We start from the raw sequence: 97,349 nt of genomic DNA, 5'->3' as shown, positions 1-97,349 counted from the left end.
TTCCTTAGAAAGGAGGTGATCCAGCCGCACCTTCCGATACGGCTACCTTGTTACGACTTCACCCCAGTTACCTGCCCCGCCTTCGGCAGCTCCTCCCTTTCGGTTAGGTCACTGACTTCGGGCGTTGCTGACTCCCATGGTGTGACGGGCGGTGTGTACAAGACCCGGGAACGTATTCACCGCGACATTCTGATTCGCGATTACTAGCGATTCCAGCTTCGTGCAGTCGAGTTGCAGACTGCAGTCCGAACTGGGACGTTATTTTTGAGATTTGCTCTCCCTCGCAGGTTCGCTTCCCTTTGTTTACGCCATTGTAGCACGTGTGTAGCCCAAATCATAAGGGGCATGATGATTTGACGTCATCCCCACCTTCCTCCAGGTTATCCCTGGCAGTCTCCCTAGAGTGCCCATCTTACTGCTGGCTACTAAGGATAAGGGTTGCGCTCGTTGCGGGACTTAACCCAACATCTCACGACACGAGCTGACGACAACCATGCACCACCTGTCTGGAGTGTTCCGAAGAAAAACGCCCTTTACGGCGCGGTCACTCCGATGTCAAGACTTGGTAAGGTTCTTCGCGTTGCTTCGAATTAAACCACATGCTCCACCGCTTGTGCGGGTCCCCGTCAATTCCTTTGAGTTTCATTCTTGCGAACGTACTCCCCAGGTGGAATACTTACTGCGTTTGCGACGGCACCGAGGGACTTTGTCCCCCGACACCTAGTATTCATCGTTTACGGCGTGGACTACCAGGGTATCTAATCCTGTTTGCTCCCCACGCTTTCGAGCCTCAACGTCAGTTACTGTCCAGCAAGCCGCCTTCGCCACTGGTGTTCCTCCTAATATCTACGCATTTCACCGCTACACTAGGAATTCCACTTGCCTCTCCAGTACTCTAGCTATACAGTTTCCAAAGCAGTACCGGGGTTGAGCCCCGGGCTTTCACTTCAGACTTGCATTGCCGTCTGCGCTCCCTTTACACCCAGTAAATCCGGATAACGCTTGCCCCCTACGTATTACCGCGGCTGCTGGCACGTAGTTAGCCGGGGCTTCTTAGTCAGGTACCGTCTTTCTTCTTCCCTGCTGATAGAGCTTTACATACCGAAATACTTCTTCACTCACGCGGCGTCGCTGCATCAGGGTTTCCCCCATTGTGCAATATTCCCCACTGCTGCCTCCCGTAGGAGTTTGGGCCGTGTCTCAGTCCCAATGTGGCCGGTCACCCTCTCAGGTCGGCTACTGATCGTCGCCTTGGTGGGCCGTTACCTCACCAACCAGCTAATCAGACGCGGGTCCATCTCATACCACCTCAGTTTTTCACACTGGATCATGCGATCCCGTGCGCTTATGCGGTATTAGCAGTCATTTCTAACTGTTATCCCCCTGTATGAGGCAGGTTACCCACGCGTTACTCACCCGTCCGCCGCTCAGTCAATCTCAAATCCATCCGAAAACTTCATTGAAATCGCTTCGCTCGACTTGCATGTGTTAGGCACGCCGCCAGCGTTCATCCTGAGCCAGGATCAAACTCTCATGTTATAATGTTTGTTTAATCCGAGATCAGAATCAACTACTAGCTAATTCTTTTCCCGTTTTACTTGGTTTTTGTTCTGAATTTTCTCAAATCCACAGGTCTAAACCAGACCTTTGTTTTTTAGAATTTTCAGGGTTTTACATACTGTTTAATCTTCAATTTTCAAGGAACTTTGTTGTTGGCATCTCGGCCGCAACGGTTATTTATTATAACTCGTTGTTTTTGATTTGTCAACTACTTTTTTAACTTTTTTTATTTTTCTTTTTACTGGTTTGCTCCAGCGGTTATTTATCATATCACAGTTGTCTGATCTTGTCAACAACTTTTTTGATTTTTTTCACCGTTCAGGCAAAGACAGTAAAAAAATAATCATTTGGAAAAAGGAGCGGAGAAAGAGGGATTTGAACCCTCGCGCCGGTTTCCCGACCTACACCCTTAGCAGGGGCGCCTCTTCGGCCTCTTGAGTATTTCTCCGAATTACATTTTCCATATGATTGCTTCCTTCAGCATATTCGCTGTCAGACGCATTAGCCATTATACTAAAAGGAGTTTGTGTTGTCAAGCTCTTTTTTACATTTTTTTAATTTATTTACGGCAAAGGAAAAGGCTGCTTATTATGGCAGCCTTAGACTGTAGACAAACTATGTTTTCTGGAATGGGAGCTCGAGGGCAAAGCCCTCGAACTGGAATCACGCAGGTGGAATTCATTTCCACCGTAGTGTAAAAGTACGATTTCTAGGGGCGTTTGCCCTTGTACGAGGAAATCGTACTTTTTTCCTTCGCATCTGGAATTTATGGCGCAGCCATGAATTCCAACAGAGTGGCGACTTTGTCGACACTCTGAGGCTGCTTATTATGGCAGCCTCTTATCCCTTATTTAGTGTTCCTCTTCGTAGTTCTCCTCATCAAATACATTGCTTTCTTTTGTAACGCTCTCCCGGACCTTTGCAATACTTGCGACCTTGATATCAGAATTCTGTTCAATGTTCATCAGCTTTACGCCGGACGTATTTCTGCCGATGATAGAGATATCGTCCACAGACATGCGGATAATGATTCCCTCTGTGGTGATCAGCATGATCTCACGCCCGTCATTTACCAGCTTTGCTCCTACCAGAGCTCCTGTTTTTTCTGTGATCTTATAGCAGATCACACCTTTTCCGCCTCTGTTCTGGGCACTAAATTCACTGATCATGGTTCGCTTGCCCATACCATTTTCAGAGACAACCAAAAGGCTGTCTCCCTGGTTTGCCATCTGCATGCCGATGACCTCGTCATCCTCATCAAAGCGCATACCGATGACACCCATGGATACCCGTCCTGTTACTCTCACATCTGTTTCCTTAAATCGGATGCACATGCCCTTCTTTGTTGCAAGGAATATATCCTGGGTATTATCTGTTGCCTTGACCTCAATCAGCTCATCGCCCTCTCTCAGTACGATTGCCTGAAGGCCTGTCTTGCGCACATGCTCATATTCTACCATTGGGGTCTTCTTTACCATACCGTCCTTTGTGGCCATGAACAGATACTTGTCATTATTTAATTCCCTCATTGGGATGATCGCAGTGATCTTTTCATCCGGCTGGAGCTGTAAGAGGTTTATGATAGCAGTTCCCCTTGCTGTGCGTCCTGCTTCCGGTATCTCATAGGCCTTTAACCGGTAAACACGTCCTGTGTTGGTAAAGAACATCATATAGTGGTGGTTGGTTGTCATAAGGAGATCTTCAATGTAATCATCCTCAATGGTCTGCATCCCCTTAATGCCTTTTCCGCCCCTGTTCTGGCTCTTGAAATTATCTGCATCCATTCTCTTGATGTAGCCTAAATGTGTCATGGCGATCACGGTATCCTCATCAGGGATCAGATCCTCCATGGACATGTCATCATCATATCCGATGGCTGTTCTTCTGTCATCCCCATATTTGTCGGCAATCACTGTGATCTCTTCTTTAATGACGGTTAAGAGCTTTTTCTCATCTGCAAGGATCGACTTTAATTCTTCGATTTTTGCAAGAAGCTCCCTGTACTCGCTCTCCAGCTTTTCCCGTTCCAAACCGGTAAGAGCGCGCAGCCTCATGTCTACAATAGCCTGGGACTGTGCATCAGAGAGTCCAAAGCGCTCCATCAACTGGTTCTTTGCATCAGCTACATTGGCAGATCCACGGATAATACGGATAACCTCGTCAATGTGATCCAAAGCGATCAGCAAGCCCTTTAAAATGTGAGCCCGTTCTTCTGCCTTGTTCAGATCATACTGCGTCCTTCTCCTGACAACATCTTCCTGGTGCTTTACATAGGAGTCCAGCATCTGATGCAGGTTCATAATCTTTGGTTCATTGTTCACCAGGGCGATCATGATCACTCCAAAGGTATCCTGGAGCTGGGTGTGTTTAAAGAGCTGGTTTAATATCACATTGGCATTAACATCTCTTCTGAGCTCAATGTTGATGCGCATTCCCTCACGGTTCGACTCATCGCCGATATAGGTGATGCCGTCAATTTTCTTCTCTTTTACCAGATCTGCAATTTTCTCGATCAGACGGGCCTTGTTCACCATATAGGGAAGCTCTGTGACAATGATCCTTGATTTTCCATTGGGCATGGTCTCGATATTGGTGACAGCCCTTACTTTGATCTTTGCACGTCCTGTGCGGTAGGCCTCCTCGATGCCCCGCTTTCCTAAAATGGTGGCTCCTGTCGGGAAATCAGGGCCCTTTATGATCTCCATGATCTCCTCTAAGGAGGTCTCTCTGTCCTCTGATACGCGGTTGTCGATCATCCTTACAACTGCATTTATCACCTCACGGAGATTGTGAGGAGGGATATTGGTAGCCATACCTACAGCGATTCCGGATGTGCCGTTTACCAGAAGATTGGGAAATCTGGACGGAAGTACAACAGGCTCTTTTTCTGTGTCATCAAAGTTTGGTACGAAATCAACGGTATCTTTGTTGATGTCCGCCAGCATTTCCATGGAAATACGGCTTAAGCGGGCCTCTGTATAACGCATGGCTGCAGCACCGTCTCCGTCCACAGAACCAAAGTTTCCATGTCCGTCTACCAGCGGATATCTGGTGGACCAGTCCTGGGCCATATTTACCAGCGCTCCATAGATCGAGCTGTCACCGTGGGGATGATATTTACCCATGGTATCGCCGACAATACGGGCACATTTACGGTGCGGCTTGTCCGGGCCGTTATTTAACTCTATCATGGAATAAAGGACACGCCTCTGAACCGGCTTTAAGCCATCTCTGGCATCAGGGAGGGCTCTGGCACTGATAACGCTCATGGCATAGTCGATATAGGACTGCTCCATGGTCTTCTTTAGGTCTACATCGTGAACCTTGTCAAATACATTTGGTTCCATTTTTTTATCTCCTTTATGTTTTCAAACCAATTCTATTAAATATCCAGATTCTTAACCTTCTTTGCATTGGCCTCGATAAATTCCCTTCTGGGCTCTACCTGGTCTCCCATCAGGGTAGTAAAGGTCAGATCCACCTCAGAGGTGGTCTCCTCATCCATGGTCACGCGCAGAAGGATCCTCCTCTCAGGATCCATGGTAGTCTCCCAAAGCTGCTCTGCATCCATCTCTCCCAGACCTTTATATCGCTGTATCTTATTGTTCGTATCACGGCCAATGTCTGCCAGGATCCCATTTAATTCATCATCGCTGTATGCATACCATACACGCTTGTTCTTCTCGATCTTATAAAGAGGCGGCTGAGCCAGATATACGTAGCCCTGTTTGATCAGCTCCGGCATAAATCTGTAAATAAATGTCAGAAGAAGAGTGCTGATATGGGCACCGTCAACATCGGCATCTGTCATAATGATGATCTTGTGATATCTCAGCTTGCTGATATCAAAATCATCATGGATACCTGTTCCGAATGCAGTGATCATTGCTTTTATCTCTGCATTTCCATAAATCTTATCCATCCTTGCCTTTTCCACGTTGAGGATCTTGCCGCGAAGGGGAAGGATCGCCTGGGTGGCGCGGGAGCGGGCTGTTTTTGCGGAGCCTCCTGCGGAGTCTCCCTCTACAATGTAGATCTCGCAGTTTTCCGGATTCTTGTCAGAGCAGTCTGCAAGCTTTCCTGGGAGTGCCATACCGTCAAGAGCTGATTTGCGGCGTGTCAGGTCCCGTGCCTTTCTGGCTGCTGCCCTGGCTCTCTGGGCAAGAATGGATTTCTCACACATAGCCTTTGCCACTGCAGGATTCTGCTCCAGGAAATAGGTAAGCTGTTCGCTGACAATATTATCCACAGCTGTCCTGGCTTCACTGTTGCCTAATTTCTGCTTTGTCTGGCCCTCAAACTGAGGATTGCCGATCTTGACGCTGATGATCGCAGTCAGGCCTTCCCTGATATCCTCTCCTGATAAGCTCTCCTCGCTTTCCTTTAACAGCTTATTCTTCCTCGCATAATCGTTAAATGTCTTTGTGAGAGCGTTCTTAAAGCCTGTCAGATGTGTTCCGCCCTCAGGGGTATTGATATTATTTACAAAAGTATAGATATTCTCTGTGTAGGAATCATTGTGCTGCATGGAAACCTCCACGTAAACACCTTCTTTTGTTCCCTCACAGTAGATGACCTGTTCATATAAGGGTACCTTACCCTTGTTCAGGTAGGTTACGAATTCCTTAATGCCTCCCACGTAGTGGAAGGTCTTTTCCTTCTTCTCTTCCCTGTTGTCTCTGAGAGTGATCTTTAGATCCTTTGTGAGGAAGGCAGTCTCCCTGAGGCGTATTTTCAAGGTATCATAATCATAAACCGTCTCATCAAATATCTCTTTATCAGGGAGGAAGGTAACCGTGGTGCCGTGCTCGTGGGGATCACACTTTCCTACTATTTTTAAGGGATAAACCACTTTTCCCCTTTCATAGCGCTGCATATAGATATTCCCATCCCTGTATACCTTTACCTCCAGCCATTCTGACAGCGCATTTACAACGGATGCGCCTACACCGTGAAGGCCTCCTGATACCTTATAGCCTCCGTTGCCAAACTTTCCTCCTGCATGAAGGATGGTAAATACCACCTCCACTGCCGGAAGGCCGGCTTTTTTCTGGATATCCACCGGTATTCCGCGGCCGTCATCGATGACCGTGATGGAATTATCTTCGTTTATTGTGACATCAATGGAATCACAATAACCCGCCAATGCCTCATCTACCGAATTGTCTACGATCTCATACACCAGATGGTGAAGTCCTCTGGCTGACGTGCTGCCTATATACATGCCAGGCCTTTTTCTTACTGCTTCCAGTCCCTCCAGTATCTGAATCTGATCTGCTCCGTACTGCTCTCCCATGTCTATAATCTTCCTTTCTTTTCAGGTAACATTCGCTTTAATTTTCGCTCACTACTTTTCCGTCTGTCACTTTAAATACCTTATCTATGTGGAAACGGTTGCTGACAAAATCATCCAGCCCCGTACATGTAATCATAGTCTGTATATCGCAGATTGCGGATAAAAGCTGATTCTGACGGCTCCCATCCAGCTCTGACAGCACATCGTCTAATAAAAGCACCGGATCATCACGGCTTAAGGACTTTACAAGCTCTAACTCTGAGAGCTTCAGTGATAGGGCTGCCGTTCTCTGCTGTCCCTGGGAACCAAACCTGCGGATATCAATGCCATTTACGATAAAGCTGATGTCATCTCTATGGGGCCCTGTGAGTGTGGTCTTCTGCTTCATATCCTGGATACGGTTTCTTCTCAGGGCTTCTGCGAAGTCCTTTTCCTCTGTATCGGGATCATATAGGATGAGGAGCTCCTCCTTCTGCCCTGAAAGCTTGTCATGGATCCCCCGGATGATATCATTCAGCTGGCTTATAAAGGAGCGTCTGAGTGAAATGACCTCCTTGCCATAATGGACCAGCTGCATATCCCACACATCCAGCGTCTCTTCATACTCCGGACGGAAGGTAAGCTCCTTTAAAAGCTTGTTTCTCTGGAGAAGAGCCCTGTTATACTGGACCAATGAGTGGACATAAAGCTTATTCAACTGGCAAAGCTCCATATCAATGAACCTTCTGCGCTCAGAAGGTCCGTTCTTGATGATATTCAAATCCTCTGGTGAAAAAAAGACCACATTGGCAACACCGAACAGCTCGCTTGCCTTTCGTATGGGAATGCCGTTGATGGCGATTCCCTTTGGCTTGTTTTTCTTTAAATGTACGTCAATACGGCAGGGAACATCTCCCTTTCGTATCTGGAGCCGCAGATGGGCTTCCTCTTCTCCGAACCGTATGATATCCCTGTCCTTTGCACTTTTATGGGACTTTGAGGTGCAGCATACGTAGACGGATTCCAGGACATTGGTCTTTCCCTGGGCATTGTCCCCATAGAGTATATTGGTTCCCTGATTCAATTCCATATGTAGTTCTTCGTAGTTGCGGTAATTTTTCAGCTCTATGGATTCGATGATCATGGATGTTCTCTCTTTAACAGCTTTCTTTTTCCTATTTTTTGATCTTGATGGTCTGGCCCTGGTATGCCACCACATCACCGTCAACCAGCTTTTTTCCTCTCTGGTAAGCGGTCTCTCCATTGACGGACACAAGCCCATCTTCAATGGCATACTTTGCATCTACTCCTGTTTCCACCAGGCCAGCGGCCTTTAAGGCCTGGCCCAACTTAATATAATCTTCCCTCAGCTTAATTATTTCCATGGTTTTCCTTTCCTAGACAATCAGTCCGCTTAAACAGATGCCGCGTTGAAATTTACCGGAAGGATCAGGTAAATGTAATTTGCCTCATCATCCTTTATAAAGCACGGAGACTTTGGATTCATCATGTAAATGTTGATATCCTCGTCATCGATGACGCGAAGGGCATCGATCAGGAACTTTGGATTAAAGCCGATCATGATATCCTTACCTGTCTTGCGGATCATAAGATCAGCATTCATAGATCCGAAGCTGGAATTCAGCTTCAGCTGCATATTGTCATCGCCGATATTTATGATCAGCGGCTTCTTGTCATTTTCACGTATGAGGATGGTTGCCCTCTCGATACAGTCTAAGAATTCCTTCTTGTTTACAGACACCTTTGTCTCATAATCGCTGGAAAGCATCTGGTTAATGCGGAAATATTCTCCCTCGATCAGCCTTGAAACAACGATGGTGCTGTCAAATTCAAATAAAATGTGGTTGGAACTGAAGTAAATAAGGACATCCTTTTCATTGTCCCCGCCTAAGATCTTGCTGACCTCGCTCAAGGTTTTTCCTGGTACGATCACCTTTGTGTTGTCATAGTGGTCCTTTAAACGGACATTGCGGATAGAGATGCGGTGTCCGTCCAGCGATACCACCTTTAACTGGTTTTCATTGACCTCAAATAATTCACCAGCCATCATCTTGTTGCTGTCGTTTGGCGAGATGGAGAAGATGGTTTGCTGGATAACTTCTTTTAACGTAAATTGGGACAGACAGATATATTTGTCTCTTTCAATATAGGGAAGGTAAGCAAATTCCTCCCCGTCACGTCCCTGGATATGGAAAACAGAGTTTTCACAGCTTAAGACCGTGTTGAATTTTTCATCGGATTCTATGGTAACCGTTGCATTCTGGCTGGATAAACGGCGTGTGATCTCAGAAAAAAGCTTTGCATCAAGCGCGATCTTGCCGTGCTCTAATATTTCTCCTTCTACTTTTGTCTCAATCCCTAATTCCATATCGTTGCCTGTCAGCTTGATCTCACTGCCGCTGGCATCAATAAGGATGCATTCCAGGATGGACATGGTTGTTTTGGAGGGAACGGCTTTCATGACAATATTGATACCATTTACAATTGCATCTTTTTGAAACTTGAGCTTCATAATGTTGATAACTTCCTTTCTGAATTGATGTTCCGGTCAGACCCATGTTAGAGCGGATATAGAGTTATTTTTCGTAGAAACCGTAGTAGGGGCTGTGGGTTTGTGCAAAAGTGGAGAAAAGCCTTGAGGATCAAGGAAAACCTCATGTGGAATCCGGTGTGGAAACCGTCCACTTTCTTAAGGAAAAATCTGAAGTTTATCCACAGGTTCTTAAAAATCATTCACAAGGCAGATAAAAAAGAGGATTTTTCAACAGCCTGTCCACATGGATTCCACTGGTTATTGTGGATTAATTTTCTTTTTTAATATCTCAATGGTATTTCTTAAGCTTTCATCCTTATTAATATCCGCTGCGATCTTTTCAAAACCATGGATAATGGTCGTGTGATCCCTTCCTCCTAAGTACCGTCCGATGGTCTGAAGAGGGGTTTCTGTCATATTGCGGCATAAGTACATGACGATCTGACGCGGATATACGATCTCCTTTGTGCGCTTCTGGGAGGAGATATCTAAGGGCGTGATCCCAAAGTGGTCGGACACTACCTGGATAATGAGGTCAGGGGTGATCTCCCTCTGAGAATTTGGGGAAATGATGTCCTTTAAGGCCTCCTCAGCCAGCTCTAAGGTAATATCATATTTGTTCAGCCTGGAAAAGGCTACGATCTTTGTCAGTGCGCCCTCCAGCTCACGGATGTTGGATTTGATATTGGTGGCAATGTATTTGATCACTTCATTGTCAATGTTGTAGCCTTCCATTTCCTCCTTTTTGCGGAGAATAGCCATCCTGGTCTCATAATCAGGTGACTGGATATCTACTGTAAGTCCCCACTCAAAGCGGGAGCGGAGGCGTTCCTCCAAGGTCTCGATCTCCTTTGGCGGTTTATCAGAGGATATGATAATCTGCTTCTTTGATTCATATAATGTGTTGAAGGTATGGAAAAATTCCTCCTGGGTACTTTCCTTGCCAATGATAAACTGGATATCGTCAATAAGAAGAACATCATTGTTGCGGTATTTCTCCCTGAATTCCGTTGTGGTGATATTGTTCTTATTACGAATGGCATCGATCAGTTCATTGGTAAAGGTCTCGGAGGTAACGTATAAAATCTTTGACTTCGGGTTATTTTTCAATATAAAGTGGGCAATGGCGTGCATTAGGTGGGTTTTTCCAAGTCCCACGCCTCCGTAGATAAAAAGGGGATTATAAATCTCGCCAGGGGACTCGGCAACAGCCAATGCAGCCGCATGGGCCAGGTTGTTGTTGGAGCCGACTACGAAGGTGTCAAAGGTATATTTTGGATTCAGGTTGGCGCTTTGGATCACATCAGGGCTGATGACCGTTTTATTTTTCTGAATCAGCTGGGGAGCCTGGGGTTCCTCCTCCTCGATCTGCTCCTTGACCTTAAAATCCACATCGCATTCCTGTCCGAGAAATTCGGATATGGTCACTTTGAGGAGAAGACCATATTTTTTATTCACATAAGATAAAAAGGTCTGTTCAGGAACAATGACTGTCACCCTGTTGTTTTTAAAGGAATGTGGAGTTAAGGGTTCCAGCCATGTGTGGTAGGAGATATTTGATATTTCGTGTTCTTCTTTTAATATAAGTAGGATCTTTTCCCAGTTTTCTTTTATTTTTTCAATCATTTTTTGTCTCCTGAAACTGTATTGCAGAATTGCCCAATCTAAATCTATTGTATACGAAAACAGATTTTTTTTCAATGATAAGTAAAAAATATTGTGGATAACTTTGTGTATGGGCTGTGAAAACGGTGTGTAAGCGCTGTGGACAGGCCAGTTGTCCACAAAAACGTGGAAAAAATAACTGATATTTTTACACATCCACAAAATCCTTATAAAATATACGGTATTTTAGAGTATTTGGGGATAAAGAAAAGATTTATACACAGTTATCCACAAGTTATCAACATTTTGTGGATAACATTATGTTAATTCACAATGGGGGGAAATGGTTCCGCATAAAAACATTGACGCTGAAAGAATTATCCCATATAATTTCCTTGTAGCATTGCATTGTATCTTTTTATAAGAACAGTAGCAAGGAGGATAAAAAATTGAATAGTAGGAAAAAAGACACACGTTGGCTTGCAAGTGTTGCACTTATGATGGCGATCGTCATTCTTCTGGCGAATACACCTCTGGGATTGATACAGCTTCCTGTGATTAAGGCAACAACGGTGCATATCCCTGTCATTATCGGAGCGGTTTTATTAGGCCCTCTGGCAGGAGGAATTTTAGGGGCGACCTTTGGCATCTGCTCTATGATCAGCAATACCATGGCACCCACTTTGTTATCCTTTGCCTTTTCCCCATTTATGAGCATGACCGGGATTTCAGGTATGATAAAGGCTGTGTGGATATCCGTTGGATGCCGTGTGATGATCGGTGTGGTGGCAGGATGGCTCTGGATCCTTCTCAAAAAGGTACACCTTAATTCACTGATCGCCCTGCCGATCACAGGTTTTGTAGGATCAATGGTAAATACGGTTTTTGTCATGGGCAGTATCTATCTGCTGCTGGCTGCCCAGTACGCAGAGGTTAAGAGCGTGGGTGTTGACGCTGTATGGGGACTGATCATGGTGACAGTGACGGCTTCCGGTATCCCGGAGGCGATCGTGGCAGCCATTTTGGTGGCTGTGATCGGAAAAGTGATGCTCAAATTTGTAAAAGAGTAAACTATCAGACACTAAATATAGTAATATTTTTCTGCAATGCATACATCTTATAGGGACAGCATTTTTTGCTGTCTTTTTTTCATAAAAATTGCTTGACGAAGGCCGATTTCTTCTATATAATTGAGAAGATGTTTAATTATACTAGTCTAAATGTGTGTTTTCACATTACCAGATAATGTTTGATAGGAGGTGCCCGGATTATGAAGATGACATTTCAGCCTAAGAAGAGACAGAGAGCAAAAGTTCATGGCTTCAGAGCAAGAATGAAGACTGCAGGCGGTAGAAAAGTTATTGCTGCCAGAAGAGCAAAAGGTAGAGCGAAATTATCAGCTTAAGTCCCCGGCTTAAAGCAAAAGAACTACAGGCCACAGCAACATGTGGCCTTTTCTTTTCTTAAAGTGTGTTTGAAGGGGAAAGAGCAGACAGTAAGGAGTTTCGGATGAAACGATTTCCTTCCATTAAGAAAAACAGCGAGTTCCAGCATATTTACAGGAGCGGAGCTTCGTATGCAAACCGGCTGCTGGTGATGTATATTGAAAGAAACGGGGAAGATGGGAACCGCATCGGCATCTCGGTTAGTAAAAAGGTGGGGAACAGCATTGTGCGTCACCACATTACCAGACTATTAAGGGAAATATTCCGTTTAAATAATGAAAGAATTGAGACTGGGTTAAACATCGTACTTGTGGCCAGAGGGGCTGCAAAGGAATCAGATTACAGACATTTGGAGGGTGCATATATGCACCTGTGCGGACTGCATCACATTTTAAAAGAATCGAAGTGACGTAATTATGACAAGGTTTTTGATCCTTTTGGTAAGGGGATACCAGCGTTTCTTATCTCCCCTGAAAGTAAGGACTCACTGTATTTACACACCAACATGTTCTCAATACGCCATTGAGGCATTGCAAAAGTATGGTGCGTTAAAAGGTACATGGTTGGCCTGCAAGCGGATACTTCGCTGTCATCCCTTTGCAGAAGGCGGTTATGATCCAGTTCCGTAGAGAAAAGGGCAGATGCCGGATAACAGGCACCGATCGCCCATAAGGAGGTAGCGTTTTGAATGGTTTAGTTGGCGCAGTAGTTTTGACAAAAACAGGCGGTGTCCTTGGGCCCATAGCTGATATTCTGGGCTGGATCATGGATCTGCTGTTTCGTTTTACCAGCACATTCGGTATTGTGAATATCGGCCTGTGCATTATCTTGTTTACATTGGTAACAAAGGTACTTATGATGCCTCTTACCATTAAGCAGCAGAAATCATCAAAGCTTATGGCAGTTATGCAGCCTGAGATAACTGCAATTCAGAAAAAGTATAAGGGTAAGGAAAATGATCAGAAGTATGCCATGATGATGCAGACAGAGATCAAGGCTGTCTATGAGAAGTATGGCACATCCATGACCGGCGGATGCCTCCCTCTTCTGATCCAGATGCCGATCATCTTTGCGCTGTACCGCGTTATCTATAATATTCCTGCTTACGTTCAGTCTGTAAGGGGATATTATGAGACGATCATCAGCAAGCTTCCCAATGGCTATCAGACAGCCCAGGCCTTTACTGATCTGGCCGAGGCTCACAAGATGGTGGGAGATAAGTTTGATTATTCGAATGTAAATACTGTTATTGATCTTTTATATAAGCTTACAGGACAGCAGTGGGATTCCCTGGCGGCTGCATTTTCCTCTATTGGAGAGGCAGTGACAGAGGGCGGCGTGCGTGTGATCGATGCCATTGAGAACATGCAGAATTTCCTGGGCATTAATATTGCATATACACCTCTTCAGGTGATCATGAACTATTTTTCAAAGGCAGATGGGACAACCCTCATGCATGCGTTTGCAGCTCTGTGTATTCCGCTGATTGCAGGTTTAAGCCAGTGGTACAGCACAAAGCTCATGACAGCTTCCCAGCCAAAGCAGAACAATGATGACAATCCGGCTGCCAGCATGATGAAATCTATGAATATCACCATGCCTTTGATGTCCGTATTTTTCTGCTTCTCCTTTGCATCCGGTATCGGTCTTTACTGGGTGGCTCAGAGCGTATTTACCATCATCCAGCAGGTTGGTATTAATTCTTACTTAAACAAAGTAGATATTGATGATCTTGTTCAGAAAAATGTAGAGAAGGCAAATAAGAAGCGTGCAAAGAAGGGCCTTCCTCCCACAAAGGTCGGCAACGTAGACGAGATGCTCAAGAAGATCGAGGAGAAGGAGACAAAGGAAGAGTCCAACCGTATGGCAAAGCTTGCTAAGACAAAGGCGCAGGTAGAGGAATCCAATAAGTTTTACAATGATAATGCGAAGCCCGGAAGCCTGGCTGCCAGAGCAAACATGGTTGCCAAATATAATGAAAAGCATGAGAAGGGAAATAAGAAGTAGGAGGGGTTTTGTATGGAAATGATTACAGTTACTGCTAAGACAGTGGACGAAGCGGTTACAAAAGCGCTGATTGAGCTTCAGACGACCAGCGATAAGCTGGAATATGAAGTCGTTGACAAGGGAAGCGCAGGATTTCTGGGAATCGGTGCAAAGCCTGCCATCATCCGTGCAAAGAAGAAGGAGACCATTGAGGATAAGGCAGTGGATTTCCTGTCAAAGATATTTTCATCCATGAATATTGAGGTATCCATTGCCGCTGCTTATAACGAGGAGGAGCAGGAGCTTTCCATTAATCTGGAAGGCGAGGATATGGGGATCCTGATCGGCAAGAGAGGACAGACCCTGGATTCTCTCCAGTACCTTGTAAGTCTGATCGTAAATAAGGGCACAGACGGATACCTGAGAGTAAAGCTGGATACGGAGAATTACCGTGAGCGCAGGAAGGAAACACTGGAAACCCTGGCAAAGAATATTGCATATAAGGTGAAGAGGACAAAGAGGCCGGTTTCTTTAGAGCCTATGAATCCTTATGAGAGAAGGATCATCCATGCAGCTCTTCAGAATGATAAGTATGTGACGACCAGAAGTGAAGGCGAGGAGCCTTTCCGTCATGTAGTGATCGCTTTAAAGAAAGAGGCTGTTTCCGAGAGAAAGGGACGCTACGACAGAAACAGAGGCGGGCGTTATGACCGGTCTGGAGGCTACAGAAGCCGCAGAAATGCAGGCTCTGTCTCCGCGACCTCTGTAAATGAAGAGGGCAGCTCCGAATCCGGAAGCGAGGAATGATGACTCAAAGAGAATGACAAAGGGGCTGCTGTTTAGCAGTCCCTTTTGAAATATTTCGGAGGTTAAAAAGCCATGCAGACAGATACCATTGCAGCGATTGCTACGGGGATGAGTAATTCCGGAATTGGAATTGTGAGGATCAGCGGAGATCATGCTTTTGAGGTGATAGACAGGATCTACCGCAATAAGAAGGGGGAGCCTCAGGCTCTCAGCAAAGCAGATACACATACAGTCCATTATGGTTTTATCTATGATGGGGATGAGAAAATTGATGAAGTTCTGGTTCTTATTATGAGGGGGCCTCACAGCTATACGGCGGAGGATACGGTGGAGATCGACTGCCATGGAGGAAGTCTGGTGGTGAAGAAAATCCTGGAGGCTGCCATACGCCATGGTGCAAGGACAGCAGGGCCGGGAGAATTTACAAAGAGGGCCTTTTTGAACGGAAGGATCGATCTTTCCCAGGCAGAGGCAGTGGCAGATGTGATCAATGCGACCAATGAATATGCATTAAAAAGCTCTGTGAGCCAGCTGGGCGGATCCGTGTCAAGAAAGATAAAGGAACTGAGAGGAAAGCTCCTCTATGAGATCGCCTTCATTGAATCTGCACTGGATGATCCGGAACATATTTCTCTGGAAGGGTACAGTAAGAAGCTGAAAAGCAGTCTGTCTCCCATGATAAATGAGGTAAAGCAGCTGATACAGTCAGCAGATAACGGCCGGATCATGAGTGAAGGGGTAAAGACCGTTATATTGGGAAAGCCGAATGCAGGAAAATCTTCCCTTATGAATGTGCTTCTGGGGGAGGAGAGAGCCATTGTAACGGAGATCGCGGGAACCACCAGGGATACGCTGGAGGAGCATATCTACCTTCAGGGGATCAGCCTCCATATTGTGGATACGGCGGGTATCCGGGATACAGAGGATGTGGTGGAAAAGATCGGTGTTGACAGGGCAATGAGGGCGGCCGGAGACAGTGATCTGATCATCTATGTGGTGGACGGCTCCAGGCCTTTGGATGAAAATGACAAAGAGATCATGGAATTTATCCGGGGCAGGAAGGCAATTGTTCTGTTAAATAAGACGGATCTGACCCTCTTGGTGAAAAAGGAGGAGCTGGAAGGTCTTACAGGACAGAAGGTGATCTTAATTTCTGCAAAGGAGGAGAAGGGGATCGGGGTCCTGGAACAGGAGATAAAAGATCTGTTTTACCATGGAGAGTTGTCCTTTAATGATCAGCTTACTATTACAAATGTAAGGCATAAGGAGGCTTTGGAGCATGCGTATGAAAGCCTTCAGATGGTAGAGAGGAGCATTGAGGACGGGCTGCCGGAGGATTTTTATTCGATTGATCTGATGGATGCCTATGAGCAGCTGGGATTCATCATCGGTGAGGCAGTGGATGATGACCTTGTAAATGAGATTTTTGCGAGATTCTGTATGGGAAAATAAGGGATAGATTACAGAAAGGATGGAAGAAAATGCCTTTTTTGGAGGAAACATATGACATTGCAGTGGTGGGGGCAGGCCATGCCGGATGCGAGGCTGCCCTTGCCTGTGCCCGTTTGGGACTTGAGACCATTTTGTTTACAGTGAGTATTGACAGTATTGCCCTGATGCCCTGCAATCCCAATGTGGGAGGAAGCTCCAAAGGACATCTTGTAAGGGAGCTGGATGCCCTGGGCGGAGAAATGGGCAAAAACATTGATAAGACCTTTATCCAGTCAAAAATGCTCAATGAGTCAAAGGGCCCTGCCGTCCATTCCCTGAGAGCCCAGGCAGATAAACAGGATTACAGCAGGCAGATGAGAAGGACCCTTGAAAATACGGATTATCTCACCATACGTCAGGCCGAGGTATCTGAGATCCTGGTGGAAGAGGGGAGTATCCGTGGAGTAAAGACATTTTCAGGTGCACAGTATCACACAAAGGCTGTGGTTCTCTGCACAGGGACCTATCTGCGGGCGAGGTGCATCTACGGGGATGTGAGCAATCCCACAGGGCCAAACGGCCTTCAGGCTGCCAATCATCTGACAGATTCCCTGATCGCCAATGGAATAGAGATGTTCCGGTTTAAAACAGGGACGCCGGCCAGAGTAGATAAGAGGAGTATTGACTTTACAAAGATGGAAGAGCAGTTCGGAGATGAGAGAGTAGTTCCCTTTTCCTTTTCTACTGACCCGGAGTCAGTACAGAAGGAGCAGGTATCCTGCTGGCTTACCTATACCAATGAGGAGACCCATCGGATCATACGTGATAACCTGGACCGCTCGCCCCTGTTTTCCGGTGCTATCGAGGGAACCGGTCCAAGATATTGTCCGTCAATTGAGGATAAGGTGGTAAAGTTCCCGGACAAGAACCGGCATCAGGTATTTGTGGAACCGGAGGGCTTATACACAAATGAAATGTATCTGGGAGGAATGAGCAGCTCTCTTCCTGAGGATGTACAGTATGCCATGTACCGAACAGTGCCGGGGCTTGAGCATGTGAGGATCGTGAGAAATGCTTATGCTATTGAATATGACTGCATTAATTCCCTGCAGTTAAAGCCTACACTGGAATTTAAGAAGATCAGGGGGCTTTTTGCAGGGGGACAGTTTAACGGAAGCTCAGGGTACGAGGAGGCCGCTGTCCAGGGCTTCATGGCAGGGGTGAATGCTGCTATGGAGGTAATGGGACGGGAACAGGTGGTATTGGACCGCTCTCAGGCCTATATTGGGGTTTTAATAGATGATCTGGTGACAAAGGAAAATCATGAGCCTTACAGGATGATGACTTCCAGGGCAGAATACCGTCTTCTCCTGCGCCAGGACAATGCGGATATCCGGTTAAGAGAGATCGGGTATAAGATTGGTCTGGTGGGAGAGGAAGAGTACAGGAAACTCCTTCAAAAAGTGGATAATATCCAAAAGGAGATAATACGTCTTGAAAAGACTACTATAGGAGGAACGCCTAAAGTACAGAATTTTTTGGAAAAATATGGAAGTACACCTTTAAAATCAGGTACTACGATGGCTGAGCTTGTAAAACGCCCTGAACTTGATTATGAGAAGCTGGCTGAGCTGGATGAAAAGCGCCCTGAGCTTCCATCTGATGTGAGGGAGCAGGTAAATATTGAGATGAAATATGAGGGATATATCAAACGCCAGAGGCAGCAGGTGGCCCAGTTCAAAAAGCTGGAGGGAAAGAGGCTTCCGGAGGGCTTTGATTATGCTGAGGTGAAGAGCTTAAGAAGAGAGGCTGTACAGAAGTTAAATAAGATCCAGCCCTCTACAGTGGGGCAGGCTTCCCGTATTTCAGGTGTTTCTCCGGCAGATATATCTGTGCTTTTGGTGCATTTTGCAAAAAGGTAGTTCATGAAAGGAGGCCGGGTATGACAGATACATTTTTAAAACAGATGAGCCTTGAGCTGGGCGAGCTGGGACTGAGTCTTGATAACAGGCAGATGGAACAGTTTTATCTGTACTATGAGATGCTGGTTGAAAAGAATAAGGTAATGAATCTGACTGCGATCACAGAGGAGTCAGATGTGGTGACAAAACATTTTTGTGACAGCTTGTCACTTTTGAAGGCCTTTCCTGAGCTCCCTTCCTTTTCTGATTTTTCTGTTATTGATGTGGGAACGGGAGCCGGATTTCCGGGTATTCCCCTAAAAATTGCATTTCCACAAATAAAGGTGACGCTTTTGGATTCTTTAAATAAGAGAATTCACTTTTTGGAGGAGGTGTGCAATGCTCTGGGACTTGAACATGTTTCATGTGTTCATGGAAGAGCCGAGGATATAGGCAGAATGGAAGGCCACAGGGAGGTCTATGATCTGTGTGTATCCAGAGCAGTGGCAAATATGTCCTCTCTTTTGGAATATTGTATGCCCTTTGTAAAGAAAAATGGCTATTTTGTGCCATATAAGTCAGGGGAGATCGAAGCGGAGTTAAAGTCGGCAGAGAGGGCAGTGGGAATCTTAGGCGGAGAACTGGAGAAAGTTGTAAAATTTATGTTACCTGGTTCTGACGTCTCCAGATGTCTTGTCCCTGTAAAAAAGGTGAAGAATACACCGAAAAAATATCCCAGGAAAGCTGGTATGCCTACAAAGGAACCTTTGGGAAAATAAAAAAGAGAAAGCCTGGATATCTTCATGATCACAGATATCCAGGCTTTCTTTTTGGCTATTTGTAGGCTTCACGCATCATTTTGATTTCTCTGGCATATCCATCCAGTTCATTGGGTGTTTCCAGATAGAATGGAAGGCCGCGCAGGGCAGGGTGGTTGATAATACGCTTCAGTGAATCCAGACCAATATGTCCTTCCCCTAATCTTGCATGGCGGTCCTTGTGAGCACCCAGTGGATTCAGGCTGTCATTGAGATGGATGGCCTTTAAGCGTTTTAGGCCAATGACTGTATCAAATTCTGTGAGAACTTCATCTAAGTGGTTGGCAATATCATAGCCGGCATCCCAGACATGGCATGTGTCCAGGCATACACCCATATGGCCGGATAATTCTATTTTATCCAGAATTCGTTTTAAATCCTCAAAGGAGCCTCCGATCTCACTTCCTTTTCCTGCCATGGTCTCTAAAAGGACAGTAGTGGTCTGTTCTGGCTTTAAGATATCATTGAGCATCCGGGCAATAAGGTCAATTCCAATATCGATACCTTGCTTAACATGGCTTCCTGGGTGAAAATTGTATAGATTACCAGGAGTGCATTCCAAACGTTGGAGATCATCTGCCATCGTATTTTTGGCAAATTCCCGCAGCTTTGGATCAGCAGAGCAGGCATTGAGGGTGTATGGCGCATGGGCCAAAAATGGGGTGATGTCCTGTTCCTTCGCAATGGAGAGAAATTGTTCCACATCCTTTGGATTGATCTCTTTCGCATTTCCTCCCCTGGGATTTCTGGAAAAATATTGGAAGGTATTTGCGTTGATGAGCATGGCGTTTTTCGCCATGGAGCAGTAGCCCTTTGATGATGACAGGTGACATCCGATACGAAGCATATTCTATTAGTTTCCTTTCTTGCTCTCAAATGTTTCACGTGAAACATCTATTGATCTATGATTGAGAACGTATGGTATTGATCAACTCATATAGTTCATTTGGATTTTCCAAATGAGGAAGATATTTGGTTTTTGAGATCGAAGTAAACTCAATGGCAGGATTATATTTTTTATATTCCTCCATGCAATCTCTCATACCATCAACACCAGATCCACCTATAAGAAAGATACTGTTGTCGATCTTCTTTAAAGCATTGATAATATTGCATTTTGTATAGTTGCATTTCACACTGGCATAAACTGATTTTGGTGATATGCCCAGATGGGCAGCCTCGTGATATGCGTTGATCAGCTTTGACTTTACCGTGTAAGGATTATAGAAATAACGAGTCATAAAGTCCTTTTTCAATGCACGCTTGCTGCAGGAAATATGGTAGATCAATGTGCCTACGATAGGCAGATCGAGTATAAGCTTATAGAGCTTTGCGTTCTTTCCGGGTACAAGGCTGGAAGAGAGCAGTGATTCAGGATTTATAAGGATAAGCTGGTCAAATAACTCCGGATTATTGCTGCAGGCCATAATAGCCAGAGAGGAAGAAGCATTGCTTACAATAATATCAGTCCGGTGTCCAATTTCTGACTTAATAAAATCAGAAAGAAGCTGGACGTAGAGATAGTTGGTATAGGTGAGATTGGGCTTCTCTGAGCGGCCAAAGCCCAACAGGTCGATGGTATAAACCGTATAATGTTCAATTAATTTGGAAGACAATGCCTCCCATTCTATACCGCTGGATGAAGGGGAAAGATCATGAACAAGAAGTACAGGCTTTCCCTTTCCTTTTTTTGTGTAATGTATATTACCCAGTCTCCATTTATAGCACAGGGATTCATCATCATCCAATATATGTTTGGAGGTAGCAGAAAATTTGATTGCCTTATTAATAGCAGCAGTAGTGGCAGCTGCGCCTGCTGATAAAATAAGTAATGTTAATAATTTGTTTCTTGTTTTCATTTTAATACACTCCTATTCTTTCATTATTATAATACAACCCATCATCTATTACAACGGAATTGGGGATTAAATTATTCTTAAGAGTTTTCTGATAGAAAAATGTTTCACGTGAAACATTTTTTGTATAAAATAGAAAAAAGAAGTGTTTGGACCAATTTTTCATAGGAAAAGAGAACGATATATGCTATAATCGTAAAAGTAAATCGAAGAATGGATGTTTTTTCGAGAAAGGAATGTACTGCATATGGGACGAATAATAACCATAACCAATCAGAAAGGCGGGGTTGGTAAAACAACAACAGCTATAAATCTATCGGCTTGTCTGGCAGAAGCAGGTCAGCATGTACTGCTTGTTGATTTCGATCCTCAGGGAAATGCGAGCAGCGGTCTTGGAATCGAACGTGAAGATTTTGAGAATACGGTCTATGATATGCTGATAGAGGAAGCACCCATTGATGAATGCATTGTGAAGAATATCCAAAGCAATTTAGATGTACTTCCTTCTGATATGAATTTGGCAGGTGCAGAGATTGAATTCCAGGAAGTAGAGGATAAAGAAAAACTTCTGAAAAGTTATCTTAATCAGATACGTGAACAATATGATTTTATTCTGATTGATTGTCCCCCATCACTGAATATATTGACAATTAATGCATTGACAGCAGCAGATACTGTGCTGGTTCCTATACAGTGTGAATACTATGCACTGGAAGGATTGAACCAGGTTCTGAAGACTGTGGATTTGGTAAAGAGAAAGCTGAATCCCCAGTTGGAAATGGAAGGCGTCGTATTCACCATGTATGATGCAAGGACGAATTTATCACTGGAGGTTGTAGAGAGCGTAAAAAATAATCTGAATAGAACCATCTATAAAACGATTATTCCTAGAAATGTAAGGCTGGCGGAAGCACCCAGCCATGGACTGTCTATCAATCTATATGATTCACGGTCAACGGGGGCAGAAAGCTATCGGATGCTTGCAGCAGAAGTTATGAGCAGAGGAGAAGAGTTATAATGGCAAAGAAAGGATTAGGAAAAGGACTGGGGGCCATTTTTGGCGAGGATGTAGTAAAGGAAAGCAAGGAAGAGGCTGAAAAAGTAAAAGCAGAAACAGCCCGGAAAGAAAATGAAAAAGGGCAGGAGCTTTTGATAAAGATCGGACTTATTGAGCCAAACAAAGAACAGCCCAGAAAGGATTTTAATGAGGAACAGTTAAAGGAACTGGCTGAGTCCATTAAAAATTACGGTATTTTACAGCCATTGCTGGTTCAGAAAAAGGGTTCCTTCTATGAGCTGATCGCCGGAGAACGCCGCTGGAGGGCAGCAAAGCTGGCAGGGATCAAGGAAGTGCCTGTTGTCTTAAGAGAATACAGCAAGCAGCAGGCAATGGAAATTGCCCTTATTGAGAATGTCCAGAGAGCGGATCTAAACCCTATAGAGGAAGCCCAAGCATACCAGCAGTTAGTAAAGGAATTTCAACTGACACAGGAAGAAATTGCTGCGAGAGTATCGAAAAACAGAGCTACCATTACCAATGCAATGAGGCTTTTAAAGCTGGATGATCAGATACAGGATATGCTGATACAGGGACTGATCACAAGCGGGCATGCCAGGGCGCTGCTTTCACTGAGTGATACAGCGCTTCAGTTGAAGGCAGCCAAACAGATACTTGAGGGAGGATTGAGTGTAAGGGAGACAGAAAAGCTGGTAAAAAGATTGTTGAAGGAGGCAGCTTCCGACGGAGAAAAGAAAGAGAAAAAGGACGATGCCCTGGCTCTTATATACCAGAATCTGGAAGAAAGAATGAAAACAATAATGGGTACAAAGGTTAGTATCCACAACAAAGATAAAAATAAAGGCCGTATAGAAATCGAGTATTATTCAGAAGCAGAATTGGAACGTATTGTTGAAATGATTGAGTCCATCGGCTAAGTGTTAAAGGAGAGATGTTGTATGGCGGAAAACAGCATACTGAATCAGATTCCGTTTGATCCAGCATATATATTGATCGGATTGGCCGTATTGGTACTGGTGCTGCTGATCGTAGTGATCGTAATGATATCAAAGATCAACCGTTTGAACCGCAAGTACGACTATTTTATGCGCGGCAAGGATGCGGAGACAATGGAAGATATGATATTGGATCAGCTTGACGAGATAAAAGGTCTGAAGGCAGAAAACAGAGGGACAAAGGACACGATCCGCACATTAAACAGGAATTTCCGGTCATCCTTTCAGAAATTCGGCGTGGTGAGATACAATGCATTTAAAGGAATGGGTGGAAGCCTGAGCTTTGCCTTTGCAATGCTGGATTATACAAATACAGGCTTCGTATTAAACTGCGTGCACAGCAGAGAAGGCTGTTATCTCTATATTAAAGAAGTAGATGCAGGGCAGACAGATGTGGTTCTCGGTAATGAGGAACAGGAGGCTTTGGAACAGGCCCTGGGATATGTGAAGAAAAATTAGAAAGAGGAAGATCAGGATGAGAGAAGGATTCATCCTGATTTTTTGTTACATAGGAACAAAAAGTACTCCGGGAAGGATGCATTCCGAAAAGAGGTGCATATGATATAGATAAGAGAGCATGAATTGAGAGATTAGATGCAGGATATTGAATATCTGAAAAGTATGTACCCTTCTGGAATGAAAATGCTGCAGAGCTATGTATCTGAGGCTTGTGACCGATTGGATTATTATAATAGTCCAATGTATGATGAATTTCCAGACAATCTCGTAGTCAATAGGATCTGCGATTCCATCTGTGATACTGTTCTTTCTATAGAAGGCACAGAGACAATGAAAAACTTTTGGAACATAGAGGAAGCGGGCGGAAAACTACAGACAGAAGAAATTTCCAGTGAAGTAGACGCAGCCGACAGTGAGGCAGAGACTGAAGATAATAAAGGAGAGAGAATAAACAGTATTGTAATAGAAGAAAAGAAGGCAGCCTCGGAATTAGAAGAGGAAGGTGCAGGAAATCTGGAAGCTCAGGAAATGAGGTGTCATCCTGAAAGAAAAGTTCAGATGTTTCCATATGTTCCGTCAGAAAGAAAACGTTTTCAACAGGATCAGAGAAATGATGCAACAGATAGTTGGGTCGAAAGAGAAGATGAAATAATGAAGGGACAGGAAAGAAGAAGGGGTTCAGAGCTTCCATGGGCAGGAGGTAATATGTCAAGGGAAGGTCAAAGGGGATCAGGCCGCAGGCCACAGGAAAACAGGCCGCCTCAGCAGCCAGGCCGTCCGCCGCAGGGTCCGTGGATGCCGCCCCAGCAGCCAGGCCGTCCGCCGCAGGGTCCGTGGATGCCGCCTCAGCAGCCAGGCCGTCCGCCGCAGGGCCCGTGGATGCCGCCTCAGCAGCCAGGCCGTCCGCCGCAGGGCCCATGGATGCCATCGCCGCAACCAGGCCGTCCGCCGCAGGGCCCGTGGATGCCATCGCCGCAACCAGGCCGTCCGCCGCAGGGCCCATGGATGCCATCGCCGCAACCAGGCCGTCCACCGCAGGGCCCATGGATGCCGTCGCCACAGCCAGGCCGTCCGCCGCAGGGCCCATGGATGCCGTCGCCACAACCGGGCCGCCCGCCCCAAGGACCCAACCGTCCGCCAATGCCTCCAAACCGCCCGCCGCGCCCTATTCCGCCGCCCACACATGGGAGAAGACCTTCATGGCTGAGGGATGTCGTCAAGGTGCTGTTATTAAATGAAATGCACAACAGACGCTGCGCCAGAGGAATCTGCAGATTTTAGAGAAAAAGAGAATATTAATAAAATTTTAAAAAGATTAAGTTGTAGTTTTATTGGTTATTATATAAAATAATACTAAAATGGCAGAAGTCTCAGCCAAAACAGCGCTTAGAACCTGGTCGTTTCGGCTCTGAGCGCTGCAGCAGCCTAAAATAACCAAAAAAGGATTTTATACACATATGAAAAAAATGATACAGAAAGCGGGAATATTATCCCTTATATTCATTGCTGCCGTGGTGGTGTATTTTATCAATGCGCGGAATACAATGGAAAAAGAGGCAACGATATACTCTTCCATGGAGGAGCCATCCCTGCCTGTTATATATACAGTATACAATGGAAAAAAGATAAACTGCATGCGCGGATATATCCAGGATATGGGGAATCAGGCAACCAGGGACAGTATTTCTGTACTTCCGGAAGACCGCTCCCTCAGGCTCAGTATTGCAGAATATGGGAATACAATTACAGGAATCAGCTATGAAATCCGGAATTTGTCCCTTAACCGATTGATTGAGAGAACAGAGGTGGCAGACTGGGAGAGCAGAGATGGAAATACGGAGGTCGTCCTCCCTATCCAGAATCTCCTTTCCAAAAATGAGACCTACCTGTTAAGCCTGTATGTAGATACAGGTGAGAAGAATCTCCATTATTATACCAGAATCATGTGGCCTGATAACAATAATGCTGCTGATATGTTAAATCTGGCAGAAGAGTTTACAAGAAAGAGTCTGGACAGTGGACAGGCCAGGGATCTGGTATCTTATCTGGAAACCAATCCTCTGGAGGACAATAGTTCTCTGGGATATGTTACCATACGGGCCAGTTTCCGACATTTGACATGGGATGGTCTGGATGTTGCCCTGGAAGGAGAGCCGGAGATAACGCTGCAGGAATTTGATGGAATTATGGGGCAGGTGCAGGTAAAATATCGTGTTCGGCTGACGGAAGAGGATGGAAGCCAGTCCATCGTAAAAGCAGAAGACAATTTTTCCATGAAGTGGAATGAACAGAGGATTTACCTCATGAACTATGAGAGACATGCCAATGAAGTATTCACAGGCAGTTCCCAGTTTTATGCGGGAAAGAGGATACTTCTTGGCATTGCTGATGAAGAAAATATCCGTTCCATGAAGAGTCAAAAATCACGCTATCTGGCCTTCCAGACAAACAGAGATCTGTGGTGCTATGATCAGACAGAGAAGAAAGCAGTATGCATTTTCTCATTTTCCAATAGCAAAGACGATGGGATAAGGAGCAGCTATGACCAGCATGGTATCAAAATATTATCTGTTCAGGATGACGGAACCATTGATTTTCTTGTCTATGGATATATGAACCGTGGTAAAAATGAAGGACAGACAGGAGTTGTTTTCTACCGCTATAGCAGAGAAAAGGACGCTGTGCAGGAGAAATTCTTTATTCCTGCAAGGGAGGACTTTGAGAAGATCGAAGTGGATGTAAGCAGGCTGTCCTACTTAAGCCCTAATGGCATGATGTATCTGATGCTGGATGGAAATGTTTATGGGATCGACTTAAAGAGCAATGAATCCCTTGTAGTGGCCCAGGGACTGACAGAAGGAGGCTTTGCTGTGAGCACAGACGGCAGTCGGTTTGCATGGCAGGAGCCCGGAAATATTTACCAGTCAGAAAAAGTTCATGTGATGGATTTTAACACGGCTGTGAACCAGGAGATCGTAGGAGCCCAGGGGGATTATGTGAGAGTGCTGGGATTTGTTGGAAATGATCTGATCTACGGATTTGGAAATTCAGAGGATACCTGGATCGTAAATGGAAGAGTAAAGGGACTTCCCATGTACGCCATGTATATCGTGGACAGTGAGATGGAGATCCAGAGTGAATACAGGAAACAGGATATCTATATCTCAGACGTAACAGCAGAGGAAGGACGGATCCATTTAAAACGCCTTGTAAAGCTGGGAAACCACCAGTATATCCACCAGGATGAGGATACGATCGTATGTAATCAGAAGGTGGACAGCAATCCAATGAAGGGGATCGGCTGGTTTGCATCCCAGGAAAAAGGAAAGGTATATTTCGTACAGGCTGATTCCGATATAAAAGAAAATTCTGTCAAGGTATCAGCCCCCGATGCATTTTCCTATGAGGATGCCAGCACTTTGGAACTTGGCGGTTCAGGAGCAGCACCTATGGATTCCTCTCTGGTCTTTCATGCATACGGCGGAGGACATTATCTGGGAGCTTCCAGAAATTTCCAGACAGCCCTTAATATGGCTTATGGAAAGATGGGATTTGTAACAGATGAAAATGAAAATATTGTATGGGACAGGATCAACAGAAGAACTATCTGCAATATCAAATTCCCGGTAGAAGAGGCACGAAAGATAACAAAATACCTGGAGTCCTTTACCGGAAGCAGAATCTATGATGACGGTATTCTGATGATTGACGCTTCCGGATGCACCCTGAGCCAGATATTATACTATATTGATAAGGGAATCCCAGTGATTGCCTATGTGGAGCCTGAGCGTTACGTACTTTTATCAGGCTATGACACCTACAATATTACATTATATGACCCACAGACACAGGAAAGCTGGAAAATGGGACTGGGAGATGCCACGCAGTATTTTGACAGTTTGCAAAATGATTTCCTCTGCGCCCTGGAGGTGGAATGATCTCAGTAAACCTACATGCGCTCGGCGGACGGACGCGCACCGCACCACGAAAGTCTGGCGGGCGCATTGGGCATACCTGAATACAAGCCGCCTATCCGGCGGCGGACTTTCATAGTAAAAAAATGACCAGAAATAACATTTCAGGTCATTTTTTTTACACTATTTTATTGATCCTTCTCTCCATAAGAAAACTGACTAGGCAGAAGGGCATGAGCCTGCATTTATAAAATCAAGAAAGCTTTCCGGATAGCCGGCCCCAAGAAGGATAGCTCTTGAGCAATCGTTAAAAATGAGATCCTGAGACATGGGCTTCATAAAAGCGCTTCGTATAATACCATTATTTTCGCTGGAGCCCAGGATATTGATGCACTTAAGCTTATTATCCTTCTTAACAGCACGAATGTAAAGGGGACTATTTTCATATTCATAGACATCATCTTCGTCTGTGCAGGCAGAAATATCACCGATACTCAAAAAATCTGAATGCATGTAGTGGGCGAGATTGATCAGGATATTGGAGGTGAATACCTCATTTCCTCCTGTCATATTGATTCCGGCAATTCTTCCCTGGATTCTGGCATTTGCCCATAATCCTATATGCTTATGGAGGCCGGACTGCATTTCCGGACTTTCACAGCAGTCTCCGGCAGCATAAATTCCCTTAAAATTAGTGCGCATATAGGAATCAACCAAAATTCCCCGGTTAATGATAAGGCCGCTGTCCTTTAAAAAAGCGACATTTGTTTTGATGCCAATACAGACGGCAATAATATCTGCTGTAAAGCGGCAGCCGTTTTTCATGATAGCAGTAAGCTGACCATTATTTTCTTTCTCAATGCAGGAGAGAAATTGCCCAAAGGATAAGTGGATTCCTTTTTTCTCAAGAGAAGCATGGATTCTTTCAGCAGTCTGGGGAAAGGCCGCTGTTGAAAAAATATTTGCAGCCCCATCTATAAGGGTACAGTCGATCTGATGTTCATAAAAGTCCTCTACTACCTTGATGCCTACCCAGGAAGCCCCGATTACCAGAGCTTTTTTTATGCGGCCTGTACTGATGAAATCCTTCAATTTTACGGCATCGGATACTGTACGCATCGTAATTACTCTGGGCAGTTCTATCCCCTGAATAGGAGGAGTAAATGCAGATGCGCCTGTACTGAAGAGAATGCTGTCAAACTTCTGCTCTGAACCATCGGAAAATGTAAGCTTCTTTTCGGCCGGAGAAAGAGATGTGGCCTGTATGTTGGGATGAAGATCAAGATTTAGCTTCTGCCCAATCTCTGTTAAGGAGCCAAAGGGGAACATTCCGTTATAATCGATAGAGCCTTTTACATAGTAAGTTGTAAGCATGGGATTATAGGGCCCTGCATTCGTATCAGAATATACATCGATCTTTGCATGAGGATCCCGCGCCCTTACTGCCTCGGCAGCGCAATATCCTGCGCCGCCGAAGCCAACAATAGCAATATGCTTCATAATTCCTCCTAAAATATAGTTGGCGGTGTTATTTTACAGCATGAAGCATGGCATTTACCGCTTTTTCTGCCTCGGCCTTCTGGTAGCTTTGTTCGTCCAGGCATTTTAATGCTCCGAATGCACAGGCACGGACACAGGCAGGCTCCATTCCATTTTTCAGCCTTATATAGCAGCCATCACATTTCACCATTTTTCCATCCGAAGAGCGGTAACGAATTGCACCGAAGGGACATGCCATAGCACAGCTGCGGCAGCCTATACAGTTTGTATTGTCATAGACCGTCATGCCGGTTTCTGCATCCTTTCTGATACAGCCTGCAGGGCAGGCTGTTATGCAGGGAGCGTCTGAACAGTGCATACAGGCAGTGGACAAATAGACGCAGTCCAGAGTTCCTTTTGTTTCTTTTTCAAGATTATAAGCCTTGCGAAAGGCCACATCGCCTGCTTCCACATCTGTATCATTTTGGTCAAGACATGCCACTGTACAGGCATGGCAGGCGCAGCATTTATCTGTATCAAATAAAAAATGATATTGCATTTTTTTCACCTATGCTTTCCTGATATTGCAACGTGATGATTTGTAGCCCGGGAAACCGGTATATCGGTCTAAATGCTTGTCGCTGATGAGCTGGTTAACATTGGCTTCTGAGTAACCGTGAGTCATTTGGACCGTTCCCGGAAGAAGCTTAAGAGTCAGCATTGCCTTTACGTGAAGCTCTCCCGTGGGACTGGAGAGAAGCACCATATCTCCGTCCTGGATTCCAAGTTCCGCGGCATCCTTGCGGTTGATCTCAATGAGAGGTTCCGGGCGGATGCTCCTGGACCAGGGAACCTCATGCAGGCGGGAGTGGATCGTGTTAGGAATACGGGTTCCGGTTGATAAGAGGAATGGGTATTCTTTAGCAACATTTTCATCTGCATCATCTGCAAAGCAATCCTCATATGCAGGAAGGGGATTTAGATTATGGCTTTTCTCATAAGTGGCAACAACCTGTGAATAAAACTCAAATTTACCACTGGGGGTAGCATAGCCATTTGCAGTTGCTGTTCCCGGACGCGTAGGCTTAAAGGCCGGAAGCTTTAAAGGAACATCGGAGCGCTTGAAATCCTCCACAGTAAGTCCGCAGCCATCCATAATATAATCAATGGATGCTTCATATCCCTGACACAGCAGAGGATCATCCAGCTTCATATAATTGGCAAGCTCACAGAGAATATCGGTATCTGATTTCGACTGGTATAAAGGCTTGATCGCCGGTTTTGTGTAGAAACCGAAACCGCCGGGATATACCTTGAATTCTCCCCTCTCCAATGAGGAGCAGCATGGAAGGACAATATCTGCATACTTACATGTCCAGCTCATAAATAAATCTGTATTGACAAAAAAGTCTATTTTTTCAAGGGCCTTGATGAGCTTGTTTGTTTCAGGATACATTTTGAAGTTCATTCCCAGTCCAAAGATCGCTTTGATCGGATAAGGGTCTTCCTTCTGGATCGCATCTGCAAGATACATGGCCTGAAATTCATGGCAGTATGTATACCAGACAGGGAACTTCTCGTAAGCGATCATCTTTGTCAGATCAGGGGCCTTCTGCATGTAATATTCCGTTTCGCGGGACTTAAATCCTGCCGGACGGTGGAGGTAGGTAGCCTCGGAAGGATTATTGCCGCCTGGGCGGTCAATATTACCGGTCAGCGCCTGGAGACATAGGATCGCCCTGACTGTCTGAAAACCGTTATACTGCTGGGTGAGTACAGAGGCTGACAGGTTGGCACAGGCAGGACCATTTGTGGCAAATATCCGCGTAGCATTGTAGATATCCTCCTGCTTTAAGCCGGTAATATCTGCAACGCGCTCCAGAGTATAATCTTTTACCATCTCTGCATATTCTTCGTAACCAAAGGTATGCTCCTTGATATATTCCTTATTCTCCCAGCCATTATCAATAATGAGCTTTGCCATGCCAAGTGCCAGAGCGCCGTCTGTTCCGGGCCGCAGCTGAAGATGGATGTCGGCGAATTTCTGAGTGGATGGAGTAATTCTGGGATCTATGATAATGATCTTGCCTCCGCGGGCCTTTAGGTCGGCAACCTTTTGAACGCTGAGATAAGTGGAATAGTGACCGCTCCAGGACCATCCCATATAGGTTTGGGTGTGGGGAATATCAGGGCCCAAACGTCCGGCACAGCTGCATGCAGAGGCCAAGACAGTGGCGCGCTGGCAGGTACAGTCATCGGAGGAGTAATTACACGATCCGAAAGAGTAAATAAAGCGGTGATAATAAGGGCGGTACCACTTGCAGTAGCCAGAGGTAAAAACCACAGAATTAGCTCCATAGGTATCCTTGACCTTATTCAGCCTTTTTGTAATTTCAGCATATGCTTCTTCCCATGTGATCGGCTCAAATTTGCCCTCTCCCCGTTTCCCTACCCGGCGCAATGGAGTCTGTATACGGTCCTTCCGATAGATATAATCCCGGTTCATAGCGCCTTTTGTGCAAATACATCCTTTGTTAAATGGATGCTCCTTTGTTCCCTCAACCTTCAGGATCTTTCCGTCCTTTACATACACATCAAGGCCACAGTGGTTTCCGGGAGAGCAGATGCTGCACATGCTTTTTTTAATCTGGATTCCAGTATCTTCACCTGGAATTTTCGCCTTTATACGTAATTCCAACTCAGTATCCATGCTCTCTCCTCCTCAAATTTTATTATCGTTTTTTGACAGGTATAATGCTCTGCTGATATTATTTTAATCGATTATTCTCTATTCTGCCATGTGCGTCTTTCGGTAGGGGGTAACCAAAAAGGGTGTTTGACCCGGAGAACAGGTCTGTTTAGAATAATATTAAAAATAAAGGAAAAGGAGTTGCTTTTCATGGTTGAGAGAATAACTGTTATTGGTGCAGGCGCTACGGGACATGGAGTTGCCGCTGTAATGTCTATGCGTGGATTTCAAGTAACGTTCTATGATGACGAGAGATATGCCCATTGCTTTGAGGAGATTAAAAAAGCAGGAGGTATCCAGCTTAGGGGAAAGGTGCGGGGAACGGGAATGCCCTCCAAAATGACAACGGATGTAGAAGAGGCCATAAAAGGAGCAGAGGTTATTTTTATCGATGTGATGTCTGACCGCCATGAGGAGATTGCGCTGCGCATTGCTCCTTATGTGGAGGACGGACAGCATATCCTCATTATTCCAGGCAATTTAGGATCATTTATATTCCGCCGTGTATTTAAAGAACAGAATGTACAGGCTAAGGTCACGCTCACGGAAAAGGAAGGTAATTTCTTTCCGTGCCGTTTGTCTGATGGGGCCGAGGTAACCGTAGGAATGCCGTTAAATCTTACAAAGGGGAAAGTAGCATCCCTGCCATCCTCTGACACGGCCAGGGTGCTGGAGGCTCTGGATGGTGTGGTAGGATATTCTGCTAACGACAATGTATTTGAGGGAGTTCTTAATGCGGGAAATGTTATTAACCACATTGCAAGTACCGTATTGTCTGCTGCTGAGATCGATCATAAGGGAAAGGATTTTTCACTGTTTAAATATGCATTTACGCCGTCAGTGGTCAACTGCATCAAAAAAATCCGGATGGAGAGAAAAGCGGTGATCGAGGCCGCAGGCATGAAAGAGCATGGAAATCCTACATCCATGATAGAACGCATCCAGCATTTGGAAGAGCATCCGGAAATCCATACATTTTACAATACGATGGATGGGCCTTGCGCATTGGATCACCGTTATCTTCATGAGGACTGTGGCTGCGGCGGTGCATTTACGGTATCCGTTGCAAAGCGCCTGGGAATTGAAACGCCGGTTCTTTCCTCCTTTTTGGGAGTCGCAGGCGCAATTAATGACAGGGATTATTTGAATAAAGACGGAAGAACATTAGAAAATCTGGGATTCCCTGAGAATATGACGCTGGAAGAAATTATAAAGCAGATATGACCGTAAGTTTTTTAACTATAAGAAAAAATTGATCAAAAAGAGCTTGAATTTTCAGGCTCTTTTTGTTGTATCTTTTTTTTTAAAAAAAAAGAGATATAATAATAATTATAGAAAAACATATTTTGTAAAAGGAGGAAAAGGATCTGTGCGCCTGGAACATTTTCATTACCTGTTAGAAATTGAGAGGCAAAAGTCGATTTCTTCTGCTGCCCGCATATTACATCTGAGTCAGACTACCTTAAGCTCTATTGTAAAGGCGGCGGAGGCAGAGCTTAATTTCCCCATTTTTAAGCGTACTCCCAACGGGGTGATCGCTACTGCCAGAGGAAGGGATTTTCTGCTGCTGGCGCAGGATCTTAATTTGGAATACGAAAAAATCCTTCATATGAAAAATGAGGACAATGTATCTGCACATCCGATCTCTTTTCTGATAACACCGGGAATTAATGTATCCATTGCCCTCAAGCTGACACAAAAATATGACCAGAAAAGCATCAATGGCGCGCCTCTTATTTTTGTAGAGACACCTCCCCTGGAGATAGGACCGAAAATGAAAGCCGGGAAGGCAGCTATCGGACTCACATATTTTTCATTAGAGGAGCTGAGATTTTTTAAAGCTGTTGCGGAAGAGAGCAATCTTTATGTTGATCAGATCCATGAGGATCATTTTTTCGTGCTCATGCGGAGGGATCACATGTTAGCAGAAAGGAAAACGATCGATATTCGGGAGCTATATCAGGAAAATATCGCATATGTTGCTGATTTCCATATCAGCCGTGGAAATCAGATGTTCTATGCCTTAAATATCAATAATCCCCGCCGCTTCAGCTATTCCAATATACAGCAGGCAAAGTGCGCTGTGCTTAAACAAAATATGGTAGCAATTTTGACAGGACTTGCATGCTATGCGGATCAATCCTTTTATGGGGAAGATGCGTTGAAAGCTGTGCCGCTCAGTGGATTGGCGGAAGAAAATATTTTAAAGGTCTGTCTGCTTCGCAAGCACAATCACGTGGAGAGGGCAGCGGAGCAAGTGCTGATCGAGAGTATTTATGAATATTTCAGGCAGCTTGGACCCATACCCTTTAAAGAGGAACCAAATCTGCTGTAAAAGGCAAAGCAATGGAAACAGGAGTACAGAAGAACTATAAGGATTGATTATTTGGAATATTTGCTGGAAGTTGATAAATGCCAATCGATTTCCAGGGCGGCACAGAAGCTGTATATCGGTCAGACAACATTAAGCTCCCTGGTCCGGGATATGGAAAAGGAGATGGGCTTTCCCATATTTAAGCGAATCCACAGTGGGGTGGAAACAACAGAAAAGGGAAGAGAATTCCTTAAGCTGGCTGACAGCATCTGTATGAAATACAGGCAGATCAACCTTCTGGGAAAGGAACAGGAATATGACCGAAGAACGGTAATGGTATTGATAAATCCCAGTATAAGCGGAGCTATGGTGTTTCCTCTCAACCGAATGATCATGGAGCACGAGCCATATGGTATATTGAATTTCAGGGAGTATAACGGCCTTGATATAGGCACAAAGATCATTCAGGGAGAAGCCAGTATTGGGCTTACATTCATGTCAGGAAAGGAGCAGAGAAGATACAAATCCTCTGCGATCAAATATAATATTAAAGTCAGAGACATGTACTCTGACCAGCTTTACCTTCTGGTGCGAAAGGACCACCCTTTGGCACAGGAAAAATCCGTTTCCTTGGAGATACTGAAACATGAAAAACTGGCTCTGCTTCCTCATTTTCTGGTAAACTGTGATATCAGGATGCAGACAGATTGGCTGCAGTATTTTCATCATTATACCATTTTTACTAATCTTTACCTTGTAAAAAGGGCAGTTTCAGAGCAGAATATGATATCTGTTCTCAGTGGATTTTCAGTTATGTATGATGAATCCTTTCGCAGTGATGGGTTCCAAATGGTCCCTATTAACGATCTGAAGCACAAAAATGACTTGCATCTGTGTATGATCCATCACTGTTATAAGGAGATGCATCCCCTTGAAAAAAAGGCCTACCATTATATTGAAGCTTATTTTAATGACCTGAAGCTGGATGCTGAAAATAATGCAAAGGCTGGAAGCGAGGAGGATCCAGCCTTTGCAGGGATTTAACCGGAGATAAGGAGCCCGGACAGGACGGAGATATCATCATAGTCCTCAAGGGCTTTTATTGCATCAAAGAGTTTATTTGCCTTTTCCGGGGTAAAAGAGGATGAGAGCTGTGTACAGAACAGAGTCCTTAGCCCTTCCCAGTCCGTCATATGGGAGGAATGTCCGAGGGGCTGGCCTGTACGCCCTGTATAGGTTTCTTTGGTGGTTGTCATCACAGTCACTGTTTTGGATGGATAGGAACCCTGACGCAGAGCCTCAAAGGCATCGCTCTGTAAAAGTTCAGGGGAATCTCCTTTCTGGACACGCTTTGCCAGTGAGAGGATCTGAGGATCTTTTAGCCTGTCAGGCGAATACCACTGAGGTCCGGGAACAGGATCAATGATAGAGGATGCAACCATAAAGGGCATGCTGAGCTGTGCCTGCATGGCAGAAATATATCCCTCTTCAGGTACATACATCCTGTTAGCAGTCGCAGGATCAATGATAATACTTTCAATGCTTTCTGCACTGATATGATGGGCTTTGGCGATATCTGCGACCAGTTCAAGAACGCCCTGGCTCCACTCATCGCCGGGCCAGCGGCGGAGCATAGTTTGCAGGATCAGATAGTCCTTTCCAAGACCGCGTGTCAGCCAGGAAAGATCGGCTCCGCCGGTCTCAGGGTTATTGCCCTCAGGGCAGATCCTGTTTGTATAGCAGCGTCCCTCATCAAACACATCACGGCAATTGTGGACGCCGTACTCAGCAGACTGGGCGATGAGCACGCCGTCACGCGCCCTGTATCCGTATTCATAATGTCCAAAATCAGACATAGTTGTCTCACTGTAGGAGGCAGAAAGGGTACTGCTTTCACAGGCAAGTCCCAGGGACTGGTTTATTTTGCGCGCATCCAGGCCATAAAGCTTTGCAATGGGAATAACAGAGGCAAATATCTGCCAGCTTGTGGATCCCCAGCCGTTGGCGTCCCAATGCTTTTTGGAGGGCTGGATCGCCATGGCGATCCTCTGGTAGGCTTCATACCCTGCAACTACAGCGGCGATAAGCTCCTTGCCGCTTTTATGGCGTTCTTCAGCGGCAATCCATGCACAGGGCACAACAGATGCCCCAGGATATCCTGTCCAGGAACAGTCTTCCCAACGCAGGGCATCGGCCATTGTGCCCAATACCAGGGCTGCGTTTACTGCTGAAAGCTTTATGCCGCTTCCCCAGACAGTGACATCCCCGCCTTGTCCGCCATTTGCCTGACAAGCCATTTTTATGCTCTTTTTGACCACATCCGTATCCTTTGCTGCAATCGCAGCTCCCAGGATGTGGAGGATAATCATTTTTGCCCGTTCTGCCACATCGGAGGGAAGCAGATCGTAGGTTAAGCTTTCCGTATATTCGCTAAGTTCCTGAGTGTAAAGTGTCGGTGTTAAAAAATTTGTGCTTTTATGCCATTGATTATACCGCATATAATACCTCCTGTTTCTTAATTTTCATTGCCTGCTTCGTACAGGAATGAAGGAAGGACAGATGCATCCCCGTAGTCCTCTAAATGGCAGATACAGTTGATCGCATCTTCTATTTTGGCTGGACTCAGGACGTATTTGGTCTCTATACGGAAGCGGTTCTTGAATTCGTCCCGTGTGAGCATATAGCTTGGATGTCCGGGATGAGTAAAGGCGCTCTCTGTAAATTCTCTTCCGTCCTTCAGGCGTACTGTCATAAATTTCTCAGGATGGTATCCTTCGATCAGATCCTGGATGATAGAACGTTTTTCCGTCCGTGCGATCATAGTCGTGGCTTTTACTTTATTTAGCAATGCAACAATGCGGGGATCCTTCATGGTCTCTGGCTGGTACCAGACAGCACCTGGCTCCGGATGATACATACCGCAGGCGATCCCGTATGGAATGCTGAATTGGGCCTGGGTTACAGATTCAAAGCCTGTGCTTGTATACCAGTGACGGAAGGCCACAGAGGGGGTAAGGATGATCTCTTCGACATCATCAGGATCGTACTTGTATTTGGTGACCAGCCGTGTTGCCAGCTCGGCATAGGTCTGTACAAATACATTTGCAGGCCAATGCTTTACAAGGATATCCATCAGCATATATTCTTTGTTTAGATCCTTTGTTATTCACTCCGGTCTCTGGGTTCCCAGATGGGATAAGAAGGCAGTGGGATCGTCCAGGGCATCCTCCATATTCTGAAATCCCTCAAGAACGGTTTTTACCATTGTGACAGCATTCTCTGTCCGGTAGCCGTAGAGGTAATTTAAAGAGTCAGACATTGTGATCTCATGGACATTGGAAGGAATAATGGCACAGGCTGTGCCTACGCCGAAGAGCTGGTTCATCTGTTCTTCTGTCAGATCCATGAGTTTCATCAACACGGCCAGGCAGCCAAAAAGGTTGTAGCCTGCGATATTGGTGCGGCCTGCCATGGCGATCCTCTGGTATACCTCATAGCCTACAACAACAGAGGTAATAAGCTCTTTTCCGCTTTTTTTCAGAACCTCCGCCCCGATCACGGCGGTAGGAATAACGCCTGAGGAGGGATGACCTGTGATAGAGCAGTCCTCCCAGTCCAGCATATCTCCCATGACTCCGGCAGCAAAGGCGGCGGCTTCCCAGCTGACCTTTGTTCCGTCAGCCCATAGGGTGGCCTCTCCCTGTCCTCCGGGACTCATTTTTTTTGCGATCTTGATCGCATCCTTGATCTGTTTCAGATCATAGCTGCAAATGGATACTCCAATTGTCTGCAGGATCATCATTTTTGCCCGTTCTACCACGATAGGAGGTATATCCTCAAAGGCTGTAGTTTTAATATAATGACAAAGCTGTTTTGTCATATCGGTGGAAATTGTGTGGCTGTTAAACCCCATACTATATTCTCCCCTTTCAAATTTCATGCGCTGCTGTTAAATGGTAAACAGCTTTCCAAGGCCAGGAAGCGTGTCCTTTATGCCGGAATGTCTCAGGCAGGACCAGAGACTGGCCTGATGGCTGGTGATGACAGGCATTCCGAGATCTTCCTCTAATACCTGTATGAGCTCCATGGTAGCAAGGCCCATGCAGCTTAAGAAAAACACCTGAGCTCCCTCTGTCTTTAATTTTTTTGCCTGCCGGTACAGGAAGCGTTTATCGGCATAGCTGTATTCACCGATCCTGTTAAAACCTACTCCGGTGATAGAGGTGACCTCCAGTCCGTTATCTTCCATGAATTTCTTTTCTGCCTGGTTCGTCTCCTCCGGATAGGGCGTTAATACAACGGACTTATTCAGTCCGAGGGCTTCAAAAGCCTCTAAAACGGCAGTGCTGGTGGTTAATCCCTGGCAATGGGAAGACTGCTCGATCCTCCGGATACACTCCTTATCAAAGCCATAGCCCTTGATGCAGCTTCCGGAGGTACATCCAAAGAGCACCACATCATGATGCCTGCGGCCATATACCTTAGCTGCCTGTTCCAGCTGGTCGGATAATATTACTAATCCTTCAGGGGTAGGGCCGGGAAATGAGATTCTGGTAAAGCTAAAGGAAACTCCTTCTGGAGCATATTTGTGAAATGCATATTCTACCTGATCATCCGGTGGGCAGATAACACCGATTCTGGCTCTCCAACTATACATGGCATTTTGTCCTTTCTTAACATATTTTTGGCATCAAGGCAGATAGGCTGCCCAATGCAGGCAGCACAGCTCCTACGCGGCTGTGGCGCAAGGCGCTCCAGAGCGCGGCCTGATGGCTGGTGACAACTGGAATTCCAAGAGCTTTTTCCAACGAGGGAAGAATCTCCAGGGTAGCTAATTCCATGCCGCATAAAAGGAAAACATCGGCGCCCTTTAATTCTGTGTGGATGGAATGCTGGTAGAGGAAATACTCAGTGGCGGCCTCTATATGCAGGCCGGAGCATGTATATTGGTCCATATCCATAGCCGCAATATTTGTAACCTCAAAACCTCTGTCCTCCAGATATTCCCTGACTGATCGGTTATCAGCCTCGCTATAGGGAGTCAATACTGCTATTTTCTTTGCATTAAGAGCCGTAAGAGCTTCCACGAGGGAGGTATTTACAGTGATCGCCGGAACGCCGCAGGTCCGTTTGATTATTTCAGCAGATTCCATGTCAAATGATATGCCTTTCGAAAAGCTTTTCCTGCCGCCGTCAAAAAGGGCGAGATCAATATCATAGCCATCATACAAAGCGGAGCTTTTCTCCAGACATTCATGTTTGTCCAACTTCATAGAGCAAAAGCTGACTCCTTCTGGTGCATAAATATGGAATGCATGTTCGGCGCTTTCACCCATGGGGGAAATAAAACCGATTTTCGCTCTCCAACCGTACATAAGTAACCCCTTCCTTTCAAAAAATGTAATTGTATATTTATCAAACAACAATCCTGTGGAGAAGTCAAAATCATTTTATGGTTGACAGATAGCGAAAAAAGGGCATCCCATTTCTCTTCTTTTTTAGATGCGGTCGTGCTAATATCATTGTAACGGCCGGAAAATAATGCAAAACAGGAGGGTATAAGATGGGGAATGTTAGTTCTGGATCTAATACGGCAATAAAACAAAAATACAGTACAAGATATGTGATCAATAGTGTTATAACACTCTTTTTTATGTTTGGCTTTGGCCATCTTCCGGCTTTCAGTACCTTGACTCCGGTCGGTATGAAGGTTTTGGGTGTCTTTATTGGGGTTATATGGGGATATTCTACCTGTGAGGTGATATGGCCGTCTCTGTTCGGCATCATTGCCTTTGGAATATCGGGATACACTACTATGGGAGAGGCGATCACATCTATGATGGGGCACAATACCGTGTTCCAGGTGCTCATGGGCTTTTTGAGTGCAGGCGCCCTGACCTATTATGGATTTGGCAAATGGTTCGTGTCCTGGTCCTTATCAAAGAGTATTTTTAAGGGAAGGCCCCTCCTTTATACATGGTGCTTTTTCATCTGTTTTGGATATGCGGCATTTATCATCACCCAGATCCAGCTTCAGATCCTGCTCTATGTGGTATGGGTTGATATTGCCCTGATATGCGGGTATAAAAAGAACAGCCCATTTATCTACGCAGGCCTTACAGGTATTCTGTTCAGTACAAGCCTTGGCTCTTGTCTGGTTCCGCACCAGAGCTGGAAATTTGGACTGGCAAAGAACTGGGGAGCTTTGACAGGCGTACCCTTAAATTTTGGCTTTATGGGAGTAGTCGATTTTATCCTTATACTGGTCAGTGTGACCCTTTATGTGTTATCTCTTAAATATGTGTTCAAGATTGATTTTGAACCTATGAAGCAGTTTGACGGGAGCAGGCTGGATATGGAGAGCCAGAAAATGCGTCCGAGGGTAAAGCGTATATTAGCTGTTTACAGCCTTACGGTGATCACCGTCGTACTGGGAAATACATTCCCTTCGGGAACCTGGCTTAACACATTTGTAAATACCACCATGACAGGAGCTGGCTGCTTCTGCGCGTGTGCAGCTATTTTACTGCTGCTTCCCAGCGGTGAAAATGACGGAAAGCCCTGTATTGAGTTTAATGCGATCAAAAATTCTGCGATCAGCTGGCAGGTCATCTTTATGTGCGCAGTTACTTTGCCCATTGCAACAGCAGTTACCAGCAGCGACTGCGGTATACTGGAATGGATCACTACTCTGTTTGCACCTGTTTTTGCAGGAAAAAGCAGTATTTTTATCCTGCTATTTACAGTAGTATTTGGTATGCTTTTGACAAATGTGGGATCCAATATTGCGTTCGGCTCTGCGCTGATCCCAATTATCGCACCTTTTGCAGTAGCCAGTGGCATGAATCCGCATATTGTCGGTGCCGCCCTGATCTTTACGGTAAATCTGGGCATCGTTCTTCCCGGCGCATCGGCACCCGCATCCATCTACCATTCCAATGAAAATATTCCGGATGCAAAGACAAGGGTGAAATTTACAGGTTTTGCATGTCTGATTTTATTAGTAGTGGAAGTAGTTACGTATTCGATTATCAACGCTGTATTCTAATAAAACGTGGCGGAGGATCCATATAAAAAGCAAAGGGTATATACGTGGCGGCTTTGCCATGAAATACCCTTTGCTTTTCGCATTTATGCCGAAAAGGGTTTTCCGGCTATGGAAAGGAGAGACGGGATTTGAAAATTTCAATTGAACAGGCGACCGGGCTGGTATTGGGCCATACATCAGTTTTGGAGGAGGAGCAGACGCCTCTTGAGGACTCTATAAACAGGGTTTTGGTCAGGGATATTTATTCTGCAATCGATCAGCCGCCCTTCGACCGGTCGCCTTTAGATGGCTATGGGGTAATTTCTTCCGATATAGAAGGAGCCTCCCATGAAACGCCTGTTGTATTAAAAGTAGTGGATAAACTTTATGCAGGTATGGCCTCCGATATACCTGTTCTGAAAGGGCAGGCGGTACGCCTTATGACAGGGAGTATGATTCCGAAAGGGGCGGATTGCATTATAAGACAGGAGGACACTGATCTTGGAGAACAGTACGTATCAATTTACAGGTCTTTAAAGGCGGACAGCAATTACTGCCATATAGGTGAGGAATATGAGGCAGGAGCCGTTCTATTAAAAAGAAGGCTGAAAATTGATGCGGCGGCTATTGCAGTTGCCGCAGGAGCCGGATTAACATCCCTCCCTGTCCGCCGCCATGTGAGAGCTGCCGTTATATCTACGGGAGATGAAATATGCAGACCCGGCGAAAAACTGCCTCCCGGAAAAATATATGATTCCAATGTAAGTTATCTGTCAGTAAGACTGAGCCAATTGGGGGCAGTGGTGACAGAGAGGATTTCGGTGGAAGATAATGTAGATAAGATCGCAGCATTGCTGGAGCGCGTAGCAGCTGGGAATGATCTGGTGATAACAATGGGAGGAGTATCTGTCGGACAGAGGGATTTGATGGAGAAGTCAATGGAGGCAGCAGGGGCAGAGATCGTATTTCATGGAATTGATATGAAGCCCGGTATGCCGACACTCTTTGCCGTAAAGGGGAGAACCTTGTTTTTGGGACTTTCAGGGAATCCTTTTTCTGCCGCAGTACCCTTTGAGCTGCTTGTCCGCCCTATGTTTTCCAAAATGCTGGAGGATCCTTCTCTTGAGCTTAAAAAGAAAAAGGCACGGGCAGCAAATGATTTTACTAAGCGAAGTCCCAGCCGCAGGTTTCTGAGGGCCTGTTTCCAAAACGGTGTAGTATATATGCCTCAAAAACAGGGAAATGGGCAAATGCAGACAATGGTAGGGTGTAACTGCCTGATCGATATTCCTGCCGGGACAGATGAAGTATGGCGGGGAAATGAAGTGAACATGATAAGAATATAGTTGCGGCAGAAGATAAGAGAGGAGATAAAGTCCATATGGATATACGGGAAGAGCTGTTATTTATTAATGAAAAGGAGGTTTTGTCCCTCCTCACTGCAAAGGATGCAATTGAAGCTGCAGAGGATACCTTCCTTCATATTGGAACAGGAGATATCACAGTGGGAAACATGTCTATGATGTTTGTGGATCCCGATAGGAAAAACAATTTCCATTCCATGCCGGCGATCATCCGCCATAAAAAGATTGCAGGAGTAAAATGGATCGATACCTATTCTGCACCGCTTCCTGGTTATCCCTTCAGTCATGGAAATCTTGTTATTTTAAGCGATATTATAACGGGATCTCCCATTGCAATTGTGGGAGCCACGAATATTACGGCCATGCGCACAGCCGGAGGGCATGGCGTAGTACAGGCAAAATATCTGGCACAGCCGGAGCCAAAGGTGCTTTCTGTTATAGGATGCGGCTCCCAGGCAAAGGCAGGCATAAGAGGATTTTTGACACAGTTTCCATCTCTCAGACAGATCAGGCTCTTCAGCCGGAGCCGCCAGCCTATGGAGCAGGTCAGAGGAGAGTATAGGGACAGAATAGAGGTAGTGCTCTGTGACAGCCCTGAAGCGGCAATAGAAGGGAGCAATCTGATCCTAATGGCGTCCGGCGCTGTTACTCCTCTGATAACAGCAGATATGGTAACCCCTGGTACGACCATCATCGGAATTGAGGGCTTTCGGGATATGGATCCCCAGATCGCAAAATTGGCAGATAAATGGTATCTAGGCTATAAGGAGCCTGATAAAAGTATTTTAAATGGAGCGAGGCTCAATCCGGGGCATTTGCTGGAAAGCCAGGATGTATTCGGCGATATGACGGAGCTTTTGAGCGGGAAGATACCGGGAAGAGAAACAGAAAGAGAAATTATTGTATCCACCCATATGGGAATGGGAGCTCATGATGTAAATTGCGCATTCACTGTGCTGAAACGTGCAAGGGAAAGGGGGGTTGGCCAGATCCTTTTCCTCTCCTGAACCTCCGTATCAATGGGCAGCAAAAATGCTTTCCCTTTACAAATCCGATTCTTATGGTATAATCTAAGAAGATGTAAATGAATTGTGAACAAATAGTTACGAAATTATTGTCACATAGAATGATAGCCAGAATTGGTTTTTAAATAAATATCAGAGGTATGGAATGGAGCAATATGTAATAAAAGGCGGTAATCCGCTGGTAGGTGATGTCACCGTAAGCGGAGCCAAAAATGCGGCGCTGGGTATCCTGGCGGCTTCTATCATGACAGATGAGAGTGTCCTGATTGATAATCTTCCTGATGTCAAGGACATTAACGTGATGCTGGAAGCAATTCAGGAAATAGGCGCGAGAGTTGACAGGATTGACCGCCACACTGTACGGATCAATGGGAGCAATATCAAGGAAGTTTCGGTGGACGATGAATTTATACGGAGAATCCGTGCTTCCTATTATTTTATCGGCGCTCTGTTGGGCAAATACAAGAGTGCGCAGGTTCCTCTTCCGGGGGGATGCAACATTGGCAGCAGGCCCATTGACCAGCATATCAAGGGCTTTCGGGCCTTAGGTGCAGAGGTAGTGATCGAGCGGGGGGCAGTGATCGCCCACGCCATTGACCTGGTTGCCAGCCATATCTATCTGGATGTGGTCTCTGTGGGAGCTACCATCAATATTATGATGGCCGCAGCCCTGGCAGAGGGGCAGACCATATTGGAGAATGCAGCAAAGGAGCCCCATATCGTAGATGTGGCAAACTTCTTAAACAGCATGGGAGCTAATATCAAGGGAGCCGGTACAGATACCATCCGTATCCGTGGAGTGAACAAGCTTCACGGTACAGAATATTCCATTATACCGGATCAGATCGAGGCAGGCACATTTATGTGCGCAGCAGCAGCCACCAGAGGAGATGTGATGGTGCGGAATGTGATCCCCAAGCATCTGGAGGCCATCTCCGCAAAGCTTATGGAGATCGGCTGTGAGGTCATTGAGTTTGATGACGCAGTGAGAGTAGTCGGAAAGCCCAACCAGAGGCATACGGATATTAAGACGCTGCCGTACCCCGGCTTTCCCACAGATATGCAGCCGCAGATGGCAGTTACCCTGGCATTGGCAAATGGCACCAGCATGGTGACAGAGAGCATTTTTGAGAACCGTTTTAAATACGTGGATGAGCTTGCCCGCATGGGAAGCAACATCAAGGTAGAAGGAAATGTGGCCGTTATCGACGGTGTAAAGGGCTTTACAGGGGCTCAGGTCAATGCGCCTGACCTGCGGGCCGGAGCAGCCCTGGTGATAGCCGGACTGGCTGCTGACGGGTACACGGTCGTTGATGAGATCGGATATATCCAGAGGGGCTATGAGTGCTTTGAGGAGAAACTGCAGGGTCTGGGAGCCATGATCGAGAGGGTAGATTCCGATAGGGAAATACAGAAATTTAAGCTGAGAATCGGATAAAAGACAGCAGGAAATGTGTAAAAAAAGCAGACGCATTTCCTGCTTTTTGATATGTCAGAAGGAGGGAAAAAGGATGCCGGAGGGATATTCTGGTCCGATCATTGACGCCCATCTGCACTATGTAACAGGGGATGGATATTTTGACAGGATCGCCAAAGAGGCTGGTCATGAGAATAATGAAGATCACTTAAAAAGGGAGTATGAAAGGCATGGGATCGTCCACGGCATTGTTATGGGAAACCGCTCGCTGGAACTTTCCTTCCACCGGTATCCGGAGTATTTAAGCTATTGTATCGGCCTTGACAGCACCTATCTGAGAACAGCCTTAGAGGACGGCAGCAATGGAAATAAGATGCTAAAACAGGCAGCAGATCTGGCGGAGCAGCACTTAAAAAGGGAAAATTGTGTGGGGATCAAGCTCTATCCCGGCTATCATCCGGTGGCTGTCACAAATGCCTGCTATGAGCCCTTTTATGATCTGGCAGCGGCCTATAAAAAGCCAGTGGCTGTCCACACAGGAGAGACAGCCGGACCAAAGGCTATTTTAAAGTACAGCCATCCCTTAACGATCGATGAGGCGGCGGCCCTTCATCCAAAAGTACAGTTTGTAATGTGCCATTTTGGAAATCCCTGGCTGAACGATGCGGCTGCTGTGATGAGCAAGAACCAGAATGTGGCAGCTGACCTTTCCGGCCTTTTGGAGGGAAGCGTGGATGTGGACGGCCTCTACAGGGACAAGGCAGGCTATCTGGGAATGCTAAAAAGCTGGCTGGAGTATTTTGATTACCGGGACGTGATGTTCGGCACTGACTGGCCTTTGGCAAATCTGGGAGACTATATAGAATTTACCTGGAAGCTGGTTCCTGAAAAGCATTGGGAGCAGATATTTTATCAAAATGCTGCCAGGATCTATGGAGTATGAGGCAGATATTATCCCGGCTTTTTTCGGTGTTACTGTTCGCAGCCCGGCTAAAAAGCAGCCGTTCTGTGAACAATAACGCGCTCCGCGATGCACACAAACCGCAAAAAGCGCGGTTTGGCGCCGCAAACCCTCGGGTTTTCTGTGGCTTCCGCTGCGCTTCACTCACAAAAAACACCTCGCGGGATATCGGCTGTGAACAGTAACTTTTCGGCTGCTATATGATAAAAATAGTGGTTGACATATATGCATAAATGCTATAAGATATGGTAGGTAATAAAAGCAAAATAAGTTCGTAAATATCCCTTATTCAGAGTGATGGAGGTACAAAGGACCTGTGAAGTCACGGCAACCCCGGTTGAGCATGGGTAATCATGCGAAAGGGCCGGAAGGTGCCAACCTGAGCGAGGAGTATATGTCCATATTACATGGGCAGCATACTTGATCGAGCAATAAGAGGATTTGAAGATCACAACATTTTCAAGTCCGCAATTGCTGCGGACTTGTTTTTTGCTACATTTTAGGAAACTACTTATACTATGAAAAGGAGAGAAAACGATGGAAAGAAGACTATTTACCTCTGAATCCGTAACCGAAGGCCATCCGGACAAAATGTGTGATGCCATTTCTGACGCTATCTTAGACGCATTGATGGAGCAGGATCCCATGAGCCGTGTGGCATGCGAGACAGCTACCACCACAGGCCTTGTGCTTGTAATGGGCGAGATCACCACCAACGCCTATGTGGATATCCAGAAGATCGTGCGCGAGACTGTCCGTGAGATCGGATATGACCGTGCAAAGTACGGCTTTGACTGCGATACCTGCGGCGTGATCACTGCCATTGACGAGCAGTCAAAGGATATCGCCCTGGGCGTGGACAAGGCTCTGGAGGCAAAGCAGGCAGGAGAAAATAACATGTCTGAGGAGGAGCTGGATGCCATTGGTGCGGGAGACCAGGGCATGATGTTCGGCTTTGCAAGCAATGAGACAGAGGAATATATGCCATATCCCATTTCACTGGCCCACAGGCTGGCCAGAAGGCTCACAGAGGTAAGAAAGAATGGAACACTGACCTATCTCCGTCCTGACGGAAAGACGCAGGTGACAGTGGAGTATGACGAGAACGATAAGCCGGTGCGCTTAGATGCTGTGGTTCTGTCCACCCAGCATGATGAGAACGTGACCCAGGAGCAGATCCATGCAGATATCAAGAAATACGTGTTTGATGAGATCCTTCCTGCTGATATGATCGATGAGAATACCAAATTCTTCATCAACCCTACAGGGCGCTTTGTGATCGGCGGACCTCACGGAGACAGCGGACTTACGGGACGTAAGATCATCGTGGATACCTACGGCGGATATGCCCGTCACGGCGGCGGTGCTTTCTCCGGAAAGGACTGCACAAAGGTAGACCGCTCCGCAGCCTATGCAGCGCGCTACGTTGCTAAGAACATTGTGGCAGCAGGCCTGGCTGACAAGTGTGAGATCCAGTTATCCTATGCCATCGGCGTTGCGCATCCAACCTCCATTATGGTAGACACCTTCGGTACAGGAAAGCTGGGCAATGAAAAGCTGGTGGAGATCATCCGTGAAAACTTCGACCTGCGCCCGGCAGGTATCATCAAGATGCTCGACCTGCGCCGCCCGATCTACAAGCAGACAGCCGCTTACGGACATTTTGGCCGCAATGATCTGAACCTTCCGTGGGAGAAGCTGGATAAGGTGGAATTGCTAAAAAATTATCTATAATCTGTTAATAAAAGATCAATAGGGGGTCCGCATCTTTGTCAGGTGCGGATCCTTTTTTTGAGCATTATTTCCATGGAAAAAGAGATAAAAAAAAATTTATAAAAAAAATAGCAATTATGTATTGACATTTTTTTAACGAAGGCGTATAATGCAAACAAATGAAATTGTTAATTAATTATCAATCATAAACCAAACACAACAAGGCAGGTACACCCCCAATGTACTGCGAACACAAGGAAAATGGAGGAAAAGGAAATGGCAAAGAAAGTCCAGCAGGTTGTTCCGGAAATCATTGACAGCGTAGAGGGCCTCAACGCGAAGATGAACGCGATGCGTGAAGCTCAGAAGGTATTCGCTACCTTTACCCAGGAGCAGGTGGATAAGATCTTTTTCGCAGCAGCAAGCGCTGCCAATAAGATGCGTATCCCCCTTGCAAAAATGGCAGTAGAAGAGACCGGAATGGGCGTTGTGGAAGACAAGGTGATCAAAAACAACTACGCATCAGAGCATATTTATAATGCTTATAAGCATACACCTACTGTTGGTGTGATCGAGGAGGATAAGGAGTACGGCATCAAGAAGATCGCAGAGCCGATCGGAATCATTGCAGCTGTTATTCCGACCACAAACCCAACATCCACAGCAATCTTTAAGACCCTGATCTCCTTAAAGACAAGAAATGCGATCATCATTTCCCCACATCCACGTGCAAAGAACTGCACCATTGCAGCAGCAAAGATCGTTCTGGATGCAGCTGTAAAGGCAGGGGCACCGGAGGGAATCATCGGATGGATCGATGTTCCTTCTCTGGAGCTGACAAATGAGGTTATGAGAGATGCAGATCTGATCCTGGCAACAGGCGGTCCCGGCATGGTTAAGGCTGCTTACTCCTCCGGCAAGCCGGCATTAGGCGTAGGCGCAGGCAATACACCGGTTATCATTGACGACACAGCAGACATTAAGCTGGCAGTAAACTCCATCATCCATTCTAAGACCTTTGATAATGGTATGATCTGTGCTTCTGAGCAGTCTGTAACTGTTCTGGAGTCCATTTATGAGGATGTAAAAAAGGAATTCCTTTACAGAGGCTGCTACTTCTTAAAGCAGGGTGAGATCGACAAGGTCCGCAAGACGATCATTATCAATGGCGCATTAAATGCAAAGATCGTTGGACAGTCTGCCTACAATATCGCAAAGCTGGCCGGCGTTGATGTGCCTGAGGATACAAAGGTTCTGATCGGTGAGGTAGAGTCCGTTGATATCAGCGAGGAGTTCGCACATGAGAAGCTGTCTCCTGTACTGGCTATGTACAAGGCAAAGACCTTTGACGAGGCCCTGGATAAGGCAGAGCGCCTGGTAGCGGACGGCGGCTACGGCCACACCTCCTCCCTGTACATTGATGTAAATGAGACAGAAAAGAGAAGAAAGCACGAAGAGAGAATGAAGACCTGCCGTATTGTCATCAATACGCCTTCCTCTCACGGCGGCATCGGCGACCTGTACAACTTCAAGCTGACTCCGTCTCTGACCTTAGGATGCGGTTCCTGGGGCGGCAACTCTGTTTCTGAGAACGTTGGCGTGAAGCATCTGCTGAATATCAAGACCGTTGCTGAAAGGAGAGAGAACATGCTGTGGTTCCGTGCACCTGAAAAGGTATACTTCAAGAAGGGCTGCCTGCCAGTGGCCTTAAGAGAGCTTAAGGACGTAATGAACAAGAAGAGAGCCTTCATTGTAACAGACTCTTTCCTGTATAAGAATGGATATACAAGCGTTATTACAGACCGTTTAAATGAGATGGGAATTACCTACACGGTATTCTCCGATGTACAGCCTGACCCCACACTGGCAAATGCACAGGCAGGCGCAAAGCTCATGAGAGCATTTGAGCCGGATGTGATCATCGCAATGGGCGGCGGCTCTGCAATGGACGCAGGCAAGATCATGTGGGTTCTCTATGAGCATCCGGAAGCAGATTTCATGGATATGGCAATGCGCTTTATCGATATCAGAAAACGTGTATACACCTTCCCGAAGATGGGCGAGAAGGCATACTTTGTAGCAGTTCCAACCTCCTCCGGTACAGGATCTGAGGTAACACCATTTGCTGTTATCACTGACCAGGAGACAGGTATCAAATATCCGTTAGCTGATTACCAGCTGCTGCCAAATATGGCAATCGTTGACACTGACAACATGATGAGCCAGCCAAGAGGCTTAACAAGTGCATCCGGCGTGGACGTTCTGACACATGCACTGGAGGCTTATGCTTCTGTTATGGCTACAGATTACACAGACGGCCTTGCATTAAAGGCAATGAAGAACGTATTTGACTACCTGCCCACTGCTTACAATGAGCCAGGAAATGTAGAGGCACGCCAGAAGATGGCAGACGCATCCTGCATGGCCGGTATGGCATTTGCAAATGCATTCTTAGGCGTATGCCACTCCATGGCACACAAGCTGGGCGCTTACCATCACCTGCCACACGGCATTGCAAATGCACTGCTGATCTCTCTGGTTGTTGAGTATAATGCTGCTGAGAATCCACGCAAGATGGGCACCTTCTCCCAGTACCAGTATCCGCACACCCAGGCAAGATACGCAGAGTGCGCACGCTTCTGCGGTATCCAGGCAAAGGACGATGCTGAGGCAGTGAAGAAGCTGATCGAGAAGATCGAGGAGTTAAAGAAGGCAGTTGGCGTCAAGTCCTCCATTCAGGAGTACGGTGTAGATGAGAAGTACTTCTTAGATACTCTGGATGAGATGGTAGAGAATGCCTTCGATGACCAGTGTACCGGTGCCAACCCAAGATATCCTCTGATGAAGGAAATCAAAGAAATGTACTTAAAAGCTTATTACGGTAAATAATCGAACCCATTGTGGGTAATACCTTTATCCTTTGTGTTTGGAGCGGGCCGTCTGTCGGAAGACAGGCGGCCTGCTCTTTTGCTGTGTACAGAGGATGCAGAAGAAACGGAGAGGCCCGCTAAATAATGGGATCATAAAGTAAATGGTGCTGTCTCTCAACCCTTGCCCGCAGCTTTGCAAGAAAGGGCTTTGGTCCCAGGACTTCAACTACGGGGCCAAAGGAGAGGATGTCGATCAGAAGCTCTGTCTCGTCTGCGGTATCGTAGTAGATAGAACAGAGCCAGCAGTGGTTTTCCTCATCGTATTCTGTATGCTTTTCGTAGTTGGCAAAGTGGAGCATGGTGCGCTCTAAGGAGTTTCGTTCGCCGCTGATCTTTAGGAGGACAGGGATCGTGGTCTTGTTCACGGGCTGGAATCGCAGGGACTGAAGGGAAATTTCAGATCCTTCTGCAGGTCCTTCCGGGGAAAGGCGGCAGTCTTTGATGCGGGCCAGATTTAAAAAGGTATTCTGGTTAAAGCGGCTGCGGCCGTATCTGAGGCAGCAGAGGCGGAATTTGTCATCCTTGGAGGAGTATTGGAGCTGGCAGGGAAGAACCTTAAGGTGCTGCAGGCGCCTGCTTTTTCCTTCATAGTCGGCAAAAAGGATTTTGTTTTCACGGAGTGCCTCAAGGATGGTCTGGAAACGTGCCCTGTAGTCAGGGGACGCATAGGGGTCGCCGTCCCGGTAGCGATCAAAATAGTGGAAGTTTTCCTGTTCGTAGAGGGCGGGAATGTCTTCCAGCTCTCTCTTGATCTGTATAAGCTCCTCATCGTCAAAGAACAGGCAGAAACGGCTGTCCTGTAAAAGAGCCTTGATCCATGATTTCTGGAGGAAAGTCAGAGGGACAGCGGGCGGCGGGGAGGAGAGGACGGAGGAATAGGCTTGCTGCATCTGTGCGGTGGCCTGGCCTGTGTGGGAGGCGGCTCGCTGTAGCTTGGAGGAGGTATGGGTCATGTGGAGATTGGCCTGCTGGCGCTCAGAGGAAGTCCGGCCTGTATAGGAGTTTGCCCGTGTAGAACAGGAGGCGGGCTTCAGCAAAGGCCATGTCCCGTTAAACAGCTTCGGAATGATCGTCAGGGCGCTCTCCTCAAAGCCGTAGGAATGGCACAGCTTTTCCATCTCCCGGCGGGTAATGGGGTGCTCGGAAGCTTCCTTTAAGATATGCCTCACCACATTATAATAGCTGCTGTATACCTTATCAAATAATTCCATAGCGGATCTACCCTTCTTCCTTTTTACAATACATGTTGTACATGGAGTCCCAATCGTGGATGATCTTTGCAATGGCAAAGCGGTTGGAGCCCTGGATATCAAGCACCCGGCCTGTAAAGCTTTTGATCCAGGACAGCATTTCATTGGTGTCGAAAAAGAGGCCGGTGTAGAGATATTCGTTGTCCCGTATTTTGAGAACCTCGCCGCCGCGGCCTTCGCGGTACAGGCGGTTTAAAACATGGGGCTCTTTTTTTTCGTCTATGTAAAGCTTCACACAGATTTCTTCTATGCGAGACTGTCCGCCTCCGAAGGACACTCCCCAGCATTTTGCTATATTTTTATTGAGATCCCTCTGTATTTCCTCATAGTTTTCAAAGGGATCTCCTATGCGCACAGCGCTTATGCTGTCCAGCCGGGCATTGGAAAACCGCCTTAAGCGGGGCAGATAGAGGCAGACATAGCGCCGCCCGGTGCAGGTGCTGACAAATATTTTAAGGGGCAGGCCTGATATGGTCGTCACATTGCCGGTACGGCTGCTTTTGTTTTCGTATTCAATGACGCAGCGGCCTTTGATCGCCTCCAAAATAGATAGAAGCACCCCATCCTCCAGCGTATGGACAATGAAATGATGCTTAAATTGAAAGAGTTCATTTGACACATCCTCCCTGTCCAAAATGGTGCTTCCGATCATGCCAAAGGGAGCTGCCTCCTGGAAAAAGGTTATGGCTGTTATGAGGCGGTCCCAGAGAGAGGGGGAGCCGGGGGCAGAGCACGCCAAAGCGGGGACAGCGGAGGAATGAGTACCTGGATCAGAAAAGCCGGCACTGGGGATATTAGAAGCAGAGGAAGGCATCATGCTGTAAGCCAGATTCTTCCCCTCTTTTTTTGCTTCGAGAAGCCCCAGGCCAGCATATTCCTTCAGCTTCAGCCGTACGGTCTGGCTGTCAAAAACAACCCCATACTCCTTTGATATGCGGTCACAGAGTTCACCGGCTGTCAGACCAGTTGGACAGCCGGCCAGAAGGTCCAGGAGAAAAAAGTGCAGAAGGATGTCATTGTCCGTAAAGCTTTTTGATTTCCAGGCAGCATACAGGGGGTTCTGGGAAATGGCTTTGCTGTCCACATTGATGTATACCTTCTTTCCCTTTGAGGTATACTCTGAGGTAGTATAGCCGGATAGCCAGCTCTCGATCCGGCGGCGCTCATTATCATAGGTTCTGGCACTTTTGGTATCATAGTCATTTCTTACCTTGAAGCCATAGATGTAGAACTGGCGCATATAGTCCCGTATCCTGTCAAAATTCTTGATAAGCTCTTGAAACTCTGCCATGTCTCCTCCTGTCTGTATAAAGGGGATATCCCCAGGCATTTTGCTGCCTGAACAGTTACAAATGGTGTAATATTCATTATAAATGTCATCCATGGAAGTTCGCAACTTTTTTTAAATGATTTGCAAGGGAAAATACTTTAAGATATCAGTGAAGGAAATGAAAGGATGTGAGATATATGTTTGTGATGTATGAGAAGGATAAAATGAAGGTTCCGGTAAAAATATGGCTGAAGGATGAAAAGCATTTGGAGGAATCCTGTAAGGAGCAGGCATATCATCTGTCACAGCTTCCATTTCTCCATAAATGGGTCAGCCTGATGCCCGATACACACGCCGGTATGGGAATGCCGATCGGTGGGGTGATCGCCGCAGAGGGAGTTATTATTCCAAATGCAGTGGGAGTGGATATTGGCTGCGGAATGGCTTACACGGAAACAAATATTAAGGTGGATGATATTAAGGAGATCATAACAGGAAACGGAAATCTGATCCAGGCAATGATCGGAGATATCATGCGGAATGTGCCTGTGGGCTTTGCCCATCATAAGATGATGATGCCCTCCTATACCATGGACTGTGCCTTTGAAGAAATGGACCAATATGAGGAGGATGGGGAGCTGTTGGGGCAGCTGGAGGCAGGCTATTACCAGATCGGTACATTGGGAGGCGGAAATCATTTTATTGAGCTTCAGGAGAATGATAGGGGCTATCTTGCGGTGATGATCCACTCCGGAAGCCGGCATTTTGGTAAGTCTGTCTGTGACTATTTCCACTACAAGGCCAGACAGCTGAACCAGAGATGGTACAGCCAGGTGCCGGATGAATACCGCCTGGCATTTCTCCCGGTGGATACCAGGGAGGGACGGCAGTACCTGCGCTGGATGCAGCTTTCTATGGATTTTGCAAAGGAAAACAGGGAAAAAATGATGCTGGCAGTAAAGGCGGTGCTGGAAAAATGGATTGGAAAATATACGGAGCTTGACCTGGAGTTTTCAGGGGATATCAACTGCCATCACAATTATGCCGCCCTTGAGACACACTATGGAAAAGAGGTCTGGGTCCACAGAAAGGGCGCTGTCCGGGCGGAAACCGGGGAGCTGGCAGTGATCCCAGGCGCCATGGGTTCTTACAGCTATGTGGTAATGGGAAAAGGAAATCCGGAGAGCTTCTGCTCCTCCTCCCACGGAGCAGGAAGACAGTATTCCAGAAAGGGAGCTATGGCAGCATTTTCCTGTGAGGAGGTCATGCTGGATCTGCAGAAGCAGGGTGTGATCCTGGGAAAGAAGGGAAAGGCGGATGTGGCAGAGGAGAGCCGATTTGCCTACAAGAATATCGAGGAGGTCATGGATGACCAGCAGGATCTGGTGGTGCCGGTGAAAAGGCTTCGGACGGTGGGAGTTGTGAAAGGATAGATAAGAGGTCCGGCGCCTGTCACGGGACAGGAGGGCCGGTTTCCAGATACAGGCAGACTGCCCAGGAGAGGAGCTTCCTTCCGGCTCCCTGGCGCTGCCGCCTTTGGCGGTGGGTGTTCCGGCAGCTTGCAGAAAATGGTCCGGTAAAGACCACAAATATGATTTGTCGTGGGTTCGACTCCCACCGTGTGTTGGACACGTAGCTAAGTGGTTATAGCGATCAGGAAAAGACACTACCAATGTCTCAAGGAAGGAAAAGGAATGCCCATGCTCCGGCTTTTATGGAGAAGTGCCAGAGGAACAGAAAGCAGAAGGCTGTCCGGCAGGCATATTCCAAAGGAGCAGTCTCTGGCAGGCTTGCGCGGCCTGGATGGCGTATCGGCAGGATGCAGGAAAAAACAGGAGTCGTATTTGCAGCGGGTATTTAGGCAACAAGAAGATTTCCGGGATATTCCTGAAAAATGCCGGTACTTAAAGGCAGCCCCCGTGCCGGGGATGGAGCAGGGCAGGTCCTTTTTCTGGTCAGGCAGATACGCCGGCTTTTGTAAAGTGATGGAGTGTAAGCCGCCTGGCATATGCAGGTTTACAGCGGAAAGAAAGGTGGGAAACAATATGAAGACGTATAAGATCAAAGAGCAGGAGTGCGGATATCTCCTGAAAAAGGGAAAATTCGTTAAAATTTTAACAGTAGGTACCTATACCTTTTTTGACATCGCAGGCGCGGAGGTACAGATCGTCCCCATGAAGGGAGAGGTAAAGACCTGCGATATCCCGGAGGAGATCCTAATGAGGGATGAGACGTTCGCTTCCAGAGTAGTGAAGGTGGAGCTTCCGGATACCTCCATTGCCATCCGCTTTGTCAATGGAGCTTTTAGGGAGGTCATCACAAAACCGGAGGCCCTATACTGGAATGTGTTTGAGAAAAATGAGTTCCAGGTGATCGATATTACAAAGCCCTGTATGGAGGAAAGCCTTCCCAGGATGTACATGGACCTGATGCCCTCCAAATATTACAAGAAGATCGTGATAAAGGATGGAGAAGTGGGACTGCTGTACTTTGACAACTGGTTTGAGAAGCGGCTGGAGACAGGAACGTACTTTTTCTGGAACTATGGAAAGGAAGTCACCTGTAAGATCTTTAACATGAAGATACAGCAGCTGGAGATATCAGGACAGGAGATCCTCACAGCGGACAAGGTAAGCGTAAGGCTGAATGTGGTCTGCAATTACAGGATCACAGACCCGGAGCGGCTGGTAAAGCTGGTGGATGGGGCGGCAGCCCAGCTCTACTCCTATGCCCAGCTCGTGCTGCGGGAATACATTGGCCGGTACCGCCTGGATGAGCTTTTAGCCCAGAGGGAGGAGATCAGCCGGTATGTGGGAGAAAAGATGAAGGAGAAGGAGCAACAGCTCTGTGTGGAATTCATTGGCGCGGGCATCAAGGATATCATCCTTCCCGGAGAGATCAGAGATATCATGAACACGGTGCTGATCGCAGAAAAGCGGGCCCAGGCAAATGTTATCATGCGCAGGGAGGAGGTAGCCTCCACCAGGAGCCTTCTGAATACAGCGAAAATGATGGATGAGAATAAGACCTTGTTTAAGCTGAAGGAGATGGAATACCTGGAGAAAATCTGCGATAAGGTGGGAAGCATCACCATCAATGGCGGAGGCAGCGTGCTGGAGCAGCTGGCGGAGCTGGCAGGAACACAAAAATCATAGTCCCTGAATCGTTACCCTTATTCTACCTCTGCCAGAAACTGGGCAGCGGCCTCCTGGATCGCTGTTACCAGCTCCTGAAGGAAGGGATACTGATGGCAGGCGCGTCTGGAATAAAACAGGCAGAAATCTCCTTTTGTATTTCCGTTCTCAAAGGGAATGTAGACAAGCTCTCCCTCGGATACTCCCTCGTACCGCTTCAAAAGCGGATAATAGGAAAGAGCATACACATCGGATTGGGTGCGGGCCAGCTTGATCACACTGCCTACCGATTCTGTCTGGATCACCTGTGAAGGGGATACAATGGGAATGATCTCATCTAACAAAGGCTGCAGGGCCGCGGACGGGGCTTCCAGTTTGGATTTGAGGGCAAGATATTGTCCCTTTAGGTCCTCTGGAGTCACTGTCTTTTTTTGTGCAAGAGGATTATTTTTATTCACAAGACAGCAATATTCCCCGTGGGATAAAATGAGGGGCTTGTTCCCCTGGGCATGTATGCATTTTTCCATCAGCTCTTCCTGGCTGCATACAAAAAGAGCCAGGACAGGCCGTTCTGTATCCTGGGAAATATATTGCTCCGGCGTACTGGTGTCAGCACAGTTGATCTTCAGGCTGGGGTGGAGCTTTTTAAATTGAAGAACGATCTTTGGAAGAATAAAGTTTGGAAAGGACGCCTGGATATAAATGTCCACCACCCGCAGAGGAAGGTTTTCTGAAAGACTCAGCCAGCCATTGTAATATTCTACGATCTGTTTTGCCTCTGGAAGGATCTTTTTTCCGGCTTCCGTGAGCTGGATCCCCGATTTTGTCCGGTGAAAAAGCTGCACACCGATCTCCTTTTCAAAGAGCTGCAGCGCTTTGGTAAGGCTTGGCTGGGCAATATACAGCTTTTGGGCAGCCTCGTTGATGGACTGTGATTCCGCCAGTGTAATGAAATATTCCAGAGCCTTGATCTTCAAAGCCGATCCCCTCCATTGTTCTGTTATAGCTTTTTTTTATATGGTTGGATTTTATATATATTATCCAAAATTCTGCTTCTATGATAACATGATTATAACAAAAGTGTCAATAAATTATCAAACAAAGGAGATCCTGCTATGACAAAACGTGAACGATTTCTCAATTTTCTGGGGAATAAGCCTGTAGACCGTGTCCCTGTTGCTTTTTTCCATCATTTTCTGGAGGATTGGACTGATTTTGGAAAGGGCATTGAAAATGATGAGGTATTTGAAAAGAATATTGAAGGCCATCGCATTGCCCGTCAGTTCTTTGATCCCGATGTAGCGAAGATCATGAATGATTCCCTGATGCTCATGCCCGTGGAAGCCTCATTTGTAAAAACCTCCGCTGACCTAAGAAAAATAGAGCCTCTTTCCCCGGATTCCAAATTTGTGAAGAGGACTCTGGAATTGACAAAGCGGGTGCGGGAGATTTATGGGGATACCGATGCTCCGGTGTATGCCACCAGCTTTTCTCCTACGCTGGTTTTGCGCAGTGCGCTGCCTGAGGGGCGCAGGCCAGGACTGGGCGGTCCTGAGACTGTGATCAAACATTTTATTGAGGAAGATCCGGAAGCTCTGGGAGAAGCCTGCAGGGCTGTAAGCGAAGGGATCATAGAGCTGAACCGCCTGCTTATGAAAGAAGGCGGCGTAGATGGAATCTATCTGAGCGTGAATAACCAGTCCGGCTTTTTCCCGGAGGAAGTATACAGAACCTATATCTCACCGTATGAAAAGGCTGTTCTGGATGATGCCAACAAGCTCAGCAGCATGAATATCCTTCATATCTGCGGCTTTATCGGTCAAGGAAATGACTTAAACCTGTTTACAGGCTTTGATGCAGCTGCTTATAACTGGGCTGTCCACACAGAGAAGGTTTCCCTGAGCGAGGGCAAAAAGCTCTTTGGAGGAAAGCCTGTCTTCGGCGGCTTTGAGCAGAAGGGTGTTCTTTACAAGGGCAGCCGGGAAGAGGTGGAGGAATACGCTTATAAGATCCTTGATGAGGCCGGACAGGTGGGCATTATGCTGGGTGCTGACTGTACGGTTCCGGCAGATATTGATGATTCACGTATCGAGTGGGTGCGCCAGGCCGCTGTCAAATACGCCAGCCAGCCCGTAAGAAGGATGAAGTACCAGGGAAGATCTTAAAATCCCGGAAGCTTACAGTGCATTCAATAGGAAAAGTCATCCGGGCCATATGCATTTCCTGAAAATGCAGTATGGCCGGATGACATGATAGAAAGGAGATTATACTATGGAGAACTCAAATAAAAGCAGCCTTGCAAAGACATTTTCCATCTGGTTTGGCATCGGAGCCCTGATGTTCGGCACCTACTGTGGGGCCAATATGGCATCCGGCGTATACGCATCTGCATATATTGTAACCCTGGGCGGAGGCTGGTCTCTTGTGTGGCTGGGGATGTTCTTTGCTTTTATGACCTTTTTCTGCGCGGTCAGCCTGGTGTTTATCCGTATTTACAAGGTAAAGAACTACAATCAGTACTATCTGGCACTCTACGGCGTACATAAACCGGACGCTAATCCGGTTATCCGCGGAGGAGTCACCATATTCTTTGATATTTTTACCATGCTGAAGGGTCTGGTAAACGTAGCAGCTACCGTAGCCCTGTTTACAGAGCTGATGAACGCCCTTCTGGGAATCCCCACTCTGGTGGCAAGTGCAATGGGAATCCTGCTCTTTGCAGTCCTGACCATTTACGGCGCAGGCTTCCTCAGGAAATTCAACTCGATCATGACGATTTCTCTGATCGTCTGTCTGGCAGCTATCCTGATCGCTGTCATTGCGATCCGCGGTGATGTGCTGGTAAGCCGGATCGGCAACTTCCAGGAGGGGCTGGACTGGGGAGGAACGACGGTAAAGGCTCATTTCCTGATGTTCCTTTCCTACTGCTTTAACACCTCTGCCTGGGGATCTACCTTAAGCAATTATTCCGACCAGATCCGGGACAACCGGGATGCGATTGGTTCCGGCGTCATGATCGGTGTGCTTGTTACCGCATTGTTTGCGATCACCGGCGCTATTGTTCTCCCATTCATGCCTGAGGTAATGAAAGGAACACCGATCTTAATGATCTGCCAGAATTATCTCCCCGGTGTGCTGACTGCCGTTTACTGGGTCGTAGTAATTTTCGCAGTTGCCTCCACGGCGCCCAGCTTTACCTTCAATTTTTCCAATAGGTGGGCCAGCGTATGGAAGACGGAAAAGCTTTCCCACAAGTCAAAATTCTTTATCCTGTCCCTGGGCTTCCTCTTAGCATGCGGGATCCTGTCCCAGGTAGGACTGATGGTGATCGTAAAGAAGGGCTACACGCTCCTTGGAAATATTGCACTCTTTGCCGTTATCATCCCGATCTTTATCTCCATTCCGCGTATGATAAAGCAGGATAAGGCAGATAAGCTCGCAGCCGGAAAGAATTGATCTTCCGGCAGCAGAAAGGAATAAGGATCATGAAAGAAATCATATGGAAGCCGGAGCTCTACAGCTTTGATACCTGTCAGGAATTTGTAAATGAATTCCAGCTCTGTAAAACAGATCTGGTCCTGACAAATGAATATATTTACCAGCCCTATTTTGGCTCTATGAACTTAGACTGTATGGTGCGGTATCAGGAAGCCTACGGAATGGGAGAACCCACCGACATTATGACAGAAGCTATTATGCACGATGTGGCGAAGACGGACTGCAGGAGGATCATTGCCATCGGCGGCGGAACGGTTATCGATATTGCGAAGGTTCTGGCCGTGGCAGGAGACGAAAGCATTGATGCCCTTTATGATATGGCTCCAAATCTGCCGAAACGCAGGGAGCTGATCATCCTTCCAACTACCTGCGGCACTGGCAGCGAGGTTACCAATATCTCCATCTTAAACCGCACCCGCCTCGGCACCAAAATGGGACTGGTAGGACCGGCCATGTATGCGGACACAGCCGTGCTGATCCCGCAGCTTTTGGAAAAGCTTCCCTTTGGCGTATTTGCAACCAGCTCCATCGACGCTCTGGTCCACGCAGTAGAATCCAGCCTTTCTCCTAAGGCTACATCCTACACAAAGCTTTTCGGATACAAGGCGATTGAGATGATCATCCGCGGCTATCAGGCGATCGTCAGGGAGGGCCGAAAAGCGCGTATCCCACTGCTTAAGGACTTTTTAACTGCGTCCAACTATGCAGGCTTTGCCTTTGGCACCGCAGGCTGCGCCGCAGTCCATGCTATGAGCTATCCCCTGGGCGGAAAATACCATGTTCCTCACGGAGAAAGCAATTACGCCATGTTTACCGGTGTTTTGAAAAACTACATGGAGATACGGCAGGACGGTGAAATTGCAGTTTTAAATGATTATCTGGCAGACCTTCTGGGCTGTTCTGCAGAGGAGGCCTATGACCGTATGGAGGATCTCCTGAACCAGATCCTTCCCAAAAAACCTCTCCATGAATACGGCGTTACAGAAGCTGATCTAACTGAATTCACAAAGAGCGTCATGGAAGCCCAGGGCCGCCTTATGGGGAATAACTTTGTTCCGCTGGATGAGGCGCGGGTGCTGAAAATCTACAAGGAGCTTTATTGATTTTTTTCAGAGTGCCGGATTTACCGGCGCTCTGTTCGTATTTATAGCGCAGCCATGAGCTCCGGATGCCTGGTCTGTTCTGGATTTTGGTTTCTTTTGCAACAAGGTTTCCGGGTTTGTTGCAAAAAGTTCTTGCAGGAAGCATTTTCCCATGGTACAATAAAAATAGTTTTTGGAAATCGATTGCAAAATATTGGGACAGGGAAAGGCAGATAATATATGACGATATATGATATTGCAAAGCTTGCAGGCGTTTCGGCAAGCACGGTCTCCAGAGTAGTGAATAACAAGCCGGGGATCAAGGAGGAGACCAGAAGGCAGGTGCTGGCTCTGCTGGAGCAGCATGACTACAGCCCTAATGAGACGGCCAGGGGGCTGGTGATGAAGGCGAGCAGGATGATCGGGATCCTGATCGCGGATATACGATATGCCCATCATGTGGACATTGCCTACTATATAGAGGAGGAAATGGGAAAGCATGGCTATTGCAGCCTGATCTTAAATACAGGACTCACGGATGACAAGAAGGTGCAGGCCATCAAGGTGCTGGAGCAGCGCAGGGTGGACGGGATCATCCTGGTGGGCTCCACCTTCCAGTGTGAGGCGGTGAAGAAGGCTTTAGAGACAGGCCTGTCGAAGATCCCCGTGGTGATAACAAATGGCTATGTGGAGCTTCCGAATGTAAAAGGCGTTCTGGTAGATGAGCGCGACGGAGTGGAGAACTGTGTAAAGCTGATGGCGGAAAGAGGCCATAAAAAGCTGGCCTTTATCCTTCCAAACCAGACTCCCAGCAACCTTTCAAAGCAGAAGGGCTTTATAAGCGGCATGATGGATCTGGGATGGAACAGGGAGGACATGTGGCTTTATGATTGTCCAACAACACTGGAGGACGGCTATCGGATAACGGAGCAGATACTGGAGGAGCACCCGGATGTGGAGGGGCTGATCTTTGGCGAGGATCTGTCAGCTGTCAGTGCGATCCGGGCTTTGACGGACAAGAGGATCAAGGTTCCAAAGCAGGTGGCTGTCATCGGTGTGGATAATTCCAAATATTGCGACATCTGCTATCCAAAGCTCACCTCCCTTAACAATAAGCTGGTGGAAATGAGTCTGGAGGCTGCCAGGATTCTCCTTGACAGCCTGGAGGGGCGGGAGAACCCGGATAAGATCATGCTGTTTTCCAATATTGTAGAGAGAGAGAGCACATAAGATTAAGAATCAGCATAGGGCAGGTCAAGTCTTTGAGGAGGCTGGCCTGCCTTTTTGCAGCCCATAATTATATCGATTGCAAAAATAATCGTCAAAAAGAGAAATAAAAAGCAGGAGATGACTTGCCGAAATCGCATAAATTAGTAAAAGCGCACAAAAAGTGAATTAAAAATATATAGAAAATGACAATAAAATAAGACTTGCTAAATTTGAGTCACTGTGCTATTATTAAATCACAGAAAGCAATCGATTGCAAAACAAAAACAAAGCGGCAGAACAGAAAAACTCAGAGAAATGAAACGGCAACAAAGCACATTCAAAAGGGGGAGTGAGATAAAGCGATGATATTTGGACATATCAATGCGCCGGAATTTGAACATGCATATGCTCCGCAGATCCGAAGGGCCATTGATTACTGCAGAAAGACAGATGTTTCCCGGATGAAAGAGGGAAGATATCCACTTGAGGGAGACAGCTTCATCGTACTGATCAATGAGCGGAGGACAGGAAAAAGGGAAGAGAAGCTTCCGGAAATTCACAGAGAGTATGCAGAGCTTCAGTTCATAGTATCGGGAAAAGAGTACATGGGATTTTATCCTGATAAGGGAGATAATGAGATCCTCAAGGACTGCCTTGAAGAAAAGGATACCTTATACTATAAGGAGAATCCGGTATCCGGAGAGGTGATGCTCCCCATGTTTACAGGCTCCTACGCAGTATTCTTCCCGGAGGATGTGCACAGGCCTTTCTGCCAGATGGACGGGCCGGAGGATATAAAGAAGATCGTGATCAAGATCAAGCTTGACACGGTCAGATAGGAAGCAGGTATCGGAAGCGAGAGCGTGCAGTTGCAGGCTCATAAATTTAAAACAAAATGGCAATCGATTGCAAATAAAAAGCACGAGAGCCAACATGTATTTCGGAAAAGCAACCAGCAGATCAAACAGTAAACCCATAAAATCAATGAAAACCAGGAGGAAATAAAAATGATGAGAGTTCCCTACGAGACAATGTTAAACGAGTTCAAGAGAGTACTGATAAAGAAGGGCTTCAAGGAGGACAGAGCAGAGGCTGCAGCTACTATTTTTGCACAGAACAGCCTGTCAGGCGTTTACTCCCACGGTTTAAACCGCTTCCCCAGAGTGGTTGAATATCTGGAAAAGGGAGAGATCGATCCGGATATCGTGGCTGAGTGCGAATTACAGCTGGGCGCATTTGAACGCTGGAACGGCCACAGAGGCTTCGGCCCCTTAAATGCAAAGCTGGCTATGGACAGAGCCTGTGAGCTGGCAAAGCAGTACGGCATCGGCATTGTTGCCCTGGGCAATAACAACCACTGGATGAGAGGCGGCAGCTATGGCTTCCAGGCAGCAGACAACGGCTGCATCGGTATCTGCTGGTCCAACACCATGCCAAACATGCCGGCATGGGGCGGCAAGGACAGAAAGATCGGCAATAACCCATTGATCTTTGCTGTGCCGAGGAGCAACGGGCAGCATGTGGTCATCGACTGTGCCGTGGCCCAGTTCTCCTACGGAAAGCTTGAGGACTGCAAGTTAAAGGGGATCCAGCTTCCTGTTCCCGGCGGCTATGACACAAAGGGCAACCTGACAACGGATCCGGCTGAGATCGAGAAGACCTGGAGAGTTCTCCCAATGGGTTACTGGAAGGGCAGCGGCATCTCCATCGCGCTTGATATGATCGGCACAGTTCTTTCCAACGGAAACTCTGTACAGACCATCGGAACCTTCGGAGACGAGGTTGGACTGACTCAGATCATGATCGCCATCGATCCTTCTAAGGCAAACACACCGGAGCTTACGGATGAGATCGTTGACAAGATCATTGCTGATGTAAAATCCTCCATTCCTGTGGAGGAGGGCAAGGATATCTTGTATCCGGGCGAGCCTGAGGCAAGAGCGATCCAGGACAATCTGGCAAACGGTATCCCTGTGATCGAGGAGAAGTGGAATCAGGTTCTTGCAATGTAAATCTTTACGGCACGAAAAGGGCCGGGCAAAGAAAAAAATGAGCCCGGCCACTTTTATGCCAAAAATCAGCTTGAATTCAGCAAAAACCGGAACCCGTGGCCTGCGGCTGCCGGGAGAGATAAAAGAAAAAGCGGTCAGGAGAAACCAGGCAAAAACAAAAAAGAGGGAGTTTAGAGCTATGAAACGGAAATTATCAATGATCCTTGCAGCTGTCATGACGGCTGTCATGCTTGCAGGATGTTCCGCCCAGGAGACATCCTCCGATGGGGCGCCAAAGCCAGAGTTAAATATCATTGTGGCACATAATCAGACATCCATGGAGAACCCATATACAAAGGCAGCGATCCGTTTTAAGGAAGCGCTGGAGGAGGTATCAGGCGGAAGGGCGACAGCCACTCTTCATCACGGTACCTTAGGTGAAAATGAATCCGAGCTGGTGGAAAAGCTGGAGATGGGAGCTGTACATCTGACCGTAGCATCCCCAGGCTTTATGACACTGTTAGGCGTAAAGGAGATCGACATGTTCTCCCTTCTGTACCTGTTTGACAGCTTTGACCACTGGGAGGCCTGTGTGGACGGGCAGTTTGGCCAGGATATGAGCAAGCTGCTGGCAGAGAAGACAGATGACCGTTTCCGCATCATGGGCTACTGGACGGCCTCTGTCCGTGATTATTACGGAAAAAAGCCGGTGGTCTCACCTGAGGACTTAAAGGGAATGACGATCCGTACACAGAGTACACCTGTTGTACAGGAATTCTGGAAGACCTGCGGCGCGATCCCGACCTCTGTTGCATGGGGTGAGCTGTACCAGGCATTGAGCCAGGGCGTAGTTGATTCTGCTGAGAACGACTACACCAGCTTCCGCTTAAAGGAGCACCACAAGACAGATAACGGCAAATACATAAGTGAGACACACCACGATTATACCACCAGGCTTTTCCTCACAACGGGACAATTCTACAATGCTCTGACAGAGGAGCAGCGGGGCTGGTTTGACGAGGCCTGCCGCATTGCCACGGAGGAAAACCGCCAGGTGACATATGATATGTTTGACGAGTCAAAGGAAAAGGTCATTGCAGACGGAGCCATTGTGACAAACTTTGAGGATGTAAATGTGGATGCATTTAAGGCGATCGCAGTTCCGATACAGGACCGTTTTGCGGCGGAAAACAATATGGAAAACTATCTGGACATCATCCGTTCAGAGGGTGAGAAGCTGAAGCAGGAAAATGCGCAGTAAGATCAGGAGGGTTTAGCAATGAATAAAGTGCTGGGTTATCTTCAGAAGCTGCAGATCGCAGCAGGCGGAGTGTTTTTGACCATATTTTTATGCAGTGTTGTAATTCAGATGGGCTGCCGTTATGTAGGAGTTGCCGCTATCTGGACAGAGGATGTTTCCATGTACTCCTTTATATGGGCCGCATTTATGGGCGCAGGAGCCATGGTGTATGAAAAACGCCACTTTGCGTTTACCTCAGTGAGCGATATGTTGAAGAATGAAAAAGTGAAACGGATGCTTTCCGTCGGTATTTCCATTGTTATGCTGGTATTTGCAGTCCTGATGCTCTACTATGGCTGCAAGATCACAAAGCAGTTCTGGAACTACCGCTGGGTAAGCCTGCCGGATCTAAAGAGAGGGCCTACATGGCTTTGTATTCCGGTGTGCGGAGGAACTTCAACATTGTACCTGATCGGACAGATCATCGAGGACGTTAAGTCCCTTTCAAGGAGGTAAGGTTATGCAGATTTTGCTGGTAGTTGTTTTTATTGCATTTGTAGTGCTGGGTGTGCCGATTTCCTTTGCCCTGGGCTTTGTGTCCTTTGCCGGAATTGCTGCTCTTCCAATTATTCCCAATAGCGTTGTATTCACAAAAATGTTCAACGGACTGAACAGCTTCACACTGCTGGCTGTTCCCCTATTCATCCTTGCAGCAAACCTAATGAATGAAGGCTCCATTTCAGACCGGCTGATCGATGTATGTACTGCCTGTGTAGGTCATGTAAGAGGCGGACTTGCACACGCGAATATCCTGGTATCTATGATCTTTGCGGGTATTTCCGGTTCTTCCCAGGCAGATACCGCAGGTGTTGGCAAGATTTTGATCCCTGCTATGGAAAGACAGGGCTATGATAAGGAGACCGCAGTAGGCGTTACAGCTGCTTCTTCCACCTTGGGTTCCATTATCCCTCCCAGCATTACCATGGTAGTGTATGCGGGAATTGCAAATGTGGGCACAGGCGCCCTGTTCATGACAGGCCTGATCCCAGGTATTATGCTGGGCCTGGCAATGATGGCAGTGGTTGTGTTCTACTCTAAGAGGAAAAACTTCCCGAAGGGGGAACGCGTTCCAACGAAAGAGATCATGAGGCAGGTATGGAGCTCTCTTCCTGCGCTGCTCACTCCTGTTATCCTGATCGGCGGTATTGTTACCAGATGGTTTACCCCAACGGAATCTGCTGCTGTGGCATGTGTATATGCTCTGATCATCGGCATTTTCTTCTACCATACCATCAAGATCAGCAGGATCCCCGCTATCCTGATCGAAACCATGAAGCTGTCTTCTTTGTCCCTGTTTGCACTGGCAACAGCCAATGCGCTGGGAGAGCTGCTCAGCTACTATCAGCTGAACACCATTGTCCAGGGCTTCTTTGTGGGAATGCCCGGCGGAAAGCTGGTATTCCTGATCGTAGTGGTGCTGTTCTTCATGTTTGTGGGAACCTTTATGGATGCAGTTCCGGCTATGATCCTGTTCGTGCCGATCATCCTTCCTTCTGCTACAGCACTGGGGATCAGCCCCATCATCCTGGGACTTATCATTGTAGTGACCCTGGCTCTGGGACTGGTGACACCGCCTTACGGCCTGTGCCTGCTGCTGGCGGGCTCCATCAGCGGGATCACCATTGAGGAATCCTTTAAGGGCGTGCTTCCGTACTTCCTGTCCTCTGTGGCAGTGCTCGTACTGATGATCGTATTTTCCGATTTCTTCCTGGCAATACCGACGGCGTTATTCCCGAACCTCTTCTAATATAACGATCATGAGCAATACCAAAAACAGCCGGTGTGTTACACGGGCTGTTTTTGGCAGGTACATTTATTTATTAAGCAGCAGGTATAGAAAATAATATTATTCTGATAATAAATTAGATATATATCCTTCTTGACTTTAACATATTAACTTGCTATACTGTTTGTTAAGTGTACGCAAAAGAAAAAGCGCATCCCTACACTATTAAACTGAAACCTATAAGGAGGGTTATCAAATGTCTTACGTTGACGAGATCTACGAGAGAGTCGTAGCACAGAATCCGGGCGAGCCGGAATTCCACCAGGCAGTAAAGGAGGTTCTTGATTCCTTAAAACTGGTTATTGATGCAAATGAGGACAAATACCGCAAGGCAGGTATCTTAGAGCGTTTCACTGAGCCGGAGAGGATCGTTTCCTTCCGCGTTCCGTGGGTAGATGACGAGGGCAAGGTTCAGGTCAACAAAGGTTACAGAGTACAGTTCAACAGCGCCATTGGCCCCTACAAAGGCGGACTGCGTTTCCATCCTTCTGTAAACCAGAGCATCCTGAAATTCTTAGGCTTTGAGCAGACTCTGAAGAACTCCTTAACCGGCCTTCCTATGGGCGGCGGCAAGGGCGGCTCCAACTTTGATCCAAAGGGCAAGTCTGACCGTGAGGTTATGGCATTCTGCCAGAGCTTTATGACAGAGCTGTACCGCCACATTGGCAAGGACACAGACGTTCCTGCCGGTGATATGGGTGTCGGCGGCAGAGAGGTAGGCTTCCTCTTCGGACAGTATAAGAGGATCACAGGCCTTTACGAGGGCGTACTTACAGGCAAGGGCCTGACCTTCGGCGGCTCCCTGGCAAGAACCCAGGCAACGGGCTATGGCCTGGTATATATCCTGGATGAGATGTTAAAGCACAATGGCAAGGAGATCGCAGGCAAGACTGTCCTGGTATCCGGCTCCGGCAATGTTGCTATCTATGCAGTAGAGAAGGTACATGAGTTAGGCGGAACCGTAGTTGCCATGAGCGATTCCAACGGCTACATTTACGACAAGGACGGCATCAAGCTGGATGTTGTAAAGGAGATCAAGGAAGTGCGCAGAGGCCGCATCAAGGAGTACGTGGATGCAGTTCCTACTGCAGTTTATACAGAAGGAAAGGGCATCTGGACCATCCCATGTGACATTGCCCTTCCATGTGCAACCCAGAATGAGCTGAACTTAGAGGACGCACAGACTCTGATCGCAAATGGCTGCTTCGCAGTGGCAGAGGGCGCGAACATGCCTTCCACCAGAGAAGCAACAGATCTCTTCGTTGAGAAAAAGATCCTGTTCATGCCTGGCAAGGCAGCAAACGCAGGCGGCGTAGCCACCTCCGGCTTAGAGCAGAGCCAGAACTCCTTAAGAATGTCCTGGACCTTCGAGGAGGTTGACGCAAAGCTTCACGGAATCATGGTTGACATCTTTGCAAAGGCTGCAGACGCAGCAGAGCGCTACGGCGTTCCCGGAAACTATGTAGCAGGCGCTAATATTGCCGGATTTGAGAAGGTAGTGGATGCGATGCTGGGACAGGGGATCGTGTAATAGACCGGTGTTCTGAATAGAAGAAGAAAGAAAAAGGAATCCCGCAGACGGGCTGTACAGGTGTCTGCGGGATTCTTTATTATTCCAGGATTTTTATCATACGAAGTTCCTTCCTTGCAAAGGTGACCGCCACCACAGCTGCCATAAAGTCCGCCACGGGAGCCGAATACATGATGCCGTCGATTCCAAGGAATATCGGAAGAATGACGATCAGCGGCAGGAGAAAGATGATCTGGCGGGTTAGGGACATGAAGATGCCCTTGTGGGCCTTGCCGATGGAGGTGAAAAAGTTGGCGGTAATGGGCTGGAGGCCGTTTAAAAAGGTGAAGAACAGGAAAATGCGGAAATACTGTTCTGCAAAGTGGAAATATTCCTCGCTTCCTGAGCCGAATATGCCGATGATCTGCCTGGGAAAGAGCTGGAAACACAGGAAGGATACGGTGGATATGGCGGTGGCGATGGAGGCGGCCTTTAAGTAGGCCTCCCGCACACGGCTGTATTTTTTTGCCCCGTAGTTAAAGCTTACAATGGGCTGCAGTCCCTGGGACAGTCCGATGACCAGGGAGAAGAAGATCATATTTACCTTTGTGATAATGCCTGCACAGGCCAAAGGGATCTCGCTGCCGTAGCTGGACTGTGCGCCATAGTAGCGGAGGACATTGTTCATAACGATCTGGACCACCATCATGGCGATCTGGTTTAAGAAGGGGGACATCCCCAGGGTGGCGATGGCCAGGCAGCGGGAGGGAATGGGTTTCAGGGACTTTAAGGACAGATGGACGGTCTTAAAGCGGGTCAGATAGAGGATGACCATGATCCCTGATACGATCTGGCCCATGATGGTAGCCAGGGCAGCGCCGGCCATTCCCATATGGAAGGTAAAGATAAACAGGGGATCCAATATGGTATTGAGAATGGCGCCTGTCAGTGTACAGAGCATGGAGAATCTGGGGCTTCCGTCTGCACGTATCAGGTTGGAGCCCCCTGTGGTCAGGATCAGGAAGGGGAAGCCTAAGGAGGTAATGCCGGTATAGGTCAGGGAGTAGTCCAGCACATCTGCAGTGGCTCCGAACAGCACCATGAGAGGATGGAGGAAGAGCCGCACGGCAATGCAGAGGAACAGGCCGATGGAAAAAAGCATGAAGATGGCATTTCCGGCATAGCGGGTGGCCTCCTCTTTCTCACCCCGGCCCATGCACAGGTTAAAGTTGGCGGCGCCTCCGATACCGCACATCAAAGAGATGGCCGTGCAGGTGATGGTAAGAGGAAATGCCACATTGGTAGCTGCATTTCCCAGCATGCCAACGCTCCTGCCGATAAAAAACTGGTCTACGATATTGTATAAGGCGCTTACCAGGGTGGCAATGATGCTGGGAATGGCAAAGCGGGCCAAAAGGGTATTGACAGGGACAGCGCCCAGAGGATTTTCGTGAGAGTTGGGGATATTGCTTTGGGGCATGGGGAACCTCTTCTTTCGTAAAAAATCGACACCTTGCCGGAATGCGAATGACAAGGTGTCATAATTGGTTAAGAAACTAACTATATTATAGCACCTGCTTAGGACTTGTGCTACCTGTTTTCTTCTCATATTCTTTTTTGATAAATTCGATCAGGGCCTTTGTATCCTTATAGATCAGCCGGTTTTTCTTTGTAATCGTATTTACGGTGATGGTTAAGGGCTCTGCAAATGGAATCGAGACAATATCCTCATTGAACATCACAGCTTCCCGAATCAGGTAAGAGCCCATGGCACTGTTGGAGATCAGATTGATAATGGTGTGGAGCTGTTTTGTATAGAGTTCCACTTTGGGGTGACAGCCCTCCTTTTCTGCCATGCGGAAGATGCGCTTATGGGTATAGGAGCCGTCAGAAAACATAACAGTCGGATATTCGCAGGTCTCCTGGAAGGTGACCTGCTTTTTTTCTGCCAGTGGATGGTCATAACTGACGCAGAAGCAGATTTCCGTTTCAAATAGAGGGCTCTGATTTAAGAGAGTACTGTCATTTTCAATGAAGGCAATGGCGATGTCCAGCTCTTCCTGGAGAAGCCTATTAATAATGTCCATGGCACCGCATTCTACCAGCTCCAGACTGATCTGAGGATAGAGGGAGCGAAAATCTCCGATGAGCAGGGGCAGTAGGAAGGCTCCCACCTGGAGAGGCAGCCCCAGTTTGATCCGATTGCGGTTACCTGTTATATCCCGGATGCTGTCTTCCAGTTCCTCCACATCCTTTAAAATTTTTGTGGCATAGGTATAGAACAATTGTCCCTCTTCAGTCAAATACATTTTCTTGTTGATCCGGTGAAACAGGTTTACATGGTATTCATTCTCCAGCTCCTTTAAAGCGGTTGTGATGCTGGGCTGAGATATATGAAGCTCCTCGGCAGCCCTGGTGATGTTCTGGTGCTCGTATACGGAAAGAAAATATTGAAGTTGTGTTAGACGCATAATGCTCCTCCTATTCATAAATTTATTCTATCACATCCTAATAAGTATAGGCAATGCCTATTTTTAAATAGAAAACCGATATTTTACAAGCGACTCTCCATCAACTACAATAAATACAACAAAATACACAAAAAAGGAGGGATAAAAAAGGAATGAGTATGACAATTTCACAGAAAATTCTGGCGCGCCACTGCAAAGTTAAGGAAGTTTTGCCGGGAGATCTGATTGAGGCTTATGTGGACCTGATCCTGGGAAATGACCTGACCGCTCCTGTAGCAATCCATGAATTCTCCGCCCTGGGAAATGCCAAGGTAAAGGAGCCTGACAAGGTGGTGATTGTTATGGATCACTTTACTCCTAACAAGGATATCAAGGCCGCAAAGCAGTGCAGCGTGTGCAGGACATTTGCCAGAGAACAGGGTATACAGTCCTTGTATGATGTGGGGAAGGTGGGAATCGAGCATGTGCTCCTGCCGGAGCAAGGCTATATCCACAGCGGAGACCTGGTTATAGGAGCGGATTCCCATACCTGCACCTATGGAGCCTTAGGGGCTTTTGCTACGGGAGTGGGAAGTACAGATATGGCAGCTGCCATGGCAGAAGGGAAGCTGTGGTTCCAGGTTCCAAAGGGGATTAAGGTATGCTTTCTTGGAAAAAAGGGAAAATGGGTAACAGGCAAGGATATTATTCTTTATCTTCTTCGTGAGCTGGGAGTAAGCGGTGCAGATTACTGTTCCCTGGAGTTTGGAGGGGAGATTGGTGAGCTCTCTATGGACGACAGGCTAACAATCTGCAATATGGCAGTGGAGGCTGGCGCAAAAAATGGCATGTTTCCAGTGGACGAGGCAGCGAAGGAATACCTGAAGGCAGTGGGAGCACCGGTGACAGAGAAGCTTGAGTATCTGAGAGAGGCCCCCGATGAGGCCTATGACAGGGTCATTAATCTGGATCTTAGAGAGGTGGAGCCTATGGTGGCATTTCCGTCAAAGCCGGACAATGGAAAGCGCTTTGATGAATTTGGTGAGATCAGAATCGATCAGGTGGTCATTGGCTCCTGCACCAACGGAAGGCTTTCCGACCTAAAGCAGGCCGCGGATATCCTGCGGGGCAGGAAGGTGGCAGAGGGGCTTCGGGCTATCATCATACCGGCTACGCCGAAGATATATCAGCAGGCCATAAGTCTAGGGTATATAGATGATTTCATAGAAGCAGGCTGTGCAGTGATGACGCCTTGCTGCGGTCCATGTATTGGCGGAGGCATGGGAATACTGGCAGAGGGAGAACGGGCGCTTGTGACGACCAACAGGAATTTCAAGGGCAGGATGGGACATGTGGAGTCGGAGCTTTATCTTTGCGGTCCGGCGGTGGCAGCAGCTAGCGCCATTACCGGAAGGATTACCCATCCTCAGGAGGTGACGGCATGATAATAAAGGGAATGGCAAGGATAGTTGGAGATAATGTAGATACGGATCAGATGTATCCCTCGCGTTATACCAGCACCTCGGAGCCGGAGGAGATGGCACAGCATTGTATGGAGGATTACGATCCCGGCTTTTTAGACAGGATGAAGAAGGGAGACTTGATCATAGCGGGAGCAAACTTCGGATGTGGTTCCTCCAGGGAGCATGCACCTAAATCCATTAAGGCGGCTGGTTTTTCCTGTGTGATCGCAAAAAGCTTTTCCAGGATATTTTATAGAAATGCCATCAATATCGGTCTTCCTATCCTGGTATGTCCAGAGGCCGTAGATGACTGCCTGGAGGGGGATGAGCTCACGGTAGCGCTTGAGGAAGGGAGTATCCTGAACAAGCGCCTGAACAAGGAATACCGGGTGCAGCCGTTTCCCGCATTTTTGCAGGGCATCATGGCGGAGGGAGGACTTATGGGAAGAATCAGAAAGGAAATGGAGAGACAAAGAACATGAGATATGTGACATTAGCAGATCATGCATTGAGGCCGCAGCAGAAGGACAAGATTTTTGAGGCCAGCAGCAGGGCAAAGGCGGCGATCAAGGAGCTGGGGGAGGAGAATGTGATCAATTCCACCTTAGGAGAATGTCTGGATGATGAAGGACGGTTGATGGTCCTGCCTTTGGTGGAGGAGCGAATCCGCAGCATGTCGATCGAAGAAATGTTCAGCTATGCGCCCATCGCAGGTGTACAGGGCTTTAATAAAGCAGTGGAGGTAGCTCTGTTTGGAGATAATAACAGAGGCTTTGTGATCGAGGCGGTTCCCACGCCAGGAGGCTGCGGCGCTTTGCGTCATGTGGTTTGGAATTATCTGGACATGGGAGAAGCCGTTATCACAACAGAATTTTACTGGGGACCCTATAAGGGCATCTGCGAGGAGCATGGAAGAAAGTTGGAGACCTTTTCCATGTTCAACAGCCAGGGCGGCTTCAATTTGGAGGCGCTGGATGAGAAGATGGCAGAGGTGGCAGAGCGCCAGAAGCAGATTCTTCTGATATTAAATACCCCGGCCAACAACCCTACGGGATATACCATGACGCCTCAGGAAATGGCGGGGGTAGTGGAACTGATCCGTAAATATGCGAAGGATGAGGAGCGTAAGATTACCCTTTGCCTGGATGTATCTTATATTGACTATGATGCAGAGTTTGAGGAGTCCAGAAGGATATTTGATGAGCTGACAGATATGCCGGAAAATACCATGGTGACAGTGATTTTCAGCATGTCAAAAAGTTTTACTATGTGCGGGCTGCGGTGTGGTGCTATTGTCTGCTTGTCTCCCACAGAGGAGGCGGCGAGATGCTTTAAGGATGCCATGACATTTTCATCCCGTTCCACCTGGTCCAATGTCATCCGTCCGGCCCAGAAGGTGCTGGTGGATATTTGTTTGGATGAAGATCTAAAGCGGGAGGCGGACAGTCAGAGAGAGAAGTTTCGCCAGATTATTACAAAGAGAGGCCATACCTTCCTGGAGGAGGCTGGCAGGGCAGGACTTGCCTGCTGTCCTTACAAGCACGGCTTTTTTATCACAGTGCCCTATGAGAATGCAGATAAGCTGGCCCAGGCTCTTCAAGAGGAGCAGGTGTATGTGGTTCCTCTGGTAAAGGGTATCCGCTTCTCCCCCTGTGCAGTGACGGAGGAGAAATGCCGCAGGGCACCGGGGATCATTAAGAGGGTTATGGAAAGACTGGAGGGGGAAGCATGAGAATACATAATTTTGACGAGTTGGTAGAGCGCCGGGGCACAGATTCCAAGAAATACCATCCCGCCTTTTATCCTCAGGACGTGATTCCTATGTGGATCGCAGATGCTGATTTCTTGAGCCCTGAACCGGTGGTAAGGGCTATACAGGAGAGAGCAGCTCACGGAGTCTATGGCTATACCCATACATCCGAGCGGATGAAGGAGGCGGCAGCCGGATGGATGAATAACCGCTTTCAGATGAATGTGAGGAAGGAGCAGGTGGAGTTCTGCCCCGGAGTGATCGGTGGAGTGATTGCCGCTATCCGGGGACTCACAAAACCAGGAGACAAGATCGCGATCCAGACGCCAGCTTATCCGCCTTTTACAGATGGGATCCTGAATAATGGCAGGAGGATCGCAGAGAACCCTCTGGTCTTACAGGATGGACATTATGAGATCGATTTTGAAGGTTTTGAGCGTCAATGCCGGGACCCGCGCACGAAGCTGTTTATCCTATGCAGTCCTCATAACCCTACAGGAAGAGTGTTTACAAGGCAAGAGCTGAAACGGATGACGGATATCTGTCTGAAAAATGACGTGGTGATTGCCAGTGATGAGATACATTGTGACATTACATATGGGGATCATGTCCATATCCCCACAGCTTCCCTGTCGGAGGAGGCAGCAATGAATACTATTTTCTTCATCAGCCCCAGCAAGACCTTCAATCTTCCAGGGTTTCGTACAGCTGTGATGATATCGGCAAATGACAGGCTTAAGAATGAGGCCCATGAGATCTTGGTAAGCAACAAGGCCACAGGGGAAAACATTTTCGGCACAGTAGCCTTCTGTGCGGCCTACGAGGAATGCGGTTATTATGCGGATCAGATGAAGGAATATATGGCGGGGAACCTGTCCTTGGTGAAAAAGGCCGTGAAGGAGCTTCCTGGAATGGAGCTTGTGGAGCCGGAGGGTACATACCTGTTTTGGATCGATGTGAGGGGACTGGGAATGGAGCCAAAGGAGATCATGGAGCGTTTTGTAGGAAAGGCCAAAGTAGGAGTTCAGGACGGGCTTCATTTTGGCGAGGCGGGAAGGGGATTTGTGCGTATGAATGCAGCCTGTCCCAGGGCGCGTCTTGAAAAAGCACTGCAGCAGATAAAAGAACATTTTTATGAATAAGGAGGAAAAGTGAAGATGAGGAAAATGGTTGGAGTTGTATTGGCAGCAATGATGGCAGCATCGGTATTGGCAGGCTGTGGCTCAAAAACAGAGGCTGGGAAGGCGGCAGCACCGGCCACAGAGGCAGCGGTAAAGCAGGATGGAACTGCAACAGCGGACACAGTATTTCCAGAGAAGAACATCAAGATTATTGTGCCGTTTGATGCAGGCGGCGGCGTAGACATTACCTGTAGAATCTTATCGGAGGCAGCAGGCAAGAATTATTTCAACGGACATTCCATTATTGTTGAAAATATGCCGGGCGGAGGCGCTATTATCGGACAGACGAACGTGGCCAATGCTGCCCCGGACGGATATACTATGTTAGCTGCATCTGCAGCCCTTGTCACTAATCCGCTGTTTAATGAGACGCCATATGAGACATCAGATTTCCGTTCTATCGCGATGTTATGCTTTGATCCCATGTGTATCATTGTGCCAAAGGAATCTCCTTATAATACACTGGAGGAGCTGATAGAAGCGGCAAAGACCACTCCTCTTAAGATGGCTACTCCGGGCCACACCACATCCCCTCATCTGGCGGGCGTACAGATGGAGGAAGAACTGGGCGTACAGTTTGACTATCTCCACAATGACAGTGCTAATGTCCAGTTGCAGCAGGTAATGGGAAATCACGTAGATTGTGCCCTTTTGTCAGCGGGCGAGGCGGCTTCTACCATCAGCGAGGGCTCCGTGAAGGGACTGGGTGTTATGAGCGAGAATCGAGCAGCAGCTACACCGGATGTGCCCACTTTTATGGAATGTGGTTATGATATGGTAGTGGGAACCTTCCGAGGCCTCTCTGTGCCAAAGGATACGCCGGAGGAGGTAGTGGCAGTGTTGGATTCCACCTTTGGGGAGATCATCCAGACAGAAGAATTCCAGAAAAAGATGGCAGATTCCAATATGCCTGTCACCTATAAAAATGCTGCTGATTTTGAGGCATTCCTGACAAACTATGCGGATACCATGGCGAAATTAAAAGCGATCGTTGAGGCAGGAGAATAGGAGGGATTCTATGTTCCATAAAAAAACAGAAGCAGCCATGCCCCTGGCATTTATGCTGCTGGCACTGGTAACTTTTATATATACCTTAAGAATACCGCGTGATGACGGGATGTTCCTTAAGCTGATTGCAGGAATCATGTTTGTAAGTGCTGCCGGGATTTTATATTTCACGCTGAAGGAAAAGAAGAATACCGTGAATCTGGAGGGCGTAGACGTAAGGAAGGTGGTCATTACTGTCGTTATACTGGCCCTGTACACGGTATCCCTAAAATGGATCGGTTATATTGCAGCTACTTTCGTTTTGGGAGTATTTACCATCCGCTTCTTGAATTATAAGTTCTGGCCTGCAATCATTGGGTTTAGCGCACTGGTTACGGTATTAAGCTTTGGCGTGTTTCAGGTGCTTTTAGGAGTGCCGTTACCGGCGCCCTTCTTTCTATAATAGTAGGAGGTTTATATGGAAAATATTTTATTAGGTTTTCAGCAGGTATTCGTGCCAATGAATCTTCTCGTCCTTTTAGGAGGAGTTGTGATCGGAATGATTGTGGGGGCGCTGCCGGGCTTAAATGACAGCATTACCCTGGCAGTCCTGATTCCGGTTACCTTTGGAATGAATCCCCAGACAGCTATGTGCCTTTTGATAGGTATCTATGTTTCTGCCTGCTATGGAGGCTCCATCCCTTCGATCCTCCTAAAGATCCCTGGGACGGCTTCCTCTGTGGTAACGGCCTTTGACGGACAGCCTATGACGAAAAAGGGGCAGGCGGGGCTGGCCCTCAGTGTCTCAACCACCAGCTCGGTATTTGGAGGTATTTTAAGCTCTTTGGTGCTTTTGTTCTTTTCTCCTTTTCTGGCAGCCCAGGCCCTGAAATTCGGGCCGCCGGAGTATCTGATGCTAGCAATCATGGGCATGAGCACGGTTGTAGGAATGGCGGGAAATGCCATGTTAAAGAATATTATGGTAATGGCATTGGGACTTCTGATCTCCTGTATCGGCTTAAGCCCTCAGGCGGGCTTTCCCAGAATGACCTTTGGGAACCTCTATCTTCTGGAGGGAATTCCCCTGGTGCCCATGCTGATCGGACTTTTCGGTGTGGCTTCTATTTTAGAGCTGGTTGAGACCACTGGAGGTGTGAAGAACATTACAGAGAAGATCCAGCGTGTGAAGGTAAGAATGCTTGATAAGGATATGTGCAAGCGTCTTCTGCCTACATGGATGCAGTCCGGCATCATAGGAACGCTGATCGGCGTTATCCCTGGAGCAGGCATGATCATGGCGATCTATCTGGCTTATGACCAGGCCAGAAGAAGCAATCCTGATAAGGAGTTTGGAACCGGTGTGCCGGAGGGAGTTGCCGCTCCTGAGACAGCCAACAATGCGGTGGTAGCAAGTTCCATGGTTCCCCTTCTGGCTCTGGGTGTTCCTGGCAATGCGACATCGGCCCTGTTTTTGGGAGCGCTTATGATCCAGGGACTTCGTCCGGGTCCTGCCCTTTACCGGGATTTCCCGGAGGTTGCTTACCTCATCGTAGTTGGCTTCCTGGTGGCAAATATCTTTATGCTTCCTCTGGGGCTTGCCTTCTGTAATTTCCTGGCGGGAAAGATCCTGTTGCTGAAGCGGGAAATCTTAAGCGGACTGGTTCTGATCCTCTGTGTGACAGGTGCATTTGCTGTAAGTAATAGTACATTTAATATCTGGGTCATGGTAGTGTTCAGTTTTGTGGGCTATTTCATGAATAAGTATAAGCTGCCCCAGTCACCTCTCATATTGGCCATGGTGCTGGGCTCTATGATGGAGAAATATTACCTGCAGAGCATGGTGTTGTCAGGAAACTCCTGGTCCATCTTTGTTACAAGGCCGATCTGTCTGGTATTGCTGATCATATCGGTACTCTTTGTGGGTGTTCCGCTGTATAAAAGATATATTGCGAAGCCAGTAAAGGCAAAGGCATAGTAGAAATTTTCCGGTTTTTGTGGTATGTTTAAGCTATAACATATTAACGCAAGGAGATAAAGCAATGAGACGACACATGATAACCGGATTAGCAGCAGCCTGTGTGCTGGCATCTGCTGTGATGCTGGGAGGATGCTCCGGACAGGATGCCGGAAAGAAGGACGCGGCTTCTGAGACCACAGCCGGCACAGCTGCTGAGACAGAGGCTCCCGAAGAGGAGGAGACCTCAGCGGAGGCAGAGATCGATCCTGAGACAATGGACATTATCAAGTACAACATCTATGTGGAGATGAACAACTACATGGTAGAGGTCCTGGACAATGTGGACAGCTATTACCTGGTGGTGGAGTACGCAGATGAGTTTGCCTTTGTCCCGGACAGCGGCTATGATTATAAGTTCGACATCCGCTATTTGAATACGGACATCATAGATGATGCTCTGGCAGTGGCTGATATGGAGCCTGCCTATGAGAAACTGGATGACCTGGCAAAGCAGGTGGCAGAGCCCATGAGAGCGATGATGGATGGGTTTAACAAGATCAATAAGAGCAGCGACTTTGCGGACAATCAGTATGCCAAGGCAAAGGAATACCACGCAGAGATACAGGGGAATGTGGAGGCCTTTGAACAGCTGGCTTATGCATTTATGGACGAGATCAGTGTTATTGGCAATGAGCGGATGGCAGCCCATGAGCAGAAGATGCTGGATGAGGGAAACCTGATCATCTACAACAGCAGCCATGCCATCACCATTGTGAACCAGATCCTGGCAGAGTGCTATGCCCAGGGAGTGGATGACGCCAATATCACAGAACTGGATCTCACCAACATCAGGCCTCTGTATGAGGAGCTGATTGCCACTGTGGCTGCCTATGATGAGGCTGTAAGCGACAGCAATCAGATCATGAAGGAATCACTCAGCAATTCCGCGCCCTTTGACGGACTGCTTAACAGCCTGTCACAGTCTGTGGAGTGGATGATAAAGCAGGTGGAGAGCGGACGGCCCATCGAGGATCCGGGCAGTGAGTATCTGGGAGGTATTATCCATATCCAGGTAGTGCTGTCACAGTGTATCGAGAGGTACAATACGGTGTTTGTGGAATAGTGCGGGAGCTGGCGCTGTAAGAGAATAGCATTATGAGAAATCAGGAAAAGAAGCCTCTGGCCGGATTTGGCCAGAGGCTTCTTTGGGTTCAGGCCTTTACGAACTGCTTGTCAAATTCTGCATTAAAAAAGTAGAAGTTCTTCTCGTCCAAAGTTGATTTGATCTTCTCCAACGCCTCTCCAAAGCGCTGGAAATGGACCACCTCACGGGCCCGGAGGAACTTAAGGGGCTCCCTTACATCCGGGTCATCGATGATGCGGATCAGGTTTTCATAGGTGGTTCTGGCCTTTTGCTCTGCAGCGAGGTCCTCGTGGAGATCGGTGATGGCATCGCCCTTTGACTGGAACTCGCAGGCATTAAAGGGAACGCCTGCAGCGGCTGTGGGCCACAGGGCGGTGGTGTGGTCGATATAGTAGGCGTCAAAGCCGGCAGTCTTGGCCTGCTCCGGAGTCAGGTTTTTGGTGAGCTGGTAGATAATGGAACAGATCATTTCCAGGTGGGCAAGCTCCTCTGTGCCGATATCTGTCAGCAGGCCGCCTACCTCCTTGCATGGCATGGAGTATCTCTGGGAAAGATAACGCATGGAGGCAGCTAATTCCCCATCAGGCCCGCCGAACTGGCTGATGATCAGGGATGCGGTTTTCGGGCAGGTCTTTTTAATATTTACTGGAAACTGAAGCCGTTTTTCATAAGTCCACATTAGATGGCACCTCCTTCATTGTCCCAGGGAAGAGGGCCGTCTGACCAGGTAAAATGGCGCTTTCCGGGATATTTTGTGTTGGACTCGGTCTTGTTGTTGGTATCAGGACACACACAGTTTGCTGTCAGGGGCTCAAACTCCTTTGCGAAGGCATCTAAGAGCTGCTTTCTCTGGGACATGGCCTGGCTGAAGGCATCTAAGGCATCTGTGTCCAGGGGATGGGTGTCAAGATACAGAGTCAGGTCGTTGACAGTGAAGCTGATCTCATTGATCTGCTTTAAAAGAGAACACCGGTCAGCCATTTGCGTCACCTCCTGTTACAAAGAATGGAAGGTCGAGACAAGGAAAAATGGTGCCCTGCTTTAATCCTTTTGCACTGTCATAGGGTGTCTCCCAGGGCTGCATGGGAACAGTGGCAATGGCAAGCTGGAGTCCGGGTCCTGGAGCCGGAAGCTCACAGCCGCACCCGGTGCCTGATGTGGCAGGATTACAGCTGCATAGGTTCATAGGTAACACTCCTTTCTGGGTTGAATTGATTGAAACGAAAAGGAAATCTATAGGAAAGCCTGCGATTGGGCTTCGTGAATAGTATGGGCGTGGGAAGGAATTTTACTGCATTAAAATACTTCCAGGGTATCCAGAGATTGCAGTATTCCGGTTTGCTTCTGTTTAAGGAATGTGGTAACGGTTGACATTAAAGAAAAATAAGTTGGAAAACAAAGGGGAATAATACCGGGAATAATTTACAAAAATAGGTAAATATTCATGATAAATACTGTGTTTTGAGAGATAAAATTAGGAAATAAATAAAAAGATTAAAGCAAAATTACTAATAAAAAATTTATGAAAACGGTTGACATACATGAAAAAATATCATATAGTATATACACAAAACAAAGTGAAACCGGCTGACCAGAGAAGTCTGCCTGTCCGGAAAGGCAGAGGAGAAGGGAAAGGAGTCGGTGGAGGCGGGATAATTGATTAGGAGGATGAGATTTATGAGATTAAAAAGATTAGCTGCGCTTACTATGGTGGCTGCCATGGCAGTTGGAATGGCAGGCTGTTCCTCAGGGCAGAAGGAGCAGGCAGCTGCTACAACAGCAGCTCAGGCGGAGACAGAGGAAAAGAAGGATGAGAAAAAGGCTGAGACAGAGGAGGCCGCTCCATCAGGAGAGGGCGTCAAGCTGACTATGATGAACAGCAAGCCGGAGCTGGAGGATGCTCTGGAGGAGGCTGCTGCAAAGTATCAGGAGCTTACAGGCGTTGAGATCGAGATTTATACCACAGACAAGCCAGGTGAGATCATTGCACAGAAGTATGCTGCAGGCGATCCCGCTACCCTGATGATGTGCGACTATCCGAATGTAACGGATATCGCAGCAGAAAAGCTTCTTGATTTAAGCGGCGAGAAGTGGGTTGCAGACGGAGGAGATATCCTGGGCGTGAAGGTTGACGGCAAGGTTTATGGCTTCCCCTTCTGCGTAGAGGCCTTTGGACTTCTGTACAACAAGACTGCGATTGAGGATATTACCGGCAAGGAATTTGTTCCTTCTGAATATCAGACACTGGATCAGTTCAAGGTGCTTCTTGATGAGCTGGTAGCAGGCGGTATGGAGAGTCCTGTGATCCTGAATGCAGAGGACTGGTCCATCGGACAGCATTTCATTCAGTATACCTACAAGATGCAGACAGGAAAGATGGAGGATGCATTTAAGCTGTTTGAGGATGTAAAGGAGGGCAAGACTTCCTTTGCAGACAATGCTGTATTTAACAGCTGCTATGATACACTGGACACTCTGATACAGTACAATATCAATAAGAACGATCCCCTGGCAGCAGACTATGATCTGAATGCAAGCTATCTGGCAGAGGGCGAGGCAGCCTTCTGGCTGAACGGAAGCTTTGCATGGCCTGACACAGAGGAGTATGTAGATGGCTCCATGAGCTACGGTATCATGCACTATCCGGTTAACGGGGATTATCCGTCCGTAGGCAGACTGAATGCCAATGCAACCAAGTTTTTCGCAATTGACAATGTAAAGGCAACTCCGGAGCAGCAGGAGGCAGCAAAGGCATTTTTAAACTGGTTAGTATATGATGAGGCCGGACAGGATGTCCTGGTGAATAAGTGCGCAATCGTTCCTGCATTCAAGAATATCGCTCTTGAGATGACAAATGATTTTAACGTGGGCGTTAAGTCCTATGTGGATCAGGGCCTTGTGAATGATTACGTTCCGATTCCTTCCGACCACAGAAGCGTGCTGGCAGCAAGCATGCAGAAGTATCTGGCAGGAGAGCTGGACAGAAGCGAGATGGCACAGCAGATTGATGAATTCTGGAAGACACATTAATTGGATGTAGCTGGAGACAGGCGCCGTTTGGGAAGAGTGGTCTTCTAAAACGGCGCCTGTCCTGATAAAGACGGGGGTTTTTATGAAGAGTAAAGAGAGTTTCATTGATAAATGCGGGGCTTTTGCAATATTTGCAGGCCCGGCGGTCCTATCCTTTGTCCTGGTGGTTATCATTCCCATGATCTATGGAGTTTATCTGACCTTTACAAGCTGGGATGGCTTCAGCGATGCAAAGCCTTTTGTAGGGCTTGCCAATTATGTGGAGATCTTCCGTGACGGTGCCTTTTGGACTTCTCTGTGGCTTACAGTAAAGTATGTGTTCCTGTCGGTAGCCTTCATTAATATCATTGCCTTTGTTCTGGCCTATCTTCTGACCAGCGGGATTAAGGGGCAGAATTTCCTGCGGGCGGGATTTTTCACACCAAACCTGATCGGCGGAATTGTCCTGGGATATATCTGGCAGTTCATTTTTTCAAGGGTGATCGTGAACCTGAATGATTTTTTAAATCTGCCGCTGTTTGCTAAATCATGGCTGTCTTCTCCGGGCGGCGCCTTTGCCGCAATGGTGATCGTAACCACATGGCAGTATTCCGGATATATGCTTTTGATCTACATTTCCGGTTTTGTGAGCGTGTCCCAGGATCTTTTGGAGGCAGCGCGGATCGACGGAGGAAATTCCGGTCAGGTAACGCGGTATATTACCATACCGATGATGATCCCGTCCTTTGTCACCTGTCTGTTTTTATCCCTGACCAGATGCTTTAAGGTGTATGACTTAAATCTGGCCCTGACCGGCGGCGGTCCCTATGACAGCACAAAAATGGCGGCAATGCACATTTATACCCAGGCCTTTGAAAACCACAAGTACGGTCTCGGACAGGCGGAGGCGCTGGTGCTGTTTCTGGTAATGGGTATCATCGCATTCATTCAGATCTCTGTAGGAAAATCAAAGGAGGTTGAGGCATAATGGCAAGTGAAGCAAAAGCGGTTCAGGTGGGGGGAACCAAAAAGACAGTCACAAATGTAGCAAAGACAGCCTTTGTGGTATTCATGTTTTTGTTTTATATGATTCCCTTTGTTATGGTAATCATAAATTCTCTTAAGAGAAAGGTAAATATTGTCAAGTATCCGCTTCAGCTCATTGACGATAAGGGACTCCAGTTTGTCAATTACGCGAAGGCCTTCAATGAGATGGATTTCGGAACAGCATTTTTTAATTCCATTGTTGTAACCGGCATCAGCGTAGTTCTGATCCTGCTGTTTTCTGCCATGACCGCTTACCTGTTTGTGCGCACTGACTGGCTGGCCTGCAAGGTGTTTTTTGCACTGATGGTGGCATATATGGTGGTGCCCTTCCAGGTGATCATGATACCGCTGGTGTCTATTTACGGAAATATTTTCGGGATCCTCAATTCCAGGATCACGCTGATCTTTATGAACCTGGGCTTCGGTACGGGAATGGCCATTTTCATGTGTCACAGCTTTATCAAGACAAATGTACCCATGGCCCTTGAGGAGGCTGCCAAGATCGACGGCTGCACCAGGCTGCAGATTTTTTTCAGGATCGTGTTTCCGCTCATGAAGCCTATCCTGTCCACACTGACGATCCTCAATGTGCTGGGCCTCTGGAATGACTACCTGCTGCCGAACCTGGTACTGGGAAAAAAGGCCCTTTACACGCTGCCTCTGGCGATCCGTACTTTTTATGGAACCTTTTCCAACGATTTGGGTAAGATCATGGCAGCCCTTGTCATGATCGTAGCACCGATCATCCTGGTATATATTTTCCTCCAGAAATATATCATCGGAGGAGTGGTAGCCGGTGCAGTCAAGTCATAAATAGTAAACATGTTTTCCTCTTGATAAAGCGGTGGAAGTTGGTAAAATAGAAGAGAATGCAAAGAAGGACAAACCGGAAAGAGGAAGGCAGGTACATATATGGCGACGATCAAGGATGTGGCAAGTAAGGCGGGGGTTTCTGTGACCACCGTATCAAGGGTGATGAATAACAGAGGCCCCTTAAGTGAGGCGACCAAAAAGGCGGTTCACGATGCGATGCATGAGCTGGGCTATCTCCCCAATGATGTTGCCAGGGCTCTTGGAAACAGCAGCTTAAGTATCATGGGCCTGATCGTTCCCACCATCAAGCATCCCTTTTTTGGGGAGATGGTCCATGAGTTTGAGAACGACTGCTATCAGCGGGGCTATAAGCTGATGGTGTTTGCCGCAGATTATGATTATGAGAAGAAAAAGCACTGCGTGGAACTGCTGCGCAGAAATATGGTAGACGGCATTATCTATGCCTCTCATTCTATGGACAGCGATTTTCTAGGCGATATCCATGTGCCGACCGTGATGGTTGACAATATGTTTCCGGGACTTCCCACCATTATGTCGGATAATGTACAGGGAGGCTACCTTGCTGCCCGCCATCTGATCGCCAGAGGCTGCCGGAACATGATCGCGATCAGCGGCCAGGAGGACCTCCATCTGGAGGCAGATCAGAGAACGGAATATTTTGCAAAAGAATGCGAGCGGCAGGGCGTTTCATACAAGCTCTATTCCGCAGATGAAGAGATGCTGCGGGAGATGGAGTATTCCAGCCTGATCAGCCGGATCTTCAACGAGAATCCGGATATGGATGGAATATTTGCAAGCTCTGATATTATTGCGGCACAGTGTATTCAGGCCGCCGCTGTGTTTGGCTACCGCATTCCTGAAAATCTGAAAATCGTTGGTTATGATGATATCTGCCTCAGCCGGCTGATCTACCCGCCGCTTACGACTGTGAGGCAGAATATAAAGGATCTGGTGAAGACGGCAATGGCTACCATGATCGCCCTCATCGAAGGGAAGGAGGTGCCGGCAACCCAGATCATTCCTGTAACCTTTGTGGAAAGGAGAACTACATAATGTTTCAAAAAGTAAGCAATCAGATCATGCTGATTACTTATGCTGACAGCATGGGAAAGAACTTAAAGGAATTGGAGGAAATACTGGAAAAATATGTAAAAGATGCCATAGGAGGCCTGCATATTCTTCCCTTTTTTCCCTCCTCTGCAGACAGGGGCTTTGCTCCGATCACATACCGGATGGTGGATCCGAAATTTGGAGATTGGGATGACATCCGGCGTCTGGCATCGCGGTATTATCTGATGTATGACTGCATGATCAACCATGTCTCTGCTCACAGCCCGGAATATCTGGATTATCTTGAAAAGAAAGATGCATCCGAGTACCGGGATTTTTTTATCCGTTACCGGGATTTCTGGGAGGGCGGCGCTCCTACCGGGGAACAGATGGAAAAGATCTATAAGAGAAAGGACGGGGGTCCTTCCGTGGAAGCGCAGTTTGCAGATGGGAGCAAGGAGCTGATCTGGAGCACCTTCAGCTCGGAGCAGATCGACCTTGACTGTACCAGGCCGGAGGTAAGGCGCTTTATAAAGGATAATCTGGAATTCCTGGCTGGACAGGGAGCGGCGCTGATCCGTTTGGATGCCTTCGGCTATGCCACAAAGGCGCCGGATACCAGCTGCTTTTTCCTGGAGCCTCAGGTGTGGGAGCTCCTGAAGGAGGCCCAGGATGTGCTGGAGCCCCACGGTGTACGAGCTCTCGCTGAGATCCATGAAACGTATTTTACACAGCTGAAGCTGGCAGCCAGAGGCTACTCGGTCTATGATTTCGCCCTGCCGCTGCTGGTGCTGCAGGCCCTGTATTTTGGGGATGGAATCTATCTGAAAAACTGGATGAGGATCTGTCCAAGGAATCAGTTTACCACGCTGGACACCCACGATGGTATCGGCGTTATGGATACCTATCATCTGCTTCCCGATGATGAGATACGAAGGACGCTGGACCGTTTGTTTGAGATCAGCCCGGTGTCCAGGAATATCAGTACAAAGTCCTCCCATACATATTTTGATGCCTATCAGGTGAACTGCACCTACTATTCAGCATTAGGCGGGGATGACGAGACGTATCTGGCAGCCAGGGCCATCCAGTTCTTTACTCCGGGTATCCCCATGGTGTACTATGTGGGAATGCTGGCAGGGGAAAATGATTATGAGATTTTGAAAAAGGCGGATAGCGGCCGTGATATCAACAGAGGATATTACACAAAGGAACAGGCAGAGGAGGCCTTTGCAAAGCCGGTGGTGCAGAAGCTCCTGCGCATGATGGAGCTGCGAAACAGCCATCCGGCCTTTGGCGGCGAGCTTGAGATACTGGAGAGCGATCCCTATACCCTTTATGTCTGCTGGAGGCTTGAAGAGGAGTGGGCAAAGCTTTGGGTGGATCTGAGAAGCAAAGCCTGGGAGATCACCTACACAGACCAGGGCAGTGTGAGGACGTTTTCATAAGAATCTTCATGCGCCCGGCGGGCAGACGCGCCACCCCGGCGGCAGGACTTTTATAGTAAACCTTCATGCGCCCGGCCGGCGGACGCGCCACCGCACCGCGAAAGTCTGGCGGGCGCATTTGGAATACCTGAACTTAGTGCCGCCTATGGGCGGCGGAACTTTCATAGTAACATTTAAGCATATTTTCAGAGAAGTATTTTGGCGGGAGGAGGCAGGAGAGTGTATAAGGGAAAAAATTTGGTGCGCTGCAGCCTTGCAGAGGCGGGGATATCTGCCGAGGGCGTAAAAGGCTTTCTGGAAGAGATCGAAAAGGGCGGTTACCATCTTCACAGCTTTATGCTTACACGCCATGGAAAAGTGGCATATGAATGCAGCTGGGCGCCTTACCGTCTGGATGAGGTGCATTTGATGCATTCCTTTACAAAGGGGCTGGTGGCCACCGCCATTGGGATCCTGGAGGGGGAGAGAAGAATAGCGTTAGATGATGCCGTGATCTCCTATTTTCCTGAGTATGAGGTGGATCACCAGGGAGGGCGCTTGGACCGGATCACACTGCGCACGCTGCTTACCATGACAAACGGGCACACAGATACAGCAGAACGCCATGGCTGCGATGATGAGGTGTATGCCTTTCTAAAGCGTCCGGTGGTCAATGAACCGGGCAGTGTGTTCATGTATGATTCCATGGGTACTAACATGCTGGCGGCCATTGTAAAGAGGGTAACGGGATATAACCTGTTTCAGTTTTTACAGCTGAGGATATTTGAACCTTTGGGGATCTGCGGCGTGTGCTGTGATTCCTGTACCTCCGGCAAGGATCAGGGCGGAGGAGGAAGCCGCTTAAAGACGGAGGACATGGCAAAGATCACGATCCTGTACCTGAATGAGGGCATCTGGGAGGGGCGGCAGCTGATCCCCAGGGACTGGGTCAGGCGGATGACATCGGTGCAGTTTGAAGACTCCATGGATGCCTCTAATCCGGATTGGGAGGATTGGAAATGCGGCTATGGCTATCAGGTGTGGATGTGCCGGATTCCAAATACATTCCGATTTGATGGGATGTACGGCCAGTTCGGCATTGTACTGAAGGATCTTGACGCCTCAGTCATTACCACCTGCGGGGAGTGCAATACAGAGGCTGTTCTCCGGCTTGTGTGGAAATATCTGGTTCCGGCTATGGAGGAAGAGAGTTTGCCGGAGAACCAGGGAGAGCTGGAGGAAGAGCTTTTTCGCCGGAAGGACAGCCTGCATATTATCTGGCCAATGGAACAGGAAACCGGCAGCCGTGAGGCAGAGCTGCTCTGGGGGCGTATATGGGGCAGGGATATCATGTTTCCTCCAAACAGGGAATCTGTGCTGGCGGCCAGCCGTGTAAACAACTGCTTCACTTCCACATGGACGGAGCAGCACCGGACGGGGATAAAAAGGCTGCGGTTCGAGGCGGCAGAGGGGGAAGGCCGGCTATACTATGAGGACAATTGCAATCATGGAATGCTGCCTGTGGGGATGTCAGGCATCCCCAAAAGAGGGCTGCTCCGGTCACTGTGGGGAGATTATGAGGTATGGACAGCGGCCAGGTGGCTGGACGGAGGCAGTTTGGAGATGCAGATCCGTATGGTTCAGGGGGAGTATTACCAGGTGTTCACCATTATCCCGGATGAAAAGGGAGCAGAGGTAAGGCTTTACAGCGGTCCATGGGATCGAAGGACCGGGAAGCCGGATCCCCAGGTCTGCCTGTGCAGCTGGGGCACGGAAAATGGAAGCAGGGATTAAGAGCAGAGGGAGAATTGGAACAATGAAGGTAATGGCACATAGAGGCTACAGTGGAAAATATCCTGAAAACACCATGCTGGCCTTTCAAAAAGCGGCAGAGCTGGGTGTAGATGGCATAGAGCTGGACGTGCAGATGACAAAGGACGGGAAAGTGGTGGTGATCCATGATGAGAGGATCGACCGCACTACAGATGGAATGGGCTATGTCAGGGATTATACCTATGAAGAGCTAAAAAAATTCAATGCATCAAAGGTGAAGGGGGATCAATTTGGTTTTCAGCCGATCCCATCCTTTGAGGATTACTGCAGGTGGGCAAAGGATTACTCCTTTTTCACAAATGTGGAATTAAAGACAGGCGTATTTTATTATGCGGGGATTGAAGAGAAGACGCTGGAAATCATCAAGGCATACGGACTGGAGGACCGCATTCTTTTCTCCTCCTTCCATCCCATGTCCATCGCGAGGCTGAAGGAGCTGGCGCCGGAGATTCCCTGCGGTGCCCTGGTGGGAGATCATGGGCTGGGAAATGCAGGCTTTTTCTGCAAGCGCTATGGCTTTGAATATTATCATCCGGATATAGCAGCTCTGGATGATGAGGCAGTAAGGGAGTGCAAGGAACACGGGATCGGCATCAACGCCTGGACGGTGAATGATCTGGCAGGGCTGGAGAAGCTGTATGAGTGGGACTGCGAGGGAATTATCACCAATTATCCCGGCGTTCCTTTGGAGTGGCTTAAGGGTCGTGGGAAGTAAGATATGATCAGATGATCACCAAGCAGGAGGGAACCTTTATCGTCTGCGGCCAAAATGGCAAATAGCTTTGATATGGATGCGAAAAAGAGCAAGGCCGAGAAAAAGCCCTGCTCTTTTTCTTATTTAAAAACTCCCCATTATTTCGCAATTAACTCATCAAATGTTTCAATCGTCCTTATCACTCCCGGAAGGTGGGCGTATTCTTCCTCTTTTCCTTTTTCACATACAGCGATAATGCTGTTGATGCCGGCGTCCCAGGCGCTCCTGATACCTGAAAAGGAGTCCTCATAGACCAGTGTATTCTCCGGCCTGGAGCCGATGGCGCTGGCGGCATCCGTGAACATCTGCTTTTTGGAATCATAGGTACCGTCATCGTAAATGATCTTTTCCGGATCCATCCAGCGGTCCAGATGAAATTCTTCTACAAAAAAGTCAATGTTTTCCCGGATGGAGGCGCTGGCAATGGTAAAGGGGATACCGGCATCCTTCAGGGCGTCAAACAGCCTTTCTGCTCCGCTTACCAGATGGAAATGCTCTTTGTCCTCCTTGCAGAGCCGCCTGTAGATCATTTCCTTTTTCCGCGAGTATTCCTGCTTGTTTACGCATGCTCCTTCGGACAGATATTCGATGATCTTTTCATTAGGAACCCCATTCATGTGGTTGAAAAGCTCCTCCTGGGTGATCCCTCTTCCCCGAAGCTCCTGAGAGATCTGTCCCCAGGCGCCCACATGCTTGTCATTATCAAAGAATAGCGTTCCATTGAAGTCAAAAATGACACCTTCATATTTCATATATGTATATCCGTTCCTTTCCCGTTGTTCGGCGTCTGCCCTGTTACATGATCTCCTTTGTCTCGCTGACCCTCTTATACCAGTATGCAGACTCCTTTGGATACCGTTTCTGGGTGGAAAAATCAACATAGAACAGGCCGTAACGTTTGTTGTAGCCATTAGACCAGGAAAAGACGTCCATCAGTGACCAGATAAAGTAGCCTTTGACATTCACTCCCTCTTCAATGGCTGTTGCTATGGCCTCCAGATGTTTTTTCACATAATCGATCCTGGGTCCATCCATTATAATACCATTTTCAAAGTCATCTTTGTAGCCCATGCCGTTTTCTGTGATGTAAATTTTTTTATAGTTAGGATAGTCTTTCTTTACCCGGCGCAGCATATCAAGCAGGCCTTCCGGATAGATAAGCCAGTCCCAATCTGTTTTTGGAATGTCATTTTCAAAATTCCGCTCGCCGATCCCTTTTAGACGGAAGATGGAGCTGCCCTTTTTTCCTGTGCCGTTGTGGCAGATCAGGCTGTCGCCGCTATAGGCCCTGATAAAATGGCTCTGATAATAATTGACGCCCAGGAAGCAATTGTATTTGGCTGCCTCCTTTAAGGCCTGCATGTCACCGGAATGGATCGTCAGCTCGCCGGAATATGCTCTTAGAATGTTGTTCAGCCTGCGTTTGGTGTCAAAGCTGTAGTCGCCGTTAAAGGTGGCATCCAGAAGCATTTTGTTGCACAGAACGTCCTCCATTGCAGCTGCTTCCTTGTCCTTTTCTATATCGCGGTCAGGATATTTGCCCTCCAGAGCCTGGACAATGCCGATCTCTCCCGGTATATGAAGCTCTTCAAAGGCCAGCACAGCTTTTGCGTGAGCTGTCATCATGTTATGCATGGATTGGATCGCCTTGGGAACATCATATTTGATAGACGGCGGAAATGTTCCGGTGATATACTGCCCAAAGTTTACCGGCCCGATCTCATTAAAGGTGATCCAGTATGTGACCTGATCCTTGTACTCCTCAAAGCAGAACCTGGCATAGCGTACAAAGGCATCGATGGTATCCAGATTGAGAAAATCGCCTGCCTTGTGCAGCTCATCCGGGGTATCAAAATGATGCAGCGTTACAAAAGGCTCCACTTGGCGCATTCTGCATTCTTCAAAAAGACGGTGATAAAAGTCCACGCCCGCCTGGTTGGGCTCTCCGGTGCCGGTGGGGAATATACGGGACCACGCAATGGAGATCCGTATTCCGTTTACCCCAAACTGCTGGCACAGCTTCAAATCCACGGGAAACTGGTGGTAGAAATCGCTGGCAGGTTCCGGTGAAAATCTTCCCTGTTTTTCCAAATAGGTGTCCCAGGCAACACGGCCCTTGCCGTCCGCAGTGACAGCTCCTTCTGCCTGATAGGCTGCCGTAGCGCCGCCCATAATAAAATCTTCTGGTAATCTCATAGCAAAAGCCTCCTTTATTCGTTCTGTGTGAGCTGTTCAATGACAAATTCCAATGCCTTTTGGGGGTTCCTGGTCAATTCTATGTACTGCTTGCCCTGGCAGGCGACTGTTTTGATGCCGAAAGCGTCGGCATCCTTTTTCAGGTTTACGTATTGGGAAGCCACCTGAGGAGCCAGGATCACCATCTGATAATCCTTTAAAATATCCATATGGGCACCGTAGGAGCCTGCTGCACTGATGAGAGGCACCTTCTTTTCGTCTGCTGCTTTCTTCAAGGCATTGGCCAAAAGTCCGCTGGTGCCGCCTCCGGCGCAGAGGACCAGGACCTTGAGCGGGTTGTCCTCAGAGATGCCATCCGGCTTTTGGATGCCGGCTGCTTGGGCTTGAGAAGACTGTGAAGCCTGTAAGGCCTGCGGGGTCTGTGGAGTCTGGGAGGTCTGTGCGGTCTGAGAGGCCTGAGGAACCTCCGAAGCCTGAGCCTTCCGGGTGTCCTGGGACGTTTCCGGAACAGAGGCCATTGCCTTCTCTGCTTCCTCCGCTACTTTCTGGCGGTCATACACCAAAAAGAAGGGATAGTAGATCACAAAATCTACTGCGATCAGCAGGACAGCCAGGACAATGGCCCACAGGCCAAAGCCGCATCCCATGATCAGGCCGATCGGCGCCGGAGTGGTCCATGGAAGTACATACATAAAGCTGTTCATTCCCAATACATCCACAAAGATCTTAAAGAGCCATACATTGATGATCGGTGCTCCGATAAAGGGAATGAAAAATATGGGGTTTAAGATAAGGGGCGCACCAAAGAGGATCGGTTCATTGACACCGAACAGGCCCGGTATGGCAGCTGCCTTGCCAATGGACTTTAATTCTTTGGACTTTGCCATCAGAGCAAACATAAAGGGAACGACCAGAGTAGCTCCGGTGCCACCCAGGGTGGCGATAAACTGCTGGACGCCGGGGGTCAGGATGTTGAATGCGTGCTGTCCGGACTGGTACAATTCCAGATTAGATGCAATGTTTACATAGTAGATGGCCGCCACTGCAGGCTCCACGATCGCCGGACCCTGGATACCCACAAACCAGAAGAGGGCCATAGCTCCGTAAATGATGGCTAAACCGAGATAGCCGTCTGCAGCCGTGAATAATGGCTGGAAGAAGGTGATGACTCCCTGGGCGAAATGAAAGCCGAATACATTGCGGAAGGCAAGGTCAAAGAGCCAGAAGATGATGACGGCAGCCCCAAAGGGAATCACATCCTTAAAGGTCTGGGAAATATTGGGTGGAACGGAATCGGGCATTTTGATGGTAAGATTCCGCTTGATGCAGAACTGGTAGACATGGCCTGTCACAAAGGCAGTTACAAAAGCTGTCAGCAGGCCTTTCGAACCCAGATATCCGTTGGCAAAGCCGCCGTCTATGGTGTCCACAGCCAGGATCAGATATCCGACCATAGAAGCCAGCAAAACAGAGATGTTGTTGATCTTATTGTTGGCCGGCATATCCCTGTTCAGAGTATCCGTAAAATTCTTTGCCGTAGTTCCCGCAACTACCAGCCCTAAAATTCCCATAGAATAGTTATATGGTTTTAGTAAAATTTTCTCAATGTTTTCACTCCAGTAAAATCCAAAAATATTTGGCACATAGGCTAACAGCATAAAGATGCTGGAGAACAGTACGATGGGCATGGCAGCCACAAAGCCATCCTTGATCGCCCTCAAATATTTGTTTCTGGAAATGCCTTCAAATAAAGGCTTTGCCTTTTCAATCTGCTTTACCAATACATCCATGATCCTTCCCCCTACTGATGCTTATAAATGTTGATCAGGTGCTTCATGACATCTCTTAACAGGATCGTAGTCATCAGATGATCCTGTGCGTGGATGCTGATAAAACCGATCTCTGCGCTTTCGCCCCTGGCCTCCATAGCCAGCAGGTCTGTCTGGGCGTTGTGTGCGTCCTTCAGTAAGTCGTCAGCCTCCCTGATGAGCTGGTCACAGGCGGCAAAGTTTTTCTTCTGAGCCTCCTCCAGAGCCAGCAGCAGCTTTGTCCTGGCATCTCCTGCGTATGCCACGATCTCTAAGCCGACCATTGTAACTTCTTCCTTCGTCATTGCCATTACATAACCCTCCATTTGTTTGAATGTGTTTTTACTAAAATTACCGACTGCAACTTCGGATTCCCCAGGGTTTTTTACGTTTCCTGATTGCTAATTTGATTATAATAATCCATAGGTAAAATGTCAATATAAATTTAGTTAAATATTAAATATTTTACTAAATTATTTTCAAGATGAAGGAAAAGAAGGGCAAAAGAAAAGAAGCCAGCGGAATGCTGGCTCCCAGGCAGCTGCTTTTACAGCTTTTTTACTGATTTACGTATCTCCAATTTACAGGGCATCACCACGCGTATGGGGATCCGCTCCCTGTGCTTTGCCACATACTCTGCTGCGAACAATCCCATTTCCAGGGTGGGCGTATCCACCGTTGTCATGGGCGGGCTGGTGAATTTGGAGTTGTTGATGTTGTTGAAGCCCACAATGGATATCTGTTCCGGGACCTCGATGCCATATTCATGAAGAGCGGACATGGCTCCTATGGCAATGGCATCACTGGCGCAGAAAAAGGCCGTGGGCATGTTTCCCTTTTTAATAGCCTGGACCATCATGCGGTAGCCGGAGTCAGTGGTAAATTCCTCTTCGTAAATATTTCCCTCACAGTCTAAATGGTGCTCCTGGCAATATTCCAGAAAACCCTCCCTGCGCTTCTCGTGATAGAGCTCCTGCTTTCGCCCCACATATTCCTTTCCTCCCAGATAGCCAACCCGTTTGTGGCCGCAGGAGAGCAGGTATTCCATCACATCGAGGACCGCATTTTCAAAATCAAGGGAGATGGTGGTAACATTGATCTCCGAGGTGATCATGGCAGTGAAGATGATATTGGAGTTCAGCTTCTTAAATTCCATGGCCTCTTCGTGGGAAAATTTTCCGATCCCCACTACGCCGTAGGCATTTTCCACGCCCATCCGCATATTGGCGTCCCCTTTATAGAAGCGGTTGATCTCGATCCCCTTCATGGTGCAGTATTTTTCCACACCCAGGCGGATATTCAGATAATACATATCCTCCAGCTCCTGCTCTAAAGTACACCATTCGATGATGGCAATGGATCTTGTCTGTTTTGCTGCCTTGGCCTTCTGTTTTTTAACATATCCCAGCTGGTTTGCGATCTCAAATATCTTCTCCCTGGTATCCTCCGATACGCTCAGGGTTTCATCATGGTTCAATACACGGGATACCGTTGCGCTGGAGACTCCTGACATCTGTGCAATATCCTTCAGATTCGCCATTTTTTCTCCTCCTACTATCCATACTTGTGTTTTTGCCTGTATAAGGCTGTGTATATTATAATATGGATGGGAGTTTTAGTAAATAAGGTTTTAAAAGTTGTCCAGCAGTGATTTGTAAAATTCGGAATAATCGCTGCGCTTCTTATTAGTAAATTCAATGGCCTCCCGCGGATGGCGGTTGAGCAGGCCGGTAAACATATACTGGAGATCATACCCCCAGAGAACTCCCTGCTCTCTCAGAGGAAGCATATAGTTTTCAACAAAGGACAGGAGCGGGTACAGGTTGTACTTTGGGTTTTTCAGGAAGCCCAAAAGCAGCTCCATTGCACAGTTTCCGGCGCCTCGGCCCATGCCCTGGATCGTGGCGTCCACATAGGAAACGCCGTAGGATAAGGTCTCGATGGTGTTGGCGAAGGCCAGATTCTGGTTGTTATGTCCGTGGAAGCCAATGCTTTTCCCGGTGTTTTCCACTGCTGCCAGATACACCTTGGCAAGCTCGGATGCGTTCTCAGGGTAAAGGGATCCGTAGCTGTCCACAAGATAAATGGCATCTGCGCTGGAGGCGGAGATCATTTTCAGGGCCTGCTGCAGCTGGTCCAGATTGGCCTGGGAGATCGCCATCACATTGCAGGAGGTCTCGTAACCGAGACGATGCAGATATTCGATCATCTCAATGGCTGAGGGGATCTGGTGGATATAGCAGGCAACCCGTACCATATCGATCACGCTTTCATTTTTCGGCAGAAAGTCGGTCTTGTAATCGCATCTGCCAACATCTGCCATAACGGCAATTTTCATATCTGAAATATTCTCACCAATGATGCTGCGGATATCTTCTTCATCACAGAACTTCCATTTTCCGTAATCGCTTTTCTTGAACATATTTTTACTGGCCTTGTAGCCAAATTCCATATAGTCCACGCCGCATTTGATATTTGTCTTGTAAAGCTCGGACACGAACTCGTCTGTGAACATAAAATTGTTGCAGAGTCCGCCGTCTCTCAGTGTTGCGTCAAGGACCTTAACATCGTCCCTGACCTCCATTAAATTTCCTTTTCTTGAAGCCATGTTAGTATCTCCTAAATTGTTTTTTTACTTTTACACATTGTAGCACAAAAGTGCGGGTAAATACAAGTACTGTATAACCATTTGGCAGAAGGAAAAAATCCTGATTTTCCAAAGCTTTGAAATACGATATAATACACCCATAGAAATGAGAAACAGAGGAAGAGCTTCTTTCTCTAGTAGAGAAAATTTACAGGGAGGTACAGAGAGATATGATCCGCTACAGATGCCTGCATGAAGATGAGATATGCAGAGAGCTTTTTAAGGATTTTATCCGCCATCAAAGGGTTACAAAATGCTGGAGAAAGGAAGAGGAGGCCTGGGTGATCCGGGATGTCCCCTTTATTGACGACTGGAGCGAGGAGGATTATCAGTTCCTGGTGGAATGCCTTAAAAATACCCTTTGTACAGGAGGCTTTGTATACGGAGCTTTCCAAAATGAAGAGCTGAAGGGTTTTGTCTCGGTGGAGCCGGGGCTCTACGGCGGCGGACAGAGGTATCTTGATCTGTCAAGTATTCATGTTTCAGAGGATATGCGCGGTCAGGGAGTGGGAAAATGCCTTTTTCTCGCGGCAAAAGAGTGGGCCAGGGGGCAGGGAGCAGGAAAGCTTTATATATCAGCACATTCCTCTGTTGAGACCCAGGCGTTTTACAGGGCCATGGGCTGTGTGGAGGCTCAGGTCTATGACAGGCGTCACGTGGAGGCGGAGCCCTTTGACTGCCAGTTAGAATGTCTGGTAGAGGGCGGGAAGGATTAAAAAACAGGTGAAGGGAGGAACAAAAAGAATTACAGGAGATAATACGGTTACAGGCGCCTGTTTCTGAGCTTTCAAGAAGAGAATAGAGCCGCTGGCGGCCGCAGTATCGCAGTATGAAACATGCGAGCTGTTAAAACCCGCGGCAGAGTTTATTCGTCTTATAATCAGGAGGTGAAGGAAATGGAGGAAAAGGAAAGATGCCGTAGGGCCGTTGCGGTACTGGTAACAATGATCGCAGTTTTGACGGCAGCCGTTATTTATCTGATGTATCAGAACTTTCTGGCAGAGGATATGCTGAAGGACATGGACCGGGATTATGAGGAATTGTGTGAGGAGATGGAGAGATACAGGGCAGAAGGTCCAATATAGTTATTGAAAAAAATCCGGCGGTTTATAAAACCGTCCGGATTCAGAGTGTCGACAAAGTCGCCACTCTGTTGGAATTCATGGCTGCGCCATAAAT

General features: G+C 47.5%; 83 protein-coding genes, 1 tRNA gene, 1 rRNA gene and 1 riboswitch. Of the genes, 52 read left to right on the top strand and 33 right to left on the bottom strand.

What is annotated here, in order from left to right:
* Window positions 1-8: 8 nt before the first annotated feature.
* From LIZ87_RS11625 to dnaA, 8 genes are all read right to left on the bottom strand, one after another.
* Window positions 9-1,539 (bottom strand): 16S ribosomal RNA (locus tag LIZ87_RS11625).
* Window positions 1,540-1,920: 381 nt separating this feature from the next.
* Window positions 1,921-2,008 (bottom strand) — tRNA-Ser (locus LIZ87_RS11620).
* 403 nt (window positions 2,009-2,411) lie between these two features.
* Window positions 2,412-4,907, bottom strand: a complete 2,496-nt coding sequence (gene gyrA / locus LIZ87_RS11615; protein ID WP_178316824.1) for a DNA gyrase subunit A — start codon at window positions 4,905-4,907, stop codon at window positions 2,412-2,414.
* A 35-nt stretch (window positions 4,908-4,942) separates the two neighbouring features.
* Complete coding sequence (gene gyrB / locus LIZ87_RS11610) at window positions 4,943-6,856, bottom strand: DNA topoisomerase (ATP-hydrolyzing) subunit B (RefSeq protein WP_227147135.1); 1,914 nt, start codon at window positions 6,854-6,856, stop codon at window positions 4,943-4,945.
* Between the two features lie 37 nt (window positions 6,857-6,893).
* A complete protein-coding gene (gene recF / locus LIZ87_RS11605) occupies window positions 6,894-7,979 on the bottom strand; it encodes a DNA replication/repair protein RecF (RefSeq protein ID WP_178316826.1) in 1,086 nt (361 codons plus the stop codon).
* A 31-nt stretch (window positions 7,980-8,010) separates the two neighbouring features.
* On the bottom strand, window positions 8,011-8,220 hold the full coding sequence (locus tag LIZ87_RS11600) for an RNA-binding S4 domain-containing protein (protein WP_178316827.1): 210 nt from the start codon (window positions 8,218-8,220) through the stop codon (window positions 8,011-8,013).
* Between the two features lie 29 nt (window positions 8,221-8,249).
* The gene (dnaN, locus tag LIZ87_RS11595; RefSeq protein WP_178316828.1) at window positions 8,250-9,368 is read right to left on the bottom strand and encodes a DNA polymerase III subunit beta; all 1,119 of its coding nucleotides are present in this window, start codon (window positions 9,366-9,368) and stop codon (window positions 8,250-8,252) included.
* Window positions 9,369-9,647: 279 nt separating this feature from the next.
* Complete coding sequence (gene dnaA / locus LIZ87_RS11590; RefSeq protein ID WP_178316829.1) at window positions 9,648-11,015, bottom strand: chromosomal replication initiator protein DnaA; 1,368 nt, start codon at window positions 11,013-11,015, stop codon at window positions 9,648-9,650.
* A gap of 428 nt (window positions 11,016-11,443) precedes the next feature.
* On the opposite strand from dnaA, the gene LIZ87_RS11585 reads away from it, so the two are divergent.
* The 9 genes from LIZ87_RS11585 to rsmG all read left to right on the top strand — a co-directional run bounded on the left by LIZ87_RS11585 (window position 11,444) and on the right by rsmG (window position 19,343).
* Window positions 11,444-12,064, top strand: coding sequence for an ECF transporter S component (locus tag LIZ87_RS11585; protein WP_178316830.1), 621 nt, complete (start codon window positions 11,444-11,446; stop codon window positions 12,062-12,064).
* A gap of 200 nt (window positions 12,065-12,264) precedes the next feature.
* Window positions 12,265-12,399 (top strand): 50S ribosomal protein L34, encoded by a 135-nt coding sequence (gene rpmH, locus LIZ87_RS11580; RefSeq protein WP_002569304.1) that lies wholly within the window; start codon window positions 12,265-12,267, stop codon window positions 12,397-12,399.
* A 104-nt stretch (window positions 12,400-12,503) separates the two neighbouring features.
* Window positions 12,504-12,848, top strand: a complete 345-nt coding sequence (rnpA, locus tag LIZ87_RS11575) for a ribonuclease P protein component (protein ID WP_178316831.1) — start codon at window positions 12,504-12,506, stop codon at window positions 12,846-12,848.
* A 7-nt stretch (window positions 12,849-12,855) separates the two neighbouring features.
* Complete coding sequence (gene yidD, locus LIZ87_RS11570; protein WP_178316832.1) at window positions 12,856-13,068, top strand: membrane protein insertion efficiency factor YidD; 213 nt, start codon at window positions 12,856-12,858, stop codon at window positions 13,066-13,068.
* 55 nt (window positions 13,069-13,123) lie between these two features.
* On the top strand, window positions 13,124-14,446 hold the full coding sequence (locus LIZ87_RS11565) for a YidC/Oxa1 family membrane protein insertase (protein ID WP_178316833.1): 1,323 nt from the start codon (window positions 13,124-13,126) through the stop codon (window positions 14,444-14,446).
* A gap of 12 nt (window positions 14,447-14,458) precedes the next feature.
* Entirely contained in the window at window positions 14,459-15,232 is a 774-nt protein-coding gene (gene jag / locus LIZ87_RS11560) for an RNA-binding cell elongation regulator Jag/EloR (protein WP_178316834.1), read from the top strand.
* Between the two features lie 72 nt (window positions 15,233-15,304).
* Entirely contained in the window at window positions 15,305-16,684 is a 1,380-nt protein-coding gene (gene mnmE, locus LIZ87_RS11555) for a tRNA uridine-5-carboxymethylaminomethyl(34) synthesis GTPase MnmE (RefSeq protein WP_178316835.1), read from the top strand.
* 29 nt (window positions 16,685-16,713) lie between these two features.
* Window positions 16,714-18,585 carry a tRNA uridine-5-carboxymethylaminomethyl(34) synthesis enzyme MnmG gene (gene mnmG, locus LIZ87_RS11550; RefSeq protein ID WP_227147132.1) on the top strand — a complete coding sequence of 624 codons (1,872 nt, stop codon included), beginning with the start codon at window positions 16,714-16,716 and terminating at the stop codon, window positions 18,583-18,585.
* A gap of 20 nt (window positions 18,586-18,605) precedes the next feature.
* Entirely contained in the window at window positions 18,606-19,343 is a 738-nt protein-coding gene (gene rsmG, locus LIZ87_RS11545; RefSeq protein WP_178316947.1) for a 16S rRNA (guanine(527)-N(7))-methyltransferase RsmG, read from the top strand.
* Window positions 19,344-19,398: 55 nt separating this feature from the next.
* On the opposite strand, the gene LIZ87_RS11540 is transcribed toward rsmG, so the two are convergent.
* Window positions 19,399-20,229: a deoxyribonuclease IV gene (locus tag LIZ87_RS11540; protein WP_178316946.1), complete on the bottom strand. Its 831-nt coding sequence runs from the start codon at window positions 20,227-20,229 to the stop codon at window positions 19,399-19,401.
* 55 nt (window positions 20,230-20,284) lie between these two features.
* Window positions 20,285-21,241, bottom strand: a complete 957-nt coding sequence (locus LIZ87_RS11535) for an alpha/beta fold hydrolase (protein WP_227147129.1) — start codon at window positions 21,239-21,241, stop codon at window positions 20,285-20,287.
* A gap of 244 nt (window positions 21,242-21,485) precedes the next feature.
* Between LIZ87_RS11535 and LIZ87_RS11530 the strand changes: the two genes are divergently transcribed.
* Genes LIZ87_RS11530 through LIZ87_RS11520 form a run of 3 tightly spaced genes read left to right on the top strand, consistent with a single transcriptional unit; the run spans window position 21,486 to window position 23,710 of the window.
* Entirely contained in the window at window positions 21,486-22,256 is a 771-nt protein-coding gene (locus LIZ87_RS11530) for a ParA family protein (protein ID WP_227147126.1), read from the top strand.
* Window positions 22,256-23,173 (top strand): ParB/RepB/Spo0J family partition protein, encoded by a 918-nt coding sequence (locus LIZ87_RS11525; RefSeq protein WP_178313780.1) that lies wholly within the window; start codon window positions 22,256-22,258, stop codon window positions 23,171-23,173. Before LIZ87_RS11530 ends, LIZ87_RS11525 begins: the two co-directional genes overlap by 1 nt.
* A gap of 21 nt (window positions 23,174-23,194) precedes the next feature.
* Entirely contained in the window at window positions 23,195-23,710 is a 516-nt protein-coding gene (locus LIZ87_RS11520; protein WP_178313782.1) for a DUF4446 family protein, read from the top strand.
* A 310-nt stretch (window positions 23,711-24,020) separates the two neighbouring features.
* Here the strand turns inward: LIZ87_RS11520 and LIZ87_RS11515 are convergent, their stop codons facing one another.
* On the bottom strand, window positions 24,021-24,860 hold the full coding sequence (locus tag LIZ87_RS11515) for a hypothetical protein (RefSeq protein WP_227147123.1): 840 nt from the start codon (window positions 24,858-24,860) through the stop codon (window positions 24,021-24,023).
* A 307-nt stretch (window positions 24,861-25,167) separates the two neighbouring features.
* Between LIZ87_RS11515 and LIZ87_RS11510 the strand changes: the two genes are divergently transcribed.
* The gene (locus LIZ87_RS11510) at window positions 25,168-27,648 is read left to right on the top strand and encodes a hypothetical protein (protein WP_227147121.1); all 2,481 of its coding nucleotides are present in this window, start codon (window positions 25,168-25,170) and stop codon (window positions 27,646-27,648) included.
* 195 nt (window positions 27,649-27,843) lie between these two features.
* On the opposite strand, the gene LIZ87_RS11505 is transcribed toward LIZ87_RS11510, so the two are convergent.
* Genes LIZ87_RS11505 through LIZ87_RS11495 form a run of 3 tightly spaced genes read right to left on the bottom strand, consistent with a single transcriptional unit; the run spans window position 27,844 to window position 31,813 of the window.
* Window positions 27,844-29,124 carry an NAD(P)/FAD-dependent oxidoreductase gene (locus LIZ87_RS11505; protein ID WP_227147119.1) on the bottom strand — a complete coding sequence of 427 codons (1,281 nt, stop codon included), beginning with the start codon at window positions 29,122-29,124 and terminating at the stop codon, window positions 27,844-27,846.
* A 28-nt stretch (window positions 29,125-29,152) separates the two neighbouring features.
* Window positions 29,153-29,662 (bottom strand): 4Fe-4S dicluster domain-containing protein, encoded by a 510-nt coding sequence (locus LIZ87_RS11500; protein WP_178313271.1) that lies wholly within the window; start codon window positions 29,660-29,662, stop codon window positions 29,153-29,155.
* A gap of 9 nt (window positions 29,663-29,671) precedes the next feature.
* Complete coding sequence (locus LIZ87_RS11495; protein ID WP_178313272.1) at window positions 29,672-31,813, bottom strand: molybdopterin-containing oxidoreductase family protein; 2,142 nt, start codon at window positions 31,811-31,813, stop codon at window positions 29,672-29,674.
* A 189-nt stretch (window positions 31,814-32,002) separates the two neighbouring features.
* Between LIZ87_RS11495 and LIZ87_RS11490 the strand changes: the two genes are divergently transcribed.
* From LIZ87_RS11490 to LIZ87_RS11480, 3 genes are all read left to right on the top strand, one after another.
* Window positions 32,003-33,076 (top strand): NAD/NADP-dependent octopine/nopaline dehydrogenase family protein, encoded by a 1,074-nt coding sequence (locus LIZ87_RS11490; RefSeq protein WP_227147117.1) that lies wholly within the window; start codon window positions 32,003-32,005, stop codon window positions 33,074-33,076.
* A 145-nt stretch (window positions 33,077-33,221) separates the two neighbouring features.
* Complete coding sequence (locus LIZ87_RS11485) at window positions 33,222-34,187, top strand: LysR family transcriptional regulator (protein ID WP_178313412.1); 966 nt, start codon at window positions 33,222-33,224, stop codon at window positions 34,185-34,187.
* Between the two features lie 51 nt (window positions 34,188-34,238).
* The gene (locus tag LIZ87_RS11480; protein ID WP_227147115.1) at window positions 34,239-35,210 is read left to right on the top strand and encodes a LysR family transcriptional regulator; all 972 of its coding nucleotides are present in this window, start codon (window positions 34,239-34,241) and stop codon (window positions 35,208-35,210) included.
* Here LIZ87_RS11480 and LIZ87_RS11475 read toward each other — a convergent pair.
* Genes LIZ87_RS11475 through LIZ87_RS11455 form a run of 5 tightly spaced genes read right to left on the bottom strand, consistent with a single transcriptional unit; the run spans window position 35,207 to window position 39,439 of the window.
* On the bottom strand, window positions 35,207-36,664 hold the full coding sequence (locus tag LIZ87_RS11475; protein ID WP_178313665.1) for an MmgE/PrpD family protein: 1,458 nt from the start codon (window positions 36,662-36,664) through the stop codon (window positions 35,207-35,209). The two genes, LIZ87_RS11480 and LIZ87_RS11475, sit on opposite strands and share 4 nt — an antisense overlap.
* Window positions 36,665-36,681: 17 nt before the next feature.
* A complete protein-coding gene (locus tag LIZ87_RS11470) occupies window positions 36,682-37,305 on the bottom strand; it encodes an MmgE/PrpD family protein (RefSeq protein ID WP_227147112.1) in 624 nt (207 codons plus the stop codon).
* 27 nt (window positions 37,306-37,332) lie between these two features.
* Window positions 37,333-38,079, bottom strand: coding sequence for an MmgE/PrpD family protein (locus tag LIZ87_RS11465; protein WP_227147109.1), 747 nt, complete (start codon window positions 38,077-38,079; stop codon window positions 37,333-37,335).
* Window positions 38,080-38,115: 36 nt separating this feature from the next.
* Window positions 38,116-38,823 (bottom strand): maleate cis-trans isomerase family protein, encoded by a 708-nt coding sequence (locus LIZ87_RS11460; RefSeq protein ID WP_178313669.1) that lies wholly within the window; start codon window positions 38,821-38,823, stop codon window positions 38,116-38,118.
* Between the two features lie 16 nt (window positions 38,824-38,839).
* Entirely contained in the window at window positions 38,840-39,439 is a 600-nt protein-coding gene (locus LIZ87_RS11455) for an arylmalonate decarboxylase (protein ID WP_227147106.1), read from the bottom strand.
* 431 nt (window positions 39,440-39,870) lie between these two features.
* Here LIZ87_RS11455 and LIZ87_RS11450 point away from each other — a divergent pair, with 431 nt between their 5' ends.
* The 7 genes from LIZ87_RS11450 to adhE all read left to right on the top strand — a co-directional run bounded on the left by LIZ87_RS11450 (window position 39,871) and on the right by adhE (window position 50,562).
* The gene (locus LIZ87_RS11450; RefSeq protein WP_227147101.1) at window positions 39,871-41,214 is read left to right on the top strand and encodes an SLC13 family permease; all 1,344 of its coding nucleotides are present in this window, start codon (window positions 39,871-39,873) and stop codon (window positions 41,212-41,214) included.
* 128 nt (window positions 41,215-41,342) lie between these two features.
* The gene (locus tag LIZ87_RS11445) at window positions 41,343-42,539 is read left to right on the top strand and encodes a molybdopterin molybdotransferase MoeA (RefSeq protein ID WP_227147098.1); all 1,197 of its coding nucleotides are present in this window, start codon (window positions 41,343-41,345) and stop codon (window positions 42,537-42,539) included.
* A gap of 35 nt (window positions 42,540-42,574) precedes the next feature.
* Window positions 42,575-43,564, top strand: coding sequence for an ornithine cyclodeaminase family protein (locus LIZ87_RS11440; protein WP_178313676.1), 990 nt, complete (start codon window positions 42,575-42,577; stop codon window positions 43,562-43,564).
* A 163-nt stretch (window positions 43,565-43,727) separates the two neighbouring features.
* Window positions 43,728-45,020 carry a UDP-N-acetylglucosamine 1-carboxyvinyltransferase gene (locus LIZ87_RS11435; protein ID WP_178316021.1) on the top strand — a complete coding sequence of 431 codons (1,293 nt, stop codon included), beginning with the start codon at window positions 43,728-43,730 and terminating at the stop codon, window positions 45,018-45,020.
* Between the two features lie 73 nt (window positions 45,021-45,093).
* Window positions 45,094-45,942: an amidohydrolase family protein gene (locus LIZ87_RS11430; protein WP_227147095.1), complete on the top strand. Its 849-nt coding sequence runs from the start codon at window positions 45,094-45,096 to the stop codon at window positions 45,940-45,942.
* 300 nt (window positions 45,943-46,242) lie between these two features.
* A riboswitch (SAM riboswitch) is annotated at window positions 46,243-46,398 on the top strand.
* 99 nt (window positions 46,399-46,497) lie between these two features.
* Window positions 46,498-47,694, top strand: a complete 1,197-nt coding sequence (gene metK / locus LIZ87_RS11425; RefSeq protein WP_178315639.1) for a methionine adenosyltransferase — start codon at window positions 46,498-46,500, stop codon at window positions 47,692-47,694.
* A gap of 255 nt (window positions 47,695-47,949) precedes the next feature.
* Complete coding sequence (adhE, locus tag LIZ87_RS11420) at window positions 47,950-50,562, top strand: bifunctional acetaldehyde-CoA/alcohol dehydrogenase (protein WP_227147093.1); 2,613 nt, start codon at window positions 47,950-47,952, stop codon at window positions 50,560-50,562.
* Between the two features lie 118 nt (window positions 50,563-50,680).
* Here adhE and LIZ87_RS11415 read toward each other — a convergent pair whose 3' ends face one another.
* Both LIZ87_RS11415 and LIZ87_RS11410 read right to left on the bottom strand, forming a co-directional pair.
* The gene (locus LIZ87_RS11415; RefSeq protein WP_227147091.1) at window positions 50,681-51,814 is read right to left on the bottom strand and encodes a WYL domain-containing protein; all 1,134 of its coding nucleotides are present in this window, start codon (window positions 51,812-51,814) and stop codon (window positions 50,681-50,683) included.
* Window positions 51,815-51,821: 7 nt separating this feature from the next.
* Complete coding sequence (locus LIZ87_RS11410; RefSeq protein WP_227147089.1) at window positions 51,822-53,144, bottom strand: WYL domain-containing protein; 1,323 nt, start codon at window positions 53,142-53,144, stop codon at window positions 51,822-51,824.
* A 176-nt stretch (window positions 53,145-53,320) separates the two neighbouring features.
* Between LIZ87_RS11410 and LIZ87_RS11405 the strand changes: the two genes are divergently transcribed.
* Entirely contained in the window at window positions 53,321-54,556 is a 1,236-nt protein-coding gene (locus LIZ87_RS11405; RefSeq protein WP_227147141.1) for an RtcB family protein, read from the top strand.
* Window positions 54,557-55,168: 612 nt separating this feature from the next.
* The gene (locus tag LIZ87_RS11400; protein WP_178316324.1) at window positions 55,169-56,278 is read left to right on the top strand and encodes a slipin family protein; all 1,110 of its coding nucleotides are present in this window, start codon (window positions 55,169-55,171) and stop codon (window positions 56,276-56,278) included.
* Between the two features lie 17 nt (window positions 56,279-56,295).
* On the opposite strand, the gene LIZ87_RS11395 is transcribed toward LIZ87_RS11400, so the two are convergent.
* A complete protein-coding gene (locus LIZ87_RS11395; RefSeq protein ID WP_227147086.1) occupies window positions 56,296-57,234 on the bottom strand; it encodes a LysR family transcriptional regulator in 939 nt (312 codons plus the stop codon).
* Window positions 57,235-57,372: 138 nt separating this feature from the next.
* Here LIZ87_RS11395 and LIZ87_RS11390 point away from each other — a divergent pair, with 138 nt between their 5' ends.
* The 10 genes from LIZ87_RS11390 (at window position 57,373) to gdhA (ending at window position 68,654) form a co-directional block, all read left to right on the top strand.
* A complete protein-coding gene (locus tag LIZ87_RS11390; RefSeq protein ID WP_178316325.1) occupies window positions 57,373-58,422 on the top strand; it encodes a uroporphyrinogen decarboxylase family protein in 1,050 nt (349 codons plus the stop codon).
* A gap of 106 nt (window positions 58,423-58,528) precedes the next feature.
* Complete coding sequence (locus LIZ87_RS11385; RefSeq protein ID WP_178316326.1) at window positions 58,529-59,713, top strand: hypothetical protein; 1,185 nt, start codon at window positions 58,529-58,531, stop codon at window positions 59,711-59,713.
* 29 nt (window positions 59,714-59,742) lie between these two features.
* Window positions 59,743-60,858 carry a 4-hydroxybutyrate dehydrogenase gene (locus LIZ87_RS11380; protein WP_227147083.1) on the top strand — a complete coding sequence of 372 codons (1,116 nt, stop codon included), beginning with the start codon at window positions 59,743-59,745 and terminating at the stop codon, window positions 60,856-60,858.
* 219 nt (window positions 60,859-61,077) lie between these two features.
* On the top strand, window positions 61,078-62,067 hold the full coding sequence (locus LIZ87_RS11375) for a LacI family DNA-binding transcriptional regulator (protein WP_178316328.1): 990 nt from the start codon (window positions 61,078-61,080) through the stop codon (window positions 62,065-62,067).
* A 341-nt stretch (window positions 62,068-62,408) separates the two neighbouring features.
* Window positions 62,409-62,885: a YhcH/YjgK/YiaL family protein gene (locus tag LIZ87_RS11370; protein ID WP_227147080.1), complete on the top strand. Its 477-nt coding sequence runs from the start codon at window positions 62,409-62,411 to the stop codon at window positions 62,883-62,885.
* Between the two features lie 171 nt (window positions 62,886-63,056).
* Window positions 63,057-64,058 carry a 3-dehydro-L-gulonate 2-dehydrogenase gene (yiaK, locus tag LIZ87_RS11365; protein WP_178316341.1) on the top strand — a complete coding sequence of 334 codons (1,002 nt, stop codon included), beginning with the start codon at window positions 63,057-63,059 and terminating at the stop codon, window positions 64,056-64,058.
* Between the two features lie 178 nt (window positions 64,059-64,236).
* Window positions 64,237-65,298 (top strand): TRAP transporter substrate-binding protein, encoded by a 1,062-nt coding sequence (gene dctP, locus LIZ87_RS11360; RefSeq protein ID WP_178316330.1) that lies wholly within the window; start codon window positions 64,237-64,239, stop codon window positions 65,296-65,298.
* An 18-nt stretch (window positions 65,299-65,316) separates the two neighbouring features.
* Window positions 65,317-65,793, top strand: coding sequence for a TRAP transporter small permease (locus LIZ87_RS11355; RefSeq protein ID WP_178316331.1), 477 nt, complete (start codon window positions 65,317-65,319; stop codon window positions 65,791-65,793).
* A gap of 4 nt (window positions 65,794-65,797) precedes the next feature.
* Complete coding sequence (locus LIZ87_RS11350) at window positions 65,798-67,084, top strand: TRAP transporter large permease (RefSeq protein WP_227147077.1); 1,287 nt, start codon at window positions 65,798-65,800, stop codon at window positions 67,082-67,084.
* A 235-nt stretch (window positions 67,085-67,319) separates the two neighbouring features.
* Window positions 67,320-68,654 carry an NADP-specific glutamate dehydrogenase gene (gene gdhA, locus LIZ87_RS11345; protein WP_178316333.1) on the top strand — a complete coding sequence of 445 codons (1,335 nt, stop codon included), beginning with the start codon at window positions 67,320-67,322 and terminating at the stop codon, window positions 68,652-68,654.
* Between the two features lie 79 nt (window positions 68,655-68,733).
* Here the strand turns inward: gdhA and LIZ87_RS11340 are convergent, their stop codons facing one another.
* Window positions 68,734-70,113, bottom strand: a complete 1,380-nt coding sequence (locus LIZ87_RS11340) for an MATE family efflux transporter (RefSeq protein WP_227147075.1) — start codon at window positions 70,111-70,113, stop codon at window positions 68,734-68,736.
* Between the two features lie 85 nt (window positions 70,114-70,198).
* Window positions 70,199-71,104: a LysR family transcriptional regulator gene (locus LIZ87_RS11335; protein ID WP_227147072.1), complete on the bottom strand. Its 906-nt coding sequence runs from the start codon at window positions 71,102-71,104 to the stop codon at window positions 70,199-70,201.
* Window positions 71,105-71,256: 152 nt separating this feature from the next.
* Between LIZ87_RS11335 and leuC the strand changes: the two genes are divergently transcribed.
* The 8 genes from leuC to LIZ87_RS11295 all read left to right on the top strand — a co-directional run bounded on the left by leuC (window position 71,257) and on the right by LIZ87_RS11295 (window position 79,544).
* The gene (leuC, locus tag LIZ87_RS11330) at window positions 71,257-72,528 is read left to right on the top strand and encodes a 3-isopropylmalate dehydratase large subunit (protein WP_227147069.1); all 1,272 of its coding nucleotides are present in this window, start codon (window positions 71,257-71,259) and stop codon (window positions 72,526-72,528) included.
* Entirely contained in the window at window positions 72,525-73,028 is a 504-nt protein-coding gene (locus tag LIZ87_RS11325) for a 3-isopropylmalate dehydratase small subunit (protein ID WP_178316337.1), read from the top strand. Before leuC ends, LIZ87_RS11325 begins: the two co-directional genes overlap by 4 nt.
* Window positions 73,025-74,278, top strand: a complete 1,254-nt coding sequence (locus LIZ87_RS11320) for a pyridoxal phosphate-dependent aminotransferase (protein ID WP_178316338.1) — start codon at window positions 73,025-73,027, stop codon at window positions 74,276-74,278. The genes LIZ87_RS11325 and LIZ87_RS11320 overlap by 4 nt, the downstream gene beginning before the upstream one ends.
* On the top strand, window positions 74,275-75,438 hold the full coding sequence (locus LIZ87_RS11315; protein ID WP_178316339.1) for a MalY/PatB family protein: 1,164 nt from the start codon (window positions 74,275-74,277) through the stop codon (window positions 75,436-75,438). Before LIZ87_RS11320 ends, LIZ87_RS11315 begins: the two co-directional genes overlap by 4 nt.
* 15 nt (window positions 75,439-75,453) lie before the next feature.
* Complete coding sequence (locus LIZ87_RS11310; RefSeq protein ID WP_227147067.1) at window positions 75,454-76,485, top strand: tripartite tricarboxylate transporter substrate binding protein; 1,032 nt, start codon at window positions 75,454-75,456, stop codon at window positions 76,483-76,485.
* A 10-nt stretch (window positions 76,486-76,495) separates the two neighbouring features.
* Window positions 76,496-76,927 (top strand): tripartite tricarboxylate transporter TctB family protein, encoded by a 432-nt coding sequence (locus LIZ87_RS11305; protein WP_178316599.1) that lies wholly within the window; start codon window positions 76,496-76,498, stop codon window positions 76,925-76,927.
* 15 nt (window positions 76,928-76,942) lie between these two features.
* Window positions 76,943-78,439 carry a tripartite tricarboxylate transporter permease gene (locus tag LIZ87_RS11300; RefSeq protein WP_178316598.1) on the top strand — a complete coding sequence of 499 codons (1,497 nt, stop codon included), beginning with the start codon at window positions 76,943-76,945 and terminating at the stop codon, window positions 78,437-78,439.
* Window positions 78,440-78,503: 64 nt separating this feature from the next.
* A complete protein-coding gene (locus tag LIZ87_RS11295; protein ID WP_178316597.1) occupies window positions 78,504-79,544 on the top strand; it encodes a DUF3829 domain-containing protein in 1,041 nt (346 codons plus the stop codon).
* A gap of 88 nt (window positions 79,545-79,632) precedes the next feature.
* Here LIZ87_RS11295 and LIZ87_RS11290 read toward each other — a convergent pair whose 3' ends face one another.
* Genes LIZ87_RS11290 through LIZ87_RS11280 form a run of 3 tightly spaced genes read right to left on the bottom strand, consistent with a single transcriptional unit; the run spans window position 79,633 to window position 80,751 of the window.
* A complete protein-coding gene (locus tag LIZ87_RS11290) occupies window positions 79,633-80,244 on the bottom strand; it encodes a manganese catalase family protein (RefSeq protein ID WP_227147064.1) in 612 nt (203 codons plus the stop codon).
* Window positions 80,244-80,546, bottom strand: coding sequence for a spore coat protein CotJB (locus LIZ87_RS11285; RefSeq protein ID WP_227147061.1), 303 nt, complete (start codon window positions 80,544-80,546; stop codon window positions 80,244-80,246). Before LIZ87_RS11285 ends, LIZ87_RS11290 begins: the two co-directional genes overlap by 1 nt.
* Entirely contained in the window at window positions 80,539-80,751 is a 213-nt protein-coding gene (locus LIZ87_RS11280; RefSeq protein WP_227147058.1) for a spore coat associated protein CotJA, read from the bottom strand. Before LIZ87_RS11280 ends, LIZ87_RS11285 begins: the two co-directional genes overlap by 8 nt.
* A 491-nt stretch (window positions 80,752-81,242) precedes the next feature.
* On the opposite strand from LIZ87_RS11280, the gene LIZ87_RS11275 reads away from it, so the two are divergent.
* From LIZ87_RS11275 to LIZ87_RS11245, 7 genes are all read left to right on the top strand, one after another.
* Window positions 81,243-82,595, top strand: a complete 1,353-nt coding sequence (locus LIZ87_RS11275) for an ABC transporter substrate-binding protein (RefSeq protein WP_227147055.1) — start codon at window positions 81,243-81,245, stop codon at window positions 82,593-82,595.
* Window positions 82,596-82,677: 82 nt separating this feature from the next.
* Complete coding sequence (locus LIZ87_RS11270; RefSeq protein ID WP_178316290.1) at window positions 82,678-83,562, top strand: carbohydrate ABC transporter permease; 885 nt, start codon at window positions 82,678-82,680, stop codon at window positions 83,560-83,562.
* Window positions 83,562-84,434 (top strand): carbohydrate ABC transporter permease, encoded by an 873-nt coding sequence (locus LIZ87_RS11265; RefSeq protein ID WP_178316289.1) that lies wholly within the window; start codon window positions 83,562-83,564, stop codon window positions 84,432-84,434. The genes LIZ87_RS11270 and LIZ87_RS11265 overlap by 1 nt, the downstream gene beginning before the upstream one ends.
* A 99-nt stretch (window positions 84,435-84,533) precedes the next feature.
* Entirely contained in the window at window positions 84,534-85,508 is a 975-nt protein-coding gene (locus LIZ87_RS11260) for a LacI family DNA-binding transcriptional regulator (RefSeq protein ID WP_178316288.1), read from the top strand.
* Window positions 85,508-86,953 carry a sucrose phosphorylase gene (gene gtfA / locus LIZ87_RS11255; protein ID WP_227147052.1) on the top strand — a complete coding sequence of 482 codons (1,446 nt, stop codon included), beginning with the start codon at window positions 85,508-85,510 and terminating at the stop codon, window positions 86,951-86,953. Before LIZ87_RS11260 ends, gtfA begins: the two co-directional genes overlap by 1 nt.
* Window positions 86,954-87,172: 219 nt before the next feature.
* Window positions 87,173-88,726, top strand: coding sequence for a serine hydrolase domain-containing protein (locus LIZ87_RS11250; RefSeq protein ID WP_178314181.1), 1,554 nt, complete (start codon window positions 87,173-87,175; stop codon window positions 88,724-88,726).
* A gap of 22 nt (window positions 88,727-88,748) precedes the next feature.
* Entirely contained in the window at window positions 88,749-89,480 is a 732-nt protein-coding gene (locus LIZ87_RS11245; protein WP_178314179.1) for a glycerophosphodiester phosphodiesterase, read from the top strand.
* 137 nt (window positions 89,481-89,617) lie between these two features.
* On the opposite strand, the gene LIZ87_RS11240 is transcribed toward LIZ87_RS11245, so the two are convergent.
* From LIZ87_RS11240 to LIZ87_RS11215, 6 genes are all read right to left on the bottom strand, one after another.
* Window positions 89,618-90,271 carry an HAD family hydrolase gene (locus LIZ87_RS11240; protein ID WP_178314177.1) on the bottom strand — a complete coding sequence of 218 codons (654 nt, stop codon included), beginning with the start codon at window positions 90,269-90,271 and terminating at the stop codon, window positions 89,618-89,620.
* A gap of 43 nt (window positions 90,272-90,314) precedes the next feature.
* Window positions 90,315-91,715, bottom strand: a complete 1,401-nt coding sequence (lacG, locus tag LIZ87_RS11235; protein WP_227147049.1) for a 6-phospho-beta-galactosidase — start codon at window positions 91,713-91,715, stop codon at window positions 90,315-90,317.
* 14 nt (window positions 91,716-91,729) lie between these two features.
* Entirely contained in the window at window positions 91,730-93,505 is a 1,776-nt protein-coding gene (locus tag LIZ87_RS11230) for a lactose-specific PTS transporter subunit EIIC (RefSeq protein ID WP_227147046.1), read from the bottom strand.
* 11 nt (window positions 93,506-93,516) lie between these two features.
* Complete coding sequence (locus LIZ87_RS11225; protein ID WP_330664592.1) at window positions 93,517-93,834, bottom strand: PTS lactose/cellobiose transporter subunit IIA; 318 nt, start codon at window positions 93,832-93,834, stop codon at window positions 93,517-93,519.
* A gap of 236 nt (window positions 93,835-94,070) precedes the next feature.
* The gene (locus LIZ87_RS11220) at window positions 94,071-95,063 is read right to left on the bottom strand and encodes a LacI family DNA-binding transcriptional regulator (protein ID WP_227147043.1); all 993 of its coding nucleotides are present in this window, start codon (window positions 95,061-95,063) and stop codon (window positions 94,071-94,073) included.
* Between the two features lie 90 nt (window positions 95,064-95,153).
* The gene (locus tag LIZ87_RS11215) at window positions 95,154-96,131 is read right to left on the bottom strand and encodes an aldolase catalytic domain-containing protein (protein ID WP_178314069.1); all 978 of its coding nucleotides are present in this window, start codon (window positions 96,129-96,131) and stop codon (window positions 95,154-95,156) included.
* A gap of 209 nt (window positions 96,132-96,340) precedes the next feature.
* Between LIZ87_RS11215 and LIZ87_RS11210 the strand changes: the two genes are divergently transcribed.
* Window positions 96,341-96,886 carry a GNAT family N-acetyltransferase gene (locus LIZ87_RS11210; protein WP_178314067.1) on the top strand — a complete coding sequence of 182 codons (546 nt, stop codon included), beginning with the start codon at window positions 96,341-96,343 and terminating at the stop codon, window positions 96,884-96,886.
* Window positions 96,887-97,066: 180 nt separating this feature from the next.
* Window positions 97,067-97,255 (top strand): hypothetical protein, encoded by a 189-nt coding sequence (locus LIZ87_RS11205; RefSeq protein WP_227147040.1) that lies wholly within the window; start codon window positions 97,067-97,069, stop codon window positions 97,253-97,255.
* Window positions 97,256-97,349: the final 94 nt, after the last annotated feature.

This window comes from Lacrimispora sp. 210928-DFI.3.58, assembly GCF_020554865.1.
In the GTDB taxonomy this organism is placed as follows: domain Bacteria; phylum Bacillota; class Clostridia; order Lachnospirales; family Lachnospiraceae; genus Enterocloster.
Note: the sequence above shows the minus strand (reverse complement) of the source record. Positions and strands in the feature narration are given on the sequence as shown.

Coding starts and splice junctions, on each gene's coding strand:
- gyrA (WP_178316824.1), bottom strand. CDS start 4,907: ATGGAACCAAATGTATTTGACAAGGTTCACGATGTAGACCTAAAGAAG.
- gyrB (WP_227147135.1), bottom strand. CDS start 6,856: ATGGGAGAGCAGTACGGAGCAGATCAGATTCAGATACTGGAGGGACTG.
- recF (WP_178316826.1), bottom strand. CDS start 7,979: ATGATCATCGAATCCATAGAGCTGAAAAATTACCGCAACTACGAAGAA.
- LIZ87_RS11600 (WP_178316827.1), bottom strand. CDS start 8,220: ATGGAAATAATTAAGCTGAGGGAAGATTATATTAAGTTGGGCCAGGCC.
- dnaN (WP_178316828.1), bottom strand. CDS start 9,368: ATGAAGCTCAAGTTTCAAAAAGATGCAATTGTAAATGGTATCAATATT.
- dnaA (WP_178316829.1), bottom strand. CDS start 11,015: ATGATTGAAAAAATAAAAGAAAACTGGGAAAAGATCCTACTTATATTA.
- rpmH (WP_002569304.1), top strand. CDS start 12,265: ATGAAGATGACATTTCAGCCTAAGAAGAGACAGAGAGCAAAAGTTCAT.
- rnpA (WP_178316831.1), top strand. CDS start 12,504: ATGAAACGATTTCCTTCCATTAAGAAAAACAGCGAGTTCCAGCATATT.
- yidD (WP_178316832.1), top strand. CDS start 12,856: ATGACAAGGTTTTTGATCCTTTTGGTAAGGGGATACCAGCGTTTCTTA.
- jag (WP_178316834.1), top strand. CDS start 14,459: ATGGAAATGATTACAGTTACTGCTAAGACAGTGGACGAAGCGGTTACA.
- mnmE (WP_178316835.1), top strand. CDS start 15,305: ATGCAGACAGATACCATTGCAGCGATTGCTACGGGGATGAGTAATTCC.
- mnmG (WP_227147132.1), top strand. CDS start 16,714: ATGCCTTTTTTGGAGGAAACATATGACATTGCAGTGGTGGGGGCAGGC.
- rsmG (WP_178316947.1), top strand. CDS start 18,606: ATGACAGATACATTTTTAAAACAGATGAGCCTTGAGCTGGGCGAGCTG.
- LIZ87_RS11540 (WP_178316946.1), bottom strand. CDS start 20,229: ATGCTTCGTATCGGATGTCACCTGTCATCATCAAAGGGCTACTGCTCC.
- LIZ87_RS11535 (WP_227147129.1), bottom strand. CDS start 21,241: ATGAAAACAAGAAACAAATTATTAACATTACTTATTTTATCAGCAGGC.
- LIZ87_RS11530 (WP_227147126.1), top strand. CDS start 21,486: ATGGGACGAATAATAACCATAACCAATCAGAAAGGCGGGGTTGGTAAA.
- LIZ87_RS11525 (WP_178313780.1), top strand. CDS start 22,256: ATGGCAAAGAAAGGATTAGGAAAAGGACTGGGGGCCATTTTTGGCGAG.
- LIZ87_RS11520 (WP_178313782.1), top strand. CDS start 23,195: ATGGCGGAAAACAGCATACTGAATCAGATTCCGTTTGATCCAGCATAT.
- LIZ87_RS11510 (WP_227147121.1), top strand. CDS start 25,168: ATGAAAAAAATGATACAGAAAGCGGGAATATTATCCCTTATATTCATT.
- LIZ87_RS11505 (WP_227147119.1), bottom strand. CDS start 29,124: ATGAAGCATATTGCTATTGTTGGCTTCGGCGGCGCAGGATATTGCGCT.
- LIZ87_RS11500 (WP_178313271.1), bottom strand. CDS start 29,662: ATGCAATATCATTTTTTATTTGATACAGATAAATGCTGCGCCTGCCAT.
- LIZ87_RS11495 (WP_178313272.1), bottom strand. CDS start 31,813: ATGGATACTGAGTTGGAATTACGTATAAAGGCGAAAATTCCAGGTGAA.
- LIZ87_RS11490 (WP_227147117.1), top strand. CDS start 32,003: ATGGTTGAGAGAATAACTGTTATTGGTGCAGGCGCTACGGGACATGGA.
- LIZ87_RS11475 (WP_178313665.1), bottom strand. CDS start 36,664: ATGCGGTATAATCAATGGCATAAAAGCACAAATTTTTTAACACCGACA.
- LIZ87_RS11470 (WP_227147112.1), bottom strand. CDS start 37,305: ATGCTGATGGATATCCTTGTAAAGCATTGGCCTGCAAATGTATTTGTA.
- LIZ87_RS11465 (WP_227147109.1), bottom strand. CDS start 38,079: ATGGGGTTTAACAGCCACACAATTTCCACCGATATGACAAAACAGCTT.
- LIZ87_RS11460 (WP_178313669.1), bottom strand. CDS start 38,823: ATGTATAGTTGGAGAGCCAGAATCGGTGTTATCTGCCCACCGGATGAT.
- LIZ87_RS11455 (WP_227147106.1), bottom strand. CDS start 39,439: ATGAAGTTGGACAAACATGAATGTCTGGAGAAAAGCTCCGCTTTGTAT.
- LIZ87_RS11450 (WP_227147101.1), top strand. CDS start 39,871: ATGAAGGTTTTGGGTGTCTTTATTGGGGTTATATGGGGATATTCTACC.
- LIZ87_RS11440 (WP_178313676.1), top strand. CDS start 42,575: ATGGATATACGGGAAGAGCTGTTATTTATTAATGAAAAGGAGGTTTTG.
- LIZ87_RS11435 (WP_178316021.1), top strand. CDS start 43,728: ATGGAGCAATATGTAATAAAAGGCGGTAATCCGCTGGTAGGTGATGTC.
- LIZ87_RS11430 (WP_227147095.1), top strand. CDS start 45,094: ATGCCGGAGGGATATTCTGGTCCGATCATTGACGCCCATCTGCACTAT.
- metK (WP_178315639.1), top strand. CDS start 46,498: ATGGAAAGAAGACTATTTACCTCTGAATCCGTAACCGAAGGCCATCCG.
- adhE (WP_227147093.1), top strand. CDS start 47,950: ATGGCAAAGAAAGTCCAGCAGGTTGTTCCGGAAATCATTGACAGCGTA.
- LIZ87_RS11415 (WP_227147091.1), bottom strand. CDS start 51,814: ATGGAATTATTTGATAAGGTATACAGCAGCTATTATAATGTGGTGAGG.
- LIZ87_RS11410 (WP_227147089.1), bottom strand. CDS start 53,144: ATGGCAGAGTTTCAAGAGCTTATCAAGAATTTTGACAGGATACGGGAC.
- LIZ87_RS11405 (WP_227147141.1), top strand. CDS start 53,321: ATGTTTGTGATGTATGAGAAGGATAAAATGAAGGTTCCGGTAAAAATA.
- LIZ87_RS11400 (WP_178316324.1), top strand. CDS start 55,169: ATGAAGACGTATAAGATCAAAGAGCAGGAGTGCGGATATCTCCTGAAA.
- LIZ87_RS11390 (WP_178316325.1), top strand. CDS start 57,373: ATGACAAAACGTGAACGATTTCTCAATTTTCTGGGGAATAAGCCTGTA.
- LIZ87_RS11385 (WP_178316326.1), top strand. CDS start 58,529: ATGGAGAACTCAAATAAAAGCAGCCTTGCAAAGACATTTTCCATCTGG.
- LIZ87_RS11380 (WP_227147083.1), top strand. CDS start 59,743: ATGAAAGAAATCATATGGAAGCCGGAGCTCTACAGCTTTGATACCTGT.
- LIZ87_RS11375 (WP_178316328.1), top strand. CDS start 61,078: ATGACGATATATGATATTGCAAAGCTTGCAGGCGTTTCGGCAAGCACG.
- LIZ87_RS11370 (WP_227147080.1), top strand. CDS start 62,409: ATGATATTTGGACATATCAATGCGCCGGAATTTGAACATGCATATGCT.
- yiaK (WP_178316341.1), top strand. CDS start 63,057: ATGAGAGTTCCCTACGAGACAATGTTAAACGAGTTCAAGAGAGTACTG.
- dctP (WP_178316330.1), top strand. CDS start 64,237: ATGAAACGGAAATTATCAATGATCCTTGCAGCTGTCATGACGGCTGTC.
- LIZ87_RS11355 (WP_178316331.1), top strand. CDS start 65,317: ATGAATAAAGTGCTGGGTTATCTTCAGAAGCTGCAGATCGCAGCAGGC.
- LIZ87_RS11350 (WP_227147077.1), top strand. CDS start 65,798: ATGCAGATTTTGCTGGTAGTTGTTTTTATTGCATTTGTAGTGCTGGGT.
- gdhA (WP_178316333.1), top strand. CDS start 67,320: ATGTCTTACGTTGACGAGATCTACGAGAGAGTCGTAGCACAGAATCCG.
- LIZ87_RS11340 (WP_227147075.1), bottom strand. CDS start 70,113: ATGCCCCAAAGCAATATCCCCAACTCTCACGAAAATCCTCTGGGCGCT.
- LIZ87_RS11335 (WP_227147072.1), bottom strand. CDS start 71,104: ATGCGTCTAACACAACTTCAATATTTTCTTTCCGTATACGAGCACCAG.
- leuC (WP_227147069.1), top strand. CDS start 71,257: ATGAGTATGACAATTTCACAGAAAATTCTGGCGCGCCACTGCAAAGTT.
- LIZ87_RS11325 (WP_178316337.1), top strand. CDS start 72,525: ATGATAATAAAGGGAATGGCAAGGATAGTTGGAGATAATGTAGATACG.
- LIZ87_RS11320 (WP_178316338.1), top strand. CDS start 73,025: ATGAGATATGTGACATTAGCAGATCATGCATTGAGGCCGCAGCAGAAG.
- LIZ87_RS11315 (WP_178316339.1), top strand. CDS start 74,275: ATGAGAATACATAATTTTGACGAGTTGGTAGAGCGCCGGGGCACAGAT.
- LIZ87_RS11310 (WP_227147067.1), top strand. CDS start 75,454: ATGAGGAAAATGGTTGGAGTTGTATTGGCAGCAATGATGGCAGCATCG.
- LIZ87_RS11305 (WP_178316599.1), top strand. CDS start 76,496: ATGTTCCATAAAAAAACAGAAGCAGCCATGCCCCTGGCATTTATGCTG.
- LIZ87_RS11300 (WP_178316598.1), top strand. CDS start 76,943: ATGGAAAATATTTTATTAGGTTTTCAGCAGGTATTCGTGCCAATGAAT.
- LIZ87_RS11295 (WP_178316597.1), top strand. CDS start 78,504: ATGAGACGACACATGATAACCGGATTAGCAGCAGCCTGTGTGCTGGCA.
- LIZ87_RS11290 (WP_227147064.1), bottom strand. CDS start 80,244: ATGTGGACTTATGAAAAACGGCTTCAGTTTCCAGTAAATATTAAAAAG.
- LIZ87_RS11285 (WP_227147061.1), bottom strand. CDS start 80,546: ATGGCTGACCGGTGTTCTCTTTTAAAGCAGATCAATGAGATCAGCTTC.
- LIZ87_RS11280 (WP_227147058.1), bottom strand. CDS start 80,751: ATGAACCTATGCAGCTGTAATCCTGCCACATCAGGCACCGGGTGCGGC.
- LIZ87_RS11275 (WP_227147055.1), top strand. CDS start 81,243: ATGAGATTAAAAAGATTAGCTGCGCTTACTATGGTGGCTGCCATGGCA.
- LIZ87_RS11270 (WP_178316290.1), top strand. CDS start 82,678: ATGAAGAGTAAAGAGAGTTTCATTGATAAATGCGGGGCTTTTGCAATA.
- LIZ87_RS11265 (WP_178316289.1), top strand. CDS start 83,562: ATGGCAAGTGAAGCAAAAGCGGTTCAGGTGGGGGGAACCAAAAAGACA.
- LIZ87_RS11260 (WP_178316288.1), top strand. CDS start 84,534: ATGGCGACGATCAAGGATGTGGCAAGTAAGGCGGGGGTTTCTGTGACC.
- gtfA (WP_227147052.1), top strand. CDS start 85,508: ATGTTTCAAAAAGTAAGCAATCAGATCATGCTGATTACTTATGCTGAC.
- LIZ87_RS11245 (WP_178314179.1), top strand. CDS start 88,749: ATGAAGGTAATGGCACATAGAGGCTACAGTGGAAAATATCCTGAAAAC.
- LIZ87_RS11240 (WP_178314177.1), bottom strand. CDS start 90,271: ATGAAATATGAAGGTGTCATTTTTGACTTCAATGGAACGCTATTCTTT.
- lacG (WP_227147049.1), bottom strand. CDS start 91,715: ATGAGATTACCAGAAGATTTTATTATGGGCGGCGCTACGGCAGCCTAT.
- LIZ87_RS11230 (WP_227147046.1), bottom strand. CDS start 93,505: ATGGATGTATTGGTAAAGCAGATTGAAAAGGCAAAGCCTTTATTTGAA.
- LIZ87_RS11225 (WP_330664592.1), bottom strand. CDS start 93,834: ATGGCAATGACGAAGGAAGAAGTTACAATGGTCGGCTTAGAGATCGTG.
- LIZ87_RS11220 (WP_227147043.1), bottom strand. CDS start 95,063: ATGGCGAATCTGAAGGATATTGCACAGATGTCAGGAGTCTCCAGCGCA.
- LIZ87_RS11215 (WP_178314069.1), bottom strand. CDS start 96,131: ATGGCTTCAAGAAAAGGAAATTTAATGGAGGTCAGGGACGATGTTAAG.
- LIZ87_RS11210 (WP_178314067.1), top strand. CDS start 96,341: ATGATCCGCTACAGATGCCTGCATGAAGATGAGATATGCAGAGAGCTT.
- LIZ87_RS11205 (WP_227147040.1), top strand. CDS start 97,067: ATGGAGGAAAAGGAAAGATGCCGTAGGGCCGTTGCGGTACTGGTAACA.